The sequence below is a fragment of the Pseudoxanthobacter soli DSM 19599 genome (assembly GCF_900148505.1).
Lineage (GTDB): Bacteria > Pseudomonadota > Alphaproteobacteria > Rhizobiales > Segnochrobactraceae > Pseudoxanthobacter > Pseudoxanthobacter soli.
The window spans coordinates 172744-286550 of sequence record NZ_FRXO01000001.1 but is presented as its reverse complement, the minus strand read 5'-3'; the positions used below and the strand labels follow the sequence as shown (position 1 = coordinate 286550).

Sequence of the window (113807 nt, the reverse complement as noted above, 5' to 3'; positions counted from 1 at the left end):
GAGGAGGCCGACGGAGGGCACATCGACGCCGATCACCGCGCGCGCCATGGCGCCGCCGAGAATCGCGAAATCGACGAGCTGCTGGGCGTCCGCGCCGATGGTGGCACCGCAATCGAGCACGATCGATTCGCCGCGCAGGGTCGGCCAGATCGCGGCGATCGCCGGGCGCTCGACGCCGTCGAGCGTGCGCAGGCAGAACTTCGCCATCGCCATCAGCGCGCCGGTGTTGCCGGCGGAGACGGCGGCATCGGCCTCGCCGTTCTTCACGGCATCGATCGCCCGCCACATCGACGATTTCCACCGGCCCTGGCGCAGCGCCTGGCTCGGCTTGTCGTCCATCTTCACGGAGACGTCGCAGTGGATGAGTTCGCTGGCCGCCGCGACGCGCGGATGGGCATCGAGCAGCGGCTGGACGATCGCGGCGTCGCCATAGAGCTTCAGCCGCAGGGACGGGCAACGCACCAGTGCGATATCGGCACCCGGCACGACCACCTCCGCCCCTCGATCGCCTCCCATGGCGTCGAGCGATAAGGTGATTTGCTTCGGCATCGCGTTCAGGTCCCCGCTCTGTCGACGACGGGGGCCTTGCGAACTGCCCGATTGGCCGACGGCCGACGGACCATAACGATTTCGCTGCCGCAAACAACTGTCATGTCGGCATACCCGGCCGCAGCCCGATGAGTAGCACGGTATCAGCCATCGCTTTCCGCTTCGTTTCGCTTGAGGCGGGCGAGCGCCGCGAACGGCGACGGCGGCACATCCTCGCCCTCGCCTTCGGAGATTTCGTCGAAGGTCGCGCCGGGCGCGCGCGGATAGGGATCGAGCGCCAGCGACAGGTGTTCGGCGGCGAGCGCGCCGAGATCGATGGCGTCGCCCTCGATGACGTCGGGCGGGTCTTCGCCGAAGGCGTCGAGATCGAGTTCCTCGCCGGGCTTGTAGAGCGCCTCGTCCCCCGGCGGGGCGAACACCATGTCGATCTCGTCGCTCACGTCCACGGGCACGGGCGCGAGGGTCAGGATGCAGGCCTGAACGACATGGGCCTCAAGCGTGCCGTGCACCGCGATGCGGCCGCCGTGGCGGGCGCGCAGTTCGAACGCCGCCTTGAGGCGGTCGACGGAGGGCACACCGAGCAGCCGGGCGAGCGCGGACCGCTCGGCCGGCTCGGCCTCGACGGTGATGCGGGTCGGAGCGTAGCCGATCTCGCGGACCGGAATCGGCCGGGAGAACGGCAGCGCGTCGGAGGAAGAGGTCATGCCCGGGCTCCGGTGTGGAAATCGGCGGGATCGGGAAAGCGGATCGTGCCGTCCAGAATAGTCTCCGCGGCCTGCGTGTCGAGCGAGGCGGCGGCATCGAGCGCGTAGCAGGCGAGGCCATGGGCCGCCGTCAGCGCGGACTGCGACACGGTTCCGTCCGGAAAGACGTTCCGACGGATCGCTTCCTGCAGCTCGGGCAACGCGGCGGAATCGAGCGCCCCGACATAAGCGTCGAGCCGTCCGTAGAACGCCTCCGCCATCTTCTTGATGCGCTTCGGCACCGTCAGGTCGCCGACGCCCATCTCCCGCAGGGAGCGGTCCATGTCGCTCATGAACAGGTCGAACAGCGCCTGGGTCCTCTCGGCGGCTTCACCCTCGCAGCCGCGCAGCCTGCGGAATACCAGCACCGCATGGAGCACGATCATGTCGAAACGACCGTCGAGGCTGTCCGGCACGCCGAAGGCGGCATAGAACGCCGGCTGCCGTGCCTGCGCCACGATCGCCGAATAGAGGGCATAGGGTTGTCGGTCGCGGCGTTTGAACAATCGAAAGATCATGGGTGAAATGTGGGGATAGGCGGCTTCGTCGGCCAGCCGCTCAAGGTGGCAACAATCCGGATTCGCGGACGAAACGCGGATTCGCGGATGCCGGGCGGGGCACGCTTCGCGCTTCCCGGCAGGATTGCGCCCTCCGACCCGAGATCCCGGAACGGCAGGCACGGGACGGTTCCGGCCAAGGCCGGGCACACTCGGGACGGCTCCTTCCCTTCGAACGACAGTTCAAGCCGGTGCATTCCCGGCGGCGCCGTTCCGTGGCAGCTTGCTCCCGCGGCGCCGGGAACGCCGACGTTTCGCCGCCGCACCCGTTACGGCCAGATTGCACCGTGCGGCGTCCTTGTCTACACCGGGTTCGGCCGTCAGGCAGCGCGGATGCGGACGGAACCGGCGACAAGACCGTCCCATCTTATCCGCCGCGCCGCCGCGCGGCAGACGAACAGCCTGTCTGGAGGAGCCCAAGGTGTACCGTGCCAATGCCGAGCGAGCGATTGCCATGAAAAGCGCCCTTGAGACGACCGGCTCCCTCGACATGAGCCAAAGCCCCCATGGCGCGGATGCGTCGCGCGGCAGGGGCCTCGGCATGGCGGGCCTTATCGCCGCCGGCCTCGCGCTCGCGCTTCCCCTCGGCGGCTGCATCAGCGAGACCTACACCCACGGCTACGTGCTCGGCCAGGATGCCCTGTCGCAGGTGCCGATCGGCTCCAGCCGCGAGCAGGTGCTGCTGGCGCTCGGCACGCCCTCCACCACGAGCACCATCGGCAACGAGGCGTTCTATTACATCTCGCAGAAGACGCTGCGTTCGGTGGCGTTCGAGCGGCCGAAGGTGATCGACCAGCGCGTCATCGCCGTCTATTTCACCAAGGACGGCACCGTCGAGAGCATCGCCGATTACGGCCTGAAGGACGGCAAGGTGTTCGACTTCATCGCCAAGAAGACCCACACCGGCGGCGCCGATTACGGCTTCATCGGCCAGATCTTCAAGGGCGCGACGCAGGTCGGCCCGTCGCTCAACAAGTAAGGTCGTCATCGAGGAAGACGGTTTCCGCCGACAGGCCCCGGTCATCGGACCGAAGCCTGCCGGCGGGATGGATAGAGACGGGCGCCCGCTCGCGGCGGCACCCTGCCCGGTCAGTGCGCCAGCGCGGCTAGCAGCAGCAGCGCGACGATGTTGGTGATCTTGATCATCGGGTTGATGGCGGGCCCGGCGGTGTCCTTGTAGGGATCGCCGACGGTGTCGCCCGTGACGGCCGCCTTGTGGGCGTCCGATCCCTTGCCGCCGTGGTGACCGTCCTCGATATATTTCTTGGCGTTGTCCCAGGCGCCGCCGCCGGCGGTCATGGAGATCGCCACGAACAGCCCGGTGACGATGACGCCGAGCAGCATCGCCCCGAGCGCGGCGAAGGCGTTGGCCCGCCCGGCGATGGCCTCGATGACGAAATAGAACACGATCGGCGACAGCACCGGCAGCAGCGACGGCACGATCATCTCGCGGATCGCCGCCCGGGTGAGCATGTCCACCGCGCGGCCATAGTCCGGCCGGTCCGTGCCGGCCATGATGCCCGGCTTTTCCCGGAACTGCCGGCGGACCTCCTCCACCACCGCGCCGGCGGCGCGGCCGACCGCCGTCATGGCGATGCCGCCGAACAGGAACGGCAGCAGGCCGCCGAGGAACAGCCCGACGACCACGAACGGGTTCGACAGCGCGAAGTCGATCGGCCCGACGGTGGCGAAATAGGGATGCTGCGCCGCGTTGGCGGAGAAGAAGCGCAGATCCTCGGTGTAGGCGGCGAACAGCACCAGCGCGCCGAGCCCGGCCGAGCCGATGGCGTAGCCCTTGGTGATCGCCTTCGTCGTGTTGCCGACCGCGTCGAGGGCATCGGTGGAGACCCGGACGGAGGGCGGCAGATCCGCCATTTCCGCGATGCCGCCGGCATTGTCGGTGACAGGACCGAAGGCATCGAGCGCCACCACCATGCCGGCGAGCGCGAGCATGGTCGTCACCGCGATGGCGATGCCGAACAGCCCGGCGAAGGCGTTGGCGACGATGATGCCCACCACGATGACGAGTGCCGGCAGCGCGGTCGCCTCCAGCGACACCGCGAGGCCCTGGATGACGTTGGTGCCGTGGCCCGTGACGGAGGCGCTGGCGATGGAGCGCACCGGCCGGAAGCCCGTGCCGGTATAATATTCCGTGATCCAGACGATGAGCCCGGTCACGGCCAGTCCGGTGACGCCGCAGAAGAACAGCGACAGCGGCGTGAAGTGCTTGTCGCCGATGGCGAGATCGACCGACAGCCCGCCGAACACCGCCGCCGTCACCGGCAGCAGCGCGACCAGCGACAACAGCGCGGTGGCGATGAAGCCCTTGTAGAGCGCGCCCATGATCGATTGCGAGGCGCCGAGCCGCACGAAGAAGGTGCCGATGATCGACGTCACCACGCAGGCGGCGCCGATGGTGAGCGGATAGAGCATCACCCGGTAGACGAGATCGGTGCCGGCGAAATAGATCGACCCGAGCACCATGGTCGCGACGATGGTGACCGCGTAGGTCTCGAACAGGTCTGCCGCCATGCCGGCGCAGTCGCCGACATTGTCGCCCACATTGTCGGCGATGGTGGCGGGGTTGCGGGGATCGTCCTCCGGAATGCCGGCCTCGACCTTGCCGACGAGATCGCCCCCCACATCCGCGCCCTTGGTGAAGATGCCGCCGCCGAGGCGGGCGAAGATCGAGATCAGCGACGCGCCGAAGCCGAGGGCGACGAGGGCGTTCACCACCTCGCGGTCGCCCGGCGCGTGGCCGGCGACGCCCATCATCACCCCGAAATAGATCGAGACGCCGAGAAGCGCGAGGCCGGCGACGAGCATTCCGGTGACGGCGCCGGACTTGAAGGCGATGTCGAGGCCGGCTGCGAGGCTGCGGGTGGCGGCCTGGGCGGTGCGGACGTTGGCGCGCACGGAGACCAGCATGCCGATATAGCCGGCGGCCGCCGACAGCAGCGCGCCGAACGCGAACCCGATGGCGACCGACCACGACATCAGGAAGCCGAACAGAAGGAAGATGACGACGCCCACCACCGCGATGGTGGTGTACTGGCGGCTCAGATAGGCCTCCGCGCCTTCGCGGATCGCCGCGGCGATTTCCTGCATTCTTGCCGTGCCGGCGTCGGCCGCCATGACCGACCGGATCGCCCACGCACCATAGACGATGGACAACAGTCCACCGAGGACAACGAAACCAAGCGCACCCATAAGACCTCCCGAAGGGCGCAGTTCCGTCCGGCCCGAGGCCGTCGCCGCGCCTCTGCTCTTCCGCACTGTTCTTCTTGTTCTCGGCATCTCGCCGGTGTCCGGCAGAAGTCGCCGCCGGATGACGGTACGCCCGTGCCGGATTTCGTCAAGAAAACTTGTCCTTCATCGAAGATTTGCGTTCCCGGCGTTCGTCGAACCGGCCTTCGCGCGGCCTTGGGCCGCCATGCCGGAGCCACCCGGCCGCTGCCGTATGCGCTCCGAGAGGCCCCCTGCGACGACGCTTCAGGCCCGGCAAGCTTGGCGCGGTGGGCGAGGTGTGCTAATTCCGCGCGCGGTGAGAAGCGGCGTCGAAGACCTGCCATGCGGGCCTTGGCGCCGCTTCGCTCGTTTCGCTTCCGGCGATGCCGGTTTTATTTGCGATGCGCGCCGCACCACTTGCCCGAAGTCCCATTTGTTGGGGTATGCACCAATGGCCATCGTGACCGAAAAGGCCGCCCAGGCGGCCGAAGCCGATTTCTTCACCCGTTCGCTCGCCGAGTCCGATCCGGAACTGTTCGGCGCCATCGAGCACGAGCTCGGTCGCCAGCGCGAGGAAATCGAACTGATCGCTTCCGAGAACATCGTCTCCAAGGCGGTGCTCGAGGCCCAGGGTTCGGTCCTGACCAACAAATATGCCGAGGGTTATCCGGGTAAGCGCTATTACGGCGGCTGCCAGTTCGTCGACATCGCCGAATCGCTCGCGATCGAGCGCGCCTGCAAGCTGTTCGGCGCGAAGTTCGCGAACGTCCAGCCCCACTCCGGCGCCCAGGCGAATCAGACCGTGTTCCTCGCCGCGCTCCAGCCGGGCGACGCCTTCCTCGGCCTCGACCTCGCCGCCGGCGGGCATCTCACCCACGGCTCGCCGGTCAACATGTCCGGCAAGTGGTTCCGCCCGGTGCCCTATCACGTGCGCCGCGACGACGAACTGATCGATTACGAAGAGATCGCGCACCTCGCCCGCACCGAGAAGCCGAAGCTCATCATCGCCGGCGGCTCGGCCTATCCGCGCGTGATCGACTTCGCGCGCATCCGCGCCATCGCCGACGAGATCGGTGCGCTGTTCATGGTCGACATGGCCCACTTCGCCGGCCTCGTCGCCGGCGGCGTGCATCCGAACCCGATGGAGCACGCACACGTCGTCACCACCACCACCCACAAGACCCTGCGCGGCCCGCGCGGTGGCATGGTGCTGACCAACGACGAGGCGCTGGCCAAGAAGATCAACTCGGCGGTGTTCCCGGGCCTGCAGGGCGGCCCGCTGATGCACGTCATCGCCGCCAAGGCGGTGGCCTTCGGCGAGGCGCTGCAGCCCTCGTTCAAGACCTATGCCGCGAACGTCGTCACCAACGCCAAGGCACTCGCCGAAACCCTCGCCGGCCACGGCTTCCGCATCGTCTCCGGCGGCACCGACACGCACCTGATGCTGGTCGACCTGCGGCCGAAGTCGCTGACCGGCAAGGTCTCGGAGATCGCCCTCGGCCGCGCGCACCTCACCTGCAACAAGAACGGCATCCCCTACGACCCGGAGAAGCCGTTCGTGACCTCGGGCATCCGTCTCGGCACCCCGGCGGGCACCACGCGCGGCTTCGGCGAGGCGGAGTTCCGCCAGATCGGCGACATGATCGCCGAGGTGCTCGGCGCGCTGTCGCAGAAGGGCGCCGAGGAAGACTCGCTGGTCGAAGGCAAGGTGCGCAACGAGGTCGCTGCGCTCGTCGCCCGCTTCCCGCTCTACCGCTGACGGAGATCCGATGCGGTGCCCCTATTGCGGCGGTGACGACACCCAGGTGAAGGATTCGCGGCCCAGCGAGGATGGCGCCGCGATCCGTCGCCGGCGGGTGTGCGTCACCTGCGGCGGACGCTTCACGACCTTCGAGCGCGTGCAGCTGCGCGAGCTCACGGTCCTGAAGCGCTCCGGCCGCCGCGTGCCGTTCGACCGCGAGAAGCTGATGCGTTCGGTCCTGACCGCGCTGCGCAAGCGGCCGGTCGATGCCGAACGCGTCGAGCAGATGGTGTCCGGCGTGGTGCGCCGGCTCGAAAGCCTCGGCGAAAACGAGGTCACCTCCGAGCAGATCGGGCTGATGGTGATGGAAGCGCTGCGGGCGGTCGACGATGTCGCCTATGTCCGCTTCGCGTCCGTTTACCGCGACTTCCGCGAAGCGAAGGACTTCGGCGCCTTCCTTGAGGAGTTCGTTCCGCGGGGCGACGATTGACGCCCCGCCGGAATGAGGCCATGCTGGTATTGCCAGCCGACGACAATCGGGAATGACTGCGCCGGGTCCTCCAACGGGATCCGGTTATTGTTCTCGGCGGTTTTAAGCAGATTAAAAGCCTTTTAGTTTTCATGCTTTTACTCGGCGGACCCCCCGACACGTCGAGCGGCCTCGCCAGACACTCGAACGCCCCCGCCGCGGCGGAAGCGGGCGTTCCGGACGAGGGCCGACGCCGCGATGAAATCGCCTGAACTCGATCGCCGCTTCATGGCGGCGGCGCTTTCCATCGGCCGCCGCAATGCCGGCCGCACCTGGCCCAACCCCTCGGTCGGGGCGATCGTCACCCGCGACGACGGCGCCGGCCCGACCGTGATCGGCCGCGGCGTGACCGCGCCCGGCGGCCGTCCCCACGCCGAACCCCTCGCCCTTGCCGAAGCCGGGGACGCCGCCCGCGGCGCCACCGCCTACGTCACGCTGGAGCCCTGCAGCCATCAGGGCCGTACCGGCCCGTGCGCCGTCGCGCTCCGTGACGCCGGCGTCGCGCGGGTGGTGACGGCGATCGAGGACCCGAACCCGCTCGTGGCGGGCCAGGGCCACGCCATCCTGCGCGAGGCCGGCATCGAGGTCGTCACCGGCATCCTCGCCGAGGAGGCCGCGCGCGACCACGCGGGCCATATCCGGCGGGTGCGCGACGGCCGCCCGCACGTCCGGCTGAAGATGGCAATGTCGTCCGACGGCTTCGTCGGGCGCGAGGGCGCCGGCCAGATCGCGATCTCCTCGCCCGAGGCGCTCGATTACGTCCACGGCCTGCGCACCTCGACCGACGCCATCCTCGTGGGCATCGGCACCGCGTTGAGCGACGACCCGTCCCTCACCTGCCGGCTGCCCGGCCTCGTCGACCGCTCGCCGGTGCGGGTGGTGCTCGACAGCGCGGGACGTCTGCCGGTCGATTCGAAGCTCGTGCGCACCGCCGGCGACGCACCGCTGTGGATCGTGACCACCCACCGCACCGATCCGGCGCTGGTGGCGGCGTGGCAGGAAAAGGGCGTCACCGTGCTGCCGGTCGACGCGGACGACAGCGGCCGCGTCTCGCTCCCCGCCGCGCTCGCGGCGGTGTCGGCGCAGGGCATCACGTCCGTTCTCGTCGAAGGCGGGCCGCGGGTTGCAAACGCGCTGCTCGATGCCGATCTGATCGACGAAATGATCTTCGACGTCTCGCCGATGGCCATCGGGGCCGGCGGCATCCCCGCCTTCTCCGGCAAGCCGCCGGAGGCCGTGCCGGAAGACCCGCGATTCGTCCAGATCGGCGACCGGCGCCTCGGCGTCGATCGCGTCCTCCGGTTCTGGCGCAAGGAGCGCAGCTGATGTTCACGGGAATTGTCACCGATGTCGGCGAACTCGCCGAGGCGGCGGCCGACAACGTGGTCAAGCGACTGGTGGTTCTGAGCCGCTATGAGGCCGAAACCATCGACATCGGCGCCTCGATCGCCTGCGACGGCGTCTGCCTGACGGTGGTGTCCCGCGCGCCGCGCGCCGACGGCCTCACCGAGATCGCCTTCGATGCCGGTCCCGAGACGCTCGCCGTCACCACCGTCGATGGCTGGCAGCCCGGCCGCCGGATCAATCTGGAACGCGCGCTCAAGATCGGCGACGAACTCGGCGGCCACCTCGTCTCCGGGCACGTCGACGGCCTTGCGACCGTGGTCGCGCGGGAGGATATCGGCGAGACCACCCGCTTCACCTTCCGCACCGCGCCGGAACTCGCCCGCTTCGTCGCCGTGAAGGGCTCCGTCTGCCTCAACGGCACGTCGCTGACGGTGAACACGGTCGATGGCAACGATTTCTCGGTGCTGCTCATCCCGCACACTCTCGCGGTGACGAACTGGGACGAGACGGCGCCGTCGGACCGCATCAATATCGAGGTCGACCAGATGGCGCGCTACGTCGCCCGCCTTCAGGAGGCTGCGGCCGCCGCCTGACCGGCGCGCTCATCCAAAGGGCCGACTGTGAATCGAAAACCCCGCCGTGCGGCAGCACGGCGGGGTTTTCTCGTTCTCGGGCACAATGAAGCCGGTCAGGCGGCGCGATCCGGCCGGAAAGCGCCCTCGCCCGCCGGGCTGGAGCATATCCCGTTCAGATCGGATCGATCTGAACGATAAGGATATGCTCATGCTTTTGAATCTGGAGCGATTTCTTGTCGATCTGATGATTCCATCAGATCGGAAAGCGCTCTAGACGCCGTCACTTCGTGACGGAGACCGCGATCGACTGCAGGAACGTCACCTGGATGAGGTCGCCCACCTTCACCTTGGCGAGCTTCTCCTGGTGCTTCTGCTGCACGGCGCTCAGGGTATAGAGGCGGCCTTCCGGACCCTTGATGGTGGCGGTGTGGGCCTTGGCGTCGAGCCGCACGATCTCGCCAGTCACGGTGATCGCGTCCACGAGCCCGGCGCTGGGCTTCTGGCCGGGAGCGGCCTTGCCGGCGATCTGCGTCACCGAGACGCTCGGCCCGGCGCCCTTGGCCGGCTTGGCGATGTCGGCGACAAGGGCGTCGGTGCGGGTGATGGTGACGGTGTCACCGACGGCGATCTGGTTGAAGTTCTTCACCGCGTCGCCGGCCTTCACCGTGGCGAGGTTGCCGTCCGGCCCCTTCAGCGTCACCTGGCGGGTCTTGGCATCGATGGCCTCGACGGTCGCCTTCAGGGTGGTGACCTGGACGTCGGCATCGGCCGCGAGCGGCTGGGCGGCGGCCGGGAGCGCGACGAGCGCGGCGCCACCGAGCGAAGCGGCGATCAGGCCGGCGGCGGCCAGCGTGGCGAACTTCTTGGACGATTTCCGGAACATCATATCGACGTCTTTCCAAATCGAGAATTCTGGCCGCACCGGCCTGTGCATCGAACCGGTGCGCCGCCAAACCATAGACCTCGCCCTTTATCCGTCCATGTCAAAAATTGTGAATTCTTGGTAACGTCGGGTCCACATCCGCTGGCCGGATCGACTGCCGGCGCGATGCCCGGCAAACCACCGCGAGGGGCCGGCCGATGCATGGCGGCTCCTCACCCCGAGCCGGGCTCCGGGGCACGGATCGGCTGGACAAAAGGCTCCCGTCGTGGTTCGTCTCGCGCGCGGCGTCGCCGGTCACCGGACGGCGCGCCCCCGGAGGATCAGATCCATGGCCGACGATTCAGCACCTCACGTTCTCATCATCGAGGCCCGCTTCTACGACGACATCGCCGACGCGCTCGTCGAAGGGGCGATCCGTGCGCTCGACGAGGCCGGGGCGACCTACGAGCGGATCTCGGTCCCGGGCGTGCTCGAAATCCCCGCCGCGCTCTCCATGGCGCTGGTCGCGATGGAACTCGGCGACGTGGACTATGACGGCTTCGTCGCGCTCGGCTGCGTCATCCGCGGCGAGACCACCCACTACGACATCGTCGCCAACGAATCCGCCCGCGCGCTGATGACCCTCACGGTCGACGGCGCTCTCGCGCTCGGCAACGGCATTCTGACCGTCGAGAACGACGAGCAGGCCTGGGCACGTGCCCGCGTCGACCGCAAGGACAAGGGCGGCTTCGCCGCCAAGGCCGCGCTGGCCATGATCGAGCACAAGAACCGCTTCGGAGTATGACGCAGATGTCCGAACCGGCACGCCCCGTTCCCCGGGAACAGAAACCGGCCAACCAGCGCAGCCTCGCAAGGCTCGCGGCCGTGCAGGCGCTCTACCAGATGGAGATCGCCGGCACGGATCTGGCCGACGTTGTCGCGGAGTTCGAGCTGTTCCGTCTCGGCAAGGAAATCGACGGCGAGCAATATCGCGACGCCGACGCCGCCTGGTTCCGCGACCTGATGTCCGGCGTGGTCGCCGAGCAGCGCGTCATCGATCCGATGATCCACAGCACGCTGATGGACGGCTGGCCGCTGCGGCGGGTCGATTCCATCCTCCGCGCCACCCTGCGCGCCGGCGTCTACGAACTGATCCGCCGGGCGGACGTGCCCGCCCGCGTCGTCATCACCGAATATGTCGAGGTCGCCCGCGCCTTCTTCGAGGAAGACGAGCCGCGTATCGTCAACGGCGTGCTCGACCGCATCGCCCACGAGTTGCGCCCGGCCGAGTTCGCGGCGCCCACCGCCGGCAAGGCCTGAGCGCGGCGGCCGGCCGGCGGACCGCTCGTCGATCCGCCGCGGCCCCGGCGAACCGGGAGCCTCTCCTGTGACACGTCCCGGTGAAGACGACCTGATCGCGCGCTATCTCGCGCCGCTCGCCACCGATCCCGGCGCGGCGGGGCTGACGGACGACGCGGCGGTTATCGCCGCCGATCCGGACCACGACCTCGTGGTGACGACGGACGCCATCGCCGCCGGCATTCACTTCTTCGCCGACGATCCGCCCGCCGCAATCGCCCGCAAGGCGCTGCGGGTCAACCTGTCGGACATTGCCGCGAAGGGTGCCGTGCCGCGCGGCTACCTGCTGACGCTTGCGCTCCCGTCCGACTGGACCGAGCACTGGCTCGCCGATTTCGTCGGCGGACTCGCGGCCGATCAGGCCGAGTTCGCCTGCCCCCTCCTCGGCGGCGACACCATCCGCTCGCCCGGCGGGCTCGTGGTTTCCGTCACCTGCTTCGGCTCGGTCCCGCGCGAGGCCGCCGTGCGCCGCGGCGGCGCGCGGCCCGGTGACCGGCTGTTCGTGACCGGCACCATCGGCGACGCCGCCCTCGGCCTTCACCTGCGCCGCGATCCTGCGGCGGCCGGCCGTTGCGGCCTCGATCCGGCCGACATCGCGCACCTCCACGACCGCTATCTGCTGCCGCGCCCGCGCAGCGCCGCGGCGGCCGCCGTGTGCGGTTTCGCCTCGGCGGCGATGGACATCTCCGACGGCCTCGTCGGCGATCTCGGCCGCATGTGCCGCGCGGCCGGCGTCTCGGCGCGGGTGCACGCCGAACGCGTTCCGCTCTCGCCGGGGGCCGCGCGGATGCTTGCCGCCGATCCGGCCCTGATCGGAACCGCCCTCGGCGGCGGCGACGACTACGAAATCCTCTGCGCCGTCCCGCCCGACAGCGCCGCCGGTTTCACGGCGAGCCTCGCCCGGGCCGGCATCGCCGTCGCCGGGATCGGCGAGATCGGTCCGGGTCCGGCGGCCGTCACGGTGGTCGATGCCGGCGGGCGCCCGCTGCCGCTCGGGCTCGGCCGCTACGAGCACTTCTGAGCGCTGTCAGACCATCCTTTCCGTCCGATCGTCGGCAAATCCCGGCGCTTCAACAGGTCCGGCGCGTCACGACTCTCGGCGCGTCATAAGCCCCGGACATCCCAGCCGGCGCATCTCTGTCTTCGGAAATGAAAAAGGCCGGGTGCGCGAGGCACCCGGCCTTTTCTGTTCGAACCGGAAAGGCCCGTCGTTCGCGGATCAGTAGGCCTGACCCGCGCCGCCGTCGCCATAGGCGGGACTCGGCTTATAGCCGGCGAAGGACGAGCTGTTGCCCTGGAACCCGGCGCTCGGCTGCGTGCCGCCGAAGGTCTCCGTGGTGGTGACCTGGGTCGGCGCCGTCTGGGCCGGGGCCTGCGAATAGGCCGGCGCGGCCGAAGCGCTCTGCTGGGTGGTCGGCGCCGCGGCGCTCGCCGTCTGGTCCGGCGGCACGTCGCCGTCGGTGATGGTCACGGTGCCGAGGCCGTCACGCATGTAGATGTCGGAGCGGAAATTGACCACGCCTTCTGGGGTCGCCCACGCCGTCACATAGGTGAAGTACAGCGGCACGGGCGGCTTGACCTGCGCGTCGACGCGGGTGCCGTCGCGGATCACCTGGTCGATCTTCTGCTCCGGCCATTCCGGGTTGGTCTTCAAAAGCCAGCCGATCAGCTGGCGCACGTTCTGCACGCGCACGCAGCCCGACGAATGGAACCGCGCATCCTGGCCGAACAGGCTCTTGGACGGCGTGTCGTGCATGTAGACCGAATAGGGGTTGGCGAAGTTGATCTTCACCGAACCCATGGAATTGTCGAGACCCGGCTCCTGACGGAACTGGTAGTTCACCGCGTCGTTGGTGTTCCAGTCGATGTCGGTCGCCTGCAGCTCGCGACCCTTGCCGTCGTAGATGTGGATCTTGTTGCGGGTCAGGTAGTTCGGATCGGCCTGCATCTTCGGGATCAGATCCTTGCGGATGATCGAGACCGGCACGTGCCAATAGGGGTTGAAGTTGATCTGGCTGATCTTGGAGGTCAGGATCGGGCTCTGACGGTCGATCTTGCCCACGACGGCGAGGTGGCGGGAGGCGACGAGGCCGTTCTCCACCGCCTCGATCTCCGCGCCCGGAATGTTCACCATCACGTAGCGCTGGCCGAGGTCGCCCGACATCGCCTTGAGGCGCACGAGGTTGACCTGAAGCTGCTGAAGCCGCACGTCGGCCGGCACGTTGAGCGCCTTGAGAGTGGAGCCGCCGACCACGCCGTCCGGCTGAAGGCCGTTGCGGATCTGGAAGCGGCGCACCGCGGCGTCGACATAGGAATCGAACGTGTCCTGCCGGCCGCTGTTCTGCACGAGATCGCCCGTCACCAGCAGACGCTGGCGCAGGGTGACGACGTTCGGTCCGCGCGAACCGACCTTGAGGCGGTTCATGTTCGTCGGCAGCGTCGGCCATCCGCCCTTCTGGACGATGGCGGTATAGGCCTGGATCGCCTGCTCGGTATAGGCCGCGCTCTGGGGCGAGAAGGTCGGCCGGTTCGATTTCACCGACTGAAGGCTCGGCATCGGCGCGTCGAACTTGTCGGCCCACTCGGCGCCCGAGCCGGAGCTCATCGCCGCTTCGTAGGCCGACTGCGCCATGGCCGGACCGGTCACGAACGCGCCGACGGCGCCGCCGCCCATCAGCGTCAACATGTTGCGGCGGGACACGGAGGCGGGGGCGTCGCTCTCGACGCCGGTCCGCTCGCCGCTCACCAGAGAACGCAGACGCTGCGCCAGCCGAACAGAGCCTCGCGCAACTGCGCTATCCTTGATCATGCTCCAACTCCCGTCGATCGATCCTGCAGCCCGACCGCGAAATTCCTGCCGTTCCGTACCATGAGGATGGTTAACGAAACAATGAAAGGTCCGCGGACGGCGCCCGGTTCCACCCGCGACCGTCACCCGCCGGCCACAGGCCTTTCTGGCCCAGACAATTCCGAAACGTCCCTGCCGCGGCCGGCAAAATCACACCGGATCGCGACCGCGACGCTTCACCCGTGAAAGCATCGGAGGACCGAGATTTCCGACCGTCAAAGCGGCCGCAAGATCGAACCCCTCACCGGCCTTTCTGGTTTCATGACACTGTGGCGCCTTGATGGTTTTACGCCTTGGTCGCGCCTCAATCGGCGGAAACGGGCGCAATTCGCCGTGAGTGATGCGCGGCTGCATCAGTGCGCCGCCACCCCGGCCGGCAGCCTCACATCCGGTAGCGGATCTGGTCGTCCCAGAAGCGGTCGAGCCGCTGAAGCGCCGTCGTCATCTGGCGCAGGTCCGCGACGTCGAGCACCCCGACTTCGCTCAGCGTGCGGGCGTTGCGCTCGTAGAGATTGGCGACGATCGCCGCCACCGCGCGCCCACTCTCGGTCAGCCGGATGCGGATCGAGCGCCGGTCCTGAAGCGATCTTTCCTGAACGATGAAACCGGCTTCGGTCAGCTTCTTGATGTTGTACGAGACGTTCGAGCCGAGATAGTAGCCGCGGCTCTTCAGCTCGCCGGCGCTCAGTTCGGAATCGCCGATATTGTACAGGAGCACCGCCTGCACACTGTTCACGTCGGCGCGCCGCAGGCGCTCCAGTTCGTCCTTCACCACGTCGAGGAACCGGCGGTGAACCCGCTCGACGAGCATCACGGCTTCGAGGAAGCTCGGCTTCAGCGCGCTGCCGCGCGATGTTTCGCCGCCGCTCGATCCGATTTCGACCGCCCGTCCCGCGTACATGTGACTGCCTTCCTGTCGTCTCCCGGAATTTTCCGGTCTTTGTTCGCAGGCGACACTGACGCCACGAATCTAAAGGCGACTTAAGGCGCAGGATGAATCTTCGGTGAATCCTGCCGGGCTGTCATTTCTGCAACGATGACTCGGAACGACTCGAAAGGCCTTTCAACGGCGCGTGCGACGCACCCGGAAGGCCAGCAGCACATAGAAGAAAACCGTCACCGCATAGAACGGGATACGGAACGGGCGCTCGCCGAAGATTTCGGAGAAGGCGCTGTGCGTCACGATCTGCGAGACGATCGTGAACAGCCAGATCACCACGCCCCACGGGGCCGCGAGCCAGAGCCCGACGGACACGACGAGGTCGAGCACGCCATAATAGACGATGGCCGACCGCCACTCGATCGGCATGTCCCAGAAGAAGTGCCCGCGCCAGGGCAGGAAGCCGGTGATGCGCGCCCACATATAAAGGCCCATCGCCATCCAGAGGATCGCGTTGAACCTCATGTACCAGGTGAGGATGCGCTCCCACGACCAATAATCCGCCGAGACGAACGTGATTTTCCAGTCGATGGCGCTGTCGTCGATCTGGGGAACGCCGCCGGACAGCGGCTCGGCGCGGCGGCGCGGGCCGACGGGATTGCCCTTGCCGATCGGCGCGGCGGGCGAGGGCCGGCGGCGGCGCCGGCGCCCCTCACCCTCGGCACGGGCGCCGAACAGCCGCGCGAAGAAGCCCGGGCGCCGGGAGGCAACACCATCGCCGTCGTCCGCCTGCCGCGCGCCGGGCGGAGCGGCTCCGCTCGCGGCCGGGCTTCCGGCGATGTCGGGCGAGGCGTTGGTCATCAGATGGTCTCCGTCGGCGCCGCAATCCGGCGGCGCGTGGTCTGCGGCAGGTCGCGGTCAGATCGAGATGGTCTGAACGGCGGCACGATGGCAGGGCGGTCGAACAGGGCGCGACGCACCCGGGCTCCGGTGTGCCCGCCTGTCCGGACCGCGCTCGGGCGCCGCACAGAACAGGCGGCAGCGGGCAATTCTGAGGCGGCACGCGCCCGCCTGTCGCACAAGGGATAAGGCGGCGCGCGCCGCCGGGTCAATCCGGGACGGTCCGGCCCGATGCGGACATGCGCCCGCGCCGGGACGCGCCGCCATGCCAGCCGGCGCCGCCGCCTTCATGCCAGCCGGCGCAGCGCCCTTTGGGAGGCCGTTGCGGCACCGTCGCAACGGCGGCATGCGTGCGGCGGGGTGTGTCGGACCGGGCGGGCGTGATAAGGGAAGCCGTCCGACGGCCGCTTCGCGCCGCCATCGCCGGCCGCGCCCTCCGCGCCATGCCGCCGCCATTCGATGGAAGACCGCAATGACATCCGAACGCACCTTCAGCCGCAGCTCCGCAGCCTTCGGCCCGGTCGGCGCCGATGGCCCCGACACCTTCGCGGGCGGCGTCGTCGGCAACCGCCGGATGCGCCGCAACCGCCGCACCGACTGGTCGCGCCGGCTGGTGCGCGAGACCACGCTCACCGTCGACGACCTGATCTGGCCGATCTTCGTGCGGGACGGCGACGAGGTGGAGCAGGTGGCCTCCATGCCCGGCGTGTCGCGGCTGCCGGTGGCGCGCGCGGCAGAGGCCGCGGCGGAAGCCGCCGCGCTCGGCATTCCCGCCATCGCGCTGTTTCCGTTCACCGACCCCGGCCTGCGCGACGAAGGCGGCACCGAGGCGTTCAACCCCAACAATCTCGTCTGCCAGGCCGTGCGCGCCATCCGCGCCGCCGCGCCCGACATCGGCATCATCACCGACGTCGCGCTCGACCCCTATACCAGCCACGGCCACGACGGCGTGATGCACGGCAACGAGATCGTCAACGACGCCACCGTCGAGCGGCTGGTCGAGCAGGCGCTGGTGCAGGCCGCGGCCGGCGCCGACATCATCGCGCCGTCCGACATGATGGACGGCCGCGTCGGCGCGATCCGCCCGGCGCTCGATGCCAACGGCTTCGGCCATGTCCAGATCATGTCCTATGCCGCGAAATATGCCTCGGCGTTCTACGGCCCGTTCCGCGACGCGGTCGGTTCGAACAAGACGCTGCGCGGCGACAAGCGCACCTACCAGATGGATCCCGGCAACACCGACGAGGCGCTCCGCGAAGCGGAGATCGACATCTCCGAAGGCGCCGACATGGTGATGGTGAAGCCCGGCCTGCCCTATCTCGACATCGTCTGGCGGCTGAAGCAGACGTTCGGCATGCCGACCTTCGCCTATCAGGTGTCGGGCGAATACGCGATGATCCGCGGCGCCGCCGACCGCGGCTGGATCGACGGCGAGCGCGCCATGTTCGAGAGCCTGCAGGCCTTCAAGCGCGCGGGTGCCGACGGCGTGCTCACCTATTTCGCGGTGGATGTCGCCCGCCGGCTGAGGGCGGGATGATGGACGCCACCTCCCCGGTCGCGCCGGCCGAAGCCCCGGCCCGGCAGCTCGCGCCGTCTCCCACCGTCGATGTGGGGCCGCCGGCGGCGTGGCCGACGCTCGACGGGATCCGCGCCGCGGCCGACCTGCTGCGCGACCGCATCGTGCGCACGCCGCTGCTGCCCGCCCGCAAGCTCTCCGATCTCACGGGCGCCGAGGTGTTCGTGAAATACGAGAACCTCCAGGTCACCAGCGCCTTCAAGGAGCGCGGCGCGCTCGTCAAGCTTATGAGCCTCGATGCCGCCCGCCGGCAGCGCGGCGTCATCGCCATGTCGGCCGGCAACCATGCCCAGGCGGTCGCCTATCACGCGGCCCGCCTCGGCATTCCCGCCGTGATCGTGATGCCGGAGCCGACGCCGTTCGTGAAGGTGGCCGCCACCCGCGCCTACGGCGCCCGCGTGGTGCTCGCCGGCGAGACCGTGGCCGAGGCGCAGGTCGAGGCCGAGCGCATCTCCCGGGCCGAGGGCTACAGCTGGGTGCATCCCTACGACGATGCGGAGGTCATCCGCGGCCAGGGCACCGTCGCGCTCGAGATGCTTGCGGACGAGCCGGATCTCGAAACTCTGCTCGTGCCGGTCGGCGGCGGCGGGCTGATCTCCGGCATCGCCATCGCCGCCAAGGCGCTGAAGCCCGGCATCGAGATCGTGGGTGTCGAGACGGAACTCTATCCCTCGCTCATCGCCGCGCGGGCCGGAACGCAGGCCATCTGCGGCGGCAACACGCTGGCCGAAGGCATCGCGGTGAAGAATGTCGGCGTGCTGCCGCTCGCGATCACCCGCGCGCTGGTGGACGACGTCGTCGCCGTCTCCGAAAGCCATATCGAGCGGGCGGTGAACGCCTTCCTGACGATCCAGAAGACCGCCGCCGAGGGCGCCGGGGCGGCCGGGCTCGCGGCGCTGATCGCCGATCCCGCACGGTTCGCGGGCCGCAAGGTCGGCGTCGTGCTCACCGGCGGCAACATCGATCCGCGCATCCTGGCCGCCATCATGGTCCGCGAGCTGACGCGCGCGGACCGCATCGTCTCGATCCGCGTCACCGTGCCGGACCGGCCGGGCACGCTCGCCGAGCTGTCCGGCATCATCGGCGGCACCGGCGGCAACATTCTGGAAGTTTCGCACCACCGCTTCTTCCTGGAGGTGCCGGCGAAGGGCGCGCGCGTCGACATCACCATCGAGACGCGCGACCGCGCCCACCTCGACGAGATCATCGACGCCCTCAATGCCCGCGGATTCATCGCCGCCCGCGTCGCGGCGGCCGAATCCCGGATGTGAGCGGCTGACCCTGACGTCCCGGCGGGGCCGCGCCAGCGCGCCCCGCTGAGCGCCGGAGCGACCACGCTGGCCGCATCACACGCACGATCCCTTGACGCATGCCAGCGCGATCCCATGACGCGTGTCACCTGACACTTGTCTCATGACGGTCAGTTGAATCACGCGTGTTTGATCGGGGCCACCTGTTATCCTCGCCGTCTGCCGGCGATTTAATTGACAAAATCGCCTGCGGTCCCCATCTGCCGGCCATGGAGGCACCGATGAGCGATCTTTCGTCCGCACAACCGATGGTCGACCGGCCGTTCGACCGGCCCGATCTCTATGCCGGCGTGCGCCGGCGGCGGATGGTGGCCTTTCTGTTCGACGTGGTGATGATCTTCGTCCTCACGCTGATCGGCGCGGTCGTCGTGTTCTTCCTGGGTCTGTTCACGCTGGGGCTCGGCTGGTTCGCCTACCTGTTCCTGTGGCAGGGCGTGGCGCTGGTCTATGCCGCCGCGACCCTCGGCGGGCCGCGCTCGGCGACGCCGGGAATGCGCGCCCTCGGGCTGGAGATGCGGGTCTGGAACGGCGGCGCCGGCTATCCGCTGCTCGCCGTGGCGCACTCGCTTCTGTTCTATCTCTCGGTTTCGTTCCTGACGCCGTTCGTGCTGCTGGTCGGGCTGATCGACACCCGCAAGCGGCTGCTGCACGATCTCGTGCTCGGCACGGTCGTCGTGGATACCGAAGCGGCGCGCCGGCCCGTCTGACGACGGCGCGTCGCCACCCTGTGGGAGCACCCGGCGTCGTGCATTCGCGCCGGCGCGACTGCTCCGCGCGCGGCCGGCAGCGCGGCGGCTGGGAGCGTGACGAGCGGACCCGCCCTCGCCGTCCGGATTGCTCCGATCCGGACATAAGGTGGCGAACCGCCTCGCGTTTGAGGGATGCGAAAGCCGGCTCATGTCGGTCCGGGGCGGGAACCGTTCACGCATAAAACCATTTCGCCGCCAACCGCTTGGCGCTATCGTGAAGGTTAGCGTGCGTGGAAGGCGTTTCAGTCTCCGTCAAGAGAGCACTCGACCGTGCGTGATCGAGGGAGGTCATGACCCGGCAGTTCAGCGACAACCCCCAGTTCTATCTGACCGCGCCGTCTCCCTGCCCTTATCTCGAAGGCCGGATGGAGCGGAAGGTCTTCACGCACCTCGTCGGCGACAAGGCCGCCGCGCTGAACGACGTCCTCACCCAGGGCGGCTTCCGGCGCAGCCAGAACATCGCCTACCGGCCGGCGTGCGAGGGCTGCCGCGCCTGCATGTCGATCCGTATCGTGGTGGATGATTTCGACTGGACGGCCTCGTTCCGGCGCGTGCTGCGGGCGAACGCGTCGCTGATCGGCCAGGACTCCGCGCCGCGCCCGTCGTCCGAGCAATACAGTCTGTTCCGCCGCTATCTCGACGCGCGCCACGCCGACGGCGGCATGGCCGACATGTCGGTGCTCGACTACGCGATGATGGTCGAGGACACCCACGTCGACACCCGCCTGATCGAATATCGCCGCCGCACGCCCGACAGCGCCATCACCGGGCGCGGCGGCGGGCCGCTGATCGCGGCCGCTCTGACGGACCAGCTCTGCGACGGGCTGTCGATGGTCTATTCGTTCTTCGAGCCGGACATGGCGGACCGCAGCCTCGGCACCTTCATCATTCTCGACCACATCCGCCGCGCCCGCGCCGCCGGCCTGCCCTATGTCTATCTCGGCTACTGGGTCGAGGGCTCGCCTAAGATGGGCTACAAAGCCCGCTTCCGCCCCCAGGAACACCTCGGCGCCCGCGGCTGGGAACGCGCCTGAGACCGAGCGAAAGGTCGCCCGGAGCGCCGGGTCATCTCGTCCGAGGATGCCGCCCGCCATCCGGCGGCACGCGCCCTCACCTTCGGAACCCACGCCTCATCTGCACGGATCGTCAACGACGTCGTAGCGGATGTTGATGGACTTCAGGAACTTCAGCACCTCGTCGCTGGTGATGGCGTAGTTGTATTTCGAGGTATCACCGAGCGCCTGGCCGTTTCTGACCGTGAGGCGGGCCACCGAGCCCTGATAATGCAGCCCGACCACGTCTCCGCAGCTGTTCGTGACCGGCGACCCCGAATTGCCGGGCGAGGTTTCCAGGCCCTCCTGGATGTTCTTCAGGCCGGTCTCGCTGTCGGTGAACAGCGACTGCACATAGCCGAAGTCGAATTTCGGCGCCGGGATATCGTCGATGGTCGGAATGCGGTTCTGAGTGATGATGCTGAAGAAGCGCTCGGACGACCGGTCGCTTTCCGAGGCGCGCCCCGGAAAGCCGCCGATCGCGACCGGCTCGCCCTCGCGCACCGCGGTGCTGAAGGCGAGGTGCTTGTCCGCCGTCCAGTTGACGGTTTCGAGCACCGCGGCGTCGATGCCGACCCTCCGCGGGGTCATGCCCTTCGCCACGACGTTGGCCGCGCGCACGCCATAGCGACGGCTGGCGACCACCACCCGGTCCGCCTCCTGCACCACATGGGAATTGGTCAGGATATAGCGCGGCCCGATCATGAACCCGGTGCCGGACGTGCCGCCCTTCGGATCGTAGATGACGACGATCGAGTCCTTGAGGATCTCGGCGATCTCGGAATTCGCGAGCCCCTTGTGACTTGAGTCGGCCGCGACCGGCCCCGGCGTACCGCCTGTCTCGCCCCCCACGGTCGTCTTCGCCGTCTGGATCACCTCCGGCGGCGCCTTTTCCTGCGGATCGGCGGCCGGCTGGTCGAACTGCGGCACGAGCAGGCTTTCCGCCTTCGCGATCTGAACGTCCCCGCCGGCCCTCAGGCCGGACGCCATCGCCCTGAACGCCGCGACATCCGCCGCCTTCAACACCGGCATGCCGGAGCCGGGCGCCTCCACGACTGGCCGCGAGGCCAGGTAGTCGTACCACTCGGCGGCGGCGGCGGAGTCTTTCCCCTCACCGATGCCGATCGCGAGGGATGAGGCCACGAACTCGAGATAGGCGTCGTTGCCGAGGGCCGCGAGCGCGAGCGACGCCGCATTGACCACGCCGGCATCGAGCGCGTTCAGGCCGACGCCCGTGCAGATGACGAAATTGCGCACCGCCTTCGGCTTCGCCTCCTCCGTCATGCCGGCGAACTGGCCGGACAGCGCCTCCATCTTCTTGGCAGGCTCGGCGGTCGAGACGTCGGCCATCGCGGTGTCGATGGCTTCCTCGGTTTTCTCGCACCGCGCCAGCACCACATCCATGTCCGTCATTTCGGCCTCGTCGATGGCCGCGTTGCCGGCCGCGACCGCCAGGGCATGGGTGCCGCAGAAATGCTGGCGGATCGCGATCTCGCCCGCTGTGGCATCGGCGGATTTCAGCGCGTTCCGGCCGATGCAGACGTCGTTGTACTCGACGAGCGCCACCACCGGTTCGTCGGTCGCGACCGGCTGGGAGGCCGGCGAAGCGGCAGCCGCGGCGGCTGCGGTGCCGGCTGCGGCGGCTCCCGTCGCGACGTTGGTGGCGGTCGTAGCGGCCGGCACGGCGCGGGCGGGCGCGCCGTCATCCGGCCCGCGCGAAATCGCGGCGAACAGCTGATCCACGCCTGGGTCGTTCGGCGCCGGGCCGCTGGCGCCCATGCCGCTGCCGCGATCAGCGTAGATCTGCATCAGGGCGGCGTATTGATCCGGTGTCAGCTTTCCGGTCGGCTCCTCGCCGACCTTGGCCTGAAAGGCAGCGATCGCCTGCCGCGTGCCCGGCCCGCTCACCCCGTCGACGGACCCGTTGTAGAAGCCGAAATATTTCAGCGCGGTCTGCGCGTTGAGCACCGTCTGGTCCGGCGCCCGCACGGGCTTCTGGCGCTTCGGCGCGCGCTGGGTGGGGGCCGGCGCATTGCCGGGGCGCTGCTGGTTGTTCATGGCGCTGCCGGCGATGGCGCCGAGCGCGAACCCGAGCACGCCGCTCACGACCGCAGCGCCGTCTCCGCCCGCCCGCGCCTCGCGCACCGGCGCCGCGATCAGCGCACCGCCGAGAAGAAGGACCGAAGCGCCTTTCCATACGCGCAAAAAGGGTACCGCACCCGCCTGCATGAGTTGCCCCCAACCCTGAATGTCCCTTGGCTCAACTATAGGTTAGCCGGTCGGGAGCGACAATCGAAATGCCGTGCGGACGCCTTTTTCATCACGCGTCGCCGATTTCGCCGCCTGCCGGCGCGAACCCGTTGTTCGCTGCCTGCATGACTGCCCTGCCGCAGCGCCGTTCGCTTGACGCGGGGCTGCCTGTCGCCTAGTTCAATCGCTTCGAAGCTGGCCGGGGCGATGCCGTTTGCGCGTCCGCCCGACGATCCCGCGCACGACGCCGCTTCGCGCACCAGGAAATTGCAGGTCGCCGCCATGGAACACGAAGCCGCCGCCTCCGGCTGGAGCGAAACCGCGCCCACGGGCGTTCTGGTCCTTGCCGACGGCACGGTCATCGAAGGCATCGGCATCGGCGCCACGGGCAAGGCCGTCGCCGAGGTCTGCTTCAACACCGCGATGACCGGCTACCAGGAAATCCTGACCGACCCGTCCTATGCCGGCCAGATCGTCACCTTCACCTTCCCGCACATCGGCAATGTCGGGGTGAACGACGAGGATCTGGAAACGGTCAATGCGGCCGGCGCCTCCGCGGTCCGCGGCTGCGTGCTCAAGACCTCGATCACCGATCCGTCGAACTACCGCGCCACGCGCGGCTTCGACCGCTGGCTCGCCGCCCGCGGCATCATCGGGCTCACCGGGGTCGATACCCGCGCGCTCACCAACCTGATCCGCGAAAAGGGCATGCCCAACGCGATCATCGCCCATTCGCCGGACGGCGTGTTCGATCTCGCCGCGCTGAAGGCCGAGGCCGCCGCGTGGCCGGGCCTCGTCGGGCTCGACCTCGCGAAGGAGGTCACCGCCGGCCAGACCTATCAGTGGGACGAGACCACCTGGAGGTGGGGCGAGGGCTACGGCCGCCAGACGGAACCGCAGCACCACGTCGTCGCCGTCGATTACGGCATCAAGCGCAACATCCTGCGCCTCCTCGCCGACCGCGGCTGCCGGGTGACGGTCGTGCCGGCGACCGCCACCGCCGAGGAAATCCTCGCCCACAAGCCGGACGGCGTCTTTCTCTCCAACGGCCCGGGCGATCCGGCGGCGACCGGCGAATATGCCGTGCCGGCGATCCGCGAGGTTGTCGGCAGCGGCCTTCCGGTGTTCGGCATCTGCCTCGGCCACCAGATGCTCGGCATCGCGCTCGGCGGCAAGACGGTGAAGATGCACCAGGGCCACCACGGCGCCAATCACCCGGTGAAGGACCACACCACCGGCAAGGTCGAGATCACCTCGATGAACCACGGCTTCGCGCTCGACCGCGACAGCCTGCCGGCCGAGGTGGAGGAAACCCACGTCTCGCTGTTCGACGGCTCGAACTGCGGCGTGCGCCTCAAGGACAGGCCGGTGTTCTCGGTGCAGTACCACCCGGAAGCCTCGCCCGGCCCGCGCGACAGCCACTATCTGTTCGACCGCTTCGTCGGCCTGATCGAGGACCGCAAGAAGGCCGGCTGAGCCGCCTGCCACCCGGCGGCGCATCCGCCCGGCGGAACACGACGCCATGCACGATCCGAAAGGCCGGCCGCCCGCGCAGCCGGCCTTTTCTCATGGCTGGCCGGGCTCGGCTGGCGGCGCCAGAGCATCGGCCCGCGCCGCGGCGTAGCGCAGCCACACCCCGAAGAAGCGCCCGACGAAGATGCCGACCACGAGCCCGGTCATGATGGCATCGATTCCCCAGTAGCTCATCGTGAAGCGGGCATAGCGGTCCGCGACGTCCCAGGCGCAGAGCAGGTACTTGCCGGCGAAGACCACAGCCACGGCGAGAAGCGTCAGCGGGCTGCCGGACAGCACCACCGTTCCCGGCCGCTGGCCGGCCGCGACCCTCCCCCGCAGCGACGCCGCATAGCCGGCGACGCAGCCAGCCGCCGCCGCCGCACAGAACATGACGACCACCCGCCAGTTGAACGAGAACAGCACGACCACGCTGTAGACGCCCCAGGCGCAGAACAGCAGCGGCACGACCGCGAGCTTGGTGAACGGCATGGTGCGCGCGCGCAGGCCCACCGCGCCCCGGCCGATGATCACGACGAAGACGACGAACAGCCACCACGGCGTTTCGTTGAGGCCGACGAGGACCGCGTTCATGTGCCTCCGCAGGAATGTGCGCCGCGCGCCGTCAGGCCGGGTCACCCCCGCCTTCGAGCGCCTTCAACACGCCGGCGGATTCGAGTCGCTCGACGATGGCGCGAATATCGCGCGCGCGGATGTCGTCGAGCTTGTCATGCAGAGCCATGATCTCGAGCTCGGCCTTGAGGTTGACCTCGTAATCGTGCGCTGCCTCCAGCCGGTCCTTCTGGGCCTGCCGGTTCTGCGACATCATGATGATCGGGGCCTGAACCGCCGCGACCAGCGACAGCATCAGGTTCAGGAACACAAAGGGATAGGGGTCGAAGGCACCGATCCAGCGGGTGAGAACGAGGGTGTTCAGGATCACCCACACCACGATGACGATGCCGAAGCCGATGATGAAGCCCCAGGAGCCGCCGACCTCGGCGACCTGATCGGCGAGGCGCTCGCCGAAACTGCGGGACGAATCGAACTCGACGGACAGATCGCGGGAAACCGCGTGCCGCTTCGCCATGCGCCGGATCAGGCGTTTTTCCTGCGGCGTCAGGTCGGAAATGCCCATGTCGAGCAGTCGGCGGGCGAACTCCCGCACCGCGTTCTCCGTGCCGTCGTCGCCGGCCGCCGCCTTCGCCGGTCGGCCGGCCGCCGCGGCATTCGCGCCCGGCGCCGGGGAAGTTTCGGGCTCTGCATTCACCATGGCCGTCTCGATCATGCCTCGGTCGTCGTCGCCCCGGACCGCACCCGTCCGAGCACCGGCATTATGCCATGTCTTTCGACGCCAGAAGTCTTCGGACGCCCGAAGTCTTGCGGCGCCTGAGGTCTTGCGGCGCCAGAAGTCTTGCGGCGCCCGGGCGATCTGCCGGCGGCCGGGCGAACGGTGCCGAAGGCAGGCCGGGGATGCTTCGGCCGCGGCGGCACCCGCGCCGCGGACGGTTCCTGCGTCATCCACCCGGCATTGGCCGCCTACAGCGATTTGGCGTCAAGCGTGTTGCAGGCGGAGAGCTTGCCCGCGTCGAAGCCGGCCTTGAACCAGCGCGCGCGCTGCGCGGCGGTGCCGTGGGTGAAGCTGTCCGGCACGACATAGCCCTGCGAGCGCTTCTGCAGGGTGTCGTCGCCGATCTGGTGGGCGGCGTTCAGGGCCTCGTCGATATCGCCTGCCTCCAGATTGCCGGCCGCGGCCGCGCGGTTCGCCCAGATGCCGGCGAAGCAGTCGGCCTGCAGTTCGATGCGCACCGACATGGCGTTGGCGTCGGCGGGAGACAGGCGTCCGCGCATGGCGTTGAACTGCGGCAGGATGCCGAGCTGGTTCTGGACGTGGTGGCCCACCTCGTGGGCGATGACATAGGCGTCGGCGAAGTCGCCGGCCGCGTTGAAGCGCCGGGCCATCTCCTGGAAGAAATCCATGTCGAGATAGATCTTCTCGTCGTTCGGGCAATAGAACGGCCCGGCCGCCGCGCTCGCCTGCCCGCAGGCCGAGGCGATGCGCCCGGAAAACAGCACCAGCCGCGGTTCCTCATAGGTGCGCCCGGCGGCGCCGAACAGGCTGTGCCAGACGTCCTCCGTATCGGCGAGCACGACGCGCACGAACTGCTTCATCTCCTCCTCGGTCGAAGGCGCGCCCTCGCCGCCCGGCACGAACCCGCTTTCGCCGGTGCCGGTGCTGCTGCCGACCGTGGTGCCCGGCCGGCTGTCATCGAGGCCCTCTAGGAGCGTCAGCGGATTGATGCCGAGGAACCACAGCACGATCAGGATGACGATCAGGCCGCCGATGCCGATGCGGCCACCGCCGCCGCCTCTGCCGCCGGTCGGGAGGCGGAAGCCGCCGCGCGGGTAGCCGCCTCCCCCGAAGCCGCCGCCTAAACCTCCGCCGAACCCGCCGGAATCGCCGCGCCTGTCCTCGACATTGTCGCTTCCGCGCCGCCCGCGCCACTTCATCGCCGTCGTCTCCCGTGCCGGTGCACACTGTCGCCGTTCATGATTGCCGTCATCGCCCGATTTCCCGCCTGCGGCGATATCGCCGCCGATTGCACGCATCGCTGCCGCGACGCCCAGGCCCTTTGCGGTCCGGCGCAATATCCCCTATAAGCCCGCGAACGCCGAAACCCTCACTGACCAGCATTCCGGCGCCTGACGGTTCAAAAACCGCCGGCGCCGCGGATCGACGCGGGCCGCCATGCCGAAACGTACCGACATCAAAACCATCCTCATCATCGGGGCTGGACCGATCGTGATCGGACAGGCCTGTGAATTCGACTATTCCGGCACTCAGGCCTGCAAGGCGCTGAAGGCCGAGGGGTACCGGATCGTCCTGGTCAATTCCAATCCGGCGACCATCATGACGGACCCGGATCTGGCCCACGCGACCTACATCGAGCCGATAACGCCCGAAGTGGTCGCAAAGATCATCGAAAAGGAGCGCCCCGACGCGCTTCTGCCCACCATGGGCGGCCAGACCGCGCTGAACTGCGCGCTGTCGCTGAAAAAGATGGGCGTACTCGACAAGTTCAACGTCGAGATGATCGGCGCCACGGCCGAGGCCATCGACAAGGCCGAGGACCGCGAGCTGTTCCGCGAGGCCATGACCAAGATCGGGCTGGAGACGCCGCGCTCGGCGCTCGCCCACAATCTGACCGAGGCGCTGGCCGCCTTCGACGATATCGGCCTGCCTTCGATCATCCGGCCCTCGTTCACGCTGGGCGGCACCGGTGGCGGCATCGCCTACACCAAGGCCGAGTTCATCGAGATCGTGGAACGGGGCGTCGATGCCTCGCCCACCAGCGAAGTGCTGATCGAGGAATCGGTGCTCGGCTGGAAGGAATACGAGATGGAGGTCGTCCGCGATCGCGACGACAACTGCATCATCGTCTGCTCCATCGAGAACATCGATCCGATGGGCGTCCACACCGGCGATTCGATCACGGTCGCCCCGGCGCTGACGCTGACGGACAAGGAATACCAGATCATGCGCGACGCCTCGCTGGCGGTGCTGCGCGAGATCGGGGTGGAGACCGGCGGCTCCAACGTGCAGTTCGCGGTCAACCCGGCCGACGGCCGGCTGATCGTCATCGAGATGAACCCGCGCGTGTCGCGTTCCTCGGCGCTGGCCTCGAAGGCGACGGGCTTCCCGATCGCCAAGATCGCCGCCAAGCTCGCGGTCGGCTACACCCTCGACGAACTGGCCAACGACATCACCGGCGGCGCGACGCCGGCCTCGTTCGAGCCGACCATCGACTACGTGGTCACCAAGATCCCGCGCTTCGCGTTCGAGAAGTTCCCCGGCGCGTCGAACACCCTGACCACCGCCATGAAGTCGGTCGGCGAGGTGATGGCGATCGGGCGCACCTTCGCCGAATCGCTGCAGAAGGCGCTGCGCGGTCTGGAGACCGGGCTGACCGGCCTCGACGAGATCGAGATCCCCGGCCTCGGCCAGGGTGACGACAAGAACGCAATCCGCGCCGCGCTCGGCACGCCGACGCCCGACCGGCTGCTGATCGTCGCCCAGGCCATGCGCCACGGCTTCACGGTGGAGGAAATCCACGAGGCCTGCCACATCGATCCGTGGTTCCTGGAGCAGATCGAGGCGATCATCGCCACGGAAGCCAAGGTGCGCGCGCTCGGCCTGCCGAAGACCGCCGCCCCGTTGCGCGGCCTCAAGGCGATGGGCTTCTCCGACTCGCGCCTCGGCCGCCTCGGCGGCATGGGCGAGGCCGATGTCGCCGCACTGCGGCGCGAACTCGGCGTCCGCCCCGTCTTCAAGCGCATCGATACCAGCGCGGCCGAGTTCGCCTCGCCCACCGCCTATATGTATTCGACCTACGAGGTGCCGTTCGCCGGCGCCCCGGTTTCGGAGGCGCGGCCCTCGGACAAGCGCAAGGTCGTCATCCTCGGCGGTGGCCCGAACCGCATCGGCCAGGGCATCGAGTTCGATTATTGCTGCTGCCACGCCTCCTTTGCCCTCCGCGACGAGGGCATCGAGGCGATCATGATCAACTGCAACCCGGAGACGGTCTCGACCGACTACGACACCTCGGATCGGCTCTATTTCGAGCCGCTGACCGCCGAGGACGTGATCGAGATCCTTCAGGTCGAGCAGTCGAACGGCACGCTGCAGGGCGTGATCGTGCAGTTCGGCGGCCAGACGCCGCTGAAGCTGGCGCTGCCGCTGATGCAGGCCGGCATTCCGATCCTCGGCACCAGCCCGGACGCCATCGACCTCGCCGAGGACCGCGACCGCTTCAAGCGGCTCCTCGACAAGCTCGGCCTCAAGCAGCCGAAGAACGGCATCGCCTATTCGGTCGAGCAGAGCCGCCTGGTCGCGGCGGAACTCGGCTTCCCGCTCGTCGTGCGCCCGTCCTACGTGCTCGGCGGCCGCGCCATGGAGATCATCCACGACGAGGAGACCTTCTCCGACTACCTGCTCGGCACCTTGCCGGCGCTGGTTCCCCAGGAGGTCAAGGCGCGCTACCCGAACGACAAGACCGGGCAGATCAACACCGTGCTCGGCAAGAGCCCGCTCTTGTTCGACCGCTACCTCGCCGACGCGACGGAGATCGACGTCGACGCGCTGGCCGACGGCAAGGACGTGTTCGTCTGCGGGATCATGGAGCACATCGAGGAAGCCGGCATCCACTCCGGCGATTCGGCCTGCTCGCTGCCGCCGCGCTCGCTCTCGCCGGAGATGATCGCCCGGCTCGAGGCCCAGACCCGGGCGCTCGCGCTCGGCCTCGATGTCGGCGGCCTGATGAACGTGCAGTACGCCATCAAGGACGGCGAGATCTACGTCATCGAGGTCAATCCCCGCGCCTCGCGCACGGTGCCGTTCGTCGCCAAGACCATCGGCGCGCCGGTGGCCAAGATCGCGGCGCGCGTGATGGCGGGCGAGACGCTGGCGTCCTTCGGGCTGAAGTCGAAGACTCTCGGCCATGTGGCTGTGAAGGAAGCTGTTTTCCCGTTCGCCCGCTTCCCCGGTGTCGACACCGTTCTCGGCCCCGAGATGCGTTCGACCGGCGAGGTCATGGGCCTCGACAGCGCCTTCCCGATCGCGTTCGCCAAATCGCAGCTCGGCTCCGGCACCCGCGTGCCGACCTCCGGCACCGTGTTCGTCTCGATGCGCGACAGCGACAAGCCGCGCGTTCTGGAGGCCGTGAAGACCCTCGTCGCGCTCGGCTTCACCATCATCGCGACCAGCGGAACCCAGCGTTACCTCGCCGACAACGGCGTCCCGTCGACGAAGGTCAACAAGGTCCTTGAAGGCCGGCCTCACATCGTCGATGCTATCGCCAACGGCAAGGTCCAGCTCGTCTTCAACACCACCGAAGGCGCGCAGGCGCTTGCCGATAGCCGGTCGCTGCGCCGGGCCGCGTTGCAGCACAGGGTTCCGTACTACACGACCGTCGCAGGGGCGGTCGCGGCGGCCCAGGGCATCGCGGCCATGAGCACCGGCGAGCTTGAGGTTCGTCCGCTGCAATCCTATTTCTAAGCGGACTGTTGAAACCAGACCCCGGCCGTTCCGGCGAACGAGAGCGTTCGTCGGAACGGCCGTTGTTCTGTTGTCGTCGCGCCATTGAACCCGCGCCGGCATCGGGCGTGAGCCCGTGCCGAGAGAACGGTGATGCGTCGACGGGAACGGAGAAGACGAGGACGAAATGGAAAAGATACCGATGACCGCCGCTGGCTACACCTCGCTCGAGGTCGAGCTGAAGCATCGCTCGCAGATCGAGCGTCCGCGGATCATTCAGGCCATTTCGGAGGCCCGCGCCCACGGCGACCTGTCCGAGAACGCGGAATATCACGCCGCCAAGGAGCAGCAGAGCCTCAACGAGGGCCGCATCGCGGAGCTCGAGGACAAGCTCTCGCGCGCCGAGATCATCGACGTGTCGAAGCTGTCCGGCAGCACGATCAAGTTCGGCGCGACCGTGACGCTGATCGATGAGGATACCGAGGAAGAGAAGGTCTATCAGATCGTCGGCGACGTCGAAGCCGACGTGAAGCAGGGCCGCGTCTCGATTTCCTCGCCCATCGCCCGCGCCCTGATCGGCAAGGCCACCGGCGACACCGTCGAGGTGGTGGCGCCCGGCGGCGCGCGCTCCTACGAAATCACCAACGTGCGCTTCATCAGCGCCTGATCCGACGGGCTCCGGCCCAGACCGACCGACGGCCTCCGCGGGTGCACCCCGCCGGAGGCCGTAATTTTTTGTTCCCTCTCGTCGTTTGGCTTGCGTCTCCGCGCCCGCCGCCTGAAATTCGGTCGTCGCCCGATCCTGCGGGCCGCGACGTCCATCGTCCGATCCCGCGGGGCGCGACTTTCATCGTCCGATCGCGCGAGGCGCGATATGACGGTGTTCGTTCCTTTCGATGACTCAGGGGGCTTGGGGTTCCTATGTCCGTTCAATCCGGGTGTTTTCATCGCTCGCGGCTCGCGGGACTTGCCGCCGCGGCCGCGCTTCTGCTGCTGCCGGGCGCAGCGTCGGCCGCCGACGGCGTCGCGCTCGACGGGCCGGAGGAGCTGGCGGCGCAACTGTCGGCCTTCCCGCGGATTGCCGATGCCGACGCGTCCGGGCTCACCTCCGACGGCGTCGCCAAGATCAACGCGGCGCTCGCCAAGGCCGACGCCCGCGTGGAGGCGGCGGCCTCCGAGTGCCGCGACCAGGCGAAGGAGTCCGGCTCGCTGGACCAAGACGGCGGCGGCTGGCAGCGCACTGTCGACGTGACCTGGAACGGCCCCGGCTTCCTGTCCTATCTCGTCAACGACTCCTATTATTGCGGCGGCGCCTACCCGTCGCAGGAGAGCTTCCCGCTGGTGTTCGATTTCGCCACCGGCGCGCCGGTGAACTGGGCGCGCTACCTGCCGGCGTCGCTGACGGGCAAGGCGACGCTGGAATCGGCCTCCGACGGCACCCGCCTCGGCGTCGTGTCCTCGTCCATGCTCGTGAAGCTCTATCTCGCCGGCTATGTCGACGCCGCGAATGCCGTCGCAACGGGCAGCGACTCGCCCGCGCTCGACGCCGAGAGCGTGAAGGAATGCGAGGACGTCATCACCGACAGCCTGCAGGGCCAGAGCTTCGTGATCTGGCCGCAGGCGAACCCGGTCGGCCTCGCCGTGATGCCGCTCGGCCTGCCGCATGCGATCGCTGCCTGCGGCGTGGCCGTCGTCATCTCGCCGTCGAAGCTGAAGTCCCTCGGTGCCAAGCCCGCCTTCCTCGACGCGCTCGCGGGCGGGGCCGAGTAGCCGCGCGCGCCGGGATCGCGACATCCCAAGGCAGCAGCACGCGAGACACGCACCACCCGAGACAGCAACACCTGAACTGGCCGGCCGGGAGGACATCCCGGCCGGCCATTTCGTTTCCCCTCGCCTCGGCGGACTTTCTCCCGCCGGTCACGCGCCGTCGAGCACAGACAGTGCTTCAAACTAGAATTATAATACTTAAATATTTTGATCGTCATTGTTGGAAATGACGCTCCGATGAACCGAATAAATATTGACGATTATTCGGCCCCTTTTATATCCTGATCGGGACAGCAGTTCTCTGCCATCATCTTGAATTATTCAAGAATGCAGACTGTAGACGTGCTCTAAGACAGGGTACACCTAACAAAGAATCGAATGTAGACATTCATTCCACAGCGCGCGCTCCCCGCACCCGGCTCGCTCCAACCCGCTCATCCGGACAGCGCGGTCGCGCCATGTCCGCCATACGGACCGCCGGCCCGCTGATCGCGCCGGCCGGCCCGCACCCCAGAGAAAGCAGACCACACCATGACGAGCGAGACCCTGGTCACGGCGCTCAACCGGCTCCTCAACGCCGATCTCCAGGCACACCAGAACTATCTCGCCGCCGCCGCCTGGGCGTCGGAGAAGAACCTGGACGGCGTGCTTGAATTCCTGCTCGACCACGCCAAGGAAGAGCTTGGCCACGCCATGAAGACGTTCGAGTTCCTCGACGACAACGATGCGCGCATCACCATCGATGCCATCGAGAAGCCGGTCTACCGGGTGAACGACGTCACCGGCCTGTTCCGCGAGATCGCGGCCCACGAGGTCAAGGTCACGAAGATCATCAACGAGGGCGTCGAGCTGGCGCAGGCCGAGCACGACCACGAGGTGTTCGCCTTCCTGCAGTGGTTCGTCAACGAGCAGCACGAGGAAGAAGCGCTGTTCCGCTCCATCCTCGACCGCATCGAGCTCGTCGGCGACGGCCCGCAGGCGCTCTATTTCGTCGACCGCGAGCTGCACGAGCTGACCGAGAAGCGCAAGGCGTCCTGACCGCTTTGGCATCCTGACCGCTTCCGCGCACCGCAAACGAAAAGGGGCCGCAACGGCCCCTTTTCTCATTCCGAACGGTTGGAGATCGTCCTATCCGTCGAAGCGGTTGGAGCGCGGGAAGCCGGTGGGCGGCATCCGCCCGACGGTCGCGCGGTCGGCGATCCAGTCCTTGAGGTCCGCGACCGAGCGCGTGTAGGTGCGGCCGGAGCTGTCGGTCCAGCTGAGCCCCGTCTCGGACGAGAACACCCGGATGTCCGAAAGGCCGCCGTCCTTGTAGCGCTGCAGGCGCACGCCGCGTCCGCGGCTCATCTCGGGCACCTGCGACAGCGGGAACACCAGCATCCGCCGGTTCTCGCCGACGATCGCCACCATGTCGCCGTCGGCCGGCACCATCACCATGGCCGGATTGGCGGCATCGACATTCAGCACCTGCTTGCCCTTGCGGGTGTTGGCGAGGATGTCGTCCTCCGCCACCACGAAGCCGCGGCCTTCCTTGGAGGAGACCAGCACCTTGCCGCCGGCGCGGAACAGCTTGAGCGCGGCGATCTCCGCACCCTGGTCCATGTCGACCATCAGCTTCACCGGCTCGCCATGGCCGCGCCCGCCCGGCAGCTTGTCGCAGCCGAGCGCGTAGACCTTGCCGGTGGTCGACATCACCAGAAGCTTGTCCACCGTCTCGCCGCGCATCGCCCAGCGCAGTTCGTCGCCCTGCTTGAAGGTCAGGCCGGAAAGGTCCTGCACGTGCCCCTTCAAAGCGCGGATCCAGCCGAGCGCGGAGACGACCACCGTGATCGGTTCGCGCTCGATCATGGCCTCCATCACGTCGACGGCGGGCGCGTCCGGGGCGGCGGCGAAGCTCGTGCGGCGCCTGCCGAGCGCCGTCTCGGGCCCATAGACCTTCCGCAACTCCGCGACTTCCTCGCCGACGCGCTTCCACTGCGCGGCCTCGTCGGCGATCAGACCCTCCAGTTCCGCCTTCTCGGCGGTGAGCGAGGTGTGCTCCTTGCGGATCTCCATCTCTTCCAGGCGCCGCAGGCTGCGCAGGCGCATGTTGAGGATCGCCTCGGCCTGAACGTCCGTCAGGCTGAAGGCGGCGATCAGTTCCGGCTTCGGCTCGTCGGCCTCGCGGATGATGCGGATGACGCGGTCGAGATCGAGATAGACGACGAGGAAGCCGTCCAGCACCTCGAGGCGGTGAGTGACCTTGCCGAGGCGATGGCGGGCGCGCCGCACCAGCACTTCCTGGCGATGGTCCAGCCAGTGGCGCAGGGCCTCCTTCAGCCCGATGACCGCCGGCACCTGCCCGCGCACCAGCACGTTCATGTTCAGCGAGATCCGGCTTTCCAGATCGGTCAGCTTGAACAGCGATTCCATCATCAACACGGGATCGACCGTGCGCACCCGCGGCTCCAGCACGAGGCGGACGTCGTCGGCCGATTCGTCGCGCACGTCGCCGAGCAGCGGCAGCTTCTTGTTCTCCAGAAGCTCGGCGATGCGCTCGACGAGGCGCCCCTTCTGCACCTGATAGGGAATCTCGGTGATGACGACCTGCCACGTGCCGCGGCCGAGATCTTCCACCTGCCAGCGCGCGCGCACCCGGAAACCGCCGCGCCCGGTGCGATAGGCCTCGCGGATCACCGCGGGGTCGTCGATGACGATGCCGCCGGTCGGGAAATCCGGGCCCTGCACGAAGGCGAGCAGGCGATCGGGCTCGACATCGGGATGGGCGATGATGTGCAGCGCCGCATCGGCGAGTTCGGCCACATTGTGCGGCGGGATCGAGGTCGCCATGCCGACCGCGATGCCCGACGACCCGTTGGCGAGCAGGTTCGGGAACGCGCCCGGCAGCACGATCGGCTCATCCTCGGAGCCGTCATAGGTGTCGCGGAAATCGACCGCGTCCTCGTCGATGCCTTCCAGCAGCCGCGCGCCGACATCGGTCAGGCGGGCTTCGGTGTAACGCATCGCGGCGGCGCCATCGCCGTCGAGCGTGCCGAAATTGCCCTGGCCGTCGACCAGCGGATAGCGCACCGCGAAGTCCTGGGCGAGGCGCACGAGCGCGTCATAAACCGACTGGTCGCCGTGGGGGTGATATTTGCCGATGACGTCGCCGACGACGCGGGCGCACTTCTTGAACGCGGCATCCGGATCGAGCCGCAACTGCCGCATGGCGTGAAGGATGCGCCGGTGCACCGGCTTCATGCCGTCGCGCACATCGGGCAGCGCCCGGTGCATGATGGTCGACAGCGCATAGGCGAGATAACGCTCTTCGAGCGCCTCGCGAAGGTCGACTGGCTCGATCGATCCGCCGGGCGGAATCAGCTCTTTTCCCATGATTTCTCGGATAAAGCCGCAGGCGCGCGAGGGCAAGCGCAACGAGGCGGGAAAACGGGGCGGCACGCGCCATGCCCCGGCCGGATGACGTCACCCGGCCGGCACCGACGCGGTAGCGCCGCCCCGGACACTCAGGCGGAGAACCGCCGATAGAGCGCGCCGGACAGACTGCCGAGCAGCACCCAGAACAGGAAGCTCGTCAGCGTGACCGTGACCACGAACTGGTGGACGAGCGATTCCGGCACGTTGGTCGCCTCGTCGAGCATCGCCGGCGCACCGACGACATGGGGCGCGACGATCAGCACGAGGCCGAGGACCGCCGCCCACGGTGTCCGCTTCAGGAGGACCAGGCCGAGCCCCGCTGCGGTGGCGACGACGGTTCCGATCCACCACGCCTGCCGCGGCCCGAGTTCGGACGCCGGCATTCCCGGCAGTTCAGGCGGCAGGCCGAGGCCGGGGGCGACCATGAACACCACGAAGCCGGCGAGGCCCCACAACAGGCCCTCCCGCCACGTCACGGCCTTGCCGCGCAGCGCGAACGCCGCGCCGAGCAGAAGGGAAAAGCCGATGGCGGTCAGGATGTTGGCGGCGGCTGTGAAGGCATTGCGTTCAAGGCCGGGGCTTGGCTCCCAGGCTTCCGCGCCGTGGTCATGGCCACCCTGTCCCTGCCCTTCGTGGCCTTGGGCATCATGGCCCTCAGCACTATGGCTATCGGCCATCGCAACGGGCGCGGCGGCTTCGGCGGCCTGTTCATAGACCTCGCCGCGCAGGATCAACGGCACGACGCCGAAGTGCTGGATGGCGGTCACGATCAGGCCCACCACAAGCCCGGCCGCGACCGCCGTGAAGACGATCGAACGGAAAATCGACATCTGCGCCTTGCCTCAGTGGCAGGGGAAGGCGTTGGCGTGGCGGGTGTCGTGCGCGGCGTTGTGGAAGGCCTCGACGTGGGAAAAGCCCACGGTGCCGAGGATCAGGATGCCGAGCAGCACGGCAAGGCCGGCCTGGACGGCGATGCTCAGCGAGGTCGTCGCCGGTGCCGCGGCACCGGAGGAAGTCTGATGGAAGGCCATTGGCTCTCTCCTCATGGCAAATGCAGAGACAGCCGGTTGAGGAGAGAGAGGCCACATCGTGCACCGGAAGCCGCTAAAACCAGCCTTCGGTGCCACCCGCGACGCACTCCGGACACCCCGCCCGGTCGGTGGTTTCTGACGTCCGGCAGGTCTCCTGGCTCACGGGTCATCGCCCGCCATCAGGCCTTCCCGGCACGAATGCCAGTGGCCGTTTCGCGATGGCGGGCTCGCCGTTCACAGTTGCGGGGGCAGCCGCCGCTGGGGCTCCGGCAGGCGCGAGGCCTGCCTCTTCCCTTCGGCGTTCCCTTTTGATCCTTGCGGAACCGGTCGTCGCCGTCACGTTACCGCATCGGACCGAAAAGTGGGACCCGTTTTCGGGAAATCCGATGCGCAGCCAGAACCGGGAGCATTGGACCGAGAAGTGGGAGCCAGCTTTCGGAAAAAGGCGACGCCGCAAGCCTCGGCCCGCCCGCTCTACTGATGAGCGACGCAGCGCGCCTGGGTCGATTTCGACAGGGTGCCGGTCGTGAAGTCGAACGTGGCGCGGATCTCGATGGCCGGCGTCAGGTCGTTCTTCTTGATCTCGGCGAGGTCCTTGCAGTTCTGCTTGGTCGGCTTCTGCTCGGTGCTCATCCAGAACGAGGCGCTCTTGCTGTCGGCGTCGAAGTCCTCCTCCGAATAGCCCGCCGTGAACACGCGCGCCTTGCGGCTGAGGTCGTAGATCAACAGCGTCCTGTCCGGGCCGGTCCCGTCGTCGATCAGCAGGTACTTGCCTTCGAGCCGCAGCAGATAATAGGCGTCGTCGTCCTCGCCGTCCTTGGAGCCGATCACGAAGTCCGACTTGCCGATCTTCGCGTTGCAGGCCGCCTTGGCGCCGGCAGCGTTGTTTTTCACGATCAGCCGCTCGCCGACCGAGTCCTGCCGTTCCACCGCAGCGACGAGATAGAGGCTGTTGGAGGCGCAGTGAACGGCGGGGGCGGCCTGCGCGGGGGCCGAAATCGCGAACGGCGCCGCCAGGAAGGCCGACAGCACGGCGAGCTTCTGCACTTTCATCTGTAAGCCTATAATTTCGCTGGCAAATATATCGGACGGCGCAGTGTAGGCCGCCCCGTTCACGCTGGCAATCGCCGGCACGGGGCGCCCGCGCCCGGTCAGGGCCTGCGGCCCCACTTCGCCACGCAGGAGCTGGCGCCGCCGTCCCGGCGGTTCTCGCCGGCCAGGGCGGCCCGGATGTCGCGGCTGTCCAGATGGAAGTTGGCCTCGGGCGCCAGCGTGCGGCGCGCGATCTTGGCCGCCGCCGCCGTCTCGAACGCCGCCCGCTGCCCGGCGAACAGGGCGAGGCAGTCCTCCGGTGCGGCCGAGGGGCCGACGAGCACGCGGAAGGCAAGCCTGTGGACCATGCAGAGGCCTGCATGGCCGGCCGGGCGGAAGGCGAGCGCATCGACATCCGCGCGCCATTCCGCCCGTGCAGGTCCGTCGCTCGTTTGTCCGTCGCTCGATTGTCCGTCGCCGGCTTTCATGGTTCGAGACGCCGGTCGCGGGCGGCGGCCCGTTCGAGCGCCGACAGGAACTGCTCGCGCACCATCGGCATCTCGATGCCGCGCGGCGCGTTGAGGTGGGCGTCGATGAAATGACCGGTGAGCCGCAGACCGGCGCGGATGTCGTCCGCATCGGGATCGGCGTTCATGCCGCGATCCACCAGGAAGCGCGGCAGCGGCAGCAGGCGGTCGAGATAGGGTTCGGCCGCCGCCCGGCTCACGGCCCGCCCGGTGCGCGGCGAAACGTGGGTCAGGTCCGCGAGTGTGCCGGTCGCGGCGCAGCGGCTGAGATCGAGGCCGAAGCCCAGTTCCTCCAGCAGCGCCAGTTCGAAGCGCACCATCAGCGGCCCGGCATGGGACGGCTCGTCGAGGTGGTCGAGCACGATGGCGAACGCGTCGTAGAGCCCGCGGTGGGGGTCGCGCTCAGGCAGCAGCGACAGGTGGCGGCAGAGGGTGAGGATGCCGAAGCTCGCCACCGCGCTTTCGATCAGCCGCGCGGCCCGCGAGACCACCGGCTCGACGGAGGAATAGGTACCGAGCTGGTCGTCGAGCCGCGCGCGCCACACACAGGCGACGGTGTTGCCCGGCTGGAGCACGGGCTGCATCCGCTTGGAGCGGCCAGACCGCACCAGACCCGCATGGCGGCCGTGGGCGGCGGTCATCAGCTCGGCGACGACCGCACCCTCCCCGAGGGGCCGGGTGGAAAGCACGATGCCCTCGTCCCGCCATTCCATCGCCGGCCGTCCTGACTGCCCGGCGTCACTCCGGGAATTCGAGCCCCATCTCGCGGTAGCGCTCGGGATCGTCCGACCAGCTGTCGCGCACCTTCACGAACAGGAACAGATGCACCGGCCGCTCGAGGATCGCCGCGATCTCCTCGCGCGCGCCCTGCGAGATCGCCTTGATGGTCTGGCCGCCCTTGCCGAGCACGATCTTCTTCTGGCTGTCGCGCTCGACGAAGATGGTCTGCTCGATGCGCACCGCGCCGCCCTTCACGTCCTTCCACTGCTCGGTCTCGACCGTGGAGGCGTAGGGCAGCTCCTCGTGCAGCCGCAGCATCATCTTCTCGCGGGTGATCTCGGCCGCGAGCTGGCGCATCGGAAGGTCGGAAATCTGGTCTTCCGGATAGAGCCAGGGGCCGGGCTGCACCGCGCCGGCGAAATAGGCGAGCACGTCTTCGACGCCGCTGCCCGTCACCGCCGAGACCATGAAGGTGCGCTCGAAGCGCGCCTTCTCGTTCACCGCCTGGGTCAGCGCCAGCAGGCTGTCGCGCTTCACGACGTCGATCTTGGTGAGGATCAGCACCTTCGGCAGGTGCACGTCGGCGAGGGAGGCGAGGATCGCCTCGACCTCCTCGTCGATGCCCTTGCGGGAATCGACCAGCACCGCCACGAGATCGGCGTCCTTCGCGCCACCCCAGGCGGTCGAGACCATGGCGCGGTCGAGCCGCCGCTTCGGGCGGAAGATGCCGGGCGTGTCGACGAACACGATCTGCGCGGGTCCGACCAGCGCGATGCCGCGCACCAGCGCGCGCGTCGTCTGCACCTTGTGGGTGACGATGGAGACCTTGGCGCCGACCAGCGCGTTGACGAGCGTCGACTTGCCGGCGTTCGGCGCGCCGATCAGCGCGACGAAGCCGCAGCGCGTCTCGCCCTCGCCGGCCGTCTCCGCGGGGGTGCCGGCTGCGTGCGGCAGGGCATCGTCTTCGTCGTCAGGCGCCACTTCGGTTCTCCGACCAGATTCCTTCGCGGACCAGCACGGCCGCAGCCGCGGTCTGCTCCGCCTCGCGTTTCGATTTGCCGCGCGCCTCGGCCGGTGCGATGCCGTCGACCGTGACGAGGATCGTGAACACCGGCGCGTGGTCCGGGCCGGACCTTTCGACCTCGGTATAGACCGGCGTCGGCAGTCCCCGGCCCTGCGCCCATTCCTGCAGCGTCGTCTTGGCATCGCGCGGCGCCATCAGCGCCTCGCGCATCCGCGGGCCCCAGAGCGTCTTCACCAGCGTCCGCGCCACCTCGAAGCCAGCGTCGAGATAAACGGCCGCCAGCACCGCCTCGCACACGTCGCCGAGGATCGCGACCTTCCTGCGTCCGCCGCCCTGGGCCTCGCCCGCGCCGACCAGCATCGCCTGATCGAGCCCGAGCTCGACCGCGACCGCCGCGCAGGTCTCGCGCCGCACGAGCTGGTTCAGCCGCCGGGCGAGTTCGCCCTCGTCCGCGGCCGGATAGGCCTCGTGCAGCATCTCGGCGACGGCGAGCCCGAGCACGCGGTCGCCGAGGAATTCCAGCCGCTGGTAGCTCGCCGTTCCGACGGACGCGCCGGTGACGGCGCTCGGATGCGTCAGGGCCCGGCCGATCAGGGCCGGGTCCGAGAAGCGGTGGCCGAGCCGGGCTTCCAGCGCCGCGATCCGGCGTTCGTTGAGCGGGCTCATAGCAGCGTGAAGATCCGTCCCCAGCGCACGTCGGTGGGCCACTTCCAGATCTTCCAGGCGCCCTGATCGCCGTCGACCGAGAAGAAGATCATCTCCGCCTTGCCGACCAGATTCTCGAACGGCACGTAGCCGACATGGTCCAGCACGCGGCTGTCGCTGGAATTGTCGCGGTTGTCGCCCATCATGAAATAGTGGCCGGGCGGCACGTTGTAGACCTGGGTGTTGTCCCAGAAGCCGTTCGGGTCGAGGTCGAGCGTGTCGTAGCTCACGCCGTTCGGCAGCGTCTCGCGGTAGCGCTGGATCTGGCGCTCGACGCCGAACTGGTCGGTATCGTCATAGGTGCCGTCGGCCACGCGCGGCACCGCCACGTCGTTGATGTAGAGCACGCCGCCCTTCATCTGGATGCGGTCGCCGGGCAGGCCGATCACGCGCTTGATGTAGTCGGTCGAGTTGTCCGTCGGCAGCTTGAACACCACGACGTCGCCGCGCTTCGGCTCGGACCCCATGATGCGCCCCGAGAACGGCACGATGCCGAACGGGAACGAATAGCGGCTGTATCCGTAGGAATATTTCGACACGAAGATGTAGTCGCCGATCAGCAGCGTGTCCATCATCGAGCCGGACGGGATGTTGAACGGCTGGAACAGGAACGTCCGGACGACGAGCGCAAGCAGCAGCGCCTGGATGACGATCTTGACGGTATCCCAGATACCGCCCTGCTTTTCGGCCTTTTGCGTTGCCAACTTCTCACTCGCAGATTTGTCGCTTGCCACAGCGCTCAGCCTTTTCCCGCGGTTCCCATCGCGGTTCCCTTGCTGCGGGGCCGCGCCGTCCAGGCGGCCTTGCCGCCTTCAACCCGTTGCCCGCACAGCGATGGGCCCGTCGCCGGCCATCGCGCTCCGGCTCGATGCAGCAACGCTCGCCCGGGATGAGCCCTACTTAAAGCCTCGCCCCTTGAATCGCAACAAAACCGCCGCGCCGCCCGCCGCCGGCCCCAATATCACCGCCGCGGCCAGTCCTCCGGCCACGCGGAGATCACCACGAAGGCCTGGGCCATCGGCGGCTCGTCGGTCATGGTCAGGTCGATGCGGGCGACGAAGCCCGGCGGCGTCAGCGCGGCCAGCCTGTCGGCGGCGCTTCCGGTCAGCACCATGGTCGGCTGCCCGCTCGGCCGGTTGACGACGCCCATCTCCCGCCACGCGACGCCCATGCGGATGCCCGTCCCGAGCGCCTTGGAACAGGCCTCCTTGGCCGCGAAGCGCTTGGCATAGGAGGCCGCCCGCTCGGCCCGGCCGTCGGACTTGCGCTGTTCGACGCCGGTGAACACCCGGTTGGTGAACCGCGTGCCGAACCGCTCCAGCGTGCGCTCGATGCGGCGGATGTCGATGATGTCCGACCCGATACCGATGATCATGACGGCCCCTTCATGACGGCCTCTTGCCGATGCCGGCGACGACTTCCGCCCGGATCTTCGCGCTCGCGGCCTCGCGCCGCGCTCTGAGGCGCGCCTCCTGACGCTTGCGGAACTCGGCCACCGCGATGCGCGTCGCGATATAGGTCACGAGCCCGCAGCCGATGCCGATCGGCACCGAGCCCACGATCATCGGCTCGATGATCGGCCAGATCGTGCGCAGCGAATAGGTGGAGAGCTTGGCGGAGAGGTCGGAGACGTGGAACGGCGTTTCGGTGCCGGACTGCCCGAGCATGAAGCGCCCGAGCTTGTAGGTCGAGGCCCAGATGATCGGGAACGTGATCGGATTGCCGAACCACGTCGCGATCACCGCCGCGATCACGTTGCCGGCCACCAGATAGGTGAAGGCGGTGGCGAGCAGGATGTGGAAGCCCAGGAACGGCGTGCACGACACGAACACGCCCGCGGCCGTGCCGATGGCGATGGCGTGCGGCGAGGCTCTGAGCCGCAGGATCCGCTTCACCATATAATAGAACGACCGCCGCCACGACCGCGCCGGCCACGCGGCAACCCGGAGGCGCTGCTTCCAGTTCAGGGGCTCGCGGCGGCGAAACAGCAAGGACGATCACCCGGGGCTTGCAGGTTGAGGCATCTCGGCGGGCTGAACGGCCGTGCCGTCGCGCACGGCCTGCCCGTCACGCCAGGCCGCGGCTGCCGGGCTTAACCGCCGGAATGGCGGCCAGTTCCGGCGGCAGCGCGTCGGGTGAATAAGCCGGCACCTCGTATTGCGCAAGCGCCACCAGCGGCACGCCGACATCGGCCTTTCCGGCCGACCGGTCGATCAGGCAGGCCGCCGCCACCACCTCCAGCCCGATGGCGCGGGCGGCTTCCACCGTCTCGCGGATCGAGAGGCCGGTCGTGACGATGTCCTCGATGATGACGACGCGGCTGCCCGGCGCCACCTCGAACCGCCGCAGCCGGAACTTGCCGTCCTCGCGCTCGACCCACACCGCCGGCACGCCCATGTGGCGGGCGGTCTCGTAGGCGGGAATGATGCCGCCGACGGCGGGGCCGATCAGATAGTCGATCGGGCCGGGCACTTCGGCCCGCACGCGCTCGGCCAGCGCCTTGCAGAGCGTCTCGGTCGCGGGCGGATGCATGAAGACGCGCGCCTTCTGCAGGAACACCGGGCTCCTCAGGCCGGAACTCAGAATGAAATGGCCTTCAAGGATCGCCCCGCATGAGCGGAACACGCCGAGCACCTCGTCACGCGTCATCCCAAACTCCGTCCAGTCCTGTTGATGGAAATCGGCCCCGCCGGAACGGCGGCAACCGCCGTCGGCCGTTCAGCCGTTGACCCTGACCACGTTGGTGACCGTCGGCAGCACGCGCACCTGCGAAATGATGCGGTTGAGATGCTTCAGGTCGAACACTTCGAGGTCGATCATCATGTCGTGGGCATCGTTGCCCCGGCGCACCATCTTGATGTTGTCGATATTGCCGTGGGTTTCGCCGACAGCCTGCGCGATGTTGGCGAGCGATCCGGGCTCATTGATGGCCGAAACCATGATGCGCGCCGGGAAGCGCTCGTTGGAATCCGGATCGATCTCCCAGCGCACGTCGAACCAGCGGTCCGGCTCGTCGTCGAACGCCTTCAGCGAGGGCGACTGGATCGGATAGATCGTCACGCCTTCCCCGGGGGTCAGGATGCCGACGATGCGGTCGCCCGGCACCGCGCCGCCGTCGGGCGCGAACCGCACCGGCAGGTCGCCTTCGAGGCCCCGGATCGGCAGCGAAGCGGACTTGCCCTCTTCCCCGACCGGCATTCCGTCGCTCGTCGCCACCGACCGCGCGGCCCGGTGCCGGGCGAGATCGGGATCGATCTGGTAGTCGGGATGGACCGCCTTCAGCACGTCCTCGGAATTGACCTCGCCGCGGCCGACCGCGGCAAGAAGGTCCGCCATGTTGGACTGGCCGAGCCGGGCCACCGCGCCCTCCAGCAGGTCGGCCGAAAGCGGCCGGCCGGCGCGCTCGAACGCCCGCTCCAGGATGTGCCGGCCGAGACCGCCGTACTGACGCCGCACCGCCTCGCGGGTCGCGCGCCGGATGGCGGCCCGCGCCTTGCCGGTGACGGCGATCTGCTCCCACGCGGCCGGCGGGGTCTGCGCCTTGGAGCGCACGATCTCCACCTCGTCGCCGTTCGCCAGCGTCGTCATCAGCGGCATCACGCGGCCGTTGATCTTGCAGCCGACGCAGGTGTTGCCGACGTCGGTATGAACCGCATAGGCGAAATCGATGGGCGTCGCCCCGCGCGGCAGCGCGATCAGCCGGCCCTTCGGCGTGAAGCAGAACACCTGATCGTGGAACAGCTCGAGCTTGGTGTTCTCGAGGAACTCTTCCGGGGTGTCCCCCTCGCTCAGAAGGTCGATGGTCCGCCGCAGCCATTCATAGGCGCGGCTTTCCTCGGTGCCCTTGGTGATGTTGCGGCCGCCGGTCTTGCCGTCCTTGTAGAGCGCGTGGGCGGCGATGCCGTATTCGGCGACGCGGTGCATTTCCGGCGTGCGGATCTGGAGTTCCACGCGCTGCCGGCTCGGCCCGACGACGGTCGTGTGAAGCGAGCGGTAATCGTTCTGCTTCGGGGTGGAGATATAGTCCTTGAAGCGTCCCGGCACCGTCGGCCAGGTGGTGTGCACCACGCCGAGCGCGCGGTAGCAGTCCTCCACGGCCGGCACCAGCACCCGGAAGCCGTAGATGTCGGACAATTGCTCGAAGGCGACCGACTTGCGCTGCATCTTCGAGAAGATCGAATAGGGCCGCTTCTGGCGCCCCTTCACCTCGGCCGCGATGCCGTGTTCGGTCAGCCGGCGGGTCAGGTCCGCCTCGATCTCGCCGATCAGGCCCTCGTTGCGCTTCGAGAGCGCGTCCAGCCGCTCGCCGATGGTGGCGGCCGCCTCCGGATTGAGGTTGCGGAAGGCGAGGTCTTCCAGCTCCTCGCGCATCGCCTGCATGCCCATGCGCCCGGCGAGCGGGGCATAGATTTCCATGGTCTCTTCGGCGATGCGGCCGCGCTTGTCGCCGGACATGAAGTGCAGCGTGCGCATGTTGTGCAGGCGGTCGGCGAGCTTGACGAGCAGCACGCGCACGTCGTCCGCGACCGCGAGCAAGAGCTTGCGGAAATTCTCCGCCTGCTTGGCGCGGCGGGTGATCAGGTCGAGACGCTTGATCTTGGTGAGGCCGTCGACGAGCTTGCCGATCTCCACACCGAACATCTGGTCGATCTCGGCGCGCGTCGCGTCGGTATCCTCGATGGTGTCGTGGAGCAGAGCTACGGCGATGGTGGCGTCATCCAGCCGCATGTTGGTCAGGATGGCCGCGACTTCGAGCGGATGCGAGATGTAGGGATCGCCCGAGGCACGCTTCTGCGCCCCGTGCTTCTGCATCGCGTAGACGTAGGCCTTGTTCAGCAACGCCTCGTCGGCATTCGGGTTGTAACGCATCACCCGTTCGACGAGTTCGTATTGTCGCATCATGGCCGCAGCGATCCAAAGGCCGGCAGATTGATCACACCCATCCCGCGGGCGGCGTCATCGCCGCGTCTCGCCGGGTCGCCTGGAGGCGACGCCGGAACCTGTCCGCCGGAGGGGTCCAAGGAAAGCGGCCGGCATCATCCGATGCCGGCCGCCCTTTCGACACGAGGCCGGGTCCGAAGCGACGAGCCGTCCGCCGGGACCCCACCTTTTCAGGCAGCGATCAGATGTCTTCGGTCTTTTCCGGCGGCACCAGGCCCTCGAGGGCCTTGAGCAGCTCTTCTTCCGAGATGCGGTCGAAGGACGGGTTGGTGTCGTCGTCGGGGTCGGCCCCGCCAGACGCCACGAGCGGAACGATCTCCGATTCCGGCTCGTCGACTTCGACATATTTCTGCAGCGAGTGGATCAGATCTTCCTTCAGATCTTCCGGCTGGATGGATTCGTCGGCGATCTCGCGCAGGGCGCACACCGGATTCTTGTCGTTGTCGCGATCGATCGTGAGGGGCGAGCCGCTCGAAATCATGCGGGAACGGTGGCTGGCGAGGAGGACCAGCTCGAATCTGTTCTCGACTTTGTCGATACAATCCTCGACGGTCACGCGGGCCATCGGTTGACTCCAATTCCTAGGGACGAGTAATCCTCAATAGGGGGCGCGCCACCGAAAGGCAAGCGCGCCGCGATTTGGAAGCGATTCCCTGCGTTTGAAGATCAGTCATTTCAACGGGCCGGCCGGTAAGCGAGCATCGCTGCCTGAGGTCGCCGCCTTCTGGGGGGAAGGCGGCACCGTCCAGCCGGGGCTTTTTGAAGGAACGCAGGCCGGACCGTTTTCAGGCGACCCGTGCGTGGCCAGATATTCGAACAGGCCGACTGAACTTCCCGGCCACAATTGGTGAAATTATATGCTCCGCTCCCCCAAGGATCCCCTGTCGTTCGATTCCCGCGAGAAGATCGCGCTGTTCATTGACGGCGCCAATCTCTACGGAACCGCGAAGACGCTGGGATTCGACATCGATTATCGCAGACTGCTCGAGGAATTCAAGTCGCGTGGCTATCTGCTTCGCGCATACTATTATACCGCGCTTGTCGAAGATCAGGAATATTCTTCGATCCGCCCGCTGATCGACTGGCTCGACTATAACGGCTACAAGGTCGTCACCAAGCCGGTGAAGGAGTTCGTCGACCAGACCGGCCGCCGCAAAGTGAAGGGCAACATGGACATCGAGCTCGCGGTCGATGCCATGGAAGCGGTCGAGCATGTCGATCACTTCGTGCTGTTCTCCGGCGACGGCGACTTCCGCTCGCTGGTCGAGGCGATCCAGCGTCGCGGCCGCAAGGTCAGCGTGGTGTCGACCCTGACGACCCAGCCACCGATGATCGCCGACGACCTGCGCCGGCAGGCCGACCATTTCATCGAACTCGCCCATCTCGAATCCCGCATCGGCCGCGATCCCGGCGAGCGCGCCGCCCGGGCCGCCGAGCGGCAGGACCGCTTCGCCCGCGACGCGGACCCCGAGGACATCTGAGCGTGGCGCGTGCCGCCGCCGCGTCTGCCGCGCCCGTCCGGACGCGGGTGCGCTCGCCGCGCACGACGGCCGTCCCATCCGGCGGATCGCTGCCGGGCGGACCGCTGCCGACGGAACCCTCCCGCGATTGTCCGCTCTGCCCGCGCCTCGCGGCGTTCCGGGACGAATGGCGCGCGCGCGAGCCGTCGTGGTTCAACGCGCCCGTGCGCACGTTCGAAGGCGAGGACATCGAGCTTCTGATCGTCGGCCTCGCGCCGGGGCTGCGCGGGGCCAATCGCACCGGGCGGCCGTTCACGGGCGACTATGCCGGCGACCTGCTCTACTCCACGCTGATCGCGCGGGGGCTCGCCGCCGGCCGCTTCGAGGCCCGGCCGGACGACGGCCTTCGCCTCGTGCGCACCGCCATCACCAACGCCGTGCGCTGCGTGCCGCCGGAGAACAAGCCGACCCCGGCGGAGATCAACACCTGCCGGCCGTTCCTCACCGGCACCATCGCCGGCTATGCGGGGCTGAAAGCGGTGGTCGCGCTTGGTCGGATCGCCCACGACTCGTTCCTGAAGGCGGTGGGCGTTCCCGGCTCGCGACACGCCTTCGCCCACGGCGCCGAGCACCTCCTGCCCGGCGGCCTCACGCTGTTCGACAGCTATCACTGCAGCCGCTACAACACCAACACCGGCCGGCTGACGCCCGCGATGTTCCACGCCGTGTTCGACCGCGTCGTCGCGCATCTCGGTCCGGCGGCATGATCGCGACACGGCCGCTCGACTGAGACGCGGCCGCCGCGGGGCTCACGATTGCTTGACCGCGGACGGCATTGGGCGGCACGATCCCCGTCGAGCGCCGGAAGCCCCGCGTGCCGCAAGCCTCACGACACACACACGATCCCCAGAACAACCCTACGCGATCCGGCGGGAGGATGTGCCCATGACCCTGCAGCATCGGACGGAGACGGCGGCCATCGAGGAGATCGTGCTGTCGACGGCGAGCGGCGCGACCGCGACCGTGCTCGACCACGGCGCCACGTTGCGCGACCTCAAGGTCCCCGCGCCCGGCGGCGGCGTGCAGCGCGTCGTGCTCGGCTTCGGCGACATCGACCTCTATCGCACCAACCCGACCTATTTCGGCGCGACCGCGGGCCGCCATGCCAACCGCATCCGCGCGGGCCGGTTTTCGCTCGAAGGCAGCGAGCACAGCCTGTCGCTCAACGAGGCCGGCCGCAACCACCTGCACGGCGGTTTCCGCGGCTTCTCGCACCGGCCGTGGCGGGTCGTCTCCCGCGCGGCGAACGCCGTCACCCTCGAACTCGTCTCGCCCGCCGGCGAGGAGGGCTATCCCGGCACCGTGACGGCGCGCTGCACCTACACGCTGCTCGATCCCGGCACGCTCCGGGTGGAGATGACGGCCGAAACCGATGCGCCGACCATCGTCAACATGGCGCACCACTCCTATTTCACCCTCGAGCCCGGCGGCTCGGTGCGCGACCTCGATCTCGCGATCAATGCCGGCCACTACACCCCGGTCGACGAGACGCTGATCCCGACCGGCGAGATCGCGCCGGTGATCGATACGCCCTACGACTTCCGCACCGCGCGGCCGGTCCGCTGGTGGGGCGAAGGCGGCGCGGAATACGACATCAATTTCGTGCTCGACCGCCACGGCGACGACGGCACCACGGCCGAGGGCCTCGCCCACGCCGCCACCCTGCGTTCGCCCCGCACGGGCCTTTCCCTCGATGTCTGGACCACGGAGCCCGGCCTCCAGGTGTTCGACGGCGGCTTCCTCGGGCCGGAACCCGCCGGCCTCGACGGCGCGCGCCACTTTCCCCATGCCGGGCTGTGCCTCGAAACCCAGCGCTTCCCGGACGGGCCGAACCAGGTCGGCTTCCCCTCGCCGGCGCTCGCCCCGGGCGATCTCTACCGCCATGTGACGGAATACCGGTTCTCGCTCCACCGCCCGGAATCCTGAGCGCGGGCAACGCGGGTCCGTCCCGGGCAAGGAAGCGGGTCCGTCCCGGACAAGATCGCGGGTCCGTCCCGGAGAAGGAGGCGGTGTCGACGTGGCTGAGGGTGCGGCGAAGGGAGACGGCGGAAGCCTCTGCCGGGATTGCGGCCGCCGCAATCCGCCGGGCGCGTCGCGCTGCGCCATGTGCGGCAGCCCGCGCCTGCTCGCCCATCCCGAGCTCGACGCGCTCGCCATCGCCCACATCGATTGCGATGCCTTTTACGCCACCATCGAGAAGCGCGACGATCCGAGCCTGCGCGACAAGCCGCTGATCGTGGGCGGCGCCGGGCGGCGCGGCGTGGTGGCCACCGCCTGCTACATCGCGCGCATCCACGGCGTGCGCTCGGCGATGCCGACCTACAAGGCCCGCGAACTCTGCCCGGACGCCGTCATCATCCGCCCGGACATGGAGAAATACGCCGCCGTCGGCCGCCAGGTCCGCGCGATGATGCTGGCGCTCACCCCGCTGGTGGAGCCGCTCTCCATCGACGAGGCGTTCCTCGATCTCTCCGGCACCGAAAGGCTGCACGGCGCCAGCCCCGCCGAGGTGCTGGCGCGGTTCGCCCGGCAGGTCGAGCGGGAGATCGGCATCACCGTCTCGGTCGGGCTATCCTATGCCAAGTTCCTGGCGAAGATCGCCTCGGACGTGAACAAGCCGCGCGGCTTCTTCGTCATCGGCCGCGCCGAGGCGCCGCTGTTCCTCGCGCCGAAGCCGGTGACGATCCTGCCCGGCATCGGCAAGGCCGCCGCCGCGAAGCTGACGGAGGCCGGCCTCACCTCGGTCGGCACGCTCGCGACCTGCGATCCGGCCGACCTCTTCCGCCTCGTCGGCTCCCAGGCGATGCGCCTCGCCCGGTTCGCCCGCGGCGAGGACGACCGCAGCGTCACGCCCGACGCGCCGCGCAAGAGCATCGGCGCGGAGACCACCTTCTCCGACGACATTTCCGATCCCGTGGTGCTGTCGGCCCTGCTGCGCACGCTGTCGGAAAAGGCGTCCCGGCGCCTGAAGGCCGGCGGCCTCGCCGGCTGGACGGTGACGCTCAAGCTGAAGACCCCGGATTTCCGCCAGGTGACGCGCGCGCGGCGGCTGTCGGATCCGACCTGCCTCGCCGACCGCATCCACCGCATCGCCGTCGACCTTCTGTCGAAGGAGCCGCGGCGCGCCTACCGGCTGATCGGCGTCACGGTGTCCGACCTCGTCGACGACACTGCCGCCGATCCGCCCGATCTCGTCGATACCGCACAGGAGAAGCGCGCCCGCGCCGAGCGGGCGATGGACGCGATCCGCGCCCGCTTCGGCAAGGAGGCGGTGGAAACCGGGCTCACCTTCACCCACCTGCCCCGCGAGAAGCCGCCCCGGCGCTGAGCGGCGCGGTTGAACCGGCGCAAATGAACCGGCGCAAATTACTTGGCGCGATTTACTTGGCGCATGCCGCCTTCGGCAGCATCTCGATGGTCTTCAGGTTGCTGGAAACGACGAAATCGCCGTAATCGAGCTTCAGCCGCCGCGTCACGCCGTTGGCGTAGAGCAGGAACGACATCTCGTAGACAGGCGTCTGTTCGCCGACCGGGCCGTCCTCGATATCGAAATAGCTGAGGCGCACCGGCCAGTGCGGAATGCCCTTCAGCGCGGCGACCGCCTTCGGGTCGTCGTCATCGGGCGTGTCCGCGCCGGTGATGGTCGGGCCGATCACGGCCGTGGTGGCATAAACCTTCTGGCCATCTTCCGAACCGTCGAACAGGTCCGCCTGCACGATGCGCTGGCCAGACTCGCCCGCCGCGACCAGCCGCGCGAGATGCTGTGTCGGGAACAGCGCCGCCGGATCGATCTCCGCCTGCAATTTCTTCGGCTCGATCAGGTCCAGCCGGGTCTTGCCGTCCTTGCGGGTGGCGGCGCCCTTGGTCTCGTCGTCCTTGTCCTGATCGACGAAATTCTGGGTCAGGAACTGGTAGCTGTCGGCCGTTCCGCTTTCGTAGCTGGTGGTGCGCAGATCGGTCAGGCGGTTGCCGCCCTCGTCGTCCTGCACCTCCGTGACCATGCGGAAGTTCACGCTGAAGCCCTCGCAGGCGCCGCCGGTGATCTCATAGACCATGCGGCCGCCGACGTCGGACACCGCGGCGTTCGACTCGACGTTGTCGAGCGCGAGATCGTAGACCGCGCGATGGGGCGCGAACCCGGCGACGATCGAGGCTTCCTTGCCGGCAAGCGCGGTTGCGGCCGCCGGCGCCGTGCCGGCAGCGGCCGTCGCCAGCGGCGAGGCCACGAGCGCGAGCGCAAGCCCCGCGGCACCCGCCGCGCGAAGCCGGAAGCCCATGCCGGTTCCGAGCCGCGCGGCACGCGCCTGAAGGGCCTGAAGCGAATTCGACGCCATCTATCATTCCTCCGAACACCCGAGCCGAACCGGGGTCGCACCTCACCGCGGCGGAACCATGGCCCGACGCGCGCCCCGGACGGGCAGGCCGGACGCCGCCCTGCGAATTCAGCAACGATCCGCCGCCGGCGCAATCGTCTAAATCGTGCTCCGCACCGAATAAGGGATCAGGCCGGGGATTCAAGGCTTTAGAGCGCCTTCCGATCTCACGGACTCATCGGATCGACCGGAATTCGCTCCGGATTCGAAACCTTGAGCATATCCGTGCCGTTCAGATCGGTTCGATCTGAATGGGTTATGCTCGAACGCCCCGTGTCCGGCCGGACCCGCCCCGCCGCAATGAGCCGGCTGAGGATAGAGCGACTTCGGGCCGTCCGCGCCGTCCGGACCGCCTCGATCTGAACCACACGCATGCTCGCGCATCGCCGCCGCCCGAATCCGCCCCCGCCGGGAGGCAACGCCCGCTTCGCCTGCGAAACGCCGCCTGGCGCGGCGTTCGGCGATGGCGCGGCTTTCGGCGATGTTGCCGCGCCGCCGAAATTCGGCCAAATGACACGAAGGCCCGCGCGTGAAGGCCGCCGATCCGAACGCCGCGCGCGCCCGGACAGCTGGAGACAGAAAAACATGTCGGAAACCGCCGAAGCCCGCCTCGCCGCTCTCGGTATAACCCTGCCGAGCCCGGCCGCCCCGGCGGCGAACTATGTGCCGACCGTGCGCAGCGGCTCGCTGCTGTTCATCTCCGGTCAGATTCCGGTCGATTCGGAAGGCCTGCGTTATCGCGGCGTCCTGGGCGCCGGCTTCGATATCGAGGAAGCGCGCGCGGCGGCGCACCTGTGCGCCATCAACATTCTGGCGCAGGCCAAGGCCGCGCTCGGCGATCTCGAAAAGATCGTGCGGGTGGTGAAGGTCACCGGCTTCGTCGCCTCCACGGCCGATTTCGGCGACCAGCCCAAGGTCATCAACGGCGCCTCGGATCTGTTCGTGTCGGCGCTCGGCGAACGCGGCCGTCACAGCCGCTCCGCCATCGGCGTGTCCGCCCTGCCCTTCGGCGCGCCCGTCGAGGTCGAAGCCATCCTCGAAGTCGCCTGAGCCGACACCGCGTTCGATCAACCGGCCGGAGAGTGCCGCCATGCCTGAGAAATCGCGAGACTTTCCCTGGCTGGTCGCCCGGCCGGTCGCCCATCGCGGCCTGCACAACGCGCGGGCGGGCATCCTGGAAAACACCCTGCCCGCCGCGGAGGCCGCGCTTGCGCGCGGCTTCTCGATCGAGGTCGACCTGCAGCTCTCCGCCGACGGCGAGGTCGTGGTGTTCCACGACGACACCCTGGAGCGGCTGACCGAGGCGACGGGCCCGGTGGTGCTCCACGATGCCGCCGCGCTCGCCGCTCTCACCATGCGCGGCACGGACGCCCACATCCCGACCCTCGGTGACCTCCTCGCCCTCGTCGGCGGCCGCGTTCCGCTGGTGCTGGAGCTGAAGAGCGACTGGCGCCGCGACGGCGGCCGCCGGCTCGTCGCCGCCGTGGCCGAACGCCTCGCGGACTATGCCGGCCCCGCGGCCCTGATGTCGTTCGATCCGGACATCGTCGAGAACCTGCGCCGCAGCATTCCGGACCGGCCGCACGGCATCGTCGCCGACCGCGCCACCGACGCCGCGGACTATCCCGGCCAGTCCACCATGACGCGGTTCGGCCTGCGCCACCTGATGCACGCGCCGAGAACCTGCCCGGATTTCGTCGCCTACGACGTCCACGCGCTGCCGATGCCGGGGCCGGCGATCCTGCGGCGGCTGTTCGGCCGCCCCCTGCTGACCTGGACCGTGCGCACGCCCGATGAACGCGAACACGCGCGCATCTTTGCCGATCAGATGATCTTCGAAGGCTTTGTGCCCGATCCGGTTTGAGGACCACGGCGGGCCTTCCGGCCCCGTGCATCGCGGGGTGTTGCCGCGGGCGAATCCCGCCTTACCCGCGCCAAGCGAGGCAGACGGCGCCTCTCAACCATAAGCGGCTGAATTTGCCTCGGATTTCGCGATGCAGGGACGAGGCGGCCAGCCCGAAACCGTTCGGCGGCACCCAGTGCGGACCGATCGCGCTTTCGTGATCGAAAATTGTGGCAGCCTGCGCGCCGGATCGTATGTGACGCATATAGTCGATATTTCATATCGTTCCTGCGGATACAGCCATACCGCGAGACCCTGCTTTTCATCCCATCAATCGGATTTCGCCGTATTTGGCGCGGAGTCGCCATGCCGCCGTCTCGTTTGCGCCCGAAGCCGCGCTCTAGATCAGATCGGCCTTCGGGAGGAACCGCCCCGCACCTCGGCTTTCCGGCATGAGGCGCGGCGCAGACAACCGATGAAGCCCGGCGCCACCGCGATCGCAGGCAAGCGACACGGCCCCACGCCGTCTCGATCATCATCGGAGACGCGCCATGATCTCGACCACATCCCTCACCCGTTCCCTCACCAGCACCGCCATCGCGCTTCTGGCCGTCGCCATGCTCTCGCTGCCCGCCTCCGCGGCCGGCGCGGGCGCGGCGGCGTCCCAGGACCAGGCGACGATGGGAACCCCGGTCCACAAGAAGAAGATCGTCCACACCGCGCACAAGACGCCGGTGCACAAGGCGACGCCGATGCACGCCGCGAGCATGACGGCGCCGGCGACCATGGCGGCACCCGCCGCCGCAAGCACCGACGCGAAGGCGGCCCTGCCCGACGACCTCATCAATGTCGGCACGCCCGATCATCCGGTCTACGAGCACGACGCCAACAACGGCGCCTATGCCAACTACACCCAGAAGCTTCCGAGCTATCTGCAGTAGCCGGTGCCGGCCGCCCGGTTCGACACGCGAACGGCCCGCCGCCGCGGTGGTGGGCCGTCATGGCCCGGCGAAGGCCCATCCGTCCCAGCGAAGACCCGTCCGTGGCGGCGGGCACGGCCACGTCCGCCTCTCTCGGCGGACGAGCCGGCCAGCGCTGATGCGGCGGCAGCGGCGCGGGGGCTGCGGCGGCGCGTCGTCCGTTCAGGTCGCGTCGTCTCAGGTCGCGTTGTTCTTGCGGTAGAGGCGGTACATCATGACCGCGAGCATCCTGATCTGCTCGGCCATCACGTCTTCCCGCGATTTGGGCTTCACAACCGAAGACGGCGGCTCATGCACGTCGAACAGCGGGGCCGGCAGCTCGGGAAAGAATCGCTGCCGAATCCACTCGTTCGAATCCCGGTAGCGCGACAGCAGCGCCCGCCGTTGCGCCGGGGTGAGTTCGGGGTCGCGGGCGGCCTTGTGGAACCGGCTGCCGACGAGATCCTCGACCATGTCGAAGAAGCGCGAGTCGTGCTCGTCCTCGAACACGAGCTTCTCGCCCGTCACCATGTCGAACAGGGCCGGCGCGTAGCTGGGATTGGCTTTGCTGCGCGGAAATTTCAGCCCTTGGGGAACGGGACCGATCAGGGAGAAGAAGTCCGCCACCACGTCGCGATCCACCAGATGCTCGCGGTCGAACAGGCGAAGGGTGATGCGGCTTTCATCGAGAGCGGCGAGCCAATTCTCCACCATCCGCCGCCAGTTGCCGTAATCTCCGGCGCTCTCGAGCAGCCACGCCCAGAAGTCCGTGTTCTGCTTGCCGAACCATTGCTGCCAGGCCGAGAGCATGAACTCGTCCTGCCGGCGGATATACATGATGACGCGGGTGTCGTAGCGCCCCACGACATCGTCGAACAGGCGCGGCTCGTCGCCGATGCTGCCGAGATTCTCGGCGCTGATGAGCACCGTGTGGCAGTCGGAATTCCGCTCGAACAGATCCGTGATCCGGGCGGTGACGATCTCGCGGCCCTCGCACGGCTTGTGGCGCAGCGTCTCGAACAACGGCACCTGATGGCCGGTGACCGCGGCCCGCGTCCCCAGATTGGTGTCCGGAACCAGGATGCCGGCGGCCTTGAGCGCGCGCGCGTTCTCGGCCAGCGCCATCTGGATCGAGGAGCTGCCGGTCTTGCTGCCCCCGGCGTGGATGACGAGCTTCTTCGTGCGGTCGTCCTGTCGCCCGCCGCGCACCGCGATGTCGGAATCGCTGCGCAGAAGCGCCCCTATGGCTCTGGTTGGAGAAATCATGCCCTTCCCGCAAGCCCTGAATTTCGCCGCGGATCGCGGCGGCGCTTCGATCACGGCGACCGGAAAGACCGGCCCGATGGATCTAAAAGCCGCGAACGCGATGACGGTTCAATTCCACCCCGAAAATGCCGCGAATAGACCGCGCAGGCGCGGAAATGACGCCCCGAGCCAGCCAACCGAACAGATATCCCACGAAGCGCAGCCTTAGCCCCAGCTGCGCATTATTAAAGTTACAACGTGAGGGAGATGAAAGTAAATGCGCGCGCTACCCAAACTGGGAAATCTGCGCGCAATCTTTGCGCCGCCTTCCCCAGGGAGAAATTAGCAGCCCTTACTACCTTTTTCCGAAACCATGACTTAAATGCCATTCGATCTCATCGATGTAATAGAGATGATGATCGATATCGAACACAAATCGAGAATAAGAAGATCGACTCCGCTGCTGCGCTCAGGACGCGCGATTTACTCCGGATTGGCGGGCCGATCTGTTCAGAATTGCAGTGCCGAGCGCGATCGCAAGCCCGATGATCAACACCCACCAGACCGGGCGAATGCCGGCGGCAAGGCTGAGATCGGCCGCGATCACCCGCGCCGGCGCGACGCTCGTCGCAAGACCGTACCAGGCGACCTCCGCGACGCCCGTCAGCACCGCCGCACCGACGGCAAGCGCGATGAGCACGGGCACCGTCGACCGGCGCGCGATCAGGCGGAAGCCCATCAGCCACAGGAAGAATCCGGTCATCAGCACCGGCTCGCTGACGTCGAGGCGGGTCTGGAGATAGAAGTGGAACAGCGCCAGCGCCGTCAACGGATAGACCAGACGGTGCAGCGCCTGCCAGCGCCGGGCGCCCATCTTGCGGATGACGGCATCCACCGAGGTCGCCGCCAGCACCGCGAGCCCGACCAGCGTGACGAAGCCGACCGTCAGGTAGAACCTGAGCGCGATCTCGCTCGCGACCCGCGCCAGATCGAATTTCTGGTCCACCACATAGAGCGTGAAGTGGCTCGCGGCATAGAGGAAGGCGGCGACGCCGATCATGCGGCGGACGAGGATCAGCCGCGGGCGGCGCAGCAGCCGCATCGCCGGGGTCACCGCGAGCGACAAGAGCAGCAGCCGGACCGACCAGTCGCCGAAGCTGTGAAGCGCGATGGTCACCGGCCGGGCATCGCCGAAAGCTGCATTGCCCGCCGGCGCCGACGGCGCGACCGCATTCGCGAGCGTCGCGAGGATGAGCGCGGCGGGGATGAACAGCGTCACGAACACGCCGGTCTTCAGCCAGGAGAACCGCCCCGCCCGATCGTTCCAGGGCACATGGCGGGCGAAGGCCCACCGCTCCGCGCCGGCCGGCCTGCCGCCGGCACTCGCCGCGCCGCTGCCGCCGGGCCGGGCCTTCGCGACCGCCGCACCGGCTTTCGCCTTCGCCTGACCGCTACCGGCCGGTCTCTTCGAAACCATCAGCGCCTCGCGGGGCTCGCATCCATCGGTTGCTTCCGCCCTGTTTGCCGCGAAGCGGCGCCGCAATCAATAAGGGCCGCGTGAGACGATCGCGTCGACGGCCTTGTCGAGGATGGCGAGGCGGTCGCGATAGGCGGCGGCAATGCACGCCGTGTCGGCCCCGCACGCCGCCCGGCTCGCCAGGAAGGCGCGCTGGCCGTCCTGCAGCATGCCACGTTGTCCCATCGCGACGAGCCGGATGAGGATGCCGTAGGTCGTCGCCATCCGGACGTCGAGATCGGAGAGGGCCTGCGAATGGCAGATCGCGATTTCATCCGCGGCCCGCGCCGCTCCGCAATCGAAGCTCGCCGCCGCGACCTTGCCCGGCAAAGCCGCGCCGGAGATGACAACGGCCGTCAGCCAGATCACACCCCGCCGGAGCCACCTCCCGGAGGCGGCAGTCCTCGCCCACAGCAATGCGTCCGAGCCATGACCGCCATCTGAGTCCGCCCTCGACCTTCTGCGACCGACGGAGGTCCCGGGCATCGCGTGCTGCTTCCCTGACATCGATTCGCACCCGTTCGAAACGAAGGCCGACTTGCGGACGCCGCCCGCAAAGCGCCACCCGAGAAGTGCCGCGAGGGCATCGGTCGGCGCGTCGACGATGCGGTCGCGGTGACGAAAAGCGCGTTTGACCCGTCTTCACGCGTCGAACCGCGCGGCGGCGATGCTGATGCGCGCATGCGCGCGCAAATCGCCGCTCAAGGCGACCACTGCGCGCGCACGAAGTGCGCATCAACCGCGCACCGCGCGCGGCTGCGTGGGGTTACTGCGCGGTCGCCGCACCTACCGCCGCGCCGCCGACGCCGCCGATGGCCGCGCCGGTCAGCGCGCCGCCGGCATTGCCGGAGATCGCCGCACCGGTCACGGCGCCGAGGCCGGCACCGACGGCGCCGCCGACGACGGCGCGGTTGGTCTGGGTCTGGGTGCAGGCCGCGAGCGCCATCGCCAGAACGGCCGGAACGAGAAGCTTACGCATTGTTCTATCTCCGGTTTTGGCGACTCTGTCCCACAGGTCGCCCCCTGTGAAATCGCGCGAGTGGAGCACGACCTCGCCGCGGAAGTCCAGCCGGCCGCCCGCATTTCGGGCATCTGCCTTGGCGGAGAACGTGAAGGGTTGGACGGCAGTTTCATTGAGCCCGCACAAATTTTCGCGTTCGGCCCGTGTTTGCGCCGGGCCGCCTCGAAAATGCCGCGACGGAGGCATCGAATCCCGCTCGTTCGCGTCGCAATCCGGCCTGGTCTCCCACCGGCCGCCTGTACTGTTCGCGACCGCCGTTCCCTGCGCCAGGGTGCTTCTCCACCGCGTTCCCGCTCGTCCCGACGGCACGGCACTCATCGTCTTTCATCATGAAAACGCTGACGAATTCCAGCTCCCCGCAGGATGGCGCCGCAGACGACCAGAGCGCGGCGGACGTGGTTTCCCCGCCTGTTCTGAGACGCGCGCGGCGCGAGGACGTGCCGGCCCTCGCCGCGTTCGAGGAACGTGTGTTCGCGACCGACCGCATCAGCGCCCGCTCGTTCCGCGACTTCGTCGAGAAGCCCTCCGCCTCGCTGTTCGTGGCAGAGGCCGACGGTGCGCTCGCCGGCTACGCCCTCGTGCTGTTCCGCGCCGGCACTTCGGTCGCCCGGCTCTATTCCATCGCCGTCGCGCCCGCCTTCTCCCGGCGCGGGATCGCCCGGATGATGCTGGCGCGCGTCGAGGAGGAGGCCCGCGACCACGGCGCCCTGTTCCTGCGCCTGGAGGTCCGCGCCGACAACATGGGCGCCATCACCCTCTATCGTGCTGCAGGCTATCGGGAATTCGGCCGTTTTCTCGACTATTACGAGGACCATCAGGCGGCGCTGCGGCTGGAAAAGGCCCTGATCGGCCGCCACCCGCCCGTCGCGCGCAGCGTGCCCTATTTCCCGCAGACGACCGAATTCACCTGCGGCCCGGCCGCAATGGCGATGGCGATGGCGGCCCTCGATCCCGCCGTCGCCCCCACGCGCGCGCTGGAACTGACGCTGTGGCGCGAGGCGACGACGATCTTCATGACCTCCGGCCACGGCGGCTGCGAGCCGGTCGGCATGGCGGTGGCCCTGAAGAAGCGCGGGTTCGACACCTCGGTCTGGCTGAACCAGCGCCCGCCCTTGTTCCTCGACGGCGTGCGCACGCCTTCCAAGCGCGCGGTCATGATGGTGGTGCAGGATACTTTTCGCGAGGAAGCACAAGCGCTTGGGCTGGCGATCCATGAACGGCCGCTCGGCCGCGACGACCTCGTCGCCGCGCTCGACCGCGGCCTTTGCGCCATCGTGCTGATCTCCGCCTGGCGCATGTACCACGAGCGCTATCCGCACTGGCTTCTGGTCTACGGCCACGACGAGCGCTCGGTGTTCGCCCACGATCCCTGGATCGAACCGGATGAGCACGAAACCGTTGTTGCGAAAGCCCACATCGCGATCCCCTGGCCGGAGTTCGAGGCAATGAGCGCCTACGGACGGACCCGCCTCCGGGCCGCGGTGCTCGTTGGCCGGGAACGAATCGCCTGAACCCTCCCCCATGAGGCCTGTCCGCATGACGCCTTTCCACGCTGCCGAGGGTCGCCCGATGCGGCCCGCCGCCCCCATTCCTTCCCTGTCGCCGCAGTGGATGCCGGAGTGCACGGCATGAGCTGGCTCGTTCTGGTCGACAAGCCGGGTGACCTCTCGAACGCCGATACGCCTCATAAGGTGATGACGGTACGGGACTATCTGCTGCGGCCGAAGCTGTTCGGCGACATGAAGCCGTCGGTCATCAACCTCTCCCGGTCCTACGGCTATCAGGGCAGCGGCTATTATTGCTCGCTGCTCGCCGAGGCGCGCGGACACCGCGTGATGCCCTCGGTCGAGACCATCATCGAGCTGTCGCGCAAGCAGCTCTACCGCATCGCCCTACCCGATCTGGAGGACAGCCTCAACAAGGTCGTCCGCGGCCTCAAGGCCATGCCGGAAAAGGACTTCCGCCTGACCGTCTGTTTCGGTCGCCCGGACGATGCCCGCTTCGAGGCATTCGGCCGCCTGCTGTTCGACTGGTATCGCGCGCCCATCATCGAGGTGCGGGCGTCCGGCGAGGCGTGGTGGTCCATCAACCGCATCCGCACCCTGCCGATCACCGACCTGGAAGACGAGCAGCGCGCGCTGCTGATCGACGCGCTCGACCGCTACACGCGCCGGGCGTGGCGGCCGCAGCGCGAGCGCACCCATCCGTTCCGCTATTCGCTGGCCGTGCTCTACGACCCGAAGGCCGACCTGCCCCCCTCCAGCCCGGCCTCGCTCCGGCACATGGCCAAGGTCGCGGCGCGACACGGCGTCGAGATCGAGCCGATAGAGAAGGGCGATCTCGACCGCCTCACAGAGTTCGATGCGCTGTTCATCCGCGAGACCACATCGATCGACAATCACACCTACCGCTTCGCCCGCCGCGCGACGCAGGAAGGGATGCCGGTGATCGACGACCCCGTGTCGATGATCCGGTGCACCAACAAGGTCTATCTCGCCGAGTTGCTCGCCGCCCACGATGTGCCGATGCCGAAGACCGTCATCGTCGACAGCCTGAAGCAGGCCGAGACGCTGCCTGAGGAACTCGGCTGGCCCGTGGTGCTGAAGATCCCCGACGGCTCGTTCTCGCGCGGCGTGTTCAAGCTCGACGACGCCGCCGCACTCGCCGAAAAGCTGAAGGATCTTCTGGACGAGTCCGATCTGGTGCTCGCGCAGGAATTCCTGCCCACCAGTTTCGACTGGCGCATCGGCGTGCTCGGCGGCGAGCCGCTGTTCGCCTGCCAGTACATGATGGCGAAGGCGCACTGGCAGATCATCCGCCATGAGGACGGCAAGGAGGCGGAGGAGGGCCGCTTCCGCTCGTTCGCCATCGAGGACGCGCCGCCTGCCGTGATCGAGACGGCCATCAAGGCGGCCCGGCTCATCGGCAACGGATTCTACGGGGTCGATTTGAAGGAAACCGAGCGCGGCGTGGTCGTCATCGAGATCAACGACAACCCGAACCTCGACCATGGCATCGAGGACGCCGCCGGCAAGGATGCCGTCTGGGACGCGCTGGTGAAGTGGTACATCACGCGGCTCGACGCCCGCCGCACCTGATCGCAACCCGCCGCAAGCAAAAGGCCGCGGCGTGGACGCCGCGGCCCAAAACAAGGGATGGACATGCCATCCCCGTTTCCATCAGAGCGTCAGGCGGCGGCGGGAGCCGTCTTCTGCCGCCGGACGCTGAGCCGATTGAGGGCGGAGACGTAGGCGCGCGCGGAGGCCACCATGGTGTCGACATCCGCGCCGCGGCCGGTGGCGATCTTGCCGCCTTCCTCGAGCCGCACGGAGACCTCGGCCTGGGCGTCGGTGCCCTCGGTCACCGCGTGCACCTGATAGAGCGACAACTTGGCCTCGTGGGGGACGATGGACCGCACGGCGTTGAAGATCGCGTCGATCGGGCCGGAGCCGGTCGCCTCGCGGGTGATGTGCTGGCCGTTGACCGACATGGTGATGATGGCCTTCTGCGGCCCGCCGGTGCCGGCGATCACGGTGAGCGCGATCACGCTGACGGCCTCGCCCGCGTTGGCGATCTCGTCCTCGACCAGCGCCTCCAGATCCTCGTCGTAGATGACCTTCTTGCGGTCGGCGAGATCCTTGAAGCGCTTGAACGCGTCGTTGAGCGCGTTGTCGCCCAGCTCGAAGCCGAGCGACTTCAGCTTGTCGCGGAAGGCATGGCGGCCGGAATGCTTGCCCATCACCAGCGAGGTGGCGCGCACGCCGACATCCTCGGGGCGCATGATCTCGTAGGTCTCGGCGTTCTTCAGCATGCCGTCCTGGTGGATGCCGGACTCGTGCGCGAACGCGTTCTTGCCGACGATGGCCTTGTTGTACTGCACCGGGAACGACGACACCGCCGATACCAGCTTGGAGGCCTGCGTCAGCAGCGGCGTCTCGATGCCCGTGTAGAACGGCATGACGTCGCCGCGGGTGCGGATCGCCATCACGACTTCCTCGAGCGCGGCGTTGCCCGCGCGCTCGCCGAGGCCGTTGATGGTGCATTCGATCTGGCGGGCGCCGCCGGCAACGCCGGCCAGCGAATTGGCGACCGCCATACCGAGATCGTCGTGGCAGTGGACCGAGAACACGGCCTTATCGGAATTGGGCACCCGCTCGCGCACCATGCGGAACAGGGCGGCATATTCCTCCGGCACGGTGTAGCCGACGGTATCGGGGATGTTGATGGTGGTGGCGCCGGCGTTGATGGCGGCTTCGACGCAGCGGCAGAGGAAATCGTGCTCGGTGCGGCTGCCGTCCTCGGCGCTCCATTCCACGTCGTCGGTGTAGTTGCGCGCGCGGGTGACCGAAGCGATGACGGCTTCGTAGACCTTCTCCGGCTCCATCTGCAGCTTGTACTTCATGTGCAGCGGGCTGGTGGAGATGAAGGTGTGGATGCGCTTGGCGTGGGCGGGCGCCAGCGCCTCGCCGGCCCGGTCGATATCCTTGAAGGCGGCGCGGGACAGGCCGCAGACCACGGACCGCTTCAGGCGCTTGGCGATCTCGTTGACGGCTTCGAAGTCGCCGACGGAAGCGATCGGAAAGCCCGCTTCGATTACATCGACGCCCATGTGATCGAGGAGTTCGGCGACCTGGATCTTCTCTTCCAGCGTCATCGATGCGCCCGGTGACTGCTCGCCATCCCGCAGCGTGGTGTCGAAGATGACGATCCGTTCCCTTGCGGCGCCGGCTTTCGTGGTCTTGGCATCGGCGATGCCAGCGGATGCGGTGTGACTGGTCATGGGCTCGTTTCCTTCATCTGGCCCGCATCCCGGCCTCAAGGGGCTCTCGGGGCGGCCATGCCCGGCTGGCGCTTTGCCGGCGGACACTGTTCGAATGCTATCGGCTGCCGTGCCTGCCCCCTGAGAACCCGCCCGAAGGCAGCCAGCGCTCAGGGGCAGCTAAGGAGAAGGACGAGCCGGAGGGTGCCAGGGCGAGAGGATGCGGAAACGGCATCGGCCGTCACGGCGCGCACGACGGAGACGCCGGCGGCAGCCAGCTGGTCGGTCGAAACGGCAATGTGACGCGCGGCGCTCACGGGCCCGGTCCTCGCATGTCCGCCGGCACCCGGGCGCGTCGCAACGACATGCAGCCCTGCCGGACGAAAAGGGGAATAGCCGATCGCGACGGCCCGTGCAACCGCGTCGGCCCGGCTTGCACATGCCAAGGCTGGACACGCGAAGGCTGGACACGCATAGCCCGAAGGCGCTGCGCCCGCCGGCGCTGAGCGCACGGCGGGCACGGCACAGATCGGCGCGCGGGAGCGGACCGGTTTCAGGTTCAGTTCGAGACGACCGCGATGCAGATCGGGGCAACGCCCGAGCTCAGCATGCCGATCTGGCGAGCGGCGCCCTTCGACAGGTCGATCAATCGCCCGCGCACGAAGGGCCCGCGATCGTTGACCCGCACGACCACGGTCCGGTTGGTCTTCATGTTCGTGACTTCGAGCCGCGTGCCGAACGGCATGGAGCGGTGGGCGGCCGTAAGCGCGTTGGAGGAGAAACGCTCCCCGCTCGCGGTATGGCTACCGTAGGCGTACCAGGATGCATTACCGCACTTAACCGGCCCGGAAGCCTTCTGGCGCTGTTCAGGCTTGTCGGTTTCCTGCGACTTCCCGGAGGCTTCCGCGGGCGTTGCCTTCGCCACCGCCAGCAGACGCGCATCCGTGCTGCGTTGCGGTGCCGCCGGCGGCCCGGTGAACGGCAAGGTCTTGGCCTCTGCCTGCTCGACCGTTTGCTCGGCCTTGGCAAATGCGGCGACAGGCGACGTTACCACCGATGCCGCAGCGATTATTGAAAACCCGTAAGTAAATATAGTTCTTGGAAGACGAGATTTCGTTAACTTATAGGGCGAAATAGAGGGCGCTGGAGTAAACACCATACTGAATTATTGCTCCACGCTGTTTGGGATGGATTGGTGTTTAGAAACGAAATACGCCCAGTCTGTGTCCACATGACAATCCTGTAATGTCCAGTTCTTTCGCATCACCCGAGGGCGCGGTAACGGCAGCGACCCCGGCGCCATCCCGCACCGCACAAACGACTGAAACTTGAACGGTTTTCTCGCGGGCGCCGCGGGACTGCGGCTGCGGCGTCACAGGCGGAAAAAAGCGCGCAGACGCGGCTCCAGAGAGGCCATATCGTCTGGTTGCAAATGTAATTTAAACCCGCATATCGGGAATTGTGGCGAGGTTGGGACGGCTGCCGGCAGCACCCGGCGCGCCGCGGCCACCGCGACAACGGCCACTCTTCTTTCGACTGGCCGTCGGGAGAGCGCCGGCAGGTCGCCTCCCGGGACACTTACGCTGTTCCGGAATCGACCGGCGCCCGACGTCACATCGGCCATGGCAGCGCGCCAGCGCCCGGACGGCTCGGATCAAAAGCCGACGTGGACGTCGCAAGGAGACAAATTTGCGCGGTATCAAAATTTTGCATTTATACTGATATATGGTCGTATTACGCCGAAATTACTCCGCTTAAATCAGTACATTTATAGTGCGCAATATAAAATCTATTCATAAATCTCTTCAGTAATTTGCAGTGCAGCAAATGCCGGAAAGCGACATTGCTCAGTTTTCTATTGCAATAACAATAAGTTGAAACGATCCTTGGTGAGCAGGACTTGTCCTGCCTAGGGAGATAGCCATGACAACCAGAAAAAGCACGGCTATGCAGACCAAGGAGCGGGTCGGCATCTACGCGATCACGACCGGCATCGGAATGTTCCTCACAGGCATCGTCCTGATCGGCATTCCCCTGTACTGACCGCAAAAGGCCCCTCCCCGCCCCTTAGCCAAGGGTGGGGAGGGTAGCGCAAGGCAATTGCCGCGGTGCGGCGTAATCGCGGGCGCGCCATGCGGTGTTCCGAAGCAACTCAGGCGTCTCTGAGGGCGGTTTCTGAAGCCGCCGGATCGGTGACCTCCGCCAGGCGGCTCCAGCCCGTCTTCGCGGCCCGCAGCCCGCAGGTCGAGGCGCAGTCGCACAGCTGCCTGCCCGGGCGCCGGCAGCGAACCGATGGCAGATGGCAAGGGACCGCTCGCAAGGGACCGACTGGGCGGGGCCTGAGGCCGGCGACGGCACCTGCGAGCATCGGACGGCGCCGAGATCCCTCGGCAACCGTTGGACAGCATTGCGGACGGCGCGACAGGGTTGTCAGCACGGCAGCCCGCCTCGTCCTGCCCACGGGCATCGCCACGGGTGCAGGTCTGCACATCCCCATCCCGCTACGTCCACGCTCTCCCGTGCCGATCTCGGGCGTCGCGGCGTTCCCATTCCAGCCCTCCATCAGGCTGGGAGCGACGGGAGCGGCGATGGGCATCCGGGCGGCAGAAACAGGCGATCGCCCGAACCGCTCGCGCGGAACAGGCGTTATCTGACATGACCGGAAAGCGACGATGACGGGAGAGTTCCGCGCTGACAACGGGTTGGCCGCTTCGAGCAGCGCCGATGATTTCCGCTAAGTCCTTGAAGAGAGTGGCGGGAGTGACGGGGCTCGAACCCGCGACCTCCGGCGTGACAGGCCGGCGCTCTAACCAACTGAGCTACACCCCCGGAGCCGGCTGCGAGAACCGCGCCGAGGCGAGGTGGGAGGTACGATGCCGGCCGATGAATGTCAAGCGGCCTCCCTGAGCGTTGTTCGTCACCCTGCCCCAATCCTCGGATTTCCGCGGATTTCGCTGTTATTCCAACCTGTGGAAAACACTTTCGGGGGCGAACATCGCGCACCGATTTGCGGCACCGGATTCGAGCGCCAGCTCAAAAAAAAGTGCCGTCGAAGGAGAATTTTTTCGTCCGACGCCCTCGGAAGCGGCATCGGGACGTAAAGCGCGACAAAACGGGCGCGCGTGAAACGCGCGCCCGATGGCGCCGGTCGTTCTATCCGGCGGCGCAAATACGGTCCGCAGACGCCTCAGGCGTCCTGGCGCGGGCGGTAGATGCCGGTGGCGGGATCACGCTCAAGCGGAACGCCGCCCCGCACCGTCGCGGCACGGCGGCGTTGCGCCTCGTTCGCTGCGGCCACGCGGGCCTCGACGCGCGACATCTCCCGCTTCATGAGGCGCCAGCCCAGCACGACGGCTACGGCTGTCACCAGAACCACGACCTGCGGCATTCCATCCTCCTGTCGGCTATCGGCGCCCCTGTTCGCGGGAGACCGGTACGGGCACTCACCAGACGCCATCAAAGGCCATAACGCGACCAGAAGGCTCGGCTTTCGACCGCGGACATCACATCTTCGGCAAGCGCGGAACCGGCGTCGACCCCAACGCTGCGGCCGCGGCGGAACGGCCACGACCGTTCGCCGCCAATCAGCTTCGGCCGGACATCCTCGCCGAAGCGCTCCCGCAGCGTGCCACGCAGGTCGCCGAGCCTATCGACGAGGCCGAGTTGCACGGCGGTCGTTCCGGTCCAGAACAACCCAGAGAAAAGATCGGTCCGATCCGTGGCGAGATTGCGACGGCGCGCCTTGACCAGATCCACAAACCCGGCATGGATCTCGGCCTGAAGGGCCAGAAGATGCTCGACGTCCTGCGGTTCTTCCGGCCGGAACGGATCGAGGATCGCCTTGCGGGTGCCGGCGGTGTGCACACGCCGCTCGATGCCGAGCTTTCCGATCAGGTCGACGAAGCCGAACCCCTGCGAGACCACGCCTATGGAGCCGACCACGGAGGACGGATCGGCGACGATCTCGTCGGCGGCGACGGCGACCATATAGCCGCCGGAGGCTGCGACGTCCTCGACGAACGCCAGCACCTTCTTGCCGCTCTCCTCCGCAAGCGAGCGGATGCGGCGATGGATCAGGTGGGACTGGACCGGTGAGCCGCCGGGGGAATTGACGATGAGCGCCACGGCGGGCGCATCCTTCACCGCGAAGGCCTTCTCCAGCGGCGAGGCGACGGAGGCGAGCGTCACCCCCGGCCGGAACGGCGCATCGACGCCTATGACGCCTGCGATGCGCACCACGGGCACGGTGATACCCGCGCGCCCCAGCTTGCCGGGCAGATAGCGGCGCAGACCTTCGAACATTCCGGGCGTCTCCCTCGTCTCGCGTGCGATGACATCATCTTACCCGCGAGAGAATGGGGACGGCGGTGCACGCAGACAAGGCGGGGGCGCCTTGCGCCCGCCCGCATTCCGCCTGCTCGCAGATCAGTGATAGCCCTCGCCGGGCTTCAGCTTGCCGCGGAACGTCCAGTAGACGAACGCGGTGTAGGCGAGGATCAACGGCAGGAACAGGATCACGCCGAGCAGCACGAACATCTGGCTGTCCGGCGCGGCAGCGGCGGCCCAGACCGTCACAGTCGGCGGCACCAGATAGGGGAAGGTGGAGATGCCGAGGCCGAGGAAGCAGAGCAGGAACAACGCCACGGACGCCGAGAACGTGCCGAGGCCCTTGCCCCGCTCGATGGCGCGATAGGCGAGCCAGGCGACCAGCAGCGTCACCAGCGGCACCGGCCACAGCCAGTAGATCATCGGCTCGGAGAACCACCGGTCCGCGATCCAGGGATAGGCGAGCGGCGTCCAGAGACTGACGATGCCGATGAAGGCGACAAGCGCGAGCAGGAGCGGCCGCGACCACAGCCGCGCGCTGCCCGCCAGCGGCCCGTCGATCTTCATCATCATCCAGCCGCAGCCGAGCAGCGCATAGCCGGCGACAACGCCCAGGCCGCACACGACCGAGAACGGGGTCAGCCAGTCGAACACGCTGCCGCCAAACGCGCCGTCGACCACCGTCAGACCGTGGATCACGGTGCCGAGCACCACGCCCTGGCAGAACGCCGCGACGGTGGAACCGCCGGCAAACGCCACGTCCCACCAGCGGTGATGGGGCTTGGCGACGAAGCGGAACTCGAACGCGACGCCGCGGAACACCAGCGCGAGCAGCATCACCACCACCGGCAGGTATACGCCCGGCATGATGATGGCGTAGGCCTTCGGAAAGGCCACCCACAAGCCGCCGCCGCCGAGCACCAGCCATGTCTCGTTGCCGTCCCAGTAGGGCGACACCGAGCTCATCATCTGGTCACGGTCGGCTTCCTTGCGGGTGAACGGAAACAGGATGCCGACGCCGAGATCGAACCCGTCGAGCACCACATAGAGCACGATGGCGACGCCGATCAGCAGTCCCCAGATCACCGGCAGATAGAATTCCATGAACACCATGGCGGATCACTCCCCGGCCTGAAGGGCGCCACGCCCGGCGGGCTGCGCAGCGGAAATCGGACGCATGTAGCCTTCTTCCTCGCCGCCGCCGCTATGGTCGGCGCCCGATTCGGAAACACCCGGGCCACGCCTCAGAACGTGGTTGATGTAGCGCGCGCCCGCAACGAAGACGATGAGATAGACGATCACGAACAGAATGAGCGTGACGAGTACAGCGCCGGAGGGCAGCGGCGAGTGGGCATCGGCGGTGCGCAGGATGCCCGTCGCGACCCATGGCTGACGGCCGATCTCGGTCACGAACCAGCCGGAGATCACGGTCACGAAGCCGATCGGCCACAGCCAACTCGCCGCGCGCAGATAAAGCCCCTCGGAGAACAGGCGGCCGCGCCACCACAGCCACGCGCCGAGCAGCACCGCCGCAAGCATGACCGCCCATAGGCCGACCATGATGCGGAAGCCGAAGAACGGCAGCACCAGCGGCGGGCGATCCGCCTCCGCGAACGTCAAGAGGCCCGGATAGGTCCCGTCCCACGACCGCGTCACGATGAGGCTGCCGAGGTGGGGAATCGCGATCTGGTAGAGATTGCGCTGTTCCGCCTCGCTCGGAATGGCGAAGACGACGAGCGGCACGCCGGCGCCGGGCACCTCGTCGCCACCCCAGTGGCCCTCGATGGTCGCCAGCTTGACCGGCTGATATTGGCGGATCACCTCGCCCGAGGCATCGCCCACATAGCCCTGGATCGGCACCAGCACGATCAGCAGGCCCAGCGACATGCGGATGCAGGTTTCGGCGAGATCGACCGACTTGCCCTGCAGCCACCAGCGGGCACCGGTCGCGAACACGACGAAGCCGGTGGTGATGAAGGCCGCGAGCACCATGTGGAAGAAGCGCGTCGGGAACGTCGGCGAGAAGATGATGGTCAGCCAGTCGACCGGATAGGCAATGCCGTCGCGCAGTTCGTGGCCGACCGGATGCTGCATCCAGCTGTTCGCGGACAGGATCCAGAAGGCGGAGATGCAGGTGCCGACCGCCACCATCAGGCAGGAGAAGAAGTGCAGCCACCGCGGCACCCGGTTCCAGCCGAACAGCATCAGGCCGAGGAACGTCGCTTCCAGGAAGAACGCCGTCAGCACCTCGTAGCCGATCAGCGGACCGATGACGTTGCCCACGACCTCCGAGAACCGGCTCCAGTTGAGCCCGAACTGGTACGACAGCACGATGCCCGAGACGACGCCCATGCCGAACGAGACGGCGAACACCTTCGTCCAGAAGCGGGCAAGCCGATCGTAACGGTCATTTCCCGTGAACAGCGACATGCCCGTCAGCGTCGCAATCCAGGCTGCGAGGCCGATTGTGAAGCTCGGGAAGATGACGTGAAAGACGATGGTGAATGCGAACTGGAACCGCGACAGCAGCACCGGGTCTAGCGATTCGATCATCGGGCGTTGCCTCCATCCGCAGGGGTCTTCCGAGACTGACGTTCGGCACCGGCCGCGGTAGATACCGGCGCGATGCGAGCGCCCGGTTTCCACCACCGGAGCGGCTTCCCGGTCACGGCAATGGACTCTCTCTCCACCCCGCCCTACGATGATGACAGAAAACCAAAACACGCAATAGAGACGTTTTTCATATTGCACGCTTAGGATCTGGCGACAATTCGCCTCGCAAAAGGCAATGCCATCCAGCCATAGACGCAATTATCACTTTCTAACAGATTATAAGAACGCTCGATAAACTTAAAGTCATCAGCAATTTCGCATCGCGCTCATCAAAGTAGCACGGTAAAATTTACCAATTTATACTAAATCAAAATCTCGAAACGATGTGCGGAATATGGCGCTACCGTGGCACAACCAAGACCTCGCAATAGAGGGCCGTGCGGAGAACAGGCGATTTCTCTTCGGCACATCGCTGCACGGGTGCGCGCAGCCGCAGGCGTTCAGCCCGCCAGCGCCGACCTGATCGCGCGGAAATCCCGCCACGCCAGCCGCTTTTCCAGAGGCTGGCGCAGCAGATAGGCCGGGTGCAGCGTGGCCATGGCGCGGATCTCGCGCCCGCCGATCGCCACCGTCATCCAGCGCCCGCGAAGCTTGCGGATGCCGTCGCTGGAGCCGGTCAGCGCCTTGGAGGAGGCCCCCCCCAGGAACACGAGCACCTCCGGAGCAACGAGTTCGATCTGCCGGGTGATGAACGGCTTGCAGATCTCGGTCTCTTGGGGGCTCGGCGTGCGATTGCCGGGCGGACGCCAGGGCACGACATTGGCGATATAGACCGAGGAGCGGTCGAGGCCGATCGCGGCGAGCATCAGGTCGAGCAGCCTGCCGGACCGGCCGACGAACGGCAGGCCGGCGATATCCTCTTCGCGGCCCGGCGCTTCGCCCACGAACATCAGCCGGGCGGCCGGGTTGCCGTCGGCAAACACGAGACGCGTCGCCGTCTTCCTGAGATTGCAGCCTTCGAACCGCGCCAGTGTCTCGCGGAGTTCGTCGAGGCTCGTCGCCGCGGAGGCGAGCGCGCGGGCATCCGCGATCGCGGCGTCGTCGGGCACCGTCGCACCCGGCGTGCCGCTCTCCGGCGGGGCCACGAAGCGACGGGGTTCCAGCCCCGGAGCAGCGGCGCCGGCGGATGCGGATCGAGTGAAAGATGGCGGCGGGGCGGCCGGAGCGAACGCCTGTGGCTTTTCCACCGCCTTGAAGCGATCGGGCGCCACATCCGACACGACGGCATCGACGCCCATCGCGTCGTACAACTCGATCAGGGCCGCAAGTTCGGCGCGCCGGTCGCCGTCGGAGAGGCTCATGGCGCGCTCCGCATCCGGGCGGCAGATCGACGCGGCGGCAGCGTGGCACCGGACAGGACGTGCCCGGTGCGCGCGATCCGCGCGGGCGCCGTCTTCCGCGACACCGCCTCAGGCTCCGATCCGGGAGAGGATTTCCGGCGAAACGCGCAAGGCCAGAAGCGCGCCGCCCAGGCGGCCGCGGGCCCGCACGAGATCCGCCCGTGAGGCGACGCGCGCCTCGGAATGCAAGACGTGCAGGCGGCCTCGCCCGATGCGGCGCACGAGGTCGATTTCCTCGTAGCGCGGCAGGTCGCGGTGGCCTCCGAGCTTGTCGTAGAGCGCGCGGGGCAACAGCAGCGCCTGCTCGGCAGCCGGCATCCGCAGCACGCGCGCGGCGAGCGACACACGCGCCTCGGCGACGCGGGCCGCCAGGCCCATCTCGTCGAGCGCGAAGCGAAATACCGCCGCCATTTCGACGCCGCGACCGCTGCGCTCCGCGCGCTCGGCGAACGTGGCCGCCTCACCGTGCCACCCGTTCGACAGCACCGCCCCCGGCCGCACGAACATCAGCCACGAGCCGCGCCGCCCTTCGGCAGCCCCCGCCCGCAACCGGCCGGCGAGATCGCCATTTCTTTCCAGGATATTGCAGCCGGATTCGTCGGCGACCCGGAGGGTCCCGTCGCGCGAACCGGCATCGACCACGACGACCTCGCGCACGACGCCGTCGGCCGCCGCGCCGACGAGCGACGCGAGCGTGTAGGCGAGGGCAACCTCGCTGTTCGATGTCGGGATGACCACTGTGATCATGGTTTTTCTCATACACGCTTTCCCGTTCTGCCGCGAGTGCGAACGACCGCGCGCCGACGCAAATGTTCTTGTTATGTTCTGTTCGATCGCCTATGTTCCGGGAATGTCGGGCCGATTGGCCCACCACCGGGAGGTGATCCGATGGCCGCCAGAAACGTCCTCGAAAAGCCGCGCGAATCGATGGCCGCCAACGCAGCGCGTGCGATGCCGCTGCCGTCCGGCCCGACCCGCGACGAGCCCGATCGCTTCGGCGTCGCCGTGCTCGAAGGGCAGCGGCGCGGACGTGGCGCCGGGCTCAATCCTGAAGGGCGCTTCGAGGCCGAGCGGCGGGAGATCGTCGACGATGGCTGGCAGTCGCTCGATGAGGCGGCGCCGGTCCGCACCGAGGTGCGGGAGGAGCGCGCGCGCTCCGCCATCACCAGGAACACCTCCCCCGATATCGGGTTCGACCGGTCCCTCAATGCGTACCGCGGCTGCGAGCATGGCTGCATCTACTGCTATGCACGCCCCTATCATTCCTATGTCGGTCTTTCGCCCGGGCTCGATTTCGAGACCAAGCTCTATGCCAAGTCCAACGTCGCGGAGGTTCTGGAGCGCGAGCTGGCGGCGCCCGGCTATGTGGCCCGCACGCTCGCGCTGGGCACGGCGACGGATCCCTACCAGCCGATCGAACGGGAACGGCGCCTGACCCGCGCCGTGCTGGAGGTGATGGAGCGCACCGGGCATCCCGTCGCGATCACGACGAAGTCGGCGCTGGTGACCCGCGATATCGATATCCTGTCCCGGCTCGCCGCGCGCGGACTTGCCAAGGTCGCGCTTTCCGTGACGACCCTCGACCGGCGGCTGGCGCGTTCGATGGAGCCGCGCGCCTCCACGCCGGAGAAGCGGCTCGATGCGATCCGCCAGCTGACGGAGGCCGGCGTGCCGACAGCGGTGATGGTGGCTCCGGTGATTCCGGCGCTGAACGATTCGGAAATCGAGCGCATCCTCGACGCCGCCAAGGCCGCGGGGGCTGACGAAGCGGGCTATGTGCTGCTGCGACTGCCGCTGGAAGTCTCCGAGCTGTTCAAGGACTGGCTGGTGCGCGAGTACCCGGACCGCTTTCGCCATGTCATGTCCATCGTCCGGGCGATGCGCGACGGCAAGGACTATGATGCGTCCTTCGGCAAGCGCATGACCGGCGAAGGGCCCTATGCGTGGACGCTCGGACGACGCTTCGAACTCGCATGCAAGCGGCTCGGCCTCAATGCGCGGCGGATGCGGCTAAGGGGCGACCTGTTCGAACCGCCGGTGCCGCAGGGCGCGCAGCTCAGCCTGTTCTGAACGGTGGAAGCGTCTTCTGAATGGTGGAAGCGCGCTGATCCACAAAGCCGCGCCCCCGCCCACGGGCGCGGAAAGAACCCGGCTTGGAGTCTGTCATGATGTCGCCCTCACCTCCCAGGATCACGGCCATCACGCTCGGCGTGCGCGATCTCGCGGCGTCGGCCGCGTTCTATGACCGGCTCGGATGGCATCGCTCGTCCACGAGCGTCGAGGGCGCGGTGGTGTTCTACCCGTCCGGCGGCGCCGTGTTCGCCCTGTTCGGACGCGAAGCGCTGACCGAGGATGCGGGGTTGCCACGGGAGGCAGCCACGGCAACCGTGACGTTCGGCGGCTTCTCGCTTGCGAGAAACCTGCCGGACAGGGAAGCCGTCGACCGCGAACTCGCGAACGCCGCCGCAGCCGGTGGTACTATCGTCAAGGCCGCACATGACACCTTCTGGGGCGGCTATTCCGGCTACTTCGCCGATCTGGACGGTCATCTTTGGGAAGTCGCCTGGAATCCGTTCTGGCCGCTCGACGGAGACGGCGGCGTCGTCCTGCCGCCCTGAAGCACTTCGGGCGGGTATGAAGGCGCACCGAGCTGCGTGGCGTGCCGATCATCTCGGGCGCCTCCGGTCGATCGCGCCGCGCCGGTCGGATCGGATTTCGGGCTCGGCCCCACCGTCCGCGGATGGCAATCCGCGGACAGCAGTCCGATCGGCGGGATTGCGAATCGGCGGCGTCGACGCCACCGTGCCGCCATGGCAAAGCGCATGAGGACAATGGCCCCGATCGCCGATCTGATCGGCCCGCCGGACGGCAGCGGCGAGCCGCCGCCATTGCCGGCATCCCGATGGCCGGACCCGGCGTTCGACGCGCGGCTGTTCGCGCGCGCCGGCGGACGACTGTGCGGCGTGGACGAGGTGGGGCGCGGGCCATGGGCCGGACCGGTTGTGACCGCCGCCGTCGTGCTCGACCGCGACCACATTCCCGACGGGCTGGCGGATTCGAAGCTGGTGTCGCCGGCCGAGCGCGAGCGGCTGTTCGCGGAGATCATCGCAACCGCCGATGTCGCGATCGGCATGGCTTCGGTCGAGCGCATCGACCGGACGGACATCCGCAAGGCAACGTTATGGGCGATGGCGCGTGCGGTCGCCGGGCTCGCCGAGAGGCCGACACTGGCGGTTTTCGACGGACGTGACGTGCCGCCGGGCCTGTCCTGCGCAGGCGAAGCCCTGATCGACGGCGATATGCTGTCCCAGTCGATCGCCGCCGCGTCGATCGTCGCCAAGGTGGCGCGCGACCGGTTGATGAGCGCGCTCTCGGAAAGCTTCCCGGATTACGGCTTCGAGCGCCACAAGGGCTACGGCACCGCCGCGCATCAGGCTGCGCTCGCCCGCTTCGGCATTACCCCGCATCATCGCCGCAGCTTCGCACCGATCCGCAAGCTGCTTTGAGTCCGTGCGCGCCTCCGGCAGGGGCGAACGGCAGGTGCGAGTCCGAGCGCCGATTTCACCGGACGGCTTTCAGGCGCCTTGCATAAGCCGGGCCTTTGACGCCGTGTTGTTTTGCCCGGCGACCGGTTCACCTGCGCAGACCGATTATCGTCCGAGGAACAGGCCGCAAAACGAAAAGGCCGGAGCGTCGAGCCGCTCCGGCCTTTCGAATTCGCTGTCGGAGCCTGTGTGCCCCGTTCAACCGTGTCCCGTGCCACCGCCCTCGCGGGTGCGGCCCCGTGGTAAGCCTCGGTTCAATCCAGGCGCAGACTCAGTTCAGGCGAGCCTCGTCAGTTCAGGCGCGCCTTGGCGGCCTGAATGCCCTCGTTGATGAGGGTGTCCGCCGCGGCGCCGCCGATTCGGGTCTTGAGGACCTGGGCCGCGGCAGCGACGGCGACGTCGGCTGCAACAGACCGGACATCGGCGATCGCCTGGGTCTCGGCCTGGGCGATCTTCTGCTCCGCGGTCTTGGTGCGGCGGGCGATCATGTCCTCGATCGCGGCATGGGCCTCGGCGGTGATGCGCTCGGCCTCGGAACGGGCGGTCTCGAGCACCGCCTGCGCCTCGGCCTCGGCTTCGCGGCGCTTGCGCTGGTACTCGGCCAGAACGGTCTGCGCTTCCTCGCGCAGCCGGCGGGCTTCGTCGAGCTCGCGGCGGATGTTGCTGGACCGTTCGTCCAGATAGCCGGCGACCTTGCCCGGAACCTTGATGTAGATGAACCCGGCGAACAGGATCACCAGTGCGACGAGAGCAAAGAAGGTTGCGTCGAAATGCATGGCGGTTCCTCGCTCAGTTTCCGCTGCGCACCGCGGAGACGGCCGAAGCCACCTCGGCAGGATCGACGCTGATCGGCGCCACGCGCTCGATCACGGCGACGGCGGTGTCGGTGGCGATCGTGTTCACCTCCGACAGCGCACGCTGCTTGATGGTCTCGATCCGCGCCTCTGCCTCGGAGAGCTTGGCGGCAAGGTCAGCCTCGACCTCGGCGCGCTTGGCGGCGAGTTCGGCCGCTGCCGTGGTGCGGCGCTCCTCTGCAAGCGAGGTGGCATGACGGCGGGCGGCCTTCAACTCGGCTTCGTAGGCCGCGATGACGGCATCGGTCTCCTCGCGCAGGCGATCCGCCTCGGCGAGATCGCCGACGATGCGGTCGCGGCGCTCTTCGAGGATCGTGCCGATGCGCGGCGCGATGGACCGCTTCATGATCAGGAAGAGCGCGCCGAAGGTGATGGCGAGCCAGAACAGCTGCGAGGGGAAGGCAGCCGGCTCGAACGGCGGAAAGGCATTCTTGCCTCCCGGAACCTCGGTATGACCGGTCGTATGAGCCGCGTCACCGTGTCCCGCGCCGGCCTGGGTCGCGTCCATTTCGGTGGTGGCTCCGTGGCCTTCCGCTCCGCTCGCGGCGTCGCTTTCCATCGGTTTCTCCCAGCGCATTCAACCAAGGCACCGAAGCGCCCGTGGAGCGACCGCGTCCGTGAGGCCGAAGCCTGATACGGTCGCGGACCGCGGGATTGATAAAGGCGATCCAAGGTCGGGCCGCTTGCCGACGTGGCGAGCCGGCCCTGTCGCGGATCCACGTCCTCCAGCCGCTTCGCCGTCTCGCGTCTCGTCAACCGGATGTGGGCGGAAGAGAACAGCGCGCGGCGCCGGCCGGAAGATGCACGGTCTGCAGACACGCCAGAGGCGACGCCATGCGCCGCCCCTGCGATCTAGACTGCGGACCCTGACGGACCCGATCGCGGCTTCAGCCGCGATCGCGCCGGATCAGGCGAACAGCAGGATCAGCGCGACGAGCAGCGAGAAGATGCCCAGCGCTTCCGTCACGGCGAAGCCGAAGATCAGGCGGCCGAACTGGCCGTCGGCAGCGGACGGATTGCGCAGCGCGCCCGAGAGATAGCTCCCGAAGATGTTGCCGAGGGCGACGGCCGCGCCGCCCATGCCAAGGCAGGCGATACCGGCGCCGATGTACTTCGCAGCTTCCGCGTCCATGGTGGCTCCTTAAGTTTGAACTGGTCGAGTTCCGGATCGGGTTGGTGGAAAGAGGCCCGCCTGCTGCGGAACCGCGTCCTGCCGGGCTCAGTGGCCGGGATGGATCGCGTCGTTGAGATACATGCAGGTCAGGACGGTGAAGACATAGGCCTGGAGGAACGCCACCAGCACTTCGAGCGCGGTGATCGCCACTGTCATCGCGAGCGGCAGGATCGCGCCGATCCATCCGCCGATGCCAAGCGCGCCCAGGGCGACGACGAGGCCGGCGAACACCTTAACGGTGATGTGGCCCGCCAGCATGTTGGCGAAGAGACGAACCGAGAGGCTGATCGGACGCGAGAGGAACGAGATCACCTCGATCGCCGTCACCAGCGGGATGAGCACGCCCGGCACGCCGTGAGGCACGAACAGCTTGAGGAAGCCGAAGCCGTGCTTGCGGAAGCCGGCGATCACCACCGTCAGAATGACGATCATCGCGAGCGCGAACGTCACGATGATGTGGCTGGTGACCGTGAAGAAATACGGGAACAGGCCGTAGAGGTTCGCGACGAGCACGAACATGAAGATCGAGAACACCAGCGGGAAGAACTTCATTCCTTCGGTGCCGGCGGAACTTCGCAACGTATTTGCGACAAATTCGTATGACATCTCGGCAGCGGACTGCCACCGACCCGGCACCAGCCCGCGGCCGCGGGTGGCAAGGCCGAGAAAGAGCACCGACGTGACGACGACCACCGCCATGAACAGCGCCGAGTTCGTGAACGACAGATCCAGGCCACCGACCTGAATGTCGACGATCTTGGAAAGCTGGAATTGATGGATCGGATCGTTCGACACCCGCCGAGCCCTTCATGTCAGCGGGCACCGGCCCGCTTCGTCCTCAAACCCGCGCCGCCGGACACCTCGTCCGGCAGACCCGTCGCCTCGCGGCTTTACGGCTTTCCGATCCGATCTTCGGGCGGAGGCATGCGCCCGACCGCCCGCATCACGTTCAGGATGCCCGCCACAAACCCGAGCAGCAGGAAAATGATCAGCCCGAACGGCAACGTGCCGAGGAGATAATCTATTCCCCACCCGATGGCACCGCCGATGGCTATGCCCCCGATGAATTCCGAACTCAAGCGGAACGCCTGGTTCCAGCCCGCCGTATCGCGGCTCGAGAACCATCCACCGCCCTGTTCCGCGCGCGCCTTCTTCTTGGCGCGGCCGTCCAGAGCGGCATCCAGCCTGGCCCTTCGCGCCCGGAGTTCCGCGTCGCCGAGCGCATCGCGCGCGGCATCGGCATTTTCATTTCCGTCCCGAGGTTCACGCGTCATATCGTTCCCCCGTCGGAAAACGAGCCCCCCGGGACCCGAAATCGCGCGCACAATAGGCATGGGCCGGACGGGCTGTCAAGGCGAGGAAATGACGGCATAACGCGTTGATCAGTCTCGATTATTTCCAGACGGCGGCCGATGCGACAATCGGCGCCGCCGGCCGTCGGCCGTGTGGCTGCGCTGTCAACTGGCTTCCCGGAAGCTTTCCGCGGTTTCCAAGTCGACCGAGACGACCTGAGATACGCCATGTTCGACCATGGTCACGCCGAACAATCGGTGCATTCGCGACATCGTGATCGGATTGTGGGTGATCACGAGGAAACGGGTGTCGGTGCGGCGGGTCATTTCGACCACGAGATCGCAGAATCGCTCGACATTCGCGTCGTCGAGCGGCGCATCGACCTCGTCGAGCACGCAGATCGGCGCCGGATTCGTCAGGAACACAGCGAAGATCAGAGCGAGCGTGGTCAAAGCCTGCTCCCCGCCTGACAGAAGCGTCAGCGTCTGCGGCTTCTTCCCCGGGGGGCGGGCGAAGATCTCAAGCCCGGCTTCGAGCGGATCGTCTGCCTCGACAAGGGCCAGTTCCGCGCTTCCGCCCTCGAACAGGTGGGTGAAGAGCTGGCGGAAGTGGCCGTCCACGGTCTCGAATGCCGCCAACAGCCGCTCGCGCGCCTCGCCGTTGAGCGTGCTGATTCCCTGCCGCAGACGCTTGATCGCCTCGGTCAGGTCGTCGCGGTCGGCGACCAAACTATCGCGACGGGCTTCGACTTCCTCAGCCTCGGCCTCGGCGCGCAGATTGACGCCGCCGAGCCGCTCGCGTTCCGCCTTGAGCCTGTCGAGCCGGCCTTCGATGACGGTGACGTCCGGCGGCGGTGCGGCAGGGTCGATCTCCGCGATGGCCGCAGCCTCGCGCGGCAGGCAATCGAGCGCATCCGCGATGCGGCCTTCGATCTCGGCCCGACGGTCGCGGGCGGCAGCAAGGCGTTCTTCGGCACGCGCCCGCGCTTCCCGGGCGGTGGAAAGGGAGGCGAGCGCCGCGCGCGCCACGCGATCAGCCTCCGCCAGCGCCACATCGCCGGCGGCACGGGCTTCCGCGGCATCAAGGCGCGCCTCGTCGGCGGCCGCGATCTCGGCCTGGAGCGCACGCCGCCGCCCGGCGTGTTCGTCAGGCGCGTCGATGAGCGCCACGCGCTCGTCCTCGATCTCCAGCCGGCGCTGGTCGAGATCGGCCGCCCGCCGTTCCGCTTCCTGCGCCCGGAGCCGCACAGCCTCGCGCTCGCGCGCGATTGCCGCCAGCCGGCGGCTGCGCATCTCGCTCTCGCGGGCTCCGGCGGCGGCCTGGGCCCGCACCTCCGTCAGGCGGGACCGCGCTTCGCCGACGGCCGCGCCCAGCCGAATCAACTCGATCTCATGACCGCCCGCCGCCGGCAGAGCTGCCAGCGCGGATTCGGCCTCGGTGCTGGCGGCCCGCGCCGATTCGAGATCGGCGCCACGCCGGCCCGCGACTTCGGCGAGTGCGGAACGGCGGCGTTCGATCTCGGCCACGGCGCGCTCGGCCGCGGCGAGACCGTCCCGCGCCCGTGCGGCCAGGCGCTGGCGTTCGCGCGCGGCGTCGCGCGCGCCCTTCTCGGCGGCGACGGCACGCACAGCCGCGAGCTGGGCGGCGGCAAGCGCATCGCGGGCGGCATCGCGCACGGTCACCGCGGTGGCAAGCTCATGCTCGATCTCGGTCAAACGGTTGCGCTGGGCCAGTCGCTGCGCCGCCGCACTCGGAGCCTCCGGCGACGAGATGAAGCCGTCCCATCGCCACAGATCGCCGCTGCGGCTGACAAGCCGCTGTCCCGGCCTGAGCACCGCCTGCAGGATCGGCCCTTCGGCAGCCTCCACAACGCCGATCTGGGCGAGCCGGCGGGCTAGTGCCTCCGGCGCGCGGACGTGGGCGGCCAACGGCGCAGCCCCGGCCGGCAACGCGGGATCGCCGGGCTCCGCGCCCGTTCCCGACCAGCGCGCGGGCGCTGCCGGATCGAGCGAGGCATCGAGATCCTCGCCGAGAGCGGCCGCAAGCGCGGTCTCGTACCCCGGATCGACGGTCACGGCATCGACCACCGGCGCATGCCGCCCACCGTTACCGGCGGAGAGGATGCGCGCGAGCGTGCGCGCTTCCGTATCGAGCCGCTGCACCGTCTCGGTGGCCATTGCGGCAGGCCCACGGGCCGCCGTCTCCGCATCGCGGGCCGCAGCGAGATCGGACTCGGCGACGGCGACGGCCTCCTCGGCCGCGAACAGGGCGGCTTCGGCGTCTTCCAGCGCCTCGCGCGCGTCCGAGGGACCGCTTTCGGCGGCAAGCCGTGCCTCGATGTCGGCGCGCTCACGTTCAAGCACGACGAACTCACGCTCGAGTTCCACCACCCGCTCGGCGGCGATCCTGACGGCTCTTTCAAGCGAGGCGCGTCGGGCGGCGGCCTCCGCGGCGGCGCGGGTGGCGGCGCCATGGGCATCCTCGGCCGCGGACAATATCTCTTCCGCGTCCGCGACCTCGGCACCGAGGGTCGCTGCCCGGTCGGCCGCGTCCGCCTCCTCGGCAGCAAGGGCTTCGGCCTCGTCGGCGAGGGTTTCGCCGGCAATGCGCGCCTCCTCCACGAGGCGCTGCTCGCGGGAGAGGTCCTCGGCCATCTGCACGATACGGCGCTCGAGTTCGACGAGACGCTCGCGGGCACGGCGTTCCTCGGCCGCGAGGGACTCGGCCGCGGCCTGAAGGCGGGCCAGCGCGGCACCGGCAGCGGCCTCGCGCTCGCGAAGGCCCGGCATGGCGGCAGCCGCGACGGCCTGATCGCGGGCGGCATTTCCCTGGGCCACCGCTTCCGCCTGCGCGGCGTCAGAGGCAGCGGAAAGCGCGGCCTCCGCCTCGCCGACCTGAGTGCGGGCCGCGAGCCACCGGAGGTGAAGAAGGCCCGCCTCCGCCTTCCGGATCTCGCCGGACAGCGCCCGGTAGCGGGCCGCCTGCCGCGCCTGCCGGCGCAGGTTTTCCAGCTGACCGCCGATCTCGCCGAGCACATCCTCCAGCCGGGCGAGGTTCTGCTCGGCTGCCTTCAGGCGGATTTCCGCCTCGTGTCGGCGCGAATGCAGGCCGGACACACCGGCCGCCTCTTCCAGAATGCGGCGCCGCGCGGCCGGCTTGGCCGCGATCAGTTCGCCGATCTGCCCCTGGCGCACCATCGAGGGCGAGCGCGAGCCGGTCGAGGCATCGGCGAACAGCAACTGCACGTCGCGGGCACGAACCTCGCGCCCGTTGATACGGTAGGACGAGCCGGCGGCCCGCTCGATCCGGCGGGAGACTTCGAGGACGTCCGTCTCGTTGAAGCCGGACGGCGCGAGGCGGTCGGCATTGTCGAGCACGACCGCGACCTCGGCCCGATTTCGTGCCGGTCGGCGGGTCGAGCCGGAAAAGATCACATCGTCCATGTCGTTGGCGCGCATGTTGCGGGACGAGTTCTCGCCCATCACCCAGCGCAGCGCTTCGACGAGATTGGATTTGCCACAGCCGTTCGGGCCGACGACGCCGGTCAGGCCTGGCTCGATCGGCACCTCCGTCGGCTCGACGAAGGTCTTGAAGCCGGCAATGCGCAGCTTCACGAACCGCATCGCACGCCCCCGCCCGCGATCATGCGGGGTTCGACCCAAGGGGAGAAAGCCGCGCCAACGCAAAGAGCCCCGCTACCGGCGCCGGCAACGGGGCTCGAAGACGCAGAACGGCGTCCCGCCGAATCAGTTCGCAGGCTTCGCCTTTGCCGCTGCTTCGTCGATGGCCTTGCTGAAGGCTTCAATCGACTGCTCTCCGGTCAGCTTCTGGCCGTTGATAAAGAATGTCGGGGTCGAATTGACGCCGAACTCCTTAAAGGCGCGATCCTTGGTTGCGTTCAGCTCATCGAGAAGCTTCTGATTCGTCAAGCATGCCTCGAAGCTCATCTGTGTAAAACCGGCCTGCTTGGCCATGTTCTGCAGGCCTTCCAGCGGCTTGTCGGTGTAGGCCCACTCGCGCTGATGATCGAAGAAGAGATCGATCATGTCGTAATATTTATCATCCGTGGCGCAACGCGCCAGCATCGAGGCAGCCATAGCCACCGGATCGAGCGGATATTCGCGGAATATGAAGCGGATCTTGCCGGTATCGACATAGTTCGACTTCAGCTGCGGCCATGTCTGCGCATGAAAAGCCGCGCAGTGCGGGCAGGTCATCGACGCATATTCCACGACCGTCACCGGAGCATCGGCCTTTCCGAGCACCTGGTCCGGAAGCGCCTGGGGCGCGAGCAGCGCCTTCTCGTCGATGGTGGCTTCCTGCGCCTCTGCACCGCCCGTGAAGCTGACGGCCGCGGCGGCCGTGAGCGCCAACGCGCCGAGGGCATCGAGAAAACGGCGGCGGGTGAAATTCACGAGCGGTCTCCTTGGGTATCAGTCGGAAGCAGGAATTCTGGAGGCGACCATTGAAGCGGACGGCCGCGGAAAGCAACGGCGCAAATGAGGCAATTGTGAGTTTCCGGCAAGCGCACCCGCCGCACCGCATCCGTCCACAAGTTCATGTGATCGTCAGAACTCGAACGTCCATTGGTAGCCGCCGAACTTGCCTAGCGTGGCGATAAGCGGACGCGAACAACGCAGATCGAAGGGGAAACGCCCGATATGGCGGCGTCCGACGCTTTCACCTTCGGACGGCGCGGCGCTTTTGCGGGGCGGATCGCTCAGGCGGAAGGCTCGCGACGCGGCGAAGCGCCGATCACCCCGCGGCCGAGACGCCTGAGGGCGGAGGCGAGCGGCGCCGGCGTCTCCTCACCGATCATCCCCGCGAGATGGGCATCTTCCTGGGGTGCCAGCGGCCGAAGACGCCGCCGGCCCGAGTCCGCCTCGGGAGGCGGGGGGCGCTGGACCACGCGGACGCGCTCGACAGCGCGCCAGCCGAACAGCGCATTGACGCGTTCGATGATGACGGGCGCCTGGTGGCTGATGACCATGGCGCCAGCGCCATCGCAGCGCACCACCAGCGTTCCCGGCCGGGGGCCATCGTCGCCTGGCATCCGCCGCGGCCACTTGATGCACTCGGGACGGCTGCGGCGTGCCAACGCCGAATCGACGATCTCGGGCCAGAGCGTGACGATCTCGGACGAGGCGAACCCCCGGCGCCGGCAGGCGTCCTCGATCGCCGGGCCGATGATATCCGCCAGCGGACGGGCGGCACGCCGCCGTCCGGGCCGGAAATCGGGCCGCTCGTCGTAGATGCTGCTCATCAAGGCGCTCCGGTGGAAGCGGGCCGGCGACCATCGCCCGTGTGGGCCGGCCGCACGCGGGGCCGGGCTCTCCGCCGGCTCACGCCACGCATCATAGCCGATCCGGGCCCGGCAGGCATCCCGCAGGGACATTTGACCGCCCTTCCCTACCGCACATCAGCGCGTAAGTTTGCGACCATGATCGCGCAACGTCCCGCTCCTTCCGCCGCCGACCTTCTCGCCTGGTACGACCGCCACGCCCGCCGCCTGCCCTGGCGCGTGGGACCGGCGGAGCGCCGGGCGGGAATTGTCGCCGATCCGTACCGCGTCTGGCTTTCGGAAATCATGCTGCAACAGACGACGGTCGCGGCAGTGAAGGACTATTTCGAGACCTTCACGCGGCGCTGGCCGACCGTCGCCGCGCTCGCCGCGGCCCCGGACGAAGACGTGATGAAGGCGTGGGCGGGGCTCGGCTATTACGCCCGTGCCCGCAATCTCAAGCGCTGCGCGGAGACCGTCGCCTTCAGCCTCGACGGACGCTTTCCCTCGGACGAAGCCGGTCTGCTCGCCCTGCCGGGGATCGGGGCGTACACGGCGGCAGCCGTCGCCGCCATCGCCTTCGGCAGGCCGGCTGCGGTCGTCGACGGCAATGTCGAGCGGGTCGTGACGCGGATCGCGGCCATCGCGACGCCACTGCCCGCCGCGAAAGCAGCGGTGCGGGCCTTCGTCGAAACCCTCGTGCCGGGAGACCGACCCGGCGAGTTCGCCGAGGCGATGATGGATCTCGGCGCGACCATCTGCACGCCGAAACGGCCCGCCTGCGGCCTTTGCCCATGGAACGGCTCCTGCGCTGCCCGCGAGGCGGGAACGCAGGAGGCATTTCCGGTCAAGGCGGCAAAGGCGGAACGGCCGGTGCGGCGCGGCGCGGCGTTCGTGGCCGTCAGGCCCGACGGCGCGGTGCTGGTGCGCAAGCGGCCGGACAAGGGCCTGCTCGGCGGCATGACGGAATTTCCGACGAGTGCATGGACGACCGACGACGGCGCGCCACCGCCGCGTCGCGGGCGGAAGCCGAAGACCGCAGCGCCCGTCGTGGCGCCGGCCGGCCGTGCCTCGCCAATTGCGGATGCGAGCGCCGCAGCGCCGTTCCCGGCCGGCTGGAGGCGGATGATGGCGCCCGTCGAGCACACCTTTACCCACTTCCATCTGGTGCTGGAGGTCTATCGCGCCGAGGTGCCGGCGAGCACGCCGGCAGGCGACGGGTGGTGGTCGCAGCCCTCCGAGATCGACGGCGAGGCATTGCCGTCGGTGTTCCGCAAGGTACTGGCGGCTGCGGGACGCTGAGAACGAGAGCGCCGCCCCGGTCACCCGGGGCGGCGTGGATTCTGGTGAGCGAGTGCCGTAGGCCGGGATCGCCCGGCCCGGAGCCCGCGCTCTATTCGGCGGCGACCGCCGATCCGATCCGCACGAGATCGCGCAGGGCATCGATCGGCTGCAGGCCGGCTTCGCGCTCGACATGCCAGAAGGTCCAGCCGTTGCAGGCATCGAAGCCCTGCACCAGCGCGCCGACCTTGTGGATGGAGCCGACATGCGGACCGGATTCCAGCGAGCCATCGGCCCGCACCACCGCCCGGTGCCGCCCGCGCGCGCACGTCAGTTCCAGCCCGGGCGTCACCAGCCCGGCCTCGATCAGCGAGCCGAACGGCACGCGCGGCGCGGTCCGCTTGCCGGCGACGACGCCGAGCGACGCCTGGGGCGCAGGTTCGACCGCGGCGATCCTCGCCTCGGCGGCCGCGGCGTAGCCCGCTTCGCGCTCGATGCCGATGAAGCGCCGGCCGAGCCGCTTGGCGACGACGCCGGTCGTGCCGGTGCCGAAGAACGGGTCCAGCACAACGTCACCGGGATTGGTCGACGACAGCAGCACCCGGTAGAGCAGCGATTCGGGCTTCTGGGTCGGATGGACCTTGGCGCCGTCCTCGTCCTTCAGCCGTTCGCCGCCGGAACAGATCGGCAGCATCCAGTCCGACCGCATCTGCAGGTCGTCATTGAACGCCTTCAGCGCGTGATAATTGAAGGTGTAGTTCTTTGCGTCCTTGCCCTTAGACGCCCAGATCAGCGTCTCGTGAGCATTGGCGAACCGTCGGCCGCGGAAATTCGGCATCGGGTTGGCCTTGACCCACACCACGTCATTCAGCAGCCAGAACCCGAGGTTCTGCATCGCCGTGCCGACGCGGAAGATATTGTGGTAGGAGCCGATGACCCACAGCGTGCCGTTCGGCTTCAACACCCGACGGCAGGCGGCGAGCCATGCGCGGGTGAAGTCGTCGTAGGCCTCGAAGGATTCGAACTGGTCCCAGGCGTCGTCGACCGCGTCGACGAGCGACTGGTCGGGACGATGCAGGGCGCCCTCGAGCTGAAGGTTGTAGGGCGGATCAGCGAAGATCACGTCCACCGACTGCGCCGGCAGGCTCATCAGATGCGCGACGCAGTCGCCGATGAGAATGCGGTCGAGCGGCAGCCCGGCGGCGGCCGGAGCCGGCGACGCTGAAGCCATGATCGCCTCGTCGGGAAAGGCGGGATCGAGTGCCCGACCGAACGAAGCTCCCCGTGCTCGTGCACGGCGCCCGCCGACGGACCTCGAATTCTCTGGGGAAACGCGGGACGTCCCGACGGACGCCCCGCTTATGATCAGGCTCATTGCGACGCAGCACCTCACGCAATTCGCAGGCCCAAGAGTCACCCGGGCGGCGTAAAGGCGAGGTTAATGCGAATCCCAAAATCTCTTTTTTATCAGTGTTTTGGCGTAAAGCCTTTATTCACCTTGTTTGCAAGGAATGGCTTTACGCCTGTCCTTCGCGGGACCGGCGCGCGGGCATGAACGGCGCCATCCCGGCGCGGGCGAGCGCATCGACCCGCTCGTTGCCTTCTTCTCCGGCATGGCCCTTGACCCAGTGCCAGACGATCTCGTGGCGGGCCTGGGCCTCGTCGAGGCGCTGCCAGAGCTCCACGTTCTTCACCGGCTTCTTGTCGGCGGTCTTCCAGCCGTTGCGGCGCCAGCCGTGGATCCAGCTCATGATGCCGTTGCGGACATATTGGCTGTCGGTGAAAAGATCGATCGTCATCGGACGCTTCAGCGATTCGAGCGCCGAGATCGCCGCCATGAGTTCCATGCGGTTGTTGGTGGTCAGCGGCTCCCCGCCCATGAGTTCCTTCTCATGGCCGTTCCAGCGCAGCAGCACGCCCCATCCGCCCGGGCCGGGATTGCCGCTGCATGCGCCGTCGGTATAGGCCACCACCCGGCCGGTCTCGCTCACGGTTCGACCCCGTAGTCGCGCACGTCGGCGATGCCGGCGTGAAAGCGCATCTTGCGCAGATATTCGAGCGGGTTCTTCGGCACCACCAGCGCACCGGGCGGCACCCTCAGCCAGTCGTGCAGCCGCGTCAGCAGGAAGCGCAGCGCCGAGCCGCGGGCGAGGACGGGCAATGCCGCGAGTTCGCCGGCGGAGAGCGGCCGCACGCGGCGATAGGCACCGATCAGCGCCCGCGCCTTGGTGACGTTGAACGCGCCGTCCTGCTCGAAGCACCAGGCGTTGAGGCAGACCGACACGTCGTAAGCATAGAGATCGTTACAGGCGAAATAGAAGTCGATGATCCCCGAAAGCCGGTCGTCGAGGAAGAAGGCGTTGTCGGGGAAGAGATCGGCATGGATCACGCCCGCCGGCAGGTCGCCCGGCCACGAAGCGTCGAGAACGGCGAGCGTCTCGTCGACTTCCGCCGCGAGCCCGTCCTGCACGGTGTCCGCGCGGTCGCGGGACTGCGCGAAAAGCGGAGCCCAGGCGGCGTGGCCGAGGGCATTGCGGCGCGGGATCGAAAAATCGGCTCCGGCCAGATGCAGTCCGGCGAGCGCGGCGCCGAGTTCGGCACAGTGGGAAACGGCTGGCCGCCGAGGCCACATGCCTTCCAGGAACGTCACGATCACCGCCGGCCGACCGGCGAGTTCGCCGAGCGCGACACCATCTTTGGCGAGCACGGGGGTCGGGCAGTTCACGCCCCGGGCGGCGAGATGCTGCATCAGACCGAGAAAGAACGGCAGGTCGGCGCGATCCACCCGCTTCTCGTAGAGCGTGAGGATGAAGCGTCCGCCGGTGGTCTGGAGCAGGTAGTTGGTGTTCTCGACGCCTTCCGCGATGCCCTTGCAGGACTGCACGCGGCCGATATCGTAGCGGGCGAGGAACCGTCCGAGATCCTCGTCGGCGACTTCCGTATAGACGGCCATGTCAGTTCCGCATCATTCGGCCGCGTTCTGCGCGGGCGCCGGAGCATTCGGGGCAGCAGCCGAGGATGCTGCCGATTTGGCCGCCGCGACCGCCCGCAGTTCGCGCGGAACGGCGAAGGAGATGGTCTCCTCGGCGGTACGGACTTCTTCCACCGCCACGTCGAAATGGTTGGCGAAGGCGTCGATGATCTCCTCCACCAGCACCTCCGGCGCCGAGGCGCCGGCCGCGATGCCGAGGCGTGAGATGCCTGCGAAGTCGCGCCAGTCGATGTCGCTCGCGCGCTGGATCAGCACGGCACGCGGACAGCCGGCCCGCTCCGCCACCTCCCGCAAACGCTGGGAGTTCGACGAATTCGGCGCACCGACCACGATCATCGCATCCACGGCCGGCGCGACCGCCTTGACCGCTTCCTGACGGTTGGTCGTGGCGTAGCAGATATCGTCCTTGTGGGGCGCGGCGATGGTCGGGAAGCGCTCCTGAAGCACGGCGACGATGTCGCGGGTGTCGTCGACGGACAGCGTGGTCTGGGTGATCCAGGCGAGATTGTCGGGATCGCGCGCGACGAGCCTGCGGGCGTCCTCGACCGTCTCGACCAGCGACACGGTTCCCGGCGGAAGCTGACCCATGGTGCCGACGACTTCCGGATGTCCGGTGTGGCCGATCAGCACGACCTCGCGACCCCGCCGATACTGGATCTCGGCTTCCTTGTGGACCTTGGAAACAAGCGGACAGGTCGCATCGAGCACGAACAGGTTACGGCGATCGGCGGCCTCGGGCACCGACTTCGGCACGCCGTGGGCGGAAAAGATGACCGGCTGTTCGGTCGGCGGAATCTCGTGCAGTTCCTCCACGAACACCGCGCCCTTCCGCTTCAGGGATTCCACGACATACTTGTTGTGGACGATTTCGTGGCGGACATAGACCGGCGCGCCATAGCGCTCGAGCGCGAGTTCGACGATCTGGATGGCGCGATCGACACCGGCGCAGAAGCCGCGCGGCGCGCACAGAAGCACCGACAGCGCCGGCCGGCCGTCAGCGTCGTGCCTGGTGCCGGCGAGCGGCCCTGCCTTGGCTGTGATTTCGGTCGACATCATTGCTCGTCCGGAAATGGCCTCGGGGTCCGCGGGCGCGCAGCCCGCAGACGTCGACCTCGCAATAGAGGAACCGGGTGGGGCGAAGTCAAGGCACAGTCCTGCATGGGCCGTCCGCGCCGGTCCTGTGCCAGAGATCGCGGCGGGCAGACCGGGCAAGGCATCCCACCGGTCTCACAGGCATCGCTGCCCGAAATGGGTAGCGAGCGCCAGCCCGGTGCGTTGTCCGCTCCGCCTTCTGCGGATACCACTGAGGCGGGGGTGAGGGTCCGAACGCCGGCCGGAGCCGAATGGCCGCTGCCGCCGCGTCATCATCGCATGATTTCATCGGCGCGGCACCGATCTGACGGCCAAATGCAACGACGGTCGGAGAAGATGGGGCGCCATGAATAAGGCGTGCTCATCGGCGAAGAACTGAAGCGTCCGGCCGGCGACGTGATAAATCTGGCTCCGTCCGCGCAAGCGGCTCCGTTACCCGCAATCCCGGCCTTCGGACAGTCCTTTCGACAAAGGTGCCCAGATGAAGACGACAACAAGAAACGCGGCCGCCCGGATCGCGGTTGCCCTGAGCCTTCTCGCCACCCCGGCGCTGCTGGCGCCCGTGGCGGCGACGGCGGCCGAATCGGCCACCGCGGCGCCCACGACCCAGGCCTTCGTGGACACGGCGGCGCCCGCCAACAAGTTCGAGATCCTCTCCAGCCAGATCGCGCTGCAGAAGACGACCAATCCCGAGATCGTGGCCTTCGCAAAGAAGATGATCCACGACCACACTGAGATCGGCACGGCGTTCGTCGCCGCGCTGGCCAAGTCCAAGACCGGCCTGAAGCCGCCGGCAGGCCTCGGCCCCGACATCGACGCGACCATCGCGCGTCTGAAGTCGGAAACCGGCGTGACCTTCGAGAAGGACTACATCGCCGCGCAGACCGCCGGCCACAAGGCCGCAGTCGGGCTCTTCAAGGGCTATGCCGAAGGCGGCGAGAACCCGGAGCTGAAGGCGTTCGCCGCCAAGACGCTGCCGACCATCGAGATGCACTACCACATGTGCATGCAGCTCGAGAAACTGAAGCTCTGACCCCCTCGGCCCGCCGCATACCCGGCGGGACGGTTCGCACCGGCCGGCAAACGGCCGGTGCGAGACCCTCGTGACGACGGCGCCGCGAACAGCTATCAATCTGCCTCCGCCTCCGCCGCGCGACTGCGCGGGGCGCGCCGCCGCGACAGCCGGCATCGCGCCCCGACGGGTTTGAGATCGGGTTTGAGACCCGTGACCAAGGCCCGAGCAACGCCGGACGTGGATGGCGGTCGATAAGGAACGAATGTTCCGCCGGAGACGAGGGAAGAGGTCGCCGATGATACTGAAGCCGTTCGCTGCGTTCCCGTCCCGCCTCGCCGCCGCGGCGGCGATCGGCGCCACGCTGCTTCTCGCCGGGTGCGGCAGCGGCGGGTGGCTGCAGGAGACGGCGGATTCGCCGCTCGGCCAGTTCTTCCGCGGTACCTCGGAGCCGCCCAAGACGCTCGCGCCCGAACTGATGTCTCCGGTGGTGAAATGTCCGCCGGTGACCATGCGCGACGGCACGCAGACGTTCGCGGTCTATGATGGCGGCCGCGAGGGCGATGCGATGTCGCTGCGCTACCAGGGCACTATCGCCGATACGGCCCGCGAGTGCAGCTTCTCCGGCGGTCAGCTCTCGCTGAAGGTCGGCGTCGCCGGCCGCGTGCTCACCGGACCCAAGGGCGGTCCGGGCAGCATCACCATGCCGGTGCGGATCACGGTCGCCGACAGCCATGACCAGACGCTCTATTCCAAGCTGTTCCAGGTGAAGCAGGCGATTCCGGGCACCGATGCCGTCGGCTGGGTGCTGGTGCAGGACCAGATCGTCGTCCCCGCGCGCGACGATCTCGTGATCTTCGTCGGCTTCGACGACGGCGGAGCGGCGAAGAAGCGCCGGGCTGCGCTGAAGGCCGCCCAGGACGCGCCGCTCGATGCCGGCGGCGGCAGCGACGGCGGTGGCGCCGCGGACGCACCGCTCGACCCGTGATCCCGACCGGTTCGGCGGGCAGCACTTGCCGCCGGACGTTGCCGATTTGACAGGCACCGGCCGTTGACATCGCTGCGGCCGGGGCTCATGAGTGCGTCAAGCGGGCATCGTCGCGGCCCGCGCCGTTCCGGCTTCGGTTCTTCCGGCCGGGCGGTCACGTCCCTCGCGGGAGAGACCGCGCCTGACGCACCCCGGCATGCCGGGAGGTGACGGGTGTGGCGCCGAAGGAGCAACCGCCCCGGAAACTCTCAGGCAAAGAGGACCGCATGGGGACGAGCGACGCTCTGGAAAGCAGCCGAAGGCCGATCAGGCCCGCCGGCTCACCGAAGGAGTAACCGGCGCGGATCGATCGATCCGGGTTCGGGAAATCTCTCAGGTTCTGCGACAGAGGGGGCGTGGAAGATCCGGCCGGCGATTTGCATCGCCGGCATGTTCGCTCCGCGTTCCAACCTCGCAGCAGGACCATCATGGCCGACAGCCCCTCCAAGGATGCCTCCACCGACGTGAGCCCGGCTGCCGCCGAAGCGCTCCTGTCAACGCCGCTTCATGCCGCCCACGTGGCGGCAGGCGCCAAGATGGTGCCGTTCGCCGGCTATTCCATGCCGGTGCAGTATCCGCTCGGCGTGCTCGGCGAGCACCTGTGGACCCGCGAGAACGCCGGCCTGTTCGACGTTTCGCACATGGGCCAGGCGTTCCTTTCCGGACCCGACTGGGAGACGACGGCGAAGGCACTCGAAGGCCTTGTGCCGGCCGATATTCTCGGCCTTGGCCTCGGCCGCCAGCGCTACAGCCAGTTGCTCGCCGAAGACGGCGGTATCATCGACGATCTGATGGTCACCCGCCCGCTGACCGGCGACCCGGGCATGCTGATGCTCGTGGTCAACGCCTCGCGCAAGGCGATCGATTTCGCCCACCTCAAGGCCCGCCTGCCCGCCGATGTCGCGCTGGTGGAGGCACCGGACCGGGCGCTCGTCGCGCTTCAGGGCCCGAAGGCCGAGGCGGTGATGGCGAAGCTCTCGCCCGAAGCGGCCGCACTGGCCTTCATGGGCGCCGCGCCGGTGACCGTCGCCGGTATCGCCGTTCACGTCAGCCGCTCGGGCTATACCGGCGAGGACGGGTTCGAGATCTCCGTCGCCTCCGGGAACGCCGTCGAACTCTGGAGTGCTTTGCTGTCCGACGAGGCCGTGAAACCCATTGGCCTCGGCGCCCGGGATTCGCTGCGGCTGGAGGCCGGCCTCTGCCTCTACGGCCACGACATCGACGAGACCACGAGCCCGATCGAGGCCGCGCTCAACTGGTCGATCGCCAAGCGTCGCCGCACGGAAGGCGGCTTTCCCGGCGCCGCGCGGGTGCAGCGCGAGCTTGCCGAAGGCCCGGTGCGCCTCAGGGTCGGCATCAAGCCGGACGGCCGCGCGCCGGCCCGCGAAGGCACCGAGATCCGGCTGCCGGGCGGCGGTTCGATCGGCGTCGTCACCTCGGGCGGCTTCGGCCCGTCGGTCGGCGGCCCGGTGGCGATGGGTTATGTCGAGCGCCCGTTCGCGGCCGTCGGCACGGCGGTGGAACTCATCGTGCGCGGCAAGCCGATGCCGGCGACCGTGGCCGCTCTGCCCTTCGTGCCCAACCGGTACAAGCGCTGAGCGATGCCCGCGCCGCGATGCCGCCTCGCGGCGGCGGCGCAAGGCTTGCATGATGCTTCGGGAGCCGGCGGAACGGCTCCCTGTCCAGCTTCGATCCCGGGCCTGCCTGCCCGCGAATCCCGCGCCTTCATCGTATTTGCAGCACCGCTTGCAGGGGAAACCATCATGAGCGTCCTGTTCACGCCCGACCACGAGTGGCTCAAGATCGAGGGCGACGTCGCCACGGTCGGCATCACCACCTATGCCCAGAGCCAGCTCGGCGACGTGGTGTTCGTGGAGCTGCCCGAGATCGGCCGCAGCTTCAACAAGGGCGACGACGCCGCCGTCGTCGAATCCGTCAAGGCCGCGAGCGAGGTCTATGCGCCGGTTTCGGGCGAAGTGGTCGAGGCGAACACCGCGCTTCCCGACGCGCCGCAGACCGTCAACGAGGCCCCCGAGGGCGACGGCTGGTTCTTCAAGATCCGCCTCGCCGACAAGGCCGAACTCGACGAGTTGATGGACCAGGCCGCCTACCAGGCCTATCTCGACACCCTCTGAGCGGGAGCGGCGCGATGGCATCGGATCGTCCGGCGGCCGGCGGCAAACGCTCTCACACGGCGTCGTTCACCGCGACGGTGACGTGGCGCCGCGACGAGGGCGAGGCGTTCGTCGACAACCGCTACAGCCGCGGGCACCTCTGGCGCTTCGACGGCGGCATCGAGGTGCCGGCGTCCTCGGCGCCGTCCAGCGTGCCGCTGCCGCTGTCGCGCGCCGATGCCGTCGACCCCGAGGAAGCGCTCGTGGCGGCGACGTCGAGCTGCCACATGCTGTTCTTTCTCGCCTTTGCGGCGCGGGAGAAGCTCTGCATCGACCTCTATGACGACGCGGCGACCGGCACCCTCGCCCGACGGGACGACGGCCGCGTCGCCATGACCGAAATCCGGCTGCGGCCCCGCGTGGTGTTCTCGGGGCAGAACCGCCCCGATGCCGACCTCGTCGCGCGGCTGCACCATGAGGCCCACGAGGCCTGCTACATCGCGAACTCGATCACGGCCCGCGTCGTGGTCGAGGCCGTCGCGCCGGAATTTGCCTGAACCGAAGTCCACTGGAGCCGTCCGGACCATGCGTTATCTGCCGCTCACCGACGCCGACCGGGGTGACATGCTCGCCGCCATCGGCGTTTCCTCGGTCGACGACCTGTTCGCCGACATCCCGGCCGACAAGCGGCTCGACGGGCTCGTCGACCTACCGCGTGCGAAAAGCGAAATGGAGGTGGAGCGCACGCTCAGCCGCCTCGCCGCCCGCAATGTCGCCGCCGGTTCGGTGCCGTTCTTCGTCGGGGCCGGCGCCTATCGCCACCATGTTCCGGCGAGCGTGGACCACCTGATCCAGCGCTCGGAATTCCTGACGTCCTACACGCCCTATCAGCCGGAAATCGCCCAGGGCACCCTGCAGGTGCTGTTCGAGTTCCAGACCCAGGTCGCCCGCCTGACCGGCATGGAGGTGGCGAACGCCTCGATGTATGACGGCTCCACCGGCACCGCCGAGGCGGTGCTGATGGCCCACCGCGTGACGCGGCGGCGCAAGGCGGTGCTGGCCGGCGGCCTGCATCCGCATTATCGCGAGGTGGTGGAGACGCTGAGCCGCATCGCAGGCGACGAGGTCGTGGCGCTGCCGGCCGATCCGACGGCCGGCGAGGACCTGCTCGCGGCGATCGACGGCACCGTCTCGTGCGTGGTGGTGCAGACGCCCTCGTTCTACGGTCACCTGATCGACCTCGCCGCGGTCGCCGAGAAGGCGCACGCTGCCGGCGCGCTCCTCATCGCCGTCGTGACTGAAGTGGTTTCGCTCGGCGCCGTCGAAGCGCCCGGTGCGCTCGGGGCCGACATCGTGGTGGCCGAGGGTCAGTCCATCGGCAATCCGCTCACCTTCGGCGGCCCCTATGTCGGGCTGTTCGCCACCCGCGACAAGTTCGTCCGCCAGATGCCCGGCCGTCTCTGCGGCGAGACCGTCGATGCCGACGGCACCCGCGGGTTCGTGCTGACGCTCTCGACCCGTGAGCAGCACATCCGCCGCGACAAGGCGACGTCGAACATCTGCACCAATTCCGGCCTGTGCGCGCTCGCGTTCTCGATCCACATGACGCTGCTGGGCGAAACCGGCCTGACGCGTCTTGCCGCGCTCAACCACGCCGCTGCCTGCGACCTGGCCGACAGGCTTGCGGCGGTGCCGGGCGTGACGGTCCTCAACGACACCTTCTTCAACGAGTTCACGATCCGCGTGCCGGGCGATGCCGCCGCCGTGGTCGAGAAGCTCGCGGAGAAGGGCGTGCTCGGTGGCGTTCCGGTCTCGCGGCTGGAGCCCGGCAAACCGGACCTCGCCGACCTCATCGTGGTGGCAGCGACCGAGACCACCACGGACGACGATCGTGCAGCGTTCGCGACCGCGCTCGCGGAGGTGCTGGCATGACCGCTCGCGCCGCCGCTGCCGCCCCTGAAAGCCTCGTTCTCGCCGGAGCCTCGTCATGCTGAACCGCCAGGGTCGCCCCTCCCGCCCCGAGGACACCGGTTCCTCCGAAGCCGTCCACACCTTCACCGGCAATCGCGGCCTCCAGATCGAGGAGCCGCTGCTGTTCGAGGTCGGCCGCACCGACGTCACCGGCGTCGATCTGCCGGAGGCGCCGGCGACCAGCGGCAGCCGTCTCGGCGGCCTCGGCCGCAAGTCGGCGATCGGCCTGCCCGGCCTGACGGAGCCGGAGACGATGCGCCATTATGTGCGCCTGTCCCGCCAGAACCACGCCATCGACCTCGGCACCTACCCGCTCGGCTCGTGCACCATGAAGCACAACCCGCGCCTCAACGAGCGGATGGCGCGCCTGCCCGGCTTCGCCGACATCCACCCGCTTCAGCCCGCCTCCACAGTGGCCGGCGCGCTCGACCTGATGAAGCAGCTCGCCCACTGGCTGGTGACGATGACGGGCATGGAAGCCGTCGCGCTCAGCCCCAAGGCCGGCGCCCATGGCGAACTCTGCGGCATGGTCGCCATCAAGGCCGCGATCGAAGCCCGGGGCGAGACGCGCTCGGTCGTGCTGGTGCCGGAATCGGCCCACGGCACCAACCCGGCGACCGCCGCCCTGATCGGCTACAAGGTGGTGCCCGTGCCGGCGCGGCCGGACGGCACGGTCGACCCTGCGGAGGTGAAGGCGCGGCTCTCGCCGGATGTCGCCGCGATCATGCTGACGAACCCGAACACCTGCGGCCTGTTCGAGCGCGACGTGGTGGAGATCGCCGACGCCGTCCACGCGGCCGGCGCGTTCTTCTATGGCGACGGCGCCAACTTCAACGCCATCGTCGGCAAGGTGAAGCCGGGCGATCTCGGCATCGACGCCATGCACATCAACCTGCACAAGACCTTCTCGACGCCCCACGGCGGCGGCGGGCCGGGCGCCGGGCCGGTGGTGCTGTCGAAGGCGCTGGCGCCGTTCGCGCCGCTGCCGTTCATCCGCGTCGAGGACGGCGAGCCCGTTCTCGTCGAGAACGAGGCGGACGCCGCGGGAGGCGAGCATCCGTTCGGACGCCTGACCGCGTTCCACGGCCAGATGGGCATGTATGTCCGCGCACTCTCCTACATGCTGTCCCACGGCGCGGATGGCCTGCGGCAGGCCTCGGAAGATGCGGTGCTGTCGGCGAACTATATCCGCGCCCGTCTCTCCGACCTGTTCCACGCGCCGTTCGGCGGCCGGCCGTGCATGCACGAGGCGCTGTTCGACGATTCCTCTTTCGAAGGGACCGGCATCACCACGCTCGATTTCGCCAAGGCGATGATCGACGAGGGCTATCACCCGATGACCATGTATTTCCCGCTGGTCGTCCACGGGGCGATGCTGATCGAGCCGACCGAGTCGGAATCCCGCGCGCATCTCGACCTGTTCATCGGCGCATTGCGCGATCTCGCCATGCGCGCGAAGGCCGGAGAAGCCGAGGCCTTCCGGGCCGCGCCGCAGCTGGCGCCGCGTCGCCGGCTAGACGAGACCCGCGCCGCCCGCTCGCCGAAGCTCGTCTGGAAAGAGCCAACGCCTGCGGAAGCGGCTGAGTAAGCGGACAACGAACGGCCGGGGCGAGTGATACGCTCCGGCCAACGATTAATATTCCGCAAGATATCACAATATTTCGCAATAAAAGTATGCTTTTTATTGCGTTGAAGGACCGTATTCCTCTCCCTATGATCGCGGCGACGTGTTAGCGCAAGGGGGGAACGAACGTGCGTCTTCGAAATTTCGTCCAATGGACTTTGATCGCCGGGAGCGTGGCGATGGGGATCGCCGCGCATAATCCCGCCCTAGCGGCCGGGGACGATTCGACCGTTCCCTTCGGCTCATGGACCTTCTTCAGCCGACCCGACCCGCAGACGAAGAAGACGGAATACACCGTCTACAACAAGGCAAAGGGCGAGGAGAACGTCGGCTTCATGCTGACGTGCAGCAACAAGACGCTGAACGTCTATCTGTTCGACGGCGTGCCGCACAAGCCGAGCGAGAAATACAAGCTGACCTTCACGTTCGATGACAAGACGAAGAAGGTCCTGAGCGGCGCCGGCAGCAACGGCGATCCCATCATCTTCATGATGCCCGAGGACGATTCGATCCTGCACGCCGTTGCCACCGCCAAGGCGTTCACCATCGCGACGAGCGGCGCGGGCAAGCCGAAAACCTATCGCTTCGACAACGCCAAGGCCTCCGACGCGCTGCTCCTGTTCTCGGCGAACTGCCAGGAAACCTGAAGCATACGCCGTTCGGAACCACGAGGCCCCAGATTGACGGGGCGCGGCCCTTGCTACTCGGCCGCCGAGGCCTTCGGCGGTCCCTTGATCACGCGGCCCTTCTCGGCGGGCATGTTGTGCAGGCGGGACGCGAAGCGGCGGGCACCGTCTGCATTGAGCGGCGGGCCGAACAGCTTGCCAGACGCAAAGTCGCAGCCGATGCCGACGAGCTTGGCCACATCGCTTTCAAGCTCGAGGCCTGTCACCAGGAGTTCCGCGCCGAGACCATGAGCGAGCGCCGCGGTGGTCTTGATGAGGCCGAGATCGAGCTCGGTCTTGATCTGGCTGCGTGGAAGGCGGGTGCGCAGCGCATCGAACGGAATCCGGTGCAGCACACCGACGGCGGTCCAATCCGACGAGACATCGTTGAGAGCCAGCGAAATGCCGGCTTCGCGGAGACGGTGCAGCACGGTCTGCGACAGTTCGGGATTGTCCGAAACCGCCGCCTGCGTCACAGCCATGAACAGCGCGCCCTCGGGCACCTCGACGCGCGCCATCACGGTCTTGATCTCGTTGACGAGGCCCTGGGTCAGGATGCCCGCCTTCGGCAGGTTGACCCACGAGAACAGGGGCCTGTCGGCCACGCGAGGAATGATCTCGTCCCACTCCGCCGCGAGCCGTGCCGCGCGCTCGGCGATGAACACGCTGAGTTCGTGGCTCATGCCGGCCCGCTCGGCGATCTCCATGGTCGCGGTCGGATCGATGCGACCGCGACGGGGATGCTCCCACCGCGCGATCAGTTCGAAGCCGGCGAGGCGCCGCTCGCCGAGGCGGAGCACGGGCAGGTATTCGACCTTGATCTCGTCGCTTTCGAGCGCGCGGCCGAAATCGTTCTCCAAGGACGACAGTTCGCTCGCAAGGCGCCGCAGCACGGGGGTGAACGTCGCCGTGCGGTCGCCGCCGAGCCGCTTGGCATGCACCATCGCGAGCTCCGAATCGCGCAGGAGGTCGGAGGCCCCCTGCTCACCCGGATCGGCCACGGCAATGCCGATGGAGGCGGTGAGGTTCACCTCGTCGGGCCCGAAAATCACGGGCGTGCGAATCTCGCGGCGCATGTCGTCAGCCATCGCCGAGACTCGGCCGGCCTCGCGTTCCGACAGCACGATCACGACGAACGAATCCCCGCCGACCCGGGCCAGCGTATCGACCGGCTCCAGAAGCCGCTGCAGGCGGCGCGCGACGGTCAAGAGCACCGAGTCGCCGACCGAGACCCCGTAGGTCTCGTTGATGCTCTGGAAGCGGTCGATGCCGACCGTGACGACGATCGGGCGAGGACCGGCTTCGGCCCCGGCGCGGACGAGCGCCGTTTCCAGCCGATCGCGGCAGATCTCGCGGTTCGGAAGACCGGTCAGGTTGTCGCGAACGGCGTCGTGCAGCAGCCGCTCCTCGCTGATCTTGGCGTCGGTCACGTCCCGTAGCGTGCCGATGCAGCGGATGACCTCGCCATCGGCGCCGACAACCGGTCGCGCTCGCAGCTGGAACCATGAAAAGCGGCCGTCTGCGCCGCGCAGGCGGAACACCTCGAAGATGCGGCCGCGGCGTTGCTCGACGACCGCGTCAAGGACGAGGCGGAAGCGGTCGGCATCCTGCGGATGGAGCACCGAGAGCCATTCGAGAGCGGCGCCCTGCAGCGCGCCGGGGTCGAGACCGAGCATGTCCTCTGCCGCGGCGCCGGTGTAGATCACGTCGCGGGCGACGTCCCAGTCCCACACCGGATCGCCGCAGCCGGTGAGCGCGAGGGCCGCGCGCTCCACGTCGCCGACTTCCTGCTGCACCACGCTGCCGCCGGCAAAGGCATGCTGCATCACGGTGAAGCCGATCAGCAGCACGATGAGCACCAGGCCGCCGGACAAGGCCGGCTGGGCGATGGTGTTGTCGATCATGCCGGTCAGCGTCATGCCCGCCCCCGCCATCCAGGCGAGCAGCAGCGCCCAGGTCGGAATCAGCATGACGGCGCGGTCGTAGCCCCTGAACGACAGGTACAGGATGAGGATGAAGCCGAACGCACCGATGGCGGCGAGCGCCAGCCGGGCGATGCCCGCGGCGAGTTGCGCATCGACCACCGCAACGCCGAACAGCCCGAGCAGCAGCACGACGAGCCCGATGGCCGCGTGGCTGTAGCGGATATGCCACCGACCGAGGTTCAGGTAGGCGTACAGGAACACGAACAGCGAGAACGACAGGAAAACCTCGCCGGAGGCCCGGTAGAGATGGCTCTCCGACAGATTCACGTTCAGAATCTCGTCGATGAAATAGAAGTCGACCGAGATGTAATAGAGAACCGCCCACGCCAGCGCCGCCGTCGCCGGGAACATCGCCGTTCCCTTGACCACGAACACGATGGTAAGAACGAGAGCGAGCAGGCCGGAAATGCCAAGGACGATGCCTTTGAACAGCGAATAGGCGTTGACGCTGGCCGTATAGGCATCCGGCTGCCACAAGGTGAGCCGTGGCAGTTGCGGTGTGGTGATCTCGAACACCAGTGTCACCACCGTGCCCGGATCGAGGGTGATCTGGAAGACGTCCGCGTCGTTGCTCGGGATGCGCTCCGGCGCGAAGCCCTGGCTGGGCGTGATCGCGGTGATGTGGCGCTCGCCGAGATCGGGCCACAGCAGGCCCGTCATCGCGGGATTGTAGAACGGCACTGTCAGCAGGCGGTCGATCTGCTGGTCGGAGGTGTTGGAGAGGGCGATCACGGCCCAGTGGGCCGGCTTGCCGTCGACCGAGCGCACCTCGATGCGACGCACGATCCCGTCCGGCCCCGGTGCCGTCGGCACCGCGACGCGGTCGGCCGGTCCCGGCAGATAGGTAACGCTCGCGCCGAGGTTCACCGCCTCGGCATCGATCGGGATCGTCACCGCATCGACCGCGTGCGCCTCGAACCCGACCACCATGCCGGTGAGTGCCACGAGGAAAAACAGGATGCGATGAAGCACGCGCGAGGACCTTTCTTCAAACCCGGGTGCTGCGGCCCGAAGCGCTTCGGGTCGAGGACCGGGCACGCCCGCTCGACACCGAAACCCTCCCGGCTTCACCCATCCGGGCATCCTTCCTTCAGGCAACGGCATCGAACCCGAGGAAAATAGTGCCGTAAATTCAAGAACCTGGGCAACTCCCGATCAGACGCGACGATCTAATCGAAAATAGACGCTCCGGATTCACTCCCTCGAGCATATCCTGGTCTATCAGATGGCAGAGGGCCGAACCGGATATGCTCTAGCCGCCATGGCAGGCGGCCGCAACGCCTCCGAAGCCGAAAATGCGACGACCGTCCGGCACTGCGTCACGGCCCCGGACATTCATCGCTGAAGCGGCAGCGGATCGTCGGCAACGACGGCATAGAGCAGGTGATCCTGCCAGCTGCCGTTGATGCAGAGATAGCGCCGCGCATATCCCTCACGCTGGAATCCGACTTTTTCGAGAAGGCCGATGGAGGCAGCGTTGTGCGGCAGGCATGCGGCTTCGACGCGATGGAGCCGGAGCGAGCCGAAAGCGAACGTCAGCACCGCACTGACCGCGTCGCTCATGTAGCCGCGGCGGGCATGGCACTCGCCGATCCAGTAACCCAGCGAGCACGCCTGCGTGACCCCGCGACGGACATAGGAGAAGGAAAGCCCGCCCACGAGAACGTGGTCCGCCTGTCGGAACACGAAGAACGGGTAGCCCGCATCCTCGCGCATGTCGCGGTGATAGCGGCGGATGCGGCGGCGGAAAGCGGAGCGAGAGAGGTCGTCGACCGGCCAGATCGGCTCCCACGGCACCAGGAAGGCGCGGCTTTCCTGGCGCAGTGCGGCCCATTCGGCAAAATCCGTTGCCATTGGCGGTCGCAGATAGACGGCGCGGCCGCGAACCGTCTGGTCGACTTCCAGGGCCGAGGCCGCCCGCAGGAACAAGGCTGCCCCCGGCCCGTTCACGCCGGGACGTGGTGCGCGTGCTGACGCGCACCGAGACGCTCCACCAGCGCCTCCACCGGATCAAGGCCCTCCACCGGGCCGATGGCGCTCAAGGTCGGCGCGGAGCCGGTGAAGATCTCCCCGGCGAGGCGGCGCAGATCGCGCACATCGACGGCGTCGATCTTGGCGACGATCTCGCGCACCGGCAGCGGCCGGCGATGGATGAGAATCTGCCGCGCGAGCTGGCTGGCACGGGAGGCAGCGCTTTCCTGCGCCATCAGCAGCGACGCCCGCATCTGCGCCTTGGCGCGGGCAAGCTCGGCTTCACCGATATCATCGATCGACCGGGCGAGCTCCTCGACGAGAACGCCGGCGAGTTCGCCGAGTTCGCTACCGCCGGTCGCGGCATGGAAGCCGATCAGGCCCGTGTCCGAAAACCCCCAATGAAAACCGTAGATGGAGTAGCACAGCCCGCGGCGCTCGCGGATTTCCTGGAACAGTCGCGAGGCCATGCCGCCGCCGAGCACCGCCGCCAGCATCTGGGCGGCGAAATAGTCCGGCGACCCATAAGCGCGCCCCTCGAAGCCGAGGGCGAACTGCGCTTCCATGGTGTCACGGACTTCGCGACGGTCGCCGCCGCGATAGCGCGCACCGGTGGCAACCGGAGCACTTTCCTTCGAGAAGCCGGAGAACCGCTCCTCGGCAAGGCGGACGATCTCGTCGTGGCGCACGCCACCAGCCGCCGCGAGCACCGACGCCGGCCCACGATAGTGCGTGCCGAGATAGTCGGCGATGTCGCGCGAGGTGAAGCTCTTGACCGATTCAGGCGTGCCCATGATCGGCCGACCGAGCGGCTGCGACGGCCAGGCGGCTTCCTGGAACAGGTCGAAGACATGGTCTTCCGGCGTGTCGTAGGCGGCGCCGATCTCCTGAAGGATGACGTTCTGCTCGCGCTTCAGCTCGGAGCGGTCGAACAGCGATTCGTTCAGGATGTCGGAGAGGATATCGATCGCGAGCGGCACGTCATCGCCGAGAAGCCGCGCATAATAGCAGGTGTTCTCGACGCTGGTCGCGGCATTCAGTTCGCCGCCGACCGCCTCGATCTCCTCGGCGATCGCCTGGGCGGAGCGGCGCCGCGTGCCCTTGAACGCCATGTGCTCGAGCAGGTGGGAGATGCCGTGCTCACGCTCGTCTTCCGACCGGGAGCCTGCTCCGACCCACACCCCGAGGGCCGCGCTCTCGATGTGCGGCATCTCTTCGGTCACGACGGTCAGGCCGTTCGCGAGGTGGGAAACCGTAACGGCCATCTGTCCTCAGACCTCCGATTTGACGGCGTGGGAGCGCTTTTCGATGAAGCGCGCCACATCCGTTTTTGCCGCGGCGATACGGCTGAACCGCTCCGGCCGCTCCATGAGATCGGCAAGGCGCGCCGGCAGCGCGGGCTCGACGCCGGTCGCCTCGCGAACCGCATCCGGGAACTTGGCCGGATGGGCGGTGGCGAGCGTCACCATGGGCACGGCGCGGTCGAGCGCCCGCTCGGCAACCGTCACGCCCACAGCCGAATGGGGATCGAGCACGTAGCCGCAGGTGGCGGCGACGCGACCGATTGTGTCTCGCGTCTCGTCGATATCGGCCCGGCCCGCCGTGAACAGCGTTCGGATCGCATCGAGCGCGGCGGGATCGATGGTGAACGCACCGGTGCGGGCGAGGTCAGCCATCAGCGTGCGGATGCGGCCGCCGTCGCGATCGCCGGCCTCGAACAGCAGCCGCTCGAAATTCGACGAGATCTGGATGTCCATCGACGGCGAGGTGGACGGCACCACCTGCCTCACCTCGTAGCGGCCGCTCTCGAACGAGCGCCACAGGATGTCGTTGACGTTGGTCGCCACCACGAGCCGCTCGATCGGCAGCCCCATGCGCCGGGCGACATAGCCGGCGAAGATGTCGCCGAAATTGCCGGTCGGCACGGTGAAGCTGACGGGCCGCGCGGGGGCGCCGAGCGCCACGGCGGCGGTGAAATAATAGACCACCTGCGCGACGATGCGCGCCCAGTTGATCGAGTTCACGCCGGCGAGCTGCGTGCGGTCGCGGAAGGCGTGGTCGTTGAACATCTCCTTCACGATCGACTGGCAGTCGTCGAACGTGCCGTCCACCGCGAGCGTGTGGACATTGTCGTCCAGCACCGTGGTCATCTGCCGCCGCTGCACAGGCGACACGCGCCCGTGCGGGTACAGGATGAAGATATCCACCCCCTCGCGGCCGCGGAACGCCTCGATGGCGGACGCGCCGGTGTCGCCCGAAGTGGCTCCGACGATGGTCGCGGCCTCGCCGCGGCGTGCGAGCGCATATTCCATCAGCCGGGCGAGCAGCTGCATCGCCACGTCCTTGAAGGCGAGCGTCGGCCCGTGGAACAGCTCGAGCAGGAAGTGCCCCGGTGCAAGCTGCACCAGCGGCGCCACCGCCGCATGGCCGAAGGTGGCATAGGCCGCCTCGATCATGCCGTAGAGATCGGCATCCGGAATCTCGCCGTCGACGAAGCGGCGGATGACGGCATGGGCGACGTCGGCATACGGGCGACCGGCAAGGTCGGCGATCTCGACATCGGTAAAGTGTGGCCAGGTTTCAGGCACGTAGAGACCGCCGTCACGGGCGAGGCCGGCGACGAGAACGTCCAGAAAACCGAGTGCGGGCGACTGCCCCCGAGTGCTCACATAGCGCAAGCGCCTGCGTCCTTTTGCATCGTCGGGATGAAGTTTAGGCGACGAGATATCCGAATGATCCTACCGGCCCGGCCCCGCTGCCGCAAGCGCCGCCACCTCCCGGTCCACGCCCTCGCGGCCGGGACAACCTGTGATGAAGGGCCCTCAGGCGTGACCGATCTCGTTCGAGAGCATCGCCGGATGAACGCCGAGCTTCGAAAGAGCACGGCTATATTTGGTCTCTACAGCCGCATCGAACAAGAGTTCCGGATCGGGCGCGCAGGTCAGCCAGCCGTTGGCGAGGATCTCTCCCTCGAGCTGCCCCGGGGCCCAGCCGGCATAGCCGAGTGCCAGGATCGCCCTGTCAGGCCCGCGATCCTCGGCAATGGCCTTGAGGATGTCGAGTGTCGCCGTCAGACAGACGCCGCCGTCGATGCTCATCGTCGAGTTCTCGATGCGGAAATCGTCCGAATGCAGCACAAAGCCGCGCCCCGTTTCGACGGGCCCGCCGCGATGAACCCGCATGTCGCGGGCGTGTCGCGGCAGGCGGATCGCGTCCCGCGGCGTGACGATGTTGAGCTTGGCGAGAAGATCGCCGAACGAGACGTTGGCGGCGAGCTGGTTCAGCACGATCCCCATCGCCCCTTCCGCCGAATGGGCGCAGAGATAGACTATCGTCCGTTCGAACCGGTCGTCGCCCATGGTCGGCATTGCAATCAGCAACTGCCCTTCCAGATATCCGCCGGACCGGGCACCTCCTGCATGCAGTAGCGGCATCGCCATCTCCCACGGCAGCGCAAAGAACCGTCCCCACCCTCTACGCCATAACTTACGTGCAACGCTGCACAGCGTCGAGCCCGCGTGTTCCGGCGGAGGCGCCGGACCCGCGGAAGCGGTCCGGGGGCGGCGACCGGCGAGACCGTGACGAGCGGCCGAGGCTTTTCTCCCGGGGGCGTCCGGACCATAGTGCCGCCGCCGACAGCGAAAGAGGAATTGCCCGACGTGTCTCCACCCTGTGCCCGTGGGCGCAGCTTCGCCGCCTCCCCGGCGACTGCAGGCGAAAGGCGGCGCGGCTTCGTCCGCGCCATGACCGGCTTTCTCGCCGTGTGCGCGACGGCGTTCACAGGAACGTCCGCGTCCGCGGCCGACAGCGCATGGGTCACCGCCGAGGGCGGCCGCTTCCGCCTGATCGCGGCCGGCGGCGCGGAGTCTCCGGGCACGCCTCTGCGGGCCGGTCTGGAAATCGCGCTCGATCCGGGCTGGAAAACCTATTGGCGCACGCCGGGCGACGCGGGCATTCCGCCGGAACTCGACTTCGCCGGCTCGCACAACCTCGCATCCGCCAAGGTGTTCTTTCCCGCGCCGATCCGTTTCGACGAAGCCGGCATGGCGGTCGCCGGCTACGACCGGTCGGTGGTGCTGCCGATCCAGATCATCCCCGCTGACGGCCACAAGCCGACCGATCTCATCGCCGCCATCACCGTCGGGTTCTGCCGCGACATCTGCGTGCCCGCCAGCGGCACGGTGGCGCTGACGCTTTCGCCCGACATGGCGGAGGACGGCGACGCCGCAGACCTCATCGCACGCGCGGAGGCGGCGGTGCCGGAAACGGCGTCCGCAGATTCGCCGCTCGCGATCCTCTCGGTGCAGCCCAAGGCAGGTGCGCCCGACACGGCGATCGTCACGGCCCGGCTTGCCGATCCGGCGGCAGCCGCGGAGCTTTTCGTCGAGGGCCCACCCGGGACCTATGCCGACGCGCCCGTGCGCCTGCCGGCCCAGCCGACCGCGCCCGACCGCGCGGCCTGGCAGGTGAGCGTTAGCGACGACGACGACAAGCCGGCCGCCGGCCCGCTGACGCTCACGCTGGTCAACGGCGGAAGGGCCATCGAGGCCCGCGCCACACCCGAGGGGCCGCCGGTGCCCTGACGCCCGGCCGCGACTCGGGATCGAGCCGGTTCTTTCGCGAAACCGCCTCCCGAACCCGCTCCTCCTGCCCTATCTGTTGTCGGCGGCGCATAGGCCGCACCTTTGTGGAGACCATCGAGATGCCGATCCAAGTTGGCGACACCCTGCCGCAGGTCACCTTCAAGACCATGGGCGCCGAAGGGCCCAAGGACGTGAACACGAGCGAGCTGTTCGACGGCAAGACCGTTGTGCTGTTCGCCGTGCCCGGCGCCTTCACCCCGACGTGCCACCGCAGCCACCTGCCGGGCTACATCGCACGGGCTGAAGACATCAAGTCGAAGGGCGTCGACACCATCGCGGTCGTCTCGGTGAACGACGTGTTCGTGATGGATGCCTGGTCGAAGGCCTCCGGCGCCGGAGAGAATGTGCTGTTCCTCGCCGATGGCAGCGCCAATTTCACCAAGGCCATCGGGCTCGAACTCGACGGCTCCGGATTCGGGATGGGCATCCGCTCCAAGCGCTATTCCGCGGTGATCCGCGACGGCGTCGTCGAGCAGCTGCATATCGAGGAAGCGCCGGGCTCGATCGCGCTTTCCGGCGCCGACGCCATGGTGTGCAGCCTCTGAATGCGCATTGCGATCGGACGGACCATCTGATGGGCGAGAAATCGCCCCGGATTCAAGACCTTGGGCATGTCCCTTTCGCTCAGATCGGTTCGCTCTGAACGGGATTGCCCGCGGACGGTGCTCAGCGCGGCCGTGGCGGCCGCGCGTTTCCGCCTCGCACCACCGACCACGCGAACGCGACATAAACGCAGACAAGGGCGATCGCGAGCCCGAACCATGTCATCGCATAAGACAGGTGGTTGTTCGGAAAGATCCGCCGGGTTTCGCCCGCCTGCGGCAAGCCGTCGGCGGGCGTCATCGAGGCCGTGGCATCGATGGTGTAGGGCGCGAGACGGTCAGCGGGGACACGGAGGGCCGGGCCGAGGGTGGCGGGATCGCGTACAAACCACATGTTCTTGCCGGGCTCCGCCGCTGGCGTGAACATGTTCGGGTGTTCCGGCCCCCGAACGACGCCGTCGAGTACCACCTCGCCCGCCGGAACGGCCGACCGTGACGCTGGATCCTTGCGCGCCTCGGGAACGAAGCCGCGATTAACCAGCACAATCCATCCATCGGCGGTCTCGAACGGTGCGACCACCCAGTAGCCGAGCCCGCCGAGCGGCCCCCGGGGTGACGGCAGGTCGGTGAAGACGTGGGCCTCGCCGGCCCGAAACCGGCCGGGAACGCGGACGTGAAGATAGTCGACATTCCCGAAATCGAGCCCGGCCCACTGCGCCGGCCCCGGGGGCGCGACCGGCGGCGCTTCCGACCGCGCGGCGACCGCGGCGATCAACGCCTCCTTCCACGCGAGGCGTTCAAGCTGCCAGACACCGAGGGACACGAGCGCGGCGAACACCAGCGCAGCGAGCAGCGTCGGCCAGATCAGCCGCCGAACCGAACCGCCGGTGACGGGTCGTTCTTCCGATGTGGATGCCATTCCCGACGCGCCTTCATGCACCCGCTTCACCTGGAGCATATCCCGTTCAGATCGAAGCGGGATCGCCACCGCAGGGCCGAACGACCAAGCGCCGGTCCTGTTCCGCGATCAGGTGCCGCGCGGTCCGTCTTCGTCATCGTCGTCGTCGACCAGCACGCCCTCAGCGGCGCGATGCCGATACTGCATCGCCACCAGGATGCCCTTGAACGGCCGGAGCAGCCCGAGCGCAAGGATCACGGTCAGCGGCAGCCACAAGGCCAGATGCACCCATATCGGAGGCGAGAACGCGAGTTCCACCCAGAGCGCCAGCCCGACCACGACAAAGCCGACGATCATGATGACGAACACCGCCGGCCCGTCACCGGAATCGATGAAGGAATAGTCGAGGCCGCAGGACGAGCAGGCCGGGGCCACCGTGAGGAAGCCCTTGAACAGGCGTCCCTGCCCGCAGCGGGGGCAACGGCCGGCGAATCCGGTCGCGACAGGCGACAGGCGCGGAAAATAGTCCGCGTCTTCGGGTGAGGGCACGGATCGCAGTGAGATCGGCGGGCGCACGGGCGACCCTCCTCAAGAGCACGGTCTTCCAGAGAGCAAGGTCATTCTGACCGGTCAGCCCGAATACAAGACAGACTCAAATGTCACAAAAGGCACGGAACGAGCCCGTGTAATGATCGGCCCATCCGGCAATGCCCCCGGGAGCGGCGAAGTCCAAGCTTCGGTCGGCAGTGCCGGGCGGGCGCAGGGCGGCGCCCACCCGGCGAGCCTTCATTCGAATGCCGGGCTCGCACCCCAGACATAGATGCAGGCGAACAGGAACAGCCAGACCACGTCGACGAAGTGCCAGTACCACGCCGCCGCCTCGAGACCGAAATGCGCCTTGCTGGAGAACTGCCCTTTCAGGGCGCGGATCAGGCAGATCGCCAGGAAGATCGTGCCTACGATGACGTGGAAGCCATGGAAGCCCGTCGCCATGAAGAACGTGGCGCCGTAGATGTTGCCGGAATAGGCGAAGGTCGCCTCGGAATATTCGAGCCCCTGCACCATCGAGAACATCAGGCCGAGCATCACGGTCAGCGCGAGGCCCCACTTGAGGCCCTCGCGATCATCGTTGAGCACGGCATGGTGCGCCCACGTCACCGTGGTGCCGGAGGTCAGCAGGATCAGCGTGTTGAGCAGCGGCAGATGCCACGGGTCGAACGTTTCGATGCCCTTCGGCGGCCAAACGCCGCCGGTGAAGGCATCACGAACCACCTCTTTTTCGGATGCCGGGAACAGCGCGACGTTGAAATAGGCCCAGAACCACGCGACGAAGAACATCACCTCGGAGGCGATGAACAGGATCATGCCGTAGCGCAGGTGCAGGTCGACGACGCGGGTGTGAAAGCCTTTCATGCCCTCGGTGATGGTGTCGCCCCACCAGCCGTACATGGCGTAGAGCACGATCAGCGTGCCGATCGCGAAGATGCCCCAACCGCCGGTATCGACCCCGAAAATCACGAGGTCCTCGCCCTTCAGCCAGCGCATCATGGCGATGCCGCCGAAGGCCATGACGAACGCGCCTACGGAGGCGACGATAGGCCAGGGGCTCGGATCGACCAGATGGTAGTCGTGGTTCTTGGTATGGGCCTCCGCCATGGTGTCTCCCCCGGCTTGTCCGTTTTCTTGTGTGTTGTGGTTCCCGCCGTCAGCTCTTGCGCACTGGCTGCGTCGCTCCGGCTCCGGCCGCTTCGTTGCCGGCCACCGGCTGCTTCGCCGCCGGGAAGAACGTGTAGGACAGGGTGATATCGCGCACGCTGTCGAGTTCGGCGTCCTTGTCCATCGCCGGATCGACATAGAAAACCACCGGAAGCGTCAGTTTCTCGCCCGGCTTCAGCGTCTGCTCGGTGAAGCAGAAGCACTGGATCTTGTTGAAGTAGGCGCCGACGCCCGTGGGCGTGACGTTGAAGGTCGAGGTTCCCGTAATCGGCCGGGCGGTGAGGTTCTGCGCTTCGAAATCGACGGTGTGGACTTCGCCAAGCCTGACGGTGACGGACTCGACCGTCGGCCTGAACTGCCAAGCGAGGTTGCCCGAGACGTTGGCGTCGAACCGCACGGTGACGCTACGGCCGATCGGCTGGATCGCGGCGGCGCTTTCGGCCCGAACCGGCGTGCCGCCGAACCCCGTGGTCTGGCAGAACCAGCGATAGAACGGCACCGCAGCGAACGCCGCGCCGACCATGGCAGCCACGAACACGACGCACAGCAACGCCACGAAGCCGTTGCCGACTGGCCTCGCCGCGCGGCCCTGCGGGGGCGAAACTTCGGATGCCATCGCCTTCATCCTCCCGACGCCTTCATCCCCCCGACACCCTCATCCCCCGGAGGCGGTTCACCTCACACCGGCCGGCCCACGAAGCCGCCGCCCATCTTCACGATCGTGACCACATAAAACAGCAGCACGAGCCCACCCAGAACCAGCGCGATGGCGAGGGACCGCCCTCGCCGCCGCCGCTGCTGTGCCTCCGTCAGCCGGACGCCGTTCTTGTCGTCATCCATCATCGACCTCGCCTGCGCCCGTCACGCCCTCGCCTACCCGGCCACGGGCGCGGCGAGCATGAGCTGCACCACCCGCTCGCCGAGCAGCACCGCAAACAGCAGGAAAAGATAGAGGATGGAGAACGCGAACAGCTGCCCCGCCGCGCGGTTGAGCCGCGAGGCCGGAGCGAAGAATACCCGCGCGGAAAGCGCCACGAACGCCGCCCCGAGCACCACCGAGACGATGCCGTAGGCAAGACCGCCGAACCCCATGAACCACGGCGCCACGCCGACCGGCGCCAGCACGACGGCATAGAGCAGGATCTGCGCGCGTGTCGCCTTCTCACCCGCCACGACGGGCAGCATCGGCACTCCGGCACGCGCATAGTCGCCGGACTTGATGAGCGCCAGCGCCCAGAAATGCGGGGGCGTCCAGAGGAAGATGATCAGGAACAGCACCAGCGGCTCGACGGCCACATGGCCGGTGACGGCCGCCCAGCCGATCACGGGCGGAAGCGCGCCGGCCGCACCGCCGATGACGATGTTCTGCGGCGTCGAGCGCTTCAGCCACATCGTGTAGACGAGCACGTAGAACGCGATCGTGAACGCCAGCAGGCCTGCCGACAGCTCGTTGACCATCAGGCCAAGCAGGATCACCGAGGCGACGGCGAGAGTCAGCCCGAACGCCAGCGCGGTTTCCGCGCCCACGCGGCCGGCCGGGATCGGCCGGGTCCGAGTCCGGCTCATCACCGCGTCGATGTCGGCGTCGTACCACATGTTGAGGCAGCCGGAGGCACCGGCCCCCACCGCGATCAGCATCAGTGCCACCGCGCCGAGCACCGGATGGATCGTTCCCGGCGCGATCACCATGCCGACGAGCGCAGTGAAGACGACGAGCGACATCACCCGTGGCTTGAGGAGCTGGATGAAGTCCCCCGCGGTCGCACTCTCGAAGCCGACGCCTTCGTCGGTTTCCGCTCGCGTGTGGTCGGTCAACGCCATGGCAAAGACAAATCCAAATCGTTTCGGTCAGGTGGTCCGGCACCGCGCCAGAGGCGCGCCGCCGGTACCGTCATAGCCGCTCCGTCCCGCCGATCACAACCGCCGAACCCCCGAACATCACTTGATGCGCGGAAGAGTCTCGAACTGGTGGTACGGCGGCGGGGACGACAGCGTCCATTCCAGGGTCGTCGCGCCGGGGCCCCACGGATTGTCTCCGGCGACCCGCTTCTTGGCGAAGGCTTCGGCGACGGTGAACAGGAAGATCAGCACGCCCACGCCCGAGATATAGGAGCCGATGGACGAGACGAAGTTCCAGCCGGCGAACGCATCGGGATAGTCGACATAGCGGCGCGGCATGCCGGACAGGCCGAGGAAATGCTGCGGGAAGAAGATGAGGTTGACGCCGATGAACGTCACCCAGAAGTGCAGCTTGGCCAGCCGCTCGTTGTACATGTAGCCGCTCATCTTCGGGAACCAGTAATACCAGCCCGCGAAGATCGCGAACACCGCGCCGAGCGACAGCACGTAGTGGAAGTGCGCCACCACGAAGTAGGTGTCCTGCAGCACGCGGTCGAGGCCGGCATTCGCAAGCTGCACGCCGGTGACGCCGCCGATGGTGAACAGGAAGATGAAGCCGATCGCCCACACCATCGGCGCGCGGAACTCGATGGAGCCGCCCCACATCGTGGCGATCCACGAGAACACCTTCACGCCCGTCGGCACCGCGATCACCATGGTGGCGAACACGAAATAGGCCTGGGTGTTGGCCGACAGGCCCACCGTGTACATGTGGTGCGCCCACACGACGAACCCGACGACGCCGATCGCCACCATCGCGTAGGCCATGCCGACATAGCCGAACACGGGCTTGCGCGAGAAGGTGGAGACGATGTGGCTGATGATGCCGAAGCCCGGCAGGATCAGGATGTAGACTTCCGGGTGACCGAAGAACCAGAACAGATGCTGGAACAGCACCGGATCACCGCCACCTTCGGGGGCGAAGAACGTGGTGCCGAAATTGCGGTCGGTGAGCAGCATGGTGATGCCGCCGGCGAGCACCGGAAGCGACAGCAGCAGCAGGAACGCCGTCACCAGCACCGACCAGGCGAACAGCGGCATCTTGTGCAGCGTCATGCCCGGGGCGCGCATGTTGAAGATGGTGGTGATGAAGTTGATCGCACCGAGGATCGACGACGCGCCGGCGATGTGCAGCGACAGGATCGCGAAATCCATCGCCGGGCCGGGCGTTCCGGTGGTCGAGAGCGGCGGATAGATCGTCCAGCCGCCGCCGACGCCGTGGGAACCAGGCCCGCCCTCGACGAACAGCGATAGGATCATCAACAGGAAGGCCGGCGGCAGCAGCCAGAACGAGATGTTGTTCATGCGCGGGAACGCCATGTCCGGCGCGCCGATCATGATGGGCACGAACCAGTTGGCGAAGCCGCCGATCAGCGCCGGCATCACCATCATGAAGATCATGATGAGGCCGTGCGCGGTCACGAACACGTTGAAAGTCCACGGGTTCGTGAAGATCTGCATGCCCGGGTACTGCAGTTCGGCGCGGATGCCGATCGAAAGCAGCCCGCCGACGATCCCCGCCACGATGGCGAAGATCAGGTACATCGTGCCGATGTCCTTGTGGTTCGTCGAGAAGAGGTAGCGCCGCCATCCGGTCGGATGGTCGTGGGATGCATCGGCAGCGGTGCTCGACATGACCGGTTCCTTCGGTAGACGCGGCGGTTGAGGTGGGGGAACGCAGCCCCTTCAAACCAGCCCGCCGTCGTTTTGATCCATCGTGTTGCACACTTTAGCATATTTCCAGGCAGCGCGCCGCGATGGGTGCGTTGCCTCGATCCGCGATTCGGTCCCGAATTCACACGGGGACGGAGGATCGCGGCGGAAGTGCTTGCCCTTCCAAACCACGAAAGGGCGACGGCCGGCCCGAAAAGGCCGGCGCGCTCACTCGGCGGAAGCGATGCTGGCGGTGCGCTCCGCGCGTGCCTGCCCTTCCCACTGAGCCAGAACCTGGTTCGCCTGGCCGATATCGGTCTTGGCGGCAGCGGCCCAGCGCTCGAACACCTCTTCCGGCACGACCCGGACGGCGATGGGCATGAACGCATGGTTGGTGCCGCAGAGTTCCGAGCACTGGCCGTAATAGACGCCCGGCGCATCGGCGCGGAACCACGTCTCGTTGAGGCGGCCCGGGATGGCGTCGATCTTGATGCCGAACGAGGGCACCGCGAACGAGTGGATCACATCGGCGGCGGTGACCTGCACGCGGACGGTCTTGCCGACGGGAACGACGACGTCGTTGTCGACGGCGAGAAGCCGCGGAACCTGAGCCGGACCGACGTTCAGCTGCGCCATCCGCGCCTCGCGATCCTTGTCGCTCAGCATGTTGGAGTCGAACGAGATCCCGGCATATTTCTCGTCCGGGTACTCGTAGCCCCAGTACCACTGGTAGCCCGTCACCTTCACCGTCAGGTCCGCCTGCGGCAGGTCCAGTTCCTTGAACAGCAACCGGAAGGACGGGATCGCGATCACCACGAGGATCAGGATCGGGGCCACCGTCCAGACCACCTCGATCATGGTGTTGTGGGAGGTGCGGGACGGCGTCGGGTGCGACCGCGCGTTGAACTTCACCATCACGATGACGAGCAGCGCCGCCACGAACAGCACGATCAGGGCCATGATCGTGACCGTGAAGTCCTGGAACCAGCGGATGTCGGACATGACCTCCGTGCCGGCCGGCTGCAGCGTCATTTCCCATGGCTGGGGTTGGGCGGCACGGGCGGTATCGGCGGCGGCAAACAACAGCACCATGGGCGCGGCGAGCAGCGCCGCCACCGCGGCCCGCGCTCCCAGACCGAAACCGCGCAGGCGTCGCGGCATCTTCCAACTCGGCATCGACAGGGCGTTCGTCACCGCTGCACTCCCTCGCATTCCCTCGTGGCCGGGATTTTGATCCGGCTCATTGTCTTGTCCGCCGTTCTCCTCCAGGCAGGACTTGCGACTGGCAAGCCTCGCCC

At 67.8% G+C, this 113807-nt stretch carries 104 protein-coding genes, 1 tRNA gene and 2 riboswitches (1 of these 107 running past the window's edge); of the genes, 40 read left to right on the top strand and 65 right to left on the bottom strand.

Annotated elements, in window-relative coordinates:
• The 3 genes from plsX to BUF17_RS01185 all read right to left on the bottom strand — a co-directional run.
• Positions 1 to 549 carry the 5' portion of a phosphate acyltransferase PlsX gene (gene plsX / locus BUF17_RS01195; RefSeq protein WP_073625384.1) on the bottom strand. Its footprint begins 531 nt before the window's first position, so only the first 549 of its 1080 coding nucleotides appear in the window; the start codon lies at positions 547 to 549; the stop codon falls past the left edge of the window.
• A gap of 143 nt (positions 550 to 692) precedes the next feature.
• Positions 693 to 1253: a YceD family protein gene (locus BUF17_RS01190; RefSeq protein WP_073625383.1), complete on the bottom strand. Its 561-nt coding sequence runs from the start codon at positions 1251 to 1253 to the stop codon at positions 693 to 695.
• The gene (locus BUF17_RS01185; RefSeq protein ID WP_244530726.1) at positions 1250 to 1798 is read right to left on the bottom strand and encodes a ubiquinol-cytochrome C chaperone family protein; all 549 of its coding nucleotides are present in this window, start codon (positions 1796 to 1798) and stop codon (positions 1250 to 1252) included. Before BUF17_RS01185 ends, BUF17_RS01190 begins: the two co-directional genes overlap by 4 nt.
• 592 nt (positions 1799 to 2390) lie before the next feature.
• On the opposite strand from BUF17_RS01185, the gene BUF17_RS01180 reads away from it, so the two are divergent.
• Positions 2391 to 2828, top strand: a complete 438-nt coding sequence (locus BUF17_RS01180) for an outer membrane protein assembly factor BamE (RefSeq protein ID WP_073625958.1) — start codon at positions 2391 to 2393, stop codon at positions 2826 to 2828.
• Positions 2829 to 2938: 110 nt separating this feature from the next.
• Here the strand turns inward: BUF17_RS01180 and BUF17_RS01175 are convergent, their stop codons facing one another.
• Positions 2939 to 5059 (bottom strand): sodium-translocating pyrophosphatase, encoded by a 2121-nt coding sequence (locus BUF17_RS01175; RefSeq protein ID WP_073625381.1) that lies wholly within the window; start codon positions 5057 to 5059, stop codon positions 2939 to 2941.
• A 469-nt stretch (positions 5060 to 5528) separates the two neighbouring features.
• On the opposite strand from BUF17_RS01175, the gene glyA reads away from it, so the two are divergent.
• From glyA to BUF17_RS01155, 4 genes are all read left to right on the top strand, one after another.
• The gene (gene glyA / locus BUF17_RS01170; protein ID WP_073625380.1) at positions 5529 to 6836 is read left to right on the top strand and encodes a serine hydroxymethyltransferase; all 1308 of its coding nucleotides are present in this window, start codon (positions 5529 to 5531) and stop codon (positions 6834 to 6836) included.
• A gap of 10 nt (positions 6837 to 6846) precedes the next feature.
• A complete protein-coding gene (gene nrdR / locus BUF17_RS01165) occupies positions 6847 to 7308 on the top strand; it encodes a transcriptional regulator NrdR (protein ID WP_073625379.1) in 462 nt (153 codons plus the stop codon).
• Positions 7309 to 7545: 237 nt separating this feature from the next.
• Positions 7546 to 8673 carry a bifunctional diaminohydroxyphosphoribosylaminopyrimidine deaminase/5-amino-6-(5-phosphoribosylamino)uracil reductase RibD gene (gene ribD / locus BUF17_RS01160; RefSeq protein WP_073625378.1) on the top strand — a complete coding sequence of 376 codons (1128 nt, stop codon included), beginning with the start codon at positions 7546 to 7548 and terminating at the stop codon, positions 8671 to 8673.
• Complete coding sequence (locus BUF17_RS01155; protein ID WP_073625377.1) at positions 8673 to 9287, top strand: riboflavin synthase; 615 nt, start codon at positions 8673 to 8675, stop codon at positions 9285 to 9287. The genes ribD and BUF17_RS01155 overlap by 1 nt, the downstream gene beginning before the upstream one ends.
• A 262-nt stretch (positions 9288 to 9549) precedes the next feature.
• On the opposite strand, the gene BUF17_RS01150 is transcribed toward BUF17_RS01155, so the two are convergent.
• The gene (locus tag BUF17_RS01150) at positions 9550 to 10155 is read right to left on the bottom strand and encodes a hypothetical protein (protein WP_073625376.1); all 606 of its coding nucleotides are present in this window, start codon (positions 10153 to 10155) and stop codon (positions 9550 to 9552) included.
• A 325-nt stretch (positions 10156 to 10480) separates the two neighbouring features.
• Here BUF17_RS01150 and ribH point away from each other — a divergent pair, with 325 nt between their 5' ends.
• From ribH to thiL, 3 genes are all read left to right on the top strand, one after another.
• Positions 10481 to 10936, top strand: coding sequence for a 6,7-dimethyl-8-ribityllumazine synthase (gene ribH, locus BUF17_RS01145; protein ID WP_073625375.1), 456 nt, complete (start codon positions 10481 to 10483; stop codon positions 10934 to 10936).
• 5 nt (positions 10937 to 10941) lie between these two features.
• Entirely contained in the window at positions 10942 to 11451 is a 510-nt protein-coding gene (nusB, locus tag BUF17_RS01140; RefSeq protein WP_210215375.1) for a transcription antitermination factor NusB, read from the top strand.
• Positions 11452 to 11518: 67 nt separating this feature from the next.
• Positions 11519 to 12511 carry a thiamine-phosphate kinase gene (gene thiL / locus BUF17_RS01135; RefSeq protein ID WP_073625373.1) on the top strand — a complete coding sequence of 331 codons (993 nt, stop codon included), beginning with the start codon at positions 11519 to 11521 and terminating at the stop codon, positions 12509 to 12511.
• Positions 12512 to 12709: 198 nt separating this feature from the next.
• On the opposite strand, the gene BUF17_RS01130 is transcribed toward thiL, so the two are convergent.
• The 3 genes from BUF17_RS01130 to BUF17_RS23065 form a co-directional block, all read right to left on the bottom strand.
• Positions 12710 to 14299: a L,D-transpeptidase family protein gene (locus BUF17_RS01130; RefSeq protein WP_244530725.1), complete on the bottom strand. Its 1590-nt coding sequence runs from the start codon at positions 14297 to 14299 to the stop codon at positions 12710 to 12712.
• A gap of 421 nt (positions 14300 to 14720) precedes the next feature.
• Positions 14721 to 15239, bottom strand: a complete 519-nt coding sequence (locus BUF17_RS01125) for a MarR family winged helix-turn-helix transcriptional regulator (RefSeq protein ID WP_073625371.1) — start codon at positions 15237 to 15239, stop codon at positions 14721 to 14723.
• A gap of 162 nt (positions 15240 to 15401) precedes the next feature.
• A complete protein-coding gene (locus BUF17_RS23065) occupies positions 15402 to 16079 on the bottom strand; it encodes a DUF6163 family protein (RefSeq protein ID WP_210215374.1) in 678 nt (225 codons plus the stop codon).
• A 613-nt stretch (positions 16080 to 16692) separates the two neighbouring features.
• Between BUF17_RS23065 and hemB the strand changes: the two genes are divergently transcribed.
• The 4 genes from hemB to BUF17_RS01100 all read left to right on the top strand — a co-directional run bounded on the left by hemB (position 16693) and on the right by BUF17_RS01100 (position 20787).
• Positions 16693 to 17655 carry a porphobilinogen synthase gene (gene hemB, locus BUF17_RS01115; RefSeq protein WP_244530753.1) on the top strand — a complete coding sequence of 321 codons (963 nt, stop codon included), beginning with the start codon at positions 16693 to 16695 and terminating at the stop codon, positions 17653 to 17655.
• Positions 17655 to 18965 carry a threonine ammonia-lyase gene (locus BUF17_RS01110; protein WP_084563752.1) on the top strand — a complete coding sequence of 437 codons (1311 nt, stop codon included), beginning with the start codon at positions 17655 to 17657 and terminating at the stop codon, positions 18963 to 18965. The genes hemB and BUF17_RS01110 overlap by 1 nt, the downstream gene beginning before the upstream one ends.
• 260 nt (positions 18966 to 19225) lie before the next feature.
• Positions 19226 to 19711 (top strand): RDD family protein, encoded by a 486-nt coding sequence (locus BUF17_RS01105; protein WP_210215373.1) that lies wholly within the window; start codon positions 19226 to 19228, stop codon positions 19709 to 19711.
• A 332-nt stretch (positions 19712 to 20043) separates the two neighbouring features.
• Positions 20044 to 20787 carry an arginyltransferase gene (locus BUF17_RS01100; RefSeq protein ID WP_073625368.1) on the top strand — a complete coding sequence of 248 codons (744 nt, stop codon included), beginning with the start codon at positions 20044 to 20046 and terminating at the stop codon, positions 20785 to 20787.
• Between the two features lie 96 nt (positions 20788 to 20883).
• Here the strand turns inward: BUF17_RS01100 and BUF17_RS01095 are convergent, their stop codons facing one another.
• Entirely contained in the window at positions 20884 to 23010 is a 2127-nt protein-coding gene (locus tag BUF17_RS01095) for a serine protease (protein WP_175563582.1), read from the bottom strand.
• 327 nt (positions 23011 to 23337) lie between these two features.
• Between BUF17_RS01095 and carA the strand changes: the two genes are divergently transcribed.
• Positions 23338 to 24531: a glutamine-hydrolyzing carbamoyl-phosphate synthase small subunit gene (gene carA / locus BUF17_RS01090; RefSeq protein WP_073625955.1), complete on the top strand. Its 1194-nt coding sequence runs from the start codon at positions 23338 to 23340 to the stop codon at positions 24529 to 24531.
• Positions 24532 to 24621: 90 nt separating this feature from the next.
• Here carA and BUF17_RS01085 read toward each other — a convergent pair whose 3' ends face one another.
• From BUF17_RS01085 to ypfJ, 3 genes are all read right to left on the bottom strand, one after another.
• The gene (locus tag BUF17_RS01085; RefSeq protein WP_073625366.1) at positions 24622 to 25161 is read right to left on the bottom strand and encodes a hypothetical protein; all 540 of its coding nucleotides are present in this window, start codon (positions 25159 to 25161) and stop codon (positions 24622 to 24624) included.
• A gap of 31 nt (positions 25162 to 25192) precedes the next feature.
• Positions 25193 to 25855, bottom strand: coding sequence for a DUF1003 domain-containing protein (locus BUF17_RS01080; RefSeq protein ID WP_244530724.1), 663 nt, complete (start codon positions 25853 to 25855; stop codon positions 25193 to 25195).
• Positions 25856 to 26106: 251 nt separating this feature from the next.
• On the bottom strand, positions 26107 to 27078 hold the full coding sequence (gene ypfJ / locus BUF17_RS01075) for a KPN_02809 family neutral zinc metallopeptidase (protein ID WP_073625365.1): 972 nt from the start codon (positions 27076 to 27078) through the stop codon (positions 26107 to 26109).
• Between the two features lie 238 nt (positions 27079 to 27316).
• On the opposite strand from ypfJ, the gene carB reads away from it, so the two are divergent.
• The 4 genes from carB to BUF17_RS01055 all read left to right on the top strand — a co-directional run bounded on the left by carB (position 27317) and on the right by BUF17_RS01055 (position 33406).
• Positions 27317 to 30622 (top strand): carbamoyl-phosphate synthase large subunit, encoded by a 3306-nt coding sequence (gene carB / locus BUF17_RS01070; protein WP_073625364.1) that lies wholly within the window; start codon positions 27317 to 27319, stop codon positions 30620 to 30622.
• A gap of 166 nt (positions 30623 to 30788) precedes the next feature.
• Positions 30789 to 31268: a transcription elongation factor GreA gene (gene greA, locus BUF17_RS01065; protein ID WP_073625363.1), complete on the top strand. Its 480-nt coding sequence runs from the start codon at positions 30789 to 30791 to the stop codon at positions 31266 to 31268.
• 254 nt (positions 31269 to 31522) lie between these two features.
• Entirely contained in the window at positions 31523 to 32371 is an 849-nt protein-coding gene (locus tag BUF17_RS01060; RefSeq protein WP_073625362.1) for a polysaccharide deacetylase family protein, read from the top strand.
• A 528-nt stretch (positions 32372 to 32899) separates the two neighbouring features.
• Complete coding sequence (locus BUF17_RS01055) at positions 32900 to 33406, top strand: ferritin (RefSeq protein WP_073625361.1); 507 nt, start codon at positions 32900 to 32902, stop codon at positions 33404 to 33406.
• A 90-nt stretch (positions 33407 to 33496) separates the two neighbouring features.
• Here the strand turns inward: BUF17_RS01055 and parC are convergent, their stop codons facing one another.
• The 14 genes from parC to rpoZ all read right to left on the bottom strand — a co-directional run bounded on the left by parC (position 33497) and on the right by rpoZ (position 46327).
• A complete protein-coding gene (parC, locus tag BUF17_RS01050; RefSeq protein WP_073625360.1) occupies positions 33497 to 35740 on the bottom strand; it encodes a DNA topoisomerase IV subunit A in 2244 nt (747 codons plus the stop codon).
• Between the two features lie 131 nt (positions 35741 to 35871).
• Positions 35872 to 36612, bottom strand: coding sequence for a CbtA family protein (locus tag BUF17_RS01045; protein WP_073625359.1), 741 nt, complete (start codon positions 36610 to 36612; stop codon positions 35872 to 35874).
• Between the two features lie 12 nt (positions 36613 to 36624).
• Positions 36625 to 36813, bottom strand: coding sequence for a CbtB domain-containing protein (locus BUF17_RS01040; protein ID WP_073625358.1), 189 nt, complete (start codon positions 36811 to 36813; stop codon positions 36625 to 36627).
• 127 nt (positions 36814 to 36940) lie between these two features.
• Positions 36941 to 37156, bottom strand: a riboswitch (cobalamin riboswitch).
• Between the two features lie 131 nt (positions 37157 to 37287).
• Positions 37288 to 37866, bottom strand: a complete 579-nt coding sequence (locus BUF17_RS01035; protein WP_073625357.1) for a hypothetical protein — start codon at positions 37864 to 37866, stop codon at positions 37288 to 37290.
• Positions 37867 to 37964: 98 nt separating this feature from the next.
• A complete protein-coding gene (locus BUF17_RS01030) occupies positions 37965 to 38333 on the bottom strand; it encodes a hypothetical protein (protein WP_073625356.1) in 369 nt (122 codons plus the stop codon).
• On the bottom strand, positions 38330 to 39085 hold the full coding sequence (gene recO / locus BUF17_RS01025) for a DNA repair protein RecO (protein ID WP_073625355.1): 756 nt from the start codon (positions 39083 to 39085) through the stop codon (positions 38330 to 38332). The genes BUF17_RS01030 and recO overlap by 4 nt, the downstream gene beginning before the upstream one ends.
• A 25-nt stretch (positions 39086 to 39110) precedes the next feature.
• Positions 39111 to 40046, bottom strand: coding sequence for a GTPase Era (gene era, locus BUF17_RS01020; RefSeq protein WP_073625952.1), 936 nt, complete (start codon positions 40044 to 40046; stop codon positions 39111 to 39113).
• A gap of 16 nt (positions 40047 to 40062) precedes the next feature.
• Positions 40063 to 40782: a ribonuclease III gene (gene rnc, locus BUF17_RS01015; protein ID WP_073625354.1), complete on the bottom strand. Its 720-nt coding sequence runs from the start codon at positions 40780 to 40782 to the stop codon at positions 40063 to 40065.
• Entirely contained in the window at positions 40779 to 41525 is a 747-nt protein-coding gene (gene lepB / locus BUF17_RS01010; RefSeq protein WP_073625953.1) for a signal peptidase I, read from the bottom strand. The genes rnc and lepB overlap by 4 nt, the downstream gene beginning before the upstream one ends.
• Before the next feature lie 257 nt (positions 41526 to 41782).
• Entirely contained in the window at positions 41783 to 42196 is a 414-nt protein-coding gene (acpS, locus tag BUF17_RS01005; protein WP_073625353.1) for a holo-ACP synthase, read from the bottom strand.
• Positions 42197 to 42206: 10 nt separating this feature from the next.
• The gene (locus BUF17_RS01000; RefSeq protein WP_073625352.1) at positions 42207 to 42812 is read right to left on the bottom strand and encodes a DUF2062 domain-containing protein; all 606 of its coding nucleotides are present in this window, start codon (positions 42810 to 42812) and stop codon (positions 42207 to 42209) included.
• A 76-nt stretch (positions 42813 to 42888) separates the two neighbouring features.
• On the bottom strand, positions 42889 to 43470 hold the full coding sequence (pyrE, locus tag BUF17_RS00995) for an orotate phosphoribosyltransferase (RefSeq protein WP_073625351.1): 582 nt from the start codon (positions 43468 to 43470) through the stop codon (positions 42889 to 42891).
• 69 nt (positions 43471 to 43539) lie between these two features.
• Positions 43540 to 45723, bottom strand: a complete 2184-nt coding sequence (locus tag BUF17_RS00990) for a RelA/SpoT family protein (protein ID WP_073625350.1) — start codon at positions 45721 to 45723, stop codon at positions 43540 to 43542.
• Between the two features lie 220 nt (positions 45724 to 45943).
• Entirely contained in the window at positions 45944 to 46327 is a 384-nt protein-coding gene (rpoZ, locus tag BUF17_RS00985; protein WP_073625349.1) for a DNA-directed RNA polymerase subunit omega, read from the bottom strand.
• Positions 46328 to 46619: 292 nt separating this feature from the next.
• Here rpoZ and BUF17_RS00980 point away from each other — a divergent pair, with 292 nt between their 5' ends.
• The 4 genes from BUF17_RS00980 (at position 46620) to BUF17_RS00965 (ending at position 50610) form a co-directional block, all read left to right on the top strand.
• Positions 46620 to 47243 (top strand): LabA-like NYN domain-containing protein, encoded by a 624-nt coding sequence (locus BUF17_RS00980; RefSeq protein WP_073625348.1) that lies wholly within the window; start codon positions 46620 to 46622, stop codon positions 47241 to 47243.
• An 89-nt stretch (positions 47244 to 47332) separates the two neighbouring features.
• The gene (locus BUF17_RS00975; RefSeq protein WP_073625951.1) at positions 47333 to 47989 is read left to right on the top strand and encodes a uracil-DNA glycosylase; all 657 of its coding nucleotides are present in this window, start codon (positions 47333 to 47335) and stop codon (positions 47987 to 47989) included.
• Between the two features lie 178 nt (positions 47990 to 48167).
• The gene (locus BUF17_RS00970; protein WP_073625347.1) at positions 48168 to 49208 is read left to right on the top strand and encodes an aldose epimerase family protein; all 1041 of its coding nucleotides are present in this window, start codon (positions 48168 to 48170) and stop codon (positions 49206 to 49208) included.
• 91 nt (positions 49209 to 49299) lie between these two features.
• Positions 49300 to 50610, top strand: a complete 1311-nt coding sequence (locus BUF17_RS00965; protein ID WP_073625346.1) for a DNA polymerase IV — start codon at positions 49300 to 49302, stop codon at positions 50608 to 50610.
• A gap of 52 nt (positions 50611 to 50662) precedes the next feature.
• Here BUF17_RS00965 and BUF17_RS00960 read toward each other — a convergent pair whose 3' ends face one another.
• The gene (locus BUF17_RS00960) at positions 50663 to 51616 is read right to left on the bottom strand and encodes a cell envelope integrity EipB family protein (RefSeq protein ID WP_084563748.1); all 954 of its coding nucleotides are present in this window, start codon (positions 51614 to 51616) and stop codon (positions 50663 to 50665) included.
• A gap of 624 nt (positions 51617 to 52240) precedes the next feature.
• On the opposite strand from BUF17_RS00960, the gene BUF17_RS00955 reads away from it, so the two are divergent.
• From BUF17_RS00955 to BUF17_RS00945, 3 genes are all read left to right on the top strand, one after another.
• Positions 52241 to 52705: a RidA family protein gene (locus BUF17_RS00955; RefSeq protein ID WP_073625949.1), complete on the top strand. Its 465-nt coding sequence runs from the start codon at positions 52241 to 52243 to the stop codon at positions 52703 to 52705.
• A 40-nt stretch (positions 52706 to 52745) separates the two neighbouring features.
• On the top strand, positions 52746 to 53519 hold the full coding sequence (locus tag BUF17_RS00950; RefSeq protein ID WP_073625345.1) for a glycerophosphodiester phosphodiesterase family protein: 774 nt from the start codon (positions 52746 to 52748) through the stop codon (positions 53517 to 53519).
• 530 nt (positions 53520 to 54049) lie between these two features.
• Positions 54050 to 54439: a hypothetical protein gene (locus BUF17_RS00945; RefSeq protein ID WP_073625344.1), complete on the top strand. Its 390-nt coding sequence runs from the start codon at positions 54050 to 54052 to the stop codon at positions 54437 to 54439.
• A gap of 216 nt (positions 54440 to 54655) precedes the next feature.
• Here BUF17_RS00945 and BUF17_RS00940 read toward each other — a convergent pair whose 3' ends face one another.
• From BUF17_RS00940 to BUF17_RS00925, 4 genes are all read right to left on the bottom strand, one after another.
• Entirely contained in the window at positions 54656 to 55723 is a 1068-nt protein-coding gene (locus BUF17_RS00940) for a hypothetical protein (RefSeq protein WP_073625343.1), read from the bottom strand.
• Positions 55724 to 56171: 448 nt separating this feature from the next.
• On the bottom strand, positions 56172 to 57179 hold the full coding sequence (locus BUF17_RS00935; protein WP_084563747.1) for a protein-methionine-sulfoxide reductase heme-binding subunit MsrQ: 1008 nt from the start codon (positions 57177 to 57179) through the stop codon (positions 56172 to 56174).
• A 66-nt stretch (positions 57180 to 57245) separates the two neighbouring features.
• The gene (locus BUF17_RS00930; RefSeq protein WP_073625342.1) at positions 57246 to 57587 is read right to left on the bottom strand and encodes a lysozyme inhibitor LprI family protein; all 342 of its coding nucleotides are present in this window, start codon (positions 57585 to 57587) and stop codon (positions 57246 to 57248) included.
• A gap of 397 nt (positions 57588 to 57984) precedes the next feature.
• On the bottom strand, positions 57985 to 58197 hold the full coding sequence (locus tag BUF17_RS00925; RefSeq protein WP_073625341.1) for a YMGG-like glycine zipper-containing protein: 213 nt from the start codon (positions 58195 to 58197) through the stop codon (positions 57985 to 57987).
• 371 nt (positions 58198 to 58568) lie between these two features.
• Between BUF17_RS00925 and BUF17_RS00920 the strand changes: the two genes are divergently transcribed.
• The gene (locus BUF17_RS00920) at positions 58569 to 59750 is read left to right on the top strand and encodes a peptidase C39 family protein (protein WP_084563745.1); all 1182 of its coding nucleotides are present in this window, start codon (positions 58569 to 58571) and stop codon (positions 59748 to 59750) included.
• A 117-nt stretch (positions 59751 to 59867) separates the two neighbouring features.
• Positions 59868 to 61337 (top strand): RimK family ATP-grasp domain-containing protein, encoded by a 1470-nt coding sequence (locus tag BUF17_RS00915; RefSeq protein ID WP_073625340.1) that lies wholly within the window; start codon positions 59868 to 59870, stop codon positions 61335 to 61337.
• Between the two features lie 89 nt (positions 61338 to 61426).
• On the opposite strand, the gene BUF17_RS00910 is transcribed toward BUF17_RS00915, so the two are convergent.
• From BUF17_RS00910 to BUF17_RS00870, 9 genes are all read right to left on the bottom strand, one after another.
• Complete coding sequence (locus BUF17_RS00910) at positions 61427 to 63019, bottom strand: 2-isopropylmalate synthase (protein WP_073625339.1); 1593 nt, start codon at positions 63017 to 63019, stop codon at positions 61427 to 61429.
• A gap of 538 nt (positions 63020 to 63557) precedes the next feature.
• Entirely contained in the window at positions 63558 to 63932 is a 375-nt protein-coding gene (locus BUF17_RS00905) for a septal ring lytic transglycosylase RlpA family protein (RefSeq protein WP_428977620.1), read from the bottom strand.
• Positions 63933 to 65750: 1818 nt separating this feature from the next.
• Positions 65751 to 65827, bottom strand: a tRNA-Asp gene (locus tag BUF17_RS00900).
• Between the two features lie 358 nt (positions 65828 to 66185).
• On the bottom strand, positions 66186 to 66386 hold the full coding sequence (locus BUF17_RS00895) for a hypothetical protein (RefSeq protein WP_073625337.1): 201 nt from the start codon (positions 66384 to 66386) through the stop codon (positions 66186 to 66188).
• Positions 66387 to 66454: 68 nt separating this feature from the next.
• Positions 66455 to 67300 (bottom strand): S49 family peptidase, encoded by an 846-nt coding sequence (locus tag BUF17_RS00890; RefSeq protein ID WP_073625336.1) that lies wholly within the window; start codon positions 67298 to 67300, stop codon positions 66455 to 66457.
• Positions 67301 to 67423: 123 nt separating this feature from the next.
• Entirely contained in the window at positions 67424 to 68428 is a 1005-nt protein-coding gene (cydB, locus tag BUF17_RS00885) for a cytochrome d ubiquinol oxidase subunit II (RefSeq protein WP_084563950.1), read from the bottom strand.
• Between the two features lie 15 nt (positions 68429 to 68443).
• On the bottom strand, positions 68444 to 69877 hold the full coding sequence (locus BUF17_RS00880) for a cytochrome ubiquinol oxidase subunit I (RefSeq protein WP_073625334.1): 1434 nt from the start codon (positions 69875 to 69877) through the stop codon (positions 68444 to 68446).
• A 500-nt stretch (positions 69878 to 70377) separates the two neighbouring features.
• Positions 70378 to 71238: a uracil-DNA glycosylase gene (locus BUF17_RS00875; RefSeq protein ID WP_073625333.1), complete on the bottom strand. Its 861-nt coding sequence runs from the start codon at positions 71236 to 71238 to the stop codon at positions 70378 to 70380.
• A 108-nt stretch (positions 71239 to 71346) separates the two neighbouring features.
• A complete protein-coding gene (locus BUF17_RS00870) occupies positions 71347 to 72024 on the bottom strand; it encodes a glycosyltransferase (RefSeq protein ID WP_073625332.1) in 678 nt (225 codons plus the stop codon).
• Positions 72025 to 72165: 141 nt separating this feature from the next.
• Here BUF17_RS00870 and BUF17_RS00865 point away from each other — a divergent pair, with 141 nt between their 5' ends.
• The 3 genes from BUF17_RS00865 (at position 72166) to rnhB (ending at position 74783) form a co-directional block, all read left to right on the top strand.
• Positions 72166 to 73347 carry a PA0069 family radical SAM protein gene (locus tag BUF17_RS00865; protein ID WP_428977608.1) on the top strand — a complete coding sequence of 394 codons (1182 nt, stop codon included), beginning with the start codon at positions 72166 to 72168 and terminating at the stop codon, positions 73345 to 73347.
• Positions 73348 to 73445: 98 nt separating this feature from the next.
• Positions 73446 to 73895, top strand: coding sequence for a VOC family protein (locus BUF17_RS00860; protein ID WP_073625945.1), 450 nt, complete (start codon positions 73446 to 73448; stop codon positions 73893 to 73895).
• Between the two features lie 204 nt (positions 73896 to 74099).
• Complete coding sequence (gene rnhB / locus BUF17_RS00855) at positions 74100 to 74783, top strand: ribonuclease HII (RefSeq protein WP_244530723.1); 684 nt, start codon at positions 74100 to 74102, stop codon at positions 74781 to 74783.
• 329 nt (positions 74784 to 75112) lie between these two features.
• Here rnhB and BUF17_RS00850 read toward each other — a convergent pair whose 3' ends face one another.
• The 8 genes from BUF17_RS00850 to BUF17_RS00815 form a co-directional block, all read right to left on the bottom strand.
• Positions 75113 to 75598 carry a F0F1 ATP synthase subunit B family protein gene (locus BUF17_RS00850; protein WP_073625331.1) on the bottom strand — a complete coding sequence of 162 codons (486 nt, stop codon included), beginning with the start codon at positions 75596 to 75598 and terminating at the stop codon, positions 75113 to 75115.
• Positions 75599 to 75611: 13 nt separating this feature from the next.
• Entirely contained in the window at positions 75612 to 76235 is a 624-nt protein-coding gene (locus BUF17_RS00845) for a F0F1 ATP synthase subunit B (protein WP_244530722.1), read from the bottom strand.
• A gap of 348 nt (positions 76236 to 76583) precedes the next feature.
• Positions 76584 to 76808 carry a F0F1 ATP synthase subunit C gene (locus BUF17_RS00840; RefSeq protein WP_073625330.1) on the bottom strand — a complete coding sequence of 75 codons (225 nt, stop codon included), beginning with the start codon at positions 76806 to 76808 and terminating at the stop codon, positions 76584 to 76586.
• An 87-nt stretch (positions 76809 to 76895) separates the two neighbouring features.
• A complete protein-coding gene (locus BUF17_RS00835; RefSeq protein ID WP_073625329.1) occupies positions 76896 to 77645 on the bottom strand; it encodes a F0F1 ATP synthase subunit A in 750 nt (249 codons plus the stop codon).
• A 95-nt stretch (positions 77646 to 77740) separates the two neighbouring features.
• Positions 77741 to 78184 carry an AtpZ/AtpI family protein gene (locus BUF17_RS00830; protein ID WP_139282361.1) on the bottom strand — a complete coding sequence of 148 codons (444 nt, stop codon included), beginning with the start codon at positions 78182 to 78184 and terminating at the stop codon, positions 77741 to 77743.
• 123 nt (positions 78185 to 78307) lie between these two features.
• On the bottom strand, positions 78308 to 81766 hold the full coding sequence (locus tag BUF17_RS00825; RefSeq protein WP_073625327.1) for a chromosome segregation SMC family protein: 3459 nt from the start codon (positions 81764 to 81766) through the stop codon (positions 78308 to 78310).
• A gap of 123 nt (positions 81767 to 81889) precedes the next feature.
• The gene (locus BUF17_RS00820; protein WP_073625326.1) at positions 81890 to 82558 is read right to left on the bottom strand and encodes a DsbA family protein; all 669 of its coding nucleotides are present in this window, start codon (positions 82556 to 82558) and stop codon (positions 81890 to 81892) included.
• 305 nt (positions 82559 to 82863) lie between these two features.
• The gene (locus BUF17_RS00815) at positions 82864 to 83406 is read right to left on the bottom strand and encodes a DUF721 domain-containing protein (protein WP_073625325.1); all 543 of its coding nucleotides are present in this window, start codon (positions 83404 to 83406) and stop codon (positions 82864 to 82866) included.
• A 177-nt stretch (positions 83407 to 83583) separates the two neighbouring features.
• On the opposite strand from BUF17_RS00815, the gene mutY reads away from it, so the two are divergent.
• Positions 83584 to 84726: an A/G-specific adenine glycosylase gene (gene mutY, locus BUF17_RS00810; RefSeq protein ID WP_073625324.1), complete on the top strand. Its 1143-nt coding sequence runs from the start codon at positions 83584 to 83586 to the stop codon at positions 84724 to 84726.
• Positions 84727 to 84817: 91 nt separating this feature from the next.
• Here mutY and BUF17_RS00805 read toward each other — a convergent pair whose 3' ends face one another.
• From BUF17_RS00805 to ispH, 4 genes are all read right to left on the bottom strand, one after another.
• Positions 84818 to 85936 carry a site-specific DNA-methyltransferase gene (locus BUF17_RS00805; protein WP_073625323.1) on the bottom strand — a complete coding sequence of 373 codons (1119 nt, stop codon included), beginning with the start codon at positions 85934 to 85936 and terminating at the stop codon, positions 84818 to 84820.
• 286 nt (positions 85937 to 86222) lie between these two features.
• The gene (gene rnhA / locus BUF17_RS00800) at positions 86223 to 86696 is read right to left on the bottom strand and encodes a ribonuclease HI (protein WP_073625322.1); all 474 of its coding nucleotides are present in this window, start codon (positions 86694 to 86696) and stop codon (positions 86223 to 86225) included.
• Positions 86693 to 87658 carry a homoserine kinase gene (locus BUF17_RS00795; protein ID WP_073625321.1) on the bottom strand — a complete coding sequence of 322 codons (966 nt, stop codon included), beginning with the start codon at positions 87656 to 87658 and terminating at the stop codon, positions 86693 to 86695. Before BUF17_RS00795 ends, rnhA begins: the two co-directional genes overlap by 4 nt.
• Positions 87659 to 87670: 12 nt before the next feature.
• Positions 87671 to 88750, bottom strand: coding sequence for a 4-hydroxy-3-methylbut-2-enyl diphosphate reductase (gene ispH, locus BUF17_RS00790; RefSeq protein ID WP_084563945.1), 1080 nt, complete (start codon positions 88748 to 88750; stop codon positions 87671 to 87673).
• Positions 88751 to 89270: 520 nt separating this feature from the next.
• Between ispH and BUF17_RS00785 the strand changes: the two genes are divergently transcribed.
• From BUF17_RS00785 to BUF17_RS00750, 8 genes are all read left to right on the top strand, one after another.
• Positions 89271 to 89822 (top strand): DUF4142 domain-containing protein, encoded by a 552-nt coding sequence (locus BUF17_RS00785; RefSeq protein WP_073625320.1) that lies wholly within the window; start codon positions 89271 to 89273, stop codon positions 89820 to 89822.
• A 277-nt stretch (positions 89823 to 90099) separates the two neighbouring features.
• Positions 90100 to 90789: a hypothetical protein gene (locus BUF17_RS00780; RefSeq protein ID WP_073625319.1), complete on the top strand. Its 690-nt coding sequence runs from the start codon at positions 90100 to 90102 to the stop codon at positions 90787 to 90789.
• Between the two features lie 156 nt (positions 90790 to 90945).
• A riboswitch (glycine riboswitch) is annotated at positions 90946 to 91064 on the top strand.
• A 192-nt stretch (positions 91065 to 91256) separates the two neighbouring features.
• Positions 91257 to 92426 carry a glycine cleavage system aminomethyltransferase GcvT gene (gene gcvT / locus BUF17_RS00775; RefSeq protein ID WP_073625318.1) on the top strand — a complete coding sequence of 390 codons (1170 nt, stop codon included), beginning with the start codon at positions 91257 to 91259 and terminating at the stop codon, positions 92424 to 92426.
• A gap of 165 nt (positions 92427 to 92591) precedes the next feature.
• Complete coding sequence (gene gcvH / locus BUF17_RS00770) at positions 92592 to 92963, top strand: glycine cleavage system protein GcvH (RefSeq protein WP_073625317.1); 372 nt, start codon at positions 92592 to 92594, stop codon at positions 92961 to 92963.
• A gap of 14 nt (positions 92964 to 92977) precedes the next feature.
• Positions 92978 to 93499, top strand: a complete 522-nt coding sequence (locus tag BUF17_RS00765; RefSeq protein ID WP_073625316.1) for an OsmC family protein — start codon at positions 92978 to 92980, stop codon at positions 93497 to 93499.
• A gap of 28 nt (positions 93500 to 93527) precedes the next feature.
• Positions 93528 to 94874: an aminomethyl-transferring glycine dehydrogenase subunit GcvPA gene (gene gcvPA, locus BUF17_RS00760; RefSeq protein ID WP_073625315.1), complete on the top strand. Its 1347-nt coding sequence runs from the start codon at positions 93528 to 93530 to the stop codon at positions 94872 to 94874.
• A 55-nt stretch (positions 94875 to 94929) separates the two neighbouring features.
• Positions 94930 to 96501: an aminomethyl-transferring glycine dehydrogenase subunit GcvPB gene (gene gcvPB, locus BUF17_RS00755; RefSeq protein ID WP_073625314.1), complete on the top strand. Its 1572-nt coding sequence runs from the start codon at positions 94930 to 94932 to the stop codon at positions 96499 to 96501.
• Between the two features lie 215 nt (positions 96502 to 96716).
• Complete coding sequence (locus BUF17_RS00750) at positions 96717 to 97184, top strand: hypothetical protein (protein ID WP_073625313.1); 468 nt, start codon at positions 96717 to 96719, stop codon at positions 97182 to 97184.
• A 53-nt stretch (positions 97185 to 97237) separates the two neighbouring features.
• Here the strand turns inward: BUF17_RS00750 and BUF17_RS00745 are convergent, their stop codons facing one another.
• The 5 genes from BUF17_RS00745 to BUF17_RS00725 all read right to left on the bottom strand — a co-directional run bounded on the left by BUF17_RS00745 (position 97238) and on the right by BUF17_RS00725 (position 104598).
• Positions 97238 to 100159 (bottom strand): diguanylate cyclase domain-containing protein, encoded by a 2922-nt coding sequence (locus BUF17_RS00745; protein WP_244530721.1) that lies wholly within the window; start codon positions 100157 to 100159, stop codon positions 97238 to 97240.
• Positions 100160 to 100522: 363 nt separating this feature from the next.
• The gene (locus BUF17_RS00740; RefSeq protein WP_073625312.1) at positions 100523 to 101116 is read right to left on the bottom strand and encodes a GNAT family N-acetyltransferase; all 594 of its coding nucleotides are present in this window, start codon (positions 101114 to 101116) and stop codon (positions 100523 to 100525) included.
• A gap of 17 nt (positions 101117 to 101133) precedes the next feature.
• Positions 101134 to 102423, bottom strand: coding sequence for a M16 family metallopeptidase (locus BUF17_RS00735; protein ID WP_073625311.1), 1290 nt, complete (start codon positions 102421 to 102423; stop codon positions 101134 to 101136).
• A gap of 6 nt (positions 102424 to 102429) precedes the next feature.
• The gene (thrC, locus tag BUF17_RS00730; protein WP_073625310.1) at positions 102430 to 103836 is read right to left on the bottom strand and encodes a threonine synthase; all 1407 of its coding nucleotides are present in this window, start codon (positions 103834 to 103836) and stop codon (positions 102430 to 102432) included.
• 144 nt (positions 103837 to 103980) lie between these two features.
• The gene (locus BUF17_RS00725; protein ID WP_084563730.1) at positions 103981 to 104598 is read right to left on the bottom strand and encodes a YqgE/AlgH family protein; all 618 of its coding nucleotides are present in this window, start codon (positions 104596 to 104598) and stop codon (positions 103981 to 103983) included.
• Positions 104599 to 104817: 219 nt separating this feature from the next.
• Between BUF17_RS00725 and BUF17_RS00720 the strand changes: the two genes are divergently transcribed.
• The gene (locus tag BUF17_RS00720) at positions 104818 to 105741 is read left to right on the top strand and encodes a protein-disulfide reductase DsbD domain-containing protein (RefSeq protein WP_244530720.1); all 924 of its coding nucleotides are present in this window, start codon (positions 104818 to 104820) and stop codon (positions 105739 to 105741) included.
• Positions 105742 to 105860: 119 nt separating this feature from the next.
• Positions 105861 to 106346 carry a peroxiredoxin gene (locus tag BUF17_RS00715; protein WP_073625307.1) on the top strand — a complete coding sequence of 162 codons (486 nt, stop codon included), beginning with the start codon at positions 105861 to 105863 and terminating at the stop codon, positions 106344 to 106346.
• Positions 106347 to 106467: 121 nt separating this feature from the next.
• On the opposite strand, the gene BUF17_RS00710 is transcribed toward BUF17_RS00715, so the two are convergent.
• The 8 genes from BUF17_RS00710 to coxB all read right to left on the bottom strand — a co-directional run bounded on the left by BUF17_RS00710 (position 106468) and on the right by coxB (position 113670).
• On the bottom strand, positions 106468 to 107262 hold the full coding sequence (locus tag BUF17_RS00710; protein WP_073625940.1) for an SURF1 family protein: 795 nt from the start codon (positions 107260 to 107262) through the stop codon (positions 106468 to 106470).
• A gap of 108 nt (positions 107263 to 107370) precedes the next feature.
• On the bottom strand, positions 107371 to 107817 hold the full coding sequence (locus tag BUF17_RS00705; protein ID WP_244530719.1) for a DUF983 domain-containing protein: 447 nt from the start codon (positions 107815 to 107817) through the stop codon (positions 107371 to 107373).
• Positions 107818 to 108027: 210 nt separating this feature from the next.
• Complete coding sequence (locus BUF17_RS00700; RefSeq protein ID WP_073625306.1) at positions 108028 to 108897, bottom strand: cytochrome c oxidase subunit 3; 870 nt, start codon at positions 108895 to 108897, stop codon at positions 108028 to 108030.
• 49 nt (positions 108898 to 108946) lie between these two features.
• Entirely contained in the window at positions 108947 to 109582 is a 636-nt protein-coding gene (locus BUF17_RS00695; protein WP_428977607.1) for a cytochrome c oxidase assembly protein, read from the bottom strand.
• Positions 109583 to 109635: 53 nt separating this feature from the next.
• Complete coding sequence (locus BUF17_RS22810) at positions 109636 to 109797, bottom strand: hypothetical protein (protein ID WP_175563580.1); 162 nt, start codon at positions 109795 to 109797, stop codon at positions 109636 to 109638.
• A 33-nt stretch (positions 109798 to 109830) separates the two neighbouring features.
• On the bottom strand, positions 109831 to 110778 hold the full coding sequence (locus BUF17_RS00690; RefSeq protein ID WP_073625305.1) for a heme o synthase: 948 nt from the start codon (positions 110776 to 110778) through the stop codon (positions 109831 to 109833).
• 117 nt (positions 110779 to 110895) lie between these two features.
• The gene (ctaD, locus tag BUF17_RS00685; RefSeq protein WP_073625304.1) at positions 110896 to 112491 is read right to left on the bottom strand and encodes a cytochrome c oxidase subunit I; all 1596 of its coding nucleotides are present in this window, start codon (positions 112489 to 112491) and stop codon (positions 110896 to 110898) included.
• 246 nt (positions 112492 to 112737) lie between these two features.
• A complete protein-coding gene (gene coxB, locus BUF17_RS00680) occupies positions 112738 to 113670 on the bottom strand; it encodes a cytochrome c oxidase subunit II (RefSeq protein WP_175563606.1) in 933 nt (310 codons plus the stop codon).
• Positions 113671 to 113807: the final 137 nt, after the last annotated feature.

What these genes read in the sequence shown, in the direction of transcription:
- BUF17_RS01190 (WP_073625383.1), bottom strand. Translation starts at nt 1,253, where the DNA reads ATGACCTCTTCCTCCGACGCGCTGCCGTTCTCCCGGCCGATTCCGGTC.
- BUF17_RS01180 (WP_073625958.1), top strand. Translation starts at nt 2,391, where the DNA reads ATGGCGGGCCTTATCGCCGCCGGCCTCGCGCTCGCGCTTCCCCTCGGC.
- BUF17_RS01175 (WP_073625381.1), bottom strand. Translation starts at nt 5,059, where the DNA reads ATGGGTGCGCTTGGTTTCGTTGTCCTCGGTGGACTGTTGTCCATCGTC.
- glyA (WP_073625380.1), top strand. Translation starts at nt 5,529, where the DNA reads ATGGCCATCGTGACCGAAAAGGCCGCCCAGGCGGCCGAAGCCGATTTC.
- nrdR (WP_073625379.1), top strand. Translation starts at nt 6,847, where the DNA reads ATGCGGTGCCCCTATTGCGGCGGTGACGACACCCAGGTGAAGGATTCG.
- ribD (WP_073625378.1), top strand. Translation starts at nt 7,546, where the DNA reads ATGAAATCGCCTGAACTCGATCGCCGCTTCATGGCGGCGGCGCTTTCC.
- BUF17_RS01155 (WP_073625377.1), top strand. Translation starts at nt 8,673, where the DNA reads ATGTTCACGGGAATTGTCACCGATGTCGGCGAACTCGCCGAGGCGGCG.
- BUF17_RS01150 (WP_073625376.1), bottom strand. Translation starts at nt 10,155, where the DNA reads ATGATGTTCCGGAAATCGTCCAAGAAGTTCGCCACGCTGGCCGCCGCC.
- ribH (WP_073625375.1), top strand. Translation starts at nt 10,481, where the DNA reads ATGGCCGACGATTCAGCACCTCACGTTCTCATCATCGAGGCCCGCTTC.
- nusB (WP_210215375.1), top strand. Translation starts at nt 10,942, where the DNA reads ATGTCCGAACCGGCACGCCCCGTTCCCCGGGAACAGAAACCGGCCAAC.
- BUF17_RS01130 (WP_244530725.1), bottom strand. Translation starts at nt 14,299, where the DNA reads ATGATCAAGGATAGCGCAGTTGCGCGAGGCTCTGTTCGGCTGGCGCAG.
- BUF17_RS01125 (WP_073625371.1), bottom strand. Translation starts at nt 15,239, where the DNA reads ATGTACGCGGGACGGGCGGTCGAAATCGGATCGAGCGGCGGCGAAACA.
- BUF17_RS23065 (WP_210215374.1), bottom strand. Translation starts at nt 16,079, where the DNA reads ATGACCAACGCCTCGCCCGACATCGCCGGAAGCCCGGCCGCGAGCGGA.
- hemB (WP_244530753.1), top strand. Translation starts at nt 16,693, where the DNA reads ATGCGCCGCAACCGCCGCACCGACTGGTCGCGCCGGCTGGTGCGCGAG.
- BUF17_RS01110 (WP_084563752.1), top strand. Translation starts at nt 17,655, where the DNA reads ATGGACGCCACCTCCCCGGTCGCGCCGGCCGAAGCCCCGGCCCGGCAG.
- BUF17_RS01105 (WP_210215373.1), top strand. Translation starts at nt 19,226, where the DNA reads ATGAGCGATCTTTCGTCCGCACAACCGATGGTCGACCGGCCGTTCGAC.
- BUF17_RS01100 (WP_073625368.1), top strand. Translation starts at nt 20,044, where the DNA reads ATGACCCGGCAGTTCAGCGACAACCCCCAGTTCTATCTGACCGCGCCG.
- carA (WP_073625955.1), top strand. Translation starts at nt 23,338, where the DNA reads ATGGAACACGAAGCCGCCGCCTCCGGCTGGAGCGAAACCGCGCCCACG.
- BUF17_RS01085 (WP_073625366.1), bottom strand. Translation starts at nt 25,161, where the DNA reads ATGAACGCGGTCCTCGTCGGCCTCAACGAAACGCCGTGGTGGCTGTTC.
- BUF17_RS01080 (WP_244530724.1), bottom strand. Translation starts at nt 25,855, where the DNA reads ATGATCGAGACGGCCATGGTGAATGCAGAGCCCGAAACTTCCCCGGCG.
- ypfJ (WP_073625365.1), bottom strand. Translation starts at nt 27,078, where the DNA reads ATGAAGTGGCGCGGGCGGCGCGGAAGCGACAATGTCGAGGACAGGCGC.
- carB (WP_073625364.1), top strand. Translation starts at nt 27,317, where the DNA reads ATGCCGAAACGTACCGACATCAAAACCATCCTCATCATCGGGGCTGGA.
- greA (WP_073625363.1), top strand. Translation starts at nt 30,789, where the DNA reads ATGGAAAAGATACCGATGACCGCCGCTGGCTACACCTCGCTCGAGGTC.
- BUF17_RS01060 (WP_073625362.1), top strand. Translation starts at nt 31,523, where the DNA reads ATGTCCGTTCAATCCGGGTGTTTTCATCGCTCGCGGCTCGCGGGACTT.
- BUF17_RS01055 (WP_073625361.1), top strand. Translation starts at nt 32,900, where the DNA reads ATGACGAGCGAGACCCTGGTCACGGCGCTCAACCGGCTCCTCAACGCC.
- parC (WP_073625360.1), bottom strand. Translation starts at nt 35,740, where the DNA reads ATGGGAAAAGAGCTGATTCCGCCCGGCGGATCGATCGAGCCAGTCGAC.
- BUF17_RS01045 (WP_073625359.1), bottom strand. Translation starts at nt 36,612, where the DNA reads ATGTCGATTTTCCGTTCGATCGTCTTCACGGCGGTCGCGGCCGGGCTT.
- BUF17_RS01040 (WP_073625358.1), bottom strand. Translation starts at nt 36,813, where the DNA reads ATGGCCTTCCATCAGACTTCCTCCGGTGCCGCGGCACCGGCGACGACC.
- BUF17_RS01035 (WP_073625357.1), bottom strand. Translation starts at nt 37,866, where the DNA reads ATGAAAGTGCAGAAGCTCGCCGTGCTGTCGGCCTTCCTGGCGGCGCCG.
- BUF17_RS01030 (WP_073625356.1), bottom strand. Translation starts at nt 38,333, where the DNA reads ATGAAAGCCGGCGACGGACAATCGAGCGACGGACAAACGAGCGACGGA.
- recO (WP_073625355.1), bottom strand. Translation starts at nt 39,085, where the DNA reads ATGGAATGGCGGGACGAGGGCATCGTGCTTTCCACCCGGCCCCTCGGG.
- rnc (WP_073625354.1), bottom strand. Translation starts at nt 40,782, where the DNA reads ATGAGCCCGCTCAACGAACGCCGGATCGCGGCGCTGGAAGCCCGGCTC.
- acpS (WP_073625353.1), bottom strand. Translation starts at nt 42,196, where the DNA reads ATGATCATCGGTATCGGGTCGGACATCATCGACATCCGCCGCATCGAG.
- pyrE (WP_073625351.1), bottom strand. Translation starts at nt 43,470, where the DNA reads ATGACGCGTGACGAGGTGCTCGGCGTGTTCCGCTCATGCGGGGCGATC.
- BUF17_RS00990 (WP_073625350.1), bottom strand. Translation starts at nt 45,723, where the DNA reads ATGATGCGACAATACGAACTCGTCGAACGGGTGATGCGTTACAACCCG.
- rpoZ (WP_073625349.1), bottom strand. Translation starts at nt 46,327, where the DNA reads ATGGCCCGCGTGACCGTCGAGGATTGTATCGACAAAGTCGAGAACAGA.
- BUF17_RS00980 (WP_073625348.1), top strand. Translation starts at nt 46,620, where the DNA reads ATGCTCCGCTCCCCCAAGGATCCCCTGTCGTTCGATTCCCGCGAGAAG.
- BUF17_RS00970 (WP_073625347.1), top strand. Translation starts at nt 48,168, where the DNA reads ATGACCCTGCAGCATCGGACGGAGACGGCGGCCATCGAGGAGATCGTG.
- BUF17_RS00960 (WP_084563748.1), bottom strand. Translation starts at nt 51,616, where the DNA reads ATGGCGTCGAATTCGCTTCAGGCCCTTCAGGCGCGTGCCGCGCGGCTC.
- BUF17_RS00955 (WP_073625949.1), top strand. Translation starts at nt 52,241, where the DNA reads ATGTCGGAAACCGCCGAAGCCCGCCTCGCCGCTCTCGGTATAACCCTG.
- BUF17_RS00950 (WP_073625345.1), top strand. Translation starts at nt 52,746, where the DNA reads ATGCCTGAGAAATCGCGAGACTTTCCCTGGCTGGTCGCCCGGCCGGTC.
- BUF17_RS00945 (WP_073625344.1), top strand. Translation starts at nt 54,050, where the DNA reads ATGATCTCGACCACATCCCTCACCCGTTCCCTCACCAGCACCGCCATC.
- BUF17_RS00940 (WP_073625343.1), bottom strand. Translation starts at nt 55,723, where the DNA reads ATGATTTCTCCAACCAGAGCCATAGGGGCGCTTCTGCGCAGCGATTCC.
- BUF17_RS00935 (WP_084563747.1), bottom strand. Translation starts at nt 57,179, where the DNA reads ATGGTTTCGAAGAGACCGGCCGGTAGCGGTCAGGCGAAGGCGAAAGCC.
- BUF17_RS00925 (WP_073625341.1), bottom strand. Translation starts at nt 58,197, where the DNA reads ATGCGTAAGCTTCTCGTTCCGGCCGTTCTGGCGATGGCGCTCGCGGCC.
- BUF17_RS00920 (WP_084563745.1), top strand. Translation starts at nt 58,569, where the DNA reads ATGAAAACGCTGACGAATTCCAGCTCCCCGCAGGATGGCGCCGCAGAC.
- BUF17_RS00915 (WP_073625340.1), top strand. Translation starts at nt 59,868, where the DNA reads ATGAGCTGGCTCGTTCTGGTCGACAAGCCGGGTGACCTCTCGAACGCC.
- BUF17_RS00910 (WP_073625339.1), bottom strand. Translation starts at nt 63,019, where the DNA reads ATGACCAGTCACACCGCATCCGCTGGCATCGCCGATGCCAAGACCACG.
- BUF17_RS00895 (WP_073625337.1), bottom strand. Translation starts at nt 66,386, where the DNA reads ATGCCGCAGGTCGTGGTTCTGGTGACAGCCGTAGCCGTCGTGCTGGGC.
- BUF17_RS00890 (WP_073625336.1), bottom strand. Translation starts at nt 67,300, where the DNA reads ATGTTCGAAGGTCTGCGCCGCTATCTGCCCGGCAAGCTGGGGCGCGCG.
- cydB (WP_084563950.1), bottom strand. Translation starts at nt 68,428, where the DNA reads ATGGAATTCTATCTGCCGGTGATCTGGGGACTGCTGATCGGCGTCGCC.
- BUF17_RS00880 (WP_073625334.1), bottom strand. Translation starts at nt 69,877, where the DNA reads ATGATCGAATCGCTAGACCCGGTGCTGCTGTCGCGGTTCCAGTTCGCA.
- BUF17_RS00875 (WP_073625333.1), bottom strand. Translation starts at nt 71,238, where the DNA reads ATGAGCCTCTCCGACGGCGACCGGCGCGCCGAACTTGCGGCCCTGATC.
- BUF17_RS00870 (WP_073625332.1), bottom strand. Translation starts at nt 72,024, where the DNA reads ATGATCACAGTGGTCATCCCGACATCGAACAGCGAGGTTGCCCTCGCC.
- BUF17_RS00865 (WP_428977608.1), top strand. Translation starts at nt 72,166, where the DNA reads ATGGCCGCCAGAAACGTCCTCGAAAAGCCGCGCGAATCGATGGCCGCC.
- BUF17_RS00860 (WP_073625945.1), top strand. Translation starts at nt 73,446, where the DNA reads ATGTCGCCCTCACCTCCCAGGATCACGGCCATCACGCTCGGCGTGCGC.
- rnhB (WP_244530723.1), top strand. Translation starts at nt 74,100, where the DNA reads ATGAGGACAATGGCCCCGATCGCCGATCTGATCGGCCCGCCGGACGGC.
- BUF17_RS00850 (WP_073625331.1), bottom strand. Translation starts at nt 75,598, where the DNA reads ATGCATTTCGACGCAACCTTCTTTGCTCTCGTCGCACTGGTGATCCTG.
- BUF17_RS00845 (WP_244530722.1), bottom strand. Translation starts at nt 76,235, where the DNA reads ATGGAAAGCGACGCCGCGAGCGGAGCGGAAGGCCACGGAGCCACCACC.
- BUF17_RS00840 (WP_073625330.1), bottom strand. Translation starts at nt 76,808, where the DNA reads ATGGACGCGGAAGCTGCGAAGTACATCGGCGCCGGTATCGCCTGCCTT.
- BUF17_RS00830 (WP_139282361.1), bottom strand. Translation starts at nt 78,184, where the DNA reads ATGCCTATTGTGCGCGCGATTTCGGGTCCCGGGGGGCTCGTTTTCCGA.
- BUF17_RS00825 (WP_073625327.1), bottom strand. Translation starts at nt 81,766, where the DNA reads ATGCGGTTCGTGAAGCTGCGCATTGCCGGCTTCAAGACCTTCGTCGAG.
- BUF17_RS00815 (WP_073625325.1), bottom strand. Translation starts at nt 83,406, where the DNA reads ATGAGCAGCATCTACGACGAGCGGCCCGATTTCCGGCCCGGACGGCGG.
- mutY (WP_073625324.1), top strand. Translation starts at nt 83,584, where the DNA reads ATGATCGCGCAACGTCCCGCTCCTTCCGCCGCCGACCTTCTCGCCTGG.
- BUF17_RS00805 (WP_073625323.1), bottom strand. Translation starts at nt 85,936, where the DNA reads ATGGCTTCAGCGTCGCCGGCTCCGGCCGCCGCCGGGCTGCCGCTCGAC.
- BUF17_RS00795 (WP_073625321.1), bottom strand. Translation starts at nt 87,658, where the DNA reads ATGGCCGTCTATACGGAAGTCGCCGACGAGGATCTCGGACGGTTCCTC.
- ispH (WP_084563945.1), bottom strand. Translation starts at nt 88,750, where the DNA reads ATGTCGACCGAAATCACAGCCAAGGCAGGGCCGCTCGCCGGCACCAGG.
- BUF17_RS00785 (WP_073625320.1), top strand. Translation starts at nt 89,271, where the DNA reads ATGAAGACGACAACAAGAAACGCGGCCGCCCGGATCGCGGTTGCCCTG.
- BUF17_RS00780 (WP_073625319.1), top strand. Translation starts at nt 90,100, where the DNA reads ATGATACTGAAGCCGTTCGCTGCGTTCCCGTCCCGCCTCGCCGCCGCG.
- gcvT (WP_073625318.1), top strand. Translation starts at nt 91,257, where the DNA reads ATGGCCGACAGCCCCTCCAAGGATGCCTCCACCGACGTGAGCCCGGCT.
- gcvH (WP_073625317.1), top strand. Translation starts at nt 92,592, where the DNA reads ATGAGCGTCCTGTTCACGCCCGACCACGAGTGGCTCAAGATCGAGGGC.
- BUF17_RS00765 (WP_073625316.1), top strand. Translation starts at nt 92,978, where the DNA reads ATGGCATCGGATCGTCCGGCGGCCGGCGGCAAACGCTCTCACACGGCG.
- gcvPA (WP_073625315.1), top strand. Translation starts at nt 93,528, where the DNA reads ATGCGTTATCTGCCGCTCACCGACGCCGACCGGGGTGACATGCTCGCC.
- gcvPB (WP_073625314.1), top strand. Translation starts at nt 94,930, where the DNA reads ATGCTGAACCGCCAGGGTCGCCCCTCCCGCCCCGAGGACACCGGTTCC.
- BUF17_RS00750 (WP_073625313.1), top strand. Translation starts at nt 96,717, where the DNA reads ATGGGGATCGCCGCGCATAATCCCGCCCTAGCGGCCGGGGACGATTCG.
- BUF17_RS00735 (WP_073625311.1), bottom strand. Translation starts at nt 102,423, where the DNA reads ATGGCCGTTACGGTTTCCCACCTCGCGAACGGCCTGACCGTCGTGACC.
- BUF17_RS00725 (WP_084563730.1), bottom strand. Translation starts at nt 104,598, where the DNA reads ATGGCGATGCCGCTACTGCATGCAGGAGGTGCCCGGTCCGGCGGATAT.
- BUF17_RS00715 (WP_073625307.1), top strand. Translation starts at nt 105,861, where the DNA reads ATGCCGATCCAAGTTGGCGACACCCTGCCGCAGGTCACCTTCAAGACC.
- BUF17_RS00710 (WP_073625940.1), bottom strand. Translation starts at nt 107,262, where the DNA reads ATGGCATCCACATCGGAAGAACGACCCGTCACCGGCGGTTCGGTTCGG.
- BUF17_RS00700 (WP_073625306.1), bottom strand. Translation starts at nt 108,897, where the DNA reads ATGGCGGAGGCCCATACCAAGAACCACGACTACCATCTGGTCGATCCG.
- BUF17_RS00695 (WP_428977607.1), bottom strand. Translation starts at nt 109,582, where the DNA reads ATGAAGGCGATGGCATCCGAAGTTTCGCCCCCGCAGGGCCGCGCGGCG.
- BUF17_RS22810 (WP_175563580.1), bottom strand. Translation starts at nt 109,797, where the DNA reads ATGGATGACGACAAGAACGGCGTCCGGCTGACGGAGGCACAGCAGCGG.
- BUF17_RS00690 (WP_073625305.1), bottom strand. Translation starts at nt 110,778, where the DNA reads ATGGCGTTGACCGACCACACGCGAGCGGAAACCGACGAAGGCGTCGGC.
- ctaD (WP_073625304.1), bottom strand. Translation starts at nt 112,491, where the DNA reads ATGTCGAGCACCGCTGCCGATGCATCCCACGACCATCCGACCGGATGG.
- coxB (WP_175563606.1), bottom strand. Translation starts at nt 113,670, where the DNA reads ATGCCGCGACGCCTGCGCGGTTTCGGTCTGGGAGCGCGGGCCGCGGTG.